Origin of the sequence: Streptomyces xanthophaeus, assembly GCF_000725805.1 — a bacterium.
Taxonomy (GTDB): Bacteria; Actinomycetota; Actinomycetes; order Streptomycetales; family Streptomycetaceae; genus Streptomyces; species Streptomyces xanthophaeus.
The window spans coordinates 225,957-328,340 of record NZ_KL647137.1; the positions used below are offsets into that span (position 1 = coordinate 225,957).

Here is a 102,384-nt window from a genome sequence, read left to right on the forward strand (position 1 = left end):
CCGCGCCGCGCCGCGTCAAGGGCGCGGATGCCCGGCAGGCCGAGCCAGTTCTCCTCGGGCACGTACTCCCCGCGCGCGTCGAAGGGCGTGCGGCGGGCCGTGAACGACAGGTACTGGTCGAAGAAGTCCTCGTGGAAGTCGTGCACCAGGCCCAGCAGGTCCTCGCAGCGGCCGCCCTGGCCGTAACGGGCGGTGAAGAAGCCCTCGAAGGTGATCCGCTGGGCGAGCGTGAGGTCGAAGGCCGGGAGGATCCGCTCGACCTCGCGCAGCGCGCCGCCCCCGGCCGCCGCCCAGGGGGGCGCCGCGGCGCTGACGTCCGTGCCCGCGCTCACGTCCTCGTACAGCAAGGTCTGCGGCAGCGCCGCCGTCCGCTCGCCCAGTTCCTCCTGAGCCGCGCGCAGCCCGGCGCGCAACGCCCGCAGCAGCTCCGCCCGTTCGCCCTGCCCGGCCGCCGGATAGCGCTCCAGCACCGCGGCCGGCCCGTCGAGGAGCTCCGCGAGGGTGTGCGCCCAGGGGCGGTCCAGCGCGGTCAGGGACCGCTGGAAGGCGCGCAGCGGATCGCCGTCGTGGACCTCGGTGTCCAGGCACGGCACCCGGACCATGCCCAGTTGGAGGAGGGCGCCGACGTACGCCTCGCACTCGGCGGGCGCGGCGCCGTGCTCTGCCGCCAGCCAGTCGGCCAGCTCGTGGTGGCGCAGCTCGGGCCGTTCGCCGAAGAGGGCGAGGAGGCGGTCGAGGGTGCCGCTGCGGCGCAGGAAGAACAGCCGGTCCTTGACCGCGTCGAAGGTGACCGCCGCGGAGTCGTCCCCGGCCGTGACCGAACGGCGCACGTAGCGGATCCGGTCCTCGTCGCGGCCCCAGCCGGAGGCCAGGCGCAGCGGCAGGTCGCGTCGGCGCACGGGGTCGGCGAGGACCAGCTCGGCCAGCCGGGCCAGCACGACGACGTTGAGCCGGACGTGGCTGCTCCACGCATCCGCGACCCGGATCACGCCCGCGCCGACGCCGTTCCCGATGCCGTTCCCGTTCTCGCCCGCGGGGGTGAAACGGCCGGTGGCCACCGCGGTGAAGGTGGAGAACGGGCTGGTCTTGCAGGCCGTGCGGTAGAGGTACGACAGGACCGAGCGCTCGGCCTTGCGGGCCCGGCCCGTCGGCGCACCGGCATCCGCGGTGGCCTTCGCGTACGCGTCGAGCTGTCCCTCCAGGACCGGCGAGGCCAGCAGCAGGCCGTGGCGCAGCCGGTCGTCCCCCAGCAGCGCGCGCAGCGCCGCGCGCCCGCGCCCGAGATCGGCGGTGAGGAGCGGCTCCCCCTCGTCGAGCAGCTGCTCCAGCCGGCGCCTGCGCCGTACCCAGGAGTCCAGCTGCCCGGCCGCCCCGGGGACCGCGGCGAGGGCCTGCGCGGCCGGGCCGGGGGAGTCGGGCAGCCGGTTGTTGTGGATCTGCCGGCGCAGCCGCAGCAGTTCCCGGCGGTCGGCCGCGCCCGGGCCGTCCGCCGCCGGATCGGTTGCTCCGACGGCCCGGTGCAGCAGCTCGCTCAGCCGTTCCCCGTCCGTGCGCAGCGCCTCCTGCGCGGCGAGGACCTCAGCGGCCCAGCGGCCGGTGTCCGGGCAGCGCAGCGCCTCGACCGCGGACAGCGGCAGGCCGGCGACGCGCAGCATGAAGCGGTCGCCCGCGTGCCATTCGGTGGTGGTGTTCATCGGGATCGTCCTGGTCCTCTCGTCGGCCCGGTCAGGCGATCTCGTGGCGGAAGTCGGCGGGCAGGGGCCGCTCGTGACCGAGCAGCATGATCAGCAGCGGTGCCTCGTCGCTGCCCGTGAGGCCCAGCTCCTCGACGTACGAGACGTTGTCGAAGCCGAGGGCCACGCCCGCACCGAGCCCGTGGGCCGCGGCGGTGGTGTAGAAGGTCTGCGCCACGGCGCCGACGGCGGCGTTCACCAGGCGGTAGCCGCGGTCGCCCACCGCGTCGAGCACGGCCGTGGTCCGTACGGTCGGCACGATGACCGCGCCCGCCTGCTCCAGGTTGTAGTTGGACAGGAAGTAGTTGCGCTGGAGGAACGGCCCCGGAGGGCCGGGCACCACCGGGCGCAGGGCGTGCGCCTGCGGGTCGTAGGCGTACGTACCCGGTGCGATGCCCTCGACGTGGTTGACGAAGGCGTACAGGGCGGTCAGCCGGGGCCCGCCCGGCCGCTCCGCCTCGCTGCCCACCGAGGTGGCGGCGCAGTCGGCCAGGGCGGCGGCCAGCTGCCCGGCCGTCACCGCACGGCTCGCGTCGAAGCGACCGAAGCTGCTGCGCCGGGCCCGCAGCGCCCGCTCCACGCCGAGCGGGGCGACGGCGGGCGGGGGCAGCGGCACCGGGGCGCCGCCCCGCACCGGGAAGGCGGCGGCCGCGTCGAGCGCGCCGGGGGCCGGCCGGTCGGCGGCGCGCCCCAGGGTGGCCTCGTGGATGCGCTCCAGGGTGTCGAACTCCAGCACGGCGCGGGAGCGTTCGCTGTCCCGGTGGAGCACGACGGGGCCGGGGTCCGTGACGGGCGCGGCGGCCCCGGCAGCGGAGCGTGCCGCGGAGCCGGCCCACTCCAGCGGGACGACCGCGAAGACGCCCTCCTCGCGGGCCTCGACGCCCAGCAGCCGCGCCAGACGTTCCTCGTCGAACCACAGCACCGGCGCGATCCGCAGCCCGCGCGCCGCGGCCCACAGCCGCCAGGTCTGGAGCAGCGCCCCGACGTCCATGCTCACGGCGTGGAAGGAGAAGCTGTTGTACTTGAAGGAGTTCTGCCAGTACTTGACCCCCAGGACCAGGTACTGGGAGCAGCCCGCGGCGGCCGCGAGCGGCCCGTGGGCCGAGCCCTCCGAGCCCTCCGCGCCTTCCGAGCCCTCCCCGCCCTCCGCGCCCAGCACCCGGCGCACCTCACCGGTGACGTCGCCCGTCAGCAGCCGCCGCATGCCGTGCTGGTGCGGGGCGTAGTGGTACAGGCCCGGGGTGACGGGAGCGCCCGGCCCCGCCGCCCAGTAGACGCTGACCGGGTAGAGCCCGCCGCCGGAGGCGGTGCCGCGCGACCAGTTGGCCTGCGTGTAGTGGGGCAGGGCGGCCAGGTCGGTGTTGGCCTGGACGCCGAGGCGGCGTCCGGTCAGCCCGTACGAGTCCTGGAGCATCCCGGACAGCAGCGGCAGGGTGAACTGCGGCCCCGCGCCCGTGGCGGGGGCGGGATCCGGCAGTGGCAGGGTCTGCGCACCGGGATAGAACTTCGCCTTCCGCGGCCGGTCCACCCAGTCCGGCACGAAGTCGACGGGCTCCATCGGTATCCGGCCTCGGTGCAAGATGGCGTCGGCGTACTCATGGGCGTAGCCCACGGGGTCCTCCTACGGTCGTTCGCGGGGGGTCAGGGGAAGGGGTGGGGCGCCGGGTTGAGGTCGCCGGGTTCCAGGTCGCGCCCGCGCAGCCCCGCCTCGCGCAGAGCCGTCCGCAGCCGCGGCATGCCCAGCGCGCGCTGACGGGACCACCCGAAGTCGATCGGGAGCAGCCCGGGCACCAGGACGCTCACGGTGTGCAGGCCCAGGGCGCGCTGCTCGGGCAGCGTCTGGTCGACCACCACCACGTCGAAGCCCTCGGTGGCGACGGCGGACACGCACCGTTCCAGGTCGTGCAGGACGTCCCCGGAGGCGGCGGAGCCCCATCCGTCGGGCCACCGCAGCGCGTCGACCGGCACCGGGGCCGCACCGGCGCCCGCGCCCGTACCGGTACCCGCCGCCCCGGGGTGCAGCAGGAAGTCCGCGTGACGTCCCATCTCCGGGACCCCGTACACCAGCGGATGGTCGTGCAGGGCGGTGACCCGGGTGAAGTCGGCGGCCATCGCCCGCAGCCGGGCCTCGTCCCGCTCGGTGCGGCCCGGGAGGTTGACGGCGTCCGTCGCGATCTCGCACAGGGCCGAGTCCAGTGCCGACTCCGGGTCGAGACCGGCGCCCGCGCCGAAGCACATCCGGCCCGGTCCGCCGTCGAACCGCTCGGCGACGGCGGTGACCACCGGGATCGGGAAGGTGATCCGGGTGTCGAAGAAGCGGGCGCGGTAGCCGTACAGGGCGAGCCGGTCGACCATCGCCCGGGTCGACGCCCGGGTACTGGTGGACGGATCGATCTCGGGCAGCGGCTGCTGCCCGTACCAGGTCAGCAGGAACGCGTCCCGCTCCACGACCTCCATCAGCCCGAAGTACGCCGCCTCGGCCAGACTGCCGCCCGAGGCACAGCCGTTGGAGCTCTCCTGCACGAACCGGTTCTCCAGACCCGGCGCGTGGTAGTACGTCAGGATCTCGGGGACCAGCCGCGGCTCGTCGTCGCGCAGCGACCAGCCCCACACCCAGGGGATCTCCCGGTCCGGGTCGAAGGGCCGCACCCGCGGGTTGTCCCGGTAGAACTCCTCGCTGTACAGGCCGACCTCGCGCGGGTCCACCGCCTGCGCGCCCAGGCCGCGCAGCGATCCGGTGACGCTCGTGGTCCGCGCCCTGGCCCGCATGCCCGCGTACCGCTCCAGTCCCTCCAGGACGCCCACCCGCGCACTGTGGTCGAAGGAGTTGGTGTGGCCGCCCCAGAACGTCTCGCGCAGGTACTCGCCCGCACGCATCGAGAAGCAGCCGATGGTGGCGGACGTGGAGGTGGACGAGACGTCCTGGACCACCGACGGCCCCAGGGCCCCGGCCAGCGGATTGGCGTAGGCCGCGATCTCGATGCCGTACGAGCCGATCGGCCGGGTACGGAAGACCCCCGGCCGGTACTTGGGCGAGGGCAGCAGCGCGAGCGGCCCGCAGGTGTCCGCGTACGGGGTTCCGCAGCGCGGGCACTCCGGGTCGGGGACCAGCGGGTAGCGCCGGACGGTGCCGCCGCGCAGGTCGAGCAGCCGGACCTCCGGGTAGGGACCCGCCGCCGCGGGCCGGGCGTGGACGGCCGTGACCAGCGCGGCCAGGGCGTCGGCGGCGAAGGCGTGGGCGTACGGCCACTCGCCCGCGGCCCGGGTGGGCCCGCCGAGCTCCAGCGCGTCCCGCAGCGCCACGGACCGTACCGCCTGCCAGCGCCGCTCCAGGCAGCGCGCGCATCCCGGCCCGCCGGCGGGGACCAGCGGACCGACCACGGCCTGATGCCCGTAAAGGTGCACCGGTACGCCCGCCTCCGCGTCCGGACCGGTCCCGGCGGGCCGGGTGAAGGCGTCGTCCAGTCCGAGCACGGACAGGGCGACCGCCGGACCGCCGAGGTCGGCCAGCGCGCGCTCCAGCAGGGCGGCGAACCGCGACGCCGCCCCGGCCCCGAGCCCTTCGGCCCGGTCCACCGCGACCCGGCTACGCGTCATCGCCCGGCTCCCGGACGGCCGCCGTCAGGAGCACCCGGACCGTGTGGAGGCCCGCCGACGCCAGGTCGGGGGAGCCCGTCGGTACTACGTAGGCCTCGCGGCCCGCCGCGGCCAGGCGGCCCTGGACCTCGGCCCAGCCGACGGCCGGCCCGGACACGGGCGGCTCACCGGCGCCGGTCACCGTCAGCGTGCGGGCGTCCAGGTCCCGCAGCAGCGGGTCGCCGGTGTCGGCCGGAGCGCCCGAAGCCTCGTCCTGCCCGTACTGCACGGCGCCGAGCAGGTCCCGCAGAGCGGTCACCGCGGCCGTCCGCCGGTCCGGGTCGCTGCCCACGGCCCAGCGCTGCGCGGAGCGGGCGAGCAGGACGTGCACGCCGCTGTGCCCGGACTCCCCGAGGTCCAGCAGTTCCACCGGCACCTCCAGCCGGTCCGCCGAGCGCACCAGGAAGAGGAGTTCGGGATCGGCGCCCGCGTCCTCGGGGCCGGGCAGCGGCACCGGGGCCGCAGCCCGGCCCCGTACGGTCCGTACCAGCGCGTCGTGCGCGAGGGCCGAGAGCAGTCCCGCGGCGGCCGCGTCCGCCGGGGCGGGGCCCGCGCCGGCGCCCGCCCGGGTGCGCTCGAAGAGCCCGTCGGCGTTGTGCGGGCCGAAGGGACGGACGGCGCCCGCAGGGACGAGCACGGGCTCCTTCGTCAGGAGGGAGACGGCCTGCTGGTGGACGCCCGCCTCGCCGGGCAGTCCGGAGGCCGTGGTCAGGGCTGCCGCGGCGACCCGCTCGACGGCTCCGTGGGCGTCGGCCTTGTCCGTCACGAGGGCGCGGGCCGGGACCACGTGCTCGGCGTACACGAGCGCCGCCGCGTCCAGGGCGCGCATCCGGGCCCCGGCGACGTGGTGGACGTCGAAGGCGACGACGGAGCGCGCCTGCGTGTGCCCGGTGCCCAGCTCGACCACACCGAGCTTGAGGGGGATCTGCGTCAGCGGCTCGTCCGCGAACCGGGTGAACACCCCCGCGTACGGGCGCACCAGGGCGGAGCGGCGGTTGAGCTCCTCCACCAGGGCGTCCGCCTCGCGTGCCGTCTCCAGGGTCGGCAGCGCGGGAGTGGCCGAGGTGCCCGCCGCGGTGAGGTCCACGGGCGCGGGCTCGGTCCCCGCGTCCGCGCAGAACGGGCAGCGGGGGTGCGGGAGCAGCGGCTCGGCGGTGACGTCGAGCGACTCCATGTCCTGCACGATCAGGCGCCCGGCCGTCTCGGCGGGCAGTGCGCCCGAGGCCGCGCGGAACACCTCGTAGCCGAGCAGGTTGCCGATCATCGCGGCCAGCGGGCGGCCCGGCACGGGGCCCGTGACCCCGGGGCGGCCCGCGAGCGCCAGCGCGCTCCACAGGTCGGCGGCGGCGCCGGCGGTGTCCTGCCGGGCCGTACCGGATCCGCCGCGTGCCGTGCCGAGGCGCAGCGCCGCGCAGGCCCAGCAGCCGGTGCCGCCGTGTGTCATCAGCGGGCCGATGACGGCGTCGGCCCCGTAGGACCAGGCCGGGAGCAGGGTGCGGCCTTCGGGGATCCCGGCGCGCAGCAGGGGCAGCAGGACCGCGGGGGCGGCGCTGCCACCGGTGACCACGACCGTGTCGTAGCCGTCGAGTTCGCCCCAGCCCAGGCCCTCGGCGCGCTCCGGCAGGGTCCGTATCTCCACCGGGGCCCCGTCGGCGACGGCCTCCGCGACGTCGGCGTCGAGGGCGGTGCGGTCCAGCCCGGCCGTGACACCGACCAGCGCGCAGCCGTTGCGGACCAGGCTCGTGGCGCACCAGCGCGCCACGGCGTCGTCGCCGAGCACGGCTGTCCGGGTGGAGCGGAAGCGCAGGAACCGGGCCTCGGCCTCGTCCGCGTAGTGGTCGGCGTAGGCGATCTGCGGGGCGAACCGGCGGGCCACGTCCGGCGGGAGCACCGGGTCCGGACCGGGCTGGGCCTGCGGGGGGACGACGGAGCGGGCGAAGTCCCGTTCGTACAGCGTTCTCACCAGCTCGCCGACCATCGAGCGCTGGGCGTCGCCGAGCCCCTGACAGAGTTCCTCGACGGTGTGTTCCCCGGTCAGGTGCGGGACGATCAGGGTGGCGAAACGGTACGCCGACTTGGCGTTGAGGCGGAACCCGCCGTCGGAGTTGTGGAAGAGCACGCCGTCGGGCGTCTCGGTGAAGAGCACGTCCCGGCGGATCCGGGGCCGGGTCGTCGCGACGGACGTGTAACTGGCTTGGGACATGGGACACCCCTGGGTGCGGTCTGGGCGGGATGGTGCGGGGGAGAGGTGGTGCAGACAGTGCGGGCGATGCAGACGGTGCGGGCGATGCCGGTGGTGCGGGTGGTGCCGGTGGTGCTCAGCGCGGTGCGGCGGCCACCGCCGTCTCAAGGCGTTCGCGAGTGAACCAACGCGCGTAGATCCGAAGGAAGTCGTGCATCCGGTAAGGGGACGAGGGCGGACCGTCCTCCAGGAGACCGGCGTCCACGAGCTGTTCGAGGACGTGGTCGCTCCCCGCTTCCGTGAGCGGAGCCCGTGGATCGAGCGCGCCCACCCGCAGGAAGGCCGCCCGGAGTTCCGGACCGAGCGCGTCCAGCGCCTGCCCGAAGACCTCCGGTACGGACATCCGGGGGTCCTCGGCCAGGGCCAGCCGGCCGGGCGGGTCCTCGGCCAGCCAGGAAGCGCAGTCGCCAACCGACAGCCCCGGCCGGGTGAGCAGGCGGCCCGCCGCGATGCGCAGGGCCAGCGGGAAGTGGCCGCAGACCAGGGCGAGCCGGGCCGTGGCCTGCGCCTGCTCCCCGATCCGTTCGGCCCCGACCAGCCCGGCGAGCAGCCCGTGGGCCTCGGCGGCCCCCAGGACGTCGAGCCGGTGCACCGTGCCGCCGTGCGTGGCGACGACGGCGGCGAGCCCGCGCCTGCTGGTCACCAGCACGGACGCGTCCCCCGTGGCGGGGAGGAGCGCGAGGACCTGGCCGGCGCCCGCGGCGTCGTCGAGGACCACCAGCCGGCGCCCGCCACCGGGTCCGGGCAGGTGCTGCTGCGCCTCCTCGGCGCACACGCCCGTGCCGTCGGGCCGGGTCAGCGCCAGGGTGAACACGCCGCCGGGGAAGGCGTCCTGGACCTCGTGGGCGCACTGGCGGGCCAGCGCGGACTTGCCGATCCCGGGCGCACCGGAGACGACGGTCAGCCGCGGTCCGCCGGTGGCGGTGACCCGCGCCGCCAGCGCCCTGCGGTCGGCCTCGCGCCCCGCGAACCCGGGTACGGCGAGCAGCCGGGGAGCGCGGTGCTGCGGCGCCGCCGGGGGCAGGGCGCGCGGTTCGGGTGCGGCGGGTGCCGCGGGCAGCGCCGGGGCGGCCGGGGCGCCCAGGTCCTCGGCGCGCAGGATCGACAGCTCCAGCCGGCGCAGTCCGGCGCCGGGGTCGACGCCGAGTTCGTCGCGCAGCCGCTCCCGGACGGTCCGGTACTCGGCCAGGGCCTCCGCCTGCCGCCCGGTGCGGTAGAGGGCCTCGATGAGCTGCTCGGTGAAACGTTCCCGCACAGGGTGCCTGCGGGCGCTCTCGTACAGGTCGACGAGGACCTGATGACAGTTCCCGGCGGCGAGTTCGAGGTCGCAGACCCGCTCCAGGACGCGCAGGCGTTCCTGTTCGAGCACCGGTACGGCGTCGCGCTGGAGCATCCGCGAGGCCACGTTGGCCAGCGGGGTGCCGTGCCACAGGGACAGCGCCTCCCTGAGCCGGTACAGCTCCTCGGGCCTTCCGGAGGCGGGGGATCCGGCCACCTGTGCCCCGGCGACGAGCGAGCGGAACAGCGCCAGGTCGAGGGTTTCCGTGTCATTGTGCATCCGGTATCCGCCCGGCACGGCCTCGATGGTGGTCGCGGATATGCCGTACTTCGCGAATAGCCGGCGCAAGCGGAGTACGCAGGTCTGCAATGCGGCGCGTGCGGTGGCGGGCGGCTCCTCGTCCCAAACGGCGCGCAAGAGATAGTCGGTGGACACCATGCCACCGGGGTGAAGGAGAAGCGCGGCGAGCAGGCTGGTCGGCTTGGACGGTTTGAGAACTACGGTTTCCGGGCCGTGCGCAATGCTCAAGGGCCCCAAAAGCTGGAACCGCATGACTGGTCCCCCGTGTCGGGTCACGTATTTCGCGATGCAGCATGGCGGGGGCGCTGGTCGGTCGAGGTGTTATCCAGACGTACTCCAGAAAAACTCCTGAAATAGTCCAGACCAAACCTGTGGCCGAACTCCGCCCCTCGTTGGGCGATGATGGGAACCATACATAACGGATCTTGTGAAAGTCGAGTCGCGGGCTGTCCGGATTTCATCACCCCGTCAATAAGGTTCACAGCTAAACGAATTGCGGGGTGCGGCGCCATCCAAGCATGGAGCGATGATCGATTTAAGGTCTATATTCCGCCAGCGCCCTGGCCGAATCCCCGTGGCCCGTGCGGGGGTTCGGCGGGACAGGGCCGGGTGCCCCGTGTCGCCCGTTCGAGGGAGCCGGCACTCCCGCCGGAATGCATTGCTGTTCAAGGGAGTTCGTACCGGAGCGATACCCGACCCCGTACGCACTGGAGAGCTCATGAAGATCGGCATCATCGGCGCGGGCAACATCGGCGGCAATCTCACCCGCCGGCTCGCGCAGCTCGGGCACGAGGTGTCCGTGGCGAACTCCCGCGGACCGCAGACCCTGGCCGCGCTCGCCGAGGAGACCGGGGCGACCGCCGTCACCGTCGCCGAGGCGGCCCGCGGCGCCGAGGTCGTCGTCGTCACCGTCCCCCTGAAGAACGTGCCGGACCTCCCGCCCGGCCTCTTCGACGGAGCCGCCGCGGGCTTCGCCGTCATCGACACCTGCAACTACTACCCGCAGCAGCGCGACGGCAGGATCGCCGGCATCGAGGACGAGGGCCTGACCGAGAGCCGCTGGACCGAGCGCCAGATCGGACACGCGGTCGTCAAGGCCTTCAACGGCACCTACGCCGAGGACATCCTCGACCGGCACCGGCCGGCCGGCGCCCCCGACCGGATCGCGCTGCCCGTGGCGGGCGACGACGAGGCGGCGAAGAAGACCGTCCGCGCCCTCATCGAGGAACTCGGCTTCGACACCGTGGACTCCGGCGGCATCGACGAGTCCTGGCGCCAGCAGCCCGACACCCCCGTATACGGACTGCGGGACGGAGTCGAGGCGGTGACCAGGGCCCTCGCCGAGGCCTCCCCGGTCCGCCCGGAGGCCTTCCGAGGCTGACGCCCCCCGCCCGGCTCCGGTCTGCGGCCGGGGCCGGGCGGTGCCACGATGGTCACAGCGGCGGAAAGCAGGCGGCGGCATGACGGCATCCGCGGGGACCCATCCGGGCCGGGGGCTGTTCTCCCGGCAGGACCGGGCGGTGATCGCCGCCGCTGCCCTCTCCATGCTCCTCGTCCAGATGGACTGGTTCGCCCTGAACCTGATGCTCCCCGTGATGGCCAGGGACTTCCACACCGCCTCCACCGATCTCCAGTGGCTGGTCAGCGGCTACATGCTGGCCCTCGGCTCCCTCATGATCACGGGCGGGCGGGCGGCCGACCTCCTCGGGCGCCGCCGCGTGCTGGTCACCGGCCTCACCGGCTTCGCCGCCGTCTCCGTCGTGTGCGCGCTCGGCCAGAACACGGCCTGGCTGACCGCCGGACGCGTGGTCCAGGGAGGCTTCGCAGCCCTGGTCCTCCCCGTGGCCGTGGCCGTGGTCACCGCCTACTTCCGCGACGCGCGGCAGGGCCGCGCCGTGGCCACCGTGCTCGCCTTCAGCGCGATCGGCACCGCCCTGGGCCCCTTCGTCGGCGGCGCCTTCGCCGAACACGTCAGCTGGCGCGCGGTGTTCCTGCTCAACGTGCCCGTCTGCGCCGTCGCGGCCCTGCTCATGCTGCGCTACGTACCCGAGACCCGCGACGAGGAGGCCGCCGGGGGACTGGACCTCCCCGGGGTCCTGACGCTGGCCGCCGGGCTCAGCGCGGTGATGATCGGCGTCGACCAGGGCCGGGCCTGGGGATGGGGCTCCGCGGCCACCCTGACGTGCCTGTTCGGCGGTGCGGCCCTGCTCGCCGTCTTCGTCCGCATCGAGCGGCGGGCCGCCGAGCCCCTGCTCGACCTGGGGCTGCTGCGCAACCGGCCGTTCGTCGCCGTCACCCTGGCCGGTTCGCTGTCCAACGTCGTCTACTGCCTGGTCGCGGTGCTGTCCGCGCTCTACCTCCAGCAGGTGCGCGGTCTGTCCCCGTTCGAGGCCGGGCTGGTCTTCCTGTCCCTGTCCGTCGGGGCCGGGGCCGCCAGCTACTGGTCCGGCCATCTGGCGCAGCGATGGCGCCCCGAGTCGCTGATGGCGGCCGGGATGCTGCTGTGCGGGGCCGGTCTGCTCGCCCTGACCTGGTCCACCCCGCTCGCCCTCTACACCGCGGTCTTCGCCGTCGTCGGGACCGGTGTGGGCCTGAGCTGGGCCCTGACGAACGTGGCCACCCAGTCCTACGTCGCCGCGAACCGCCTCGCCGCGGCGTCAGGCCTGGTCCTGACCTCGCTGGTGCTGCTCGGCGCGGTGGCCGTGGCCGTCGCGGCCGGTGTGCTGGAAGTGATCAGCGGGTCTGCGGCCCGGGCCGCTTCCGACGGCCCGGCCATCGAGTCGGTGCTGCGCGTGGCGGCACTGCTCTCGATGCTGGGAGCCGCCGCCCTGGCGGGCGTCGTACGGCGCGGGGTCAGGGCCTGACGTGGTGGGCCTCCATGCGGCCCGGACCCAGCTCTATGGTGAAGGTGACCTGCTGCCCCTCGGACAGCACGCGCGGGTCGCCCTCGATGTGCTCCTCCTCGACGAAGACGGGCGTCGTCGAGCCGAGCGGAAGGATGAACCCGTACCCCCGGTCGCGGTTGTACGACTGGACGAACCCCTTGACGCGTGGCTCCATCGCGCACCTCCCGTGACACGACCCTGGCCCACGGCCGCGGGTACCGCCTTCCGGGCGATTCCGATCGGGTGAGACCGGGCCCCTGCCGGCGCCTAAGCCGTCTGGCGCCGCTCCAGCAGGCCCCGGACGTACGCCGCCTGGCCGGCGTGCTGGAGGTCGTCGGCCAGGACGCTGACCAGGCGGACGCCCAGCGTGACCGGCGGGTCCCAGCGCTCGTCGACCACGCGGTCCAGGTCGGCCGCGGCGAGGGCGCGGACGAAGCGGAGCGTCTGCTCGTGCACGGCGTCGACGTACTCCAGCAGCAGCGTGCCGGAGGCGACCCGGACCGTGCCGGCCTGGCGGGCGGTGTGTCCGTAACCGGTGGAACCGGCGGGCAGCGGCAGGTCGAACCGGGTGGCGAACCCCTGGGCCTCCCAGACCTGTTCGAGCTCCGCCGCGTCCGCCACGTGGTCGTCCTGGACCCTGGTGAGATGCCAGACGAGCCAGGCGACGGAATTGGCGTCCGGGTCGACGCGTGCGCCCAGCTGCTCCTCCGAGAGCCCGTCGACGACCTCGTGCACGATCTCCTGGATGCGGCCGAACCCGTCGGCGATGACCTCCGTAGCCTTCATGCCACCACCATGCAAGGCACAGCGCTCCGCCCGCCACGAACGACACGCGGCGGGCGGAGCGGGATCTGCCGACGGGACGGGCGTCAGCCGGTGGCCGCGGCCTTCTCGGTGACGGCCCCGGTCACGGCCTCGGCCACGGGCTTCTCGGTGACCGCCTTGTCGGTGACTGCCGTCCCGGTCGCGGCCGTCCCGGACGCCGCGGTACGGCCGGTTCCGGCGGTCACCGTCCCGGAGCCGCCCCGCAGGCCCAGCCAGCTGATCACGGCGACCAGGGCGAAGGCGACGGCGCCGATCCCGAAGGTGAGGGTGAATCCGGATTCCGCGGGCAGCGGGGGAACCCCCGCAGGCAGGTGCTCGATGGTCTGCGAGGCCAGGATCGTGGTGACCACGGCACTGCCGATCGCACTGCCCGTGGACCGGGAGATCGAGTTGATGCCGTTGGCGATGCCGCTCTGGTGGTGCGGGACGCTGGCCATGATCACGGCCGGCATGGCGGCGTAGCCGAAGCTGACGGCCGCGCCGACCACGAGCCCGGCGCCGATCACCGAGGCGCTGTGGGAGTGGTCCAGGGCCAGCCAGCCGAAGCCGACGGCGCCGAGGACGGCGGCCAGTGCCAGGGCCACCCGCGGTCCGCGGTGGCGTACGAGCTGTCCGCCGATCGGCGAGGCGAGCAGCGAGACGATCGCACCGGGCAGCAGGAACTGCACGGAGGCGCGCAGGATGGAGGCGTCGAAGCCGTAGCCGGTGAGGGCCTCGGGCATCTGGACGAGGTACGAGACGCCCAGGAAGTTGGCGAACATGCCGAACCCGACGAGGATGCCGGCGAGGTTGGCCATGAGCACCGGGCGGTGGACGAACATCCGCATGTCGACGAGCGGCTCGCGGACCTTGAGCTCGGTCAGCACCCAGACGGCGGTCATGACGGCGGCGCCGGCGAAGCTGCCCAGCGTGCGGCCGGAGGCCCAGCCCCACTCGTGGCCCTGGGAGATCGGCAGCAGGAGCAGCAGCAGGGCGATGCCGAGGGTCAGGGCGCCGAGGAAGTCGGTGCGCCCGCCGGTCTTGTGCCGGGTCGCGGGTACCAGGAACACGACCGCCAGCAGGGCGATCACGGCGAAGCCGGTGGCCATCCAGAAGGCGTTGCGGTAGTCCGCGTCGGCCCCGGAGGTGAGCAGGCCGGTGGCGACGAGCGCGAGACCGCTGCCGAACGCGAGGGTGCCGCTGACCAGCGCCATGGCGCCGGGAAGCTTCTGCGGGCGGACCTCCTCGCGCAGGACCGACAGGGCCAGCGGGAAGATCGCGGTGGCGGCGCCCTGGAGCACGCGTCCCAGGATCAGCAGCGGCAGCGAGGTGGCCAGCGCGGCGACGACGGAGCCCGCGACCATCACGCCGAGGACGGCCACCAGGGTCGGCTTCTTGCCGTGCTGGTCGCCGAAGCGGCCCAGCAGCGGGGTGAAGACGGCCGCCGACAGCAGCGTTGCGGTGGTCACCCAGCTCACATTGGCCGTGGAGGTGCCCAGGTCCGTACGGATCAGGCCCAGGATCGGGACCGGCAGGGTCTGCATCATCGACACGACCATGGCGGCGAGGCTCAGGGCGAAGACGATGACCGTCTCGTTCCTTTGCCCGGGGTCCGGGGAGGCGGGGGAGGGGGTGCTCATGGCTGGCTGGACCTTCTTCGGGCTTCGGACTTCGGGCTTCAGAGCTTCAGGACGCAGATGTTTGACTTCATCAAGTAACTCCGTCGACGGTAGACGTCGATAGTTAAGGTGGTCAAGTAAACAATTGATAATGTCAATGATCCTGAGTACGCTCCAGGTATGAGCGACACCGCCCCGCGCACCCCCACCAAGCTCGAACTGCTGGAGCTGCTCGCCGCCATCGGCACCGCCCAGTGGCGAGATTTCGCGGCCGCCGCGGCCCACCACGGACTCACCTCCACCCAGGCCCGGGTCCTGGCACAGCTCAACGGTCCCCTGCCGATGCGCGGCCTCGCCGCCCTGCTGGTGTGCGACGCGTCGAACGTGACCGGGATCGTCGACCGCCTGGAGGCCCGCGAGCTGGTCCGCCGCGAGCCGGACCCCGCCGACCGCCGGGTCAAGAACGTGGTGGCGACGGACGCGGGCCGCGAGGTCATCCGCCGGGTACGGGCGGAGATGCAGGCGACGCACGGCGCGCTCGACACCCTCGACGCGGCCGAGAGCGCAACGCTCTACGGCCTGCTGGAACGCCTGCGCCCCACGATGGAGAAGGACGCCTGACCGCCGTGACCGCCACGCATGCCGCGCCGGGCGACGGCGCACCGCGGGTGCTGCGGGCGGCCGACCGCCGCGGCAGCGCATGGAAGAACGGCGGCGGGGTCACCCGGGAGATCGCGGCCTGGCCCGAGGGGGCCGGTACGGACGGGTTCGCCTGGCGGGTGAGCCTGGCCGACGTGGCCGTCGACGGGCCCTTCTCGGGCTTCCCCGGGGTCGACCGCACGCTGACCCTGGTCGAGGGGGCGGGCATGGACCTGACGGTGGCCGCCGAGCCCCGCCGGGTGGACGAACGCTTCGTGCCGCAGGACTTCCCCGGGGACGCGCCGACCGGCTGCCGGCTCCTCGGCGGCCCCGTCCGGAACTTCAACGTGATGTACCGAAGGAGTGGCGTCCGGGCGCAGACCGCCGTCGTGCGCGGCCGTCTCGCGCTGGCCGCCGCTCCGGGTGAGACCCTGCTGGTGGTCGCCCTGTCCGGCCGGGCCGCCGTCGAGGTCTCCCCGGGCCCGGCCGTCGAGCTGGGCCCGTACGACGCGCTGCTGGCGACCGGCCCGTTCGGCGGCCTCGCCCGCACCTCGGGCCACCTCGCGGTGGTGCGGTTCGCCTAGGCCGGGCGGACGCTCAGCGGACGCCCGGCTTCACCCCCGGCCGGGGCGGACGCCCAGCTTCACCCACTTCGCCGTGCTGGGGACCCCCTTCGCGTCGAGCAGGAACAGCATGTAGTACCCGGGCGGGGCATCGGCCGCACCGGGCGGCGTCCGCAGCCCGACGGACCGGCCGCTGGTCCCGGTCAGGCGGAGCTCCAGATGGCGCTGGCTGGTGTTCACGGAGTGCGTGACGGTGGTCGGCGCCAGCAGGACGGCCCGCGCGACGGCCTGCGGGGTCGAGGAGTCGACCCGGAACGCCGTGTCGTAGGCGAGTTCCCCCGCGGGTGCCCGGTCGAGGGCGGGCCTGCTGCCCCTGTGCAGGTAGGCGGGCTCGTACAGCTCGATGCTGCCGTCCATGCCGTCCCGGATGTCGGGGTCGTTCGCGATCTGCTGGAGTTCGTCCCCGGTCACCATCAGCCGGCCGTCCGGCATGACCAGGGCGTTGGAGTGGTAGCCGCGGGGCAGTCGCTGGGCCGGGCCGAGCCGCCAGCGGCCGTCCGCGCCGCGGAGCTCGATCTGCCGGTACTTGGGGTCGGCCTTCGGATTGAACGGCCCGCTCCCGTAGTCCCGGGTGTCGAGGGCGCCGTTCACGGTCAGGAGCGTGCCGTCCGGCAGGATCAGGGTGTCGTCCTGGGTGCGGCCGAAGGCCCGCGGCTCCTCCGTGGTCCAGCGGTTCCCGGACAGCCGGTACGTGTGCGGGTCGCGCGGGTCCCCGCCGAGCACCAGCACGGAGTCCGGGCCGCGGAAACCGGCGGGGAGCGGCACCGCCGAGCCGTAGCCGCGGAAGTCGGCCGGGCGCCGGGGCAGGTCGGTGCGCACGTCCTTGACCGGATCGAACGCCCACTGCTGGTCCGCGTCGCGGCCGAGGCCGTAGACCAGGCCGTTGCGCATCGAGAAGAGGTGCGGGTAGTCGTTGCGGAACGGGGCCTGCGACCGCAGTTGCTGCGAGGGGAGGTCCAGGGGGATGTCGAACGGGCGCCAGGGCACGGGGTGGCCGAGGGCCGGGAAGCGTTCCACCACCGGGGTGGGCGTGCCCGTGCCGCGCTCGGACTGGCCGGACATGATGATCTGCCGGCCGTCCGCGGCGGTCACGGACGAGGGGTACCAGCGACCCACCGCCATGTCGCGGTTGCGGTACCAGGTCTCCGTCCACGGGTCGAACACGAAGGACAGCTTGGCGCCGCTGCCGCCCTTCCCGCCGACGTTGCCCCCGAAGACCGCGACCATCCCGTTGGGCAGGAAGGAGTGTCCGGCGCAGAAGAACGGCGCCGGACGCGGGGCGTGGGTGCCGTCGGGCATCAGGACGACCGGGGGAGGGACCTTCTTGAAGGCCCGGGCCCCGGTACCGCGCGCCGGGTCCCAGAGGTAGGCGCGGCCCGCGTTGGTGCGCCCGACGGTATTGGTGGGGCCGGTCTCCTTGGTGGGGTCGGCCTCCACCCGTTCGAAGGAGAAGAGCAGCACCTTGCCCGTCGGCAGCTGGGCGACGTGCACCCCGAAGTCGGGGGACGGGAAGAAGTCCGTGAAGCGGCCGGACGCCGCGGCGGAGAAGCGGGAGTTGACCTTCCGCTGGGACTCCCCGAGCGCGGTCAGGCTCGCGGTCCTGCTCCCCTGCGGGTAGCCCTCGGTGTCCCGGGCGGCCCGCCGGAGCCGGGCGTGGGCCCGCGCGTGCTCCTCGCCCAGCACGGCTGCCTCGTCACCCGCCGCCGAAGCCCCGTCGGACCGGGGGCCGGCGGCGAGGGGAGCGGTGGAGCGGGGAGCGGCGGGGGCGGGCGGAGCCCATGCCGTGGTCACGGCCAGGGCGGAGATGATCACGGACGCCGACAGGACGGCGGACCGGTGCGCGCGGGACATGGCACTCCTCAGGTTCGGACCCCGCCGATACTAGGAGAAACCGGACGTCGTGCCGGTGTGGCTCGACCGGTCCCGGCACCCGGCGTCAGGCCGACCCGCGGCGCACCAGGGAGGTGGCGGTGACCACCGAGCCGGGCACCGTACGGTCCCCGTCCCGGGCCGCGTCCAGCGTGCCCAGGAGCAGCCGGACCATCAGACGCCCCATGCCCTCGATGTCCTGACGGACCGTCGTCAGCGGCGGCTCGGCCCGCTCGGCCACCTGCTCGGCGTCGTCGAAGCCGATCAGCGCCACGTCCCCGGGCACGGTCCGGCCGCGCTCCCGCAGGACCCGCAGCGCACCCGTGGCCATCAGGTCGTTCGCCGCGAACACCGCGTCGATCCGCTCTCCGCGGTCCAGCAGTTCGGCCATCGCGCGGGCCCCGCCCGCTTCGGTGAAGTCCCCCTCGGCGACCAGTGAGGGTGCGGTGGCGGGCAGTACGTCCTCGTAGCCGCTCAGCCGGTCCGCCGCCGAGGTCTGGTCGAGCGGCCCGGCGATGTGCGCGATCCGCTGCCGGCCCTGCTCCAGCAGGTACCGTACGGCCTCGCGCGCGCCCCCGCGGTTGTCGGCGTCCACGTACGCCACCTGGCCGTGGTCCCCGGGTCCGGCGGTCCAGCCGGGTCGGCCGCCGTACACCGTGGGCATGCCGATGCGACGGGTGATCGCGGGCAGCGGGTCGTCGGTGTGCAGGGAGAAGGCCAGTGCCCCGTCCACGTGACCGCCGGCCAGGTAGCGCTCGATCCGGTCGTAGTCGCCGCGGTCCTCCACCAGCAGCAGCACCAACTGGGCGTCGTGCGCCGTCAGTTCCTTGCTGATGCCGCGCACCTGACGGGAGAAGAAGGGATCGGAGAAGATCCGGATCTCCGGCTCCGCGATGATCACGGCGACGGCCCCGGTGCGCCGGGTGACCAGGGTGCGGGCGGCGGGGTTGGGCACGTACCCCAGGTCCCGCACGGCTTCGCGCACCCGCTCCACCAGGTGCGAGCGGACCCCGTCGCCGCCGTTGACCACGCGCGACGCGGTGGCCCGGGACACCCCGGCGTGCGCCGCCACCGCCTCCAGGGTGGGGCGGCCCCCAGGGCGCTGTCCGGACACGTGTGCTCCTCACGCGGGTCCGCGGGCGGGGCCTCGCAGGACAGCAGCGTATCCGCTGCGGCCGGGAACGCGGAGGGAGTTCCCGGCCGCAACGGCGTCCGGTTCCGGCGGTCCGCCCGGGGGAGCCGGCCGGCGGGCGGCGCAGGACAGTGCCGGTCAGTGGCCGAAGTCGAACCAGTTGAGGCTGACGAAGTCGGCGCTCTGGCCGCTGGTGAAGGTCAGGTGGACGTCGTGCCGGCCCGTGGCCCCCGTGATGTTCGCGGGCACCGTGCGCCAGTTCTGCCGGCCCCCGGTGTTCGCTACGGAGAAGCTGCCGACCGGCGGGCCGGTCCGGCTGTCGAGGCGGACCTCGACGAGTCCGCCGACCCCGCCCGCGGCCCCGCTCGCCACGCGTCCGCGGAACTGCCGGGCGGCCGTGCCGGCGCCGAAGTCCACGTCCCGGTACAGGGCCCAGTCGCCGTCCCCGAGGGAGGTCAGGTGCCGCCCGCCGCCGGCGTCCGTGGTGTTCTCCTGGACGGTCCCGGCCTGGTCGTCGTGGGACTCGGCCTGCACGGCGGCGTACGCGTCGCGGCTGCCGGTGGGCGGCGGGGTGGTCGGCGCGGTCGTCGGGGGCGTGGTCGGGGGTGTGGTGGGCGGGGCCTCCGGGCGGGCGACGCCTGCGCGGACGTGGGGTCTCCGGACGGGCGGGGGGCCTCCGGGCGGGGCGCACCCACGGCGCCCTCACCCGTCCGGCCCAACCCGCCTTCCTCATACGGGCGGGCCCAGGACCTCCCGCGCTCCGGGCAGGTCGTGCACGGAGACCGCCGTGCCCGTCAGGGGCAGCAGCCCCTCCAGCGGGCACATCAGCGCGGGCACCTCGTGGTCGACCTCCCACTGCCCGGCCGCGTTCCCACCCGCGTGGTCGGTGGTGCGGACGGCGTACAGGTGTCCCGAACAGCCCCGGCAGATCAGGGGCCAGTGGCCGGTCACAGCAGCTCCCATGGCAGTGCGGCAGCCGCGGACGGGCGGCAGGACGAACTCCGCCCGGGGCGGCGGACGGAGGGGCTGCGGCGGGCCGTCCCCGGCGTGCCGCCGTGGCCGCGCGCTTGTAGCGTCGGACGCGTCAGGACTCCTGGTGAGCCGACAGGAATCCGCCGGCCGGTCCGCTCGCGCGGGTCACGTCGCGCCAGTGCGCCGAGCCGGCCGCGTGCCGCCCGCATCAGCGCCGAGCCGGTCCGCCCCTCGCGCCGCGACCGTGCGCACGCGCAGCCCCCGTACGAGAGGCCGTGCCGATGTCGATGGATGCCCCGATAGCGAGCCTGCTGCGTGTCGAGAAGGGCCTGGCAGCCCCCGAGGAACTGGCCGCGATAGCGGTCGTGGTCGCCTGCTACGCACGCCGGTCCGCCGGTGACCGCGCCGCGGGCGGCGGCGGATCCACGGCCGGCCGACGGCGTACCGCCCGGCCGGACGCAGGCTGCTGGGCAGGCTGCTGGGCCTGCCGCTGAATCCGTTGCAGCGCCGCTTCCGCCGGCCGCGAGCGCGGCCGGCGGAAGGGAGGGGGAGTCGGTCACGCCCGGCGCAGCACCGTCGAGAGCACGCCGGACAGCACGGCCTCCGGGTCGTCCACGGCGCCCTCCGAGCGCCACGCCACGAACCCGTCGGGCCGTACGAGCACCGCGCCCTCCGGCGTCAGCCCGTGGGCCTCGGCCCAGTCGGCGCCGTTCTCCTGGACCAGATCGGCCCCGGCGTCGCCCACGGTGTAGGCGTCCAGCCGGGCCGAGAGCCGTCCCGCCGCCCGTTCGGCGGCCGGCCCCCACGGGGTCCCCGTACCGCTGAGCAGCACGAAGGAACGCTCGTAGAGGTCCAGGGTGGAGATCCGCTCGCCCGCCCTGGCCAGCCACAGGTGCGGGGCCCGGGTCCCGGTGTCACCCATCAGGCGCAGCGCGTCGGGGATGATCGCCCGGCCGGGCTCGCCGCCGACGACCGCGCCGTCCGGGTAGCAGTAGCCCATCGCCGTGGGCAGCACCCCGCTGCCCGGCCCGCCGCCCATCGTGGGCGGCGGCGCGTACCCGGGGTGGCTGTGCTCCGCGGAACGGGCCGAGGCGCGCTCGCTCGTGGCCTTCGCCACCGGCAGCCGCTCCGACTGGTACGTGTCGAGCAGCGGCATCCCGGCCGACCCGTCCAGCACCGCCGCGATCTTCCAGGCGAGGTTGTGCCCGTCCTGGATGCCGGTGTTGGAACCGAAGGCCCCGGTGGGCGACATCTCGTGGGCGGCGTCCCCGACGAGGAACACCCGGCCCGAGGAGTAGCGTTGCGCCACCCGTTCGGCCGCGTGCCACGGCGCCTTGCCGCCGATCTCCACGTCCAGGTCGGGCGCGCCGATCGCATTGCGGATCTGCTCCACGCAGCGCTCGTCGGTGAAGTCCTCCAGCGTCTCGCCGTTCTCCGGGTGCCAGGGCGCGTGGAAGACCCACTGCTTGTCGTTGTCCACCGGCAGCAGGGCCCCGTCCGCACCCGGACGCATCAGGTAGCAGACGATGAAGCGCAGGTCACCCAGGACGTCGATGAGGCGTTCGGAACGGAAGGTGACGCTCACGTTGTGGAACAGCTCGCCACTGCCGGTCTGCGGGATGCGCAGCTGCTCCCGGACGGGGCTGCGGGGTCCGTCCGCCGCGATCAGGAAATCGGCGCGCACCGTCGTGTGCTCACCGGTGTCCCGGTTCTTGACCACCGCGGTGACCCCGGTGTCGTCCTGGTCGAAGGTCATCAGTTCGGTGGAGAACCGCACATCGGCGCCCTGCGCCCGGCTCTGCGTGGCCAGGACGGGCTCGATGTTGTTCTGGCTGCACAGGCACCAGCCCGTCGGGCTGAAACGGCGCAGCGCACCGGACGGGTCGATCTCCTTGATCAGCCAGTTCCGGTCGCCGCTCGTCAGTGACTGGGCCTGCAGAATGCCCTGGACGCCCTCCAGTACGGCCGCCGCCTGGCGGATCGCGCCCTCCGCCCCTGCCGTACGGAAGAGTTCCATGGTCCGGGCGTTGATGCCGCGGCCGCGCGGATGCGCGGAGGTTCCGGAGTGCTTCTCGACGAGCAGGTGCCTGACCCCGAGACGGCTCAGGAACAGCGAGGTGGACAGGCCCACGAGAGAGCCGCCCACGACGAGAACCGGTACACGAACATCGGCTTTGTCTTCCATCAGCTGCGGGCTCCTGTTTTCTGTGTGGGGGAGTGGACTCTTTATGCCCCCGATCGGTGGTCAGGCCCAAGTGATTCGCCGGTTGTCACCCGCTTGATCCGGACATGTAGCGGTACGTCCCCTCTCGGACGACGATGAGCGACAGCGGCTCCCCCTGAGATGTGCCGGCCTGCTCTGCCATGGCGAGAGGCTGCGGCCGGTCCGGGCAGACGCCACCGATGACGGACGAGGGGTCCGTGCGCGATGGATCTCCACCCCCTCACGAAGGAGTGAGTAGATGACAACCACCCTGTCCGAACGGGTGTCGCAGTCAGCCTTCGACGGCTCCATGCTCCGGGTCGTACTGCTGATGGACCTCCACGAGGGGACCCAGCAGCAGTTCTTCGAGGCGTACGAACAGCTCCGCCACGACATCGCGTCGGTTCCGGGCCACATCAGCGACCAGCTGTGCCAGTCCTTCGAGAACCCCTCGCAGTGGCTCATCACCAGCGAGTGGGAGAGCGCGCCCCAGTACCTCGCCTGGGTGAACAGCGACCACCACGCCGAACAGGTGAAGCCGCTGGGAGCCTGTGCCCGCGCGATGCGCCCGCTCAAGTTCACCGTGCTGCGCGAGACCGGACGCGGCTACGACCAGGCCGCGAGGCCCTCCACCGCCCGGCTCCAGGACACCCCCCGCCTCGGTGCGGACATCGTCCGCCACGCGCTGACCTTCACCGTCAAGCCGGGCAGCGAGAAGAAGGTCGCGGAGATCCTCTCCGACTACGCCTCCCCCAAGGCCCGGGTCGACGACCACACCAGACTCTGCCGCACCTCGCTGTTCATGCACGGCAACCGCGTCGTGCGCACCGTCGAGGTCCAAGGAGACCTGATGGCCGCCCTGCGCCACGTCTCGGAACAGCCCGAGGTGCGCGCCGTGGAACAAGCCATCAACCCCTACCTGGAGAAGGACCGGGACCTGAACGATCCCGAGTCCGCGCGGATGTTCTTCATGCGCGCCGCGCTCCCGGCGGTCCACCACATCGCCGCACCGGAAGCGGAGTCCGAGGACGTGACGCGACACGCCGTCTTCTACCCGGCCCGGCCCGGCTGCGGCCCGGCGCTCGCCCGCTTCCTCGCCCGACAGGACGAGGACGCCGCCCGCCGCCCCGAAACCCCCGTTCGGAGCAGCAGCATCTTCCAGCGCGACGACATCGTCGTCCGCCTCATCGACGTCCGCGGCCCGCTCGACGCCGAGCCCGAGACCACCTTCGGGATCCACGGCGCGCGCAAGGCAGCGGTTCTGGACCGGCTGACGGCCCCCGGCTCCGCCGAGCGGGCCGGCGCCCAGCGCCACACCATGGACCTGATCACCGACCGCCGGGCCTCCGCGCAGTCCTGATCCCTCCCCTGCCCCCCACCCCCCAGCCCGTCCAGGCTTCCCACACGCCAGGAGGAACCCGCCATGACCAGACAGCGCCCACGCATCGTGGACCTCAGCGAGACGCCGCCCAACCGCCGGCGCGGAGGCGATCTGAGGGCGGTGCTCACCCCGACCTCGGTGGGTTCGACCAGTGGCTTCATGGGCCTGGCGATCATGGCCCCCGGTGAGTCGATCGCCGAGCACTACCACCCGTACTCCGAGGAGTTCGTGTACGTGGTCAGCGGGCACCTGGAGGTCGACCTCGACGGCGAGGCCCACCCCCTGCGCACCGACCAGGGACTCCTGGTCCCGCTGAACGTGCGCCACCGCTTCCGCAACGTCGGCGACGTCGAGGCCCGCATGGTCTTCCACCTCGGTCCGCTCGCCCCCCGGCCGGAGCTCGGCCACGTGGACACCGAAGAGGCCCCGCACCCGGAGAGCACCGCGTGGGAGCAGCCCCCGGACCGTACGGGAGCGGTCTCGTGACCCGCCGCCGTGTGGCGGTCACCGGGGTCGGCGTCGTCGCCCCCGGTGGAATCGGCGTCACCGCCTTCTGGGACCTGCTCTCCAACGGCCGTACGGCCACCCGCGGGATCACCCTCTTCGACCCGAAGGGGTTCCGCTCCCGGATAGCCGCGGAAGTCGACTTCGACCCCGCCGCGCACGGCCTCGGCCCCGAGGAGACGGCCCGCGCGGACCGTTACATCCAGTTCGCCCTGGTCGCCGCCCGGGAGGCGGTGGCCGACTCCGGACTCGACCTGACCACGGACGAGGCCTGGCGCACCGGGGTCTCCCTCGGCACCGCCGTCGGCGGCACCACCCGTCTGGAGCACGACTACGTCGCCGTGAGCCAGTCCGGAGCCTGGTGGGACGTGGACCACAAGCTCGCCGGACCCCACCTGCACCGGGCGTTCACGCCCGCCACCCTCGCCTCCGCCGTCGCGGAGCAGACGGGGGCGCGCGGCCCGGTGCAGACCGTCTCCACCGGCTGCACCTCCGGCCTCGACGCCATCGGGTACGCCGTCCACTCCATCGCGGAAGGCCGGATGGACGTCTGCATCGCAGGCGCCTCCGACTCACCCATATCGCCCATCACGGTGGCCTGCTTCGACGCCATCAAGGCGACCTCGCCGAACAACGACGACCCGGCCCACGCCTCGCGGCCCTTCGACGCCGACCGGGACGGATTCGTCCTCGGCGAAGGCGGCGCCGTCCTCGTCCTCGAGGAGCTGGAACACGCCCGCGCCCGCGGAGCGACCGTCTACTGCGAGATCGGCGGCTACGCCACCTTCGGCAACGCCCACCACATGACCGGGCTGACCGCCGAGGGCCTCGAAATGGCCCGGGCCATCGAAACCGCCCTGGACCAGGCCCGGATCGACGCGAGCGACATCGACTACGTCAACGCGCACGGCTCCGGGACCAAGCAGAACGACCGCCACGAGACCGCGGCGGTCAAGCGGGTCCTGGGCGACCACGCCTACAAGACGCCGATGACCTCCATCAAGTCGATGGTCGGCCACTCCCTCGGCGCCATCGGGGCCATCGAACTGGCCGCCTGCGTCCTCGCGATGACCCACCAGGTGGTACCGCCGACGGCGAACTACCAGACCCCGGACCCCGAGTGCGACCTGGACTACGTCCCCCGCACCGCCCGCGGTCGCAAGCTCCGCAACGTGCTCTCCGTCGGCAGCGGGTTCGGCGGATTCCAGTCGGCCGTCGTCATGACCCGGCCGAAGGAGGAGGTCTCGTGACCAGCCGCACGGTCATCACCGGCATGGGCGTCGTCGCACCCAACGGGATCGGCGCCGAGGCCTTCTGGAAGGCGACCCAGTCCGGGCTCAGCGTGCTCGACCGGGTCACCCGGGCGGGCTGCGAACACCTGCCGCTGCGGGTCGCGGGCGAGGTCCGGGGCTTCGACCCCGGGGCGATGGTCGAGGACCGCTTCCTCGTCCAGACCGACCGGTTCACCCACCACGCACTGGCCGCCGCCGACCTCGCCCTGGAGGACGCCCGGCTCGGCCGGGCCGACTACGAGGGCGACCCCTTCTCCTTCGGGGTCGTCACCGCCGCCGGATCCGGCGGCGGTGAATTCGGACAGCGCGAACTCCAGAGGCTCTGGGAACAGGGACCGCACTACGTCGGCCCGTACCAGTCCATCGCCTGGTTCTACGCCGCCAGCACCGGCCAGGTGTCCATCCGCCGCGGGCTCAAGGGCCCCTGCGGGGTGGTCGCCAGTGACGAGGCCGGCGGACTGGACGCCTTCGCCCACGCCACCCGCGCCATCCGGCAGGGCAGCCGGGCGATGCTCGCCGGGGCCACCGAGGCCCCCCTCGCGCCCTACTCCATCGTCTGCCAGCTGGAGTACGACGGGCTCAGCACCCTGGACGACCCCGAGCGTGCCTACCGGCCGTTCACCACCCAGGCCTGCGGGTACGTCCCCGCCGAGGGCGGCGCCATGTTCCTCGTCGAGTCCGAGACCGAGGCCCTGCGGCGGGGTGCCACCGTACGCGCCGAACTGGCCGGCCACGCCGCCACCTTCACCGGCACCCGGCGCCGGGACGCCCAGGGCGAAGGACTGGCCCACGCGATCAGGCAGGCGCTGCACGAAGCGGGCTGCGCCCCCGAGGAGATCGACGTGGTCTTCGCCGACGCCCTCGGAACCCCCGAGGCCGACGCCGCCGAGGCGGCCGCCCTCGCCGACGCCCTCGGCGCGCACGGCCGCAAGGTACCGGTGACGGCGCCCAAGACCGGCACGGGCCGGGCCTACTGCGCGGCGCCCTCCCTCGACACCGCGGCCGCGGTCCTGGCCATGGAGCACGGCATCATCCCGCCGACCCCGAACGTCTACGACGTGTGCCACGACCTCGATCTGGTCACCGACGGCGCCCGCACCGCGGAGCTGCGCACCGCACTCGTACTGAGCCGCGGCCGGATGGGTTCGAACTCCGCACTCGTCCTGCGCAGCGGCCGGGCCGTGTCCCGGTAGGAGCAGTCCCTCCCCTCGTAGGAAGAGAGACCCCCATGTCCGACCGACTGACCATGGAGGAGCTGGCGGCCCTGATGAAGACCGCCGGCATCACGGTCGACCCGGCCGAGATGGCGGACCGGCAGGACTCCGCCTTCGACGAGTACGGCCTCGATTCGCTGGGGCTGCTCGCCGTCGTCGGCGAGCTGGAGAACCGGCGCGGCCGGGCGCTGCCCACCGACGCCGACCGCTGCAAGACCCCCCGAGAGTTCCTCGACCTCGTCAACAACAGCCTGATGACAGGAGCCTGACATGGCAGGGCACACCGAGAACGAGATCACCGTCAACGCACCCGTCGAGGTCGTCTGGGAGATGACCAACGACCTCCCGAGCTGGCCGCAGCTGTTCAGCGAGTACGCCTCGCTGGAGATCCTCGAGCAGGAGGGGGACACCACCAGGTTCCGCCTGACCATGCACCCCGACGAGAACGGCAAGGTGTGGAGCTGGGTCTCCGAGCGGACCGTCGACCGCGACGGCCTCACCGTCCGGGCCCGGCGCGTGGAGACCGGCCCGTTCGCGCACATGGACATCCACTGGCAGTACTTCAAGGTGCCGGGCGGCACCCGGATGAAGTGGACGCAGGACTTCGCGATGAAGCCGGACGCCCCCGTCGACGACGACTGGATGACCGACAACATCAACCGCAACTCTCCGATCCAGATGGCGCTCATCCGGGACAAGATCGAACAGCGCGAGCGCGAGACCCGCACCCCCGCCGTCAGCCGGCTCTGAAACGAAAGGCGAGCACCCCCGATGGCCCCCACGCACCGCGCTCTGATCGTCGCCCGCATGGCGCCGCAGTCCGCCCCCGACATCGCCCAGCTGTTCGCCGCCTCGGACGCGGGCGAACTCCCGGACCTGGTCGGCGTCACCCGCCGCAGCCTGTTCCAGTTCGGTGATGTGTACCTCCACCTCATCGACTCGGACCGGCCGCCCGGACCCGCGATCGCCCAGGTCACCGAGCACCCGGAGTTCCGGGACCTCAGCGACCGGCTCACCGCCTACATCAGCCCGCACGACCCGGACACGTGGCGCAGCCCGAAGGACGCGATGGCCAACGAGTTCTACCGCTGGGAACGCCCCGGCAAGAGGTGACCCGAGCGGCCCGGCCGGGACCCGCACACCGCGTGTGCGGGTCCCGCCGCGTGCGCGGCCCGGCCGCGCGGACCCCATCCCAGCGCCGAGAGCAGGAGACGCAGTGACCTCCACCGAACACGGACCCGACCGCTTCCCGGCGGACCCCGCCTGCCCGCACGACGGCGAGCACGCCCGTTCCGCCCTGCGCGTGCTCGTCCTGTCCGGGTCCTCCCGCACCGGTTCGGTCAACGCCCGGCTGGCCGACCTCGTCGCGGGTCTGTTCGTACGGGCCGGCGCCGGCGTGGACCCCGCCACCCTCGCCGACTTCGCCATGCCGACGTACGACGGGGACGCCGAGGCCGACGGCGGGCTGCCGCCGGGGGCGCTCGCCCTGTGCGCACGGATCGAGGCGGCCCAGGCCCTGGTCATCGCCTCGCCCGAGTACAACGCCTCCGTGTCCGGCGCCGTGAAGAACGCCATCGACTGGGTGTCCCGCTTCCGCCCCCAGCCGTTCAAGGACAAGCAGACCCTGCTGGTCTCCGCGTCGCCTTCCCTGGTGGGCGGCAACCGCGGCCTGTGGGCCCTGCGCGTCCCGCTGGAACACCTCGGCGCCCGGGTCTACCCCGACATGTTCAGCCTCGCCACGGCCCACCAGGCCTTCGCCGAGGACGGGGCCCTCCTCGACCAGGGCCTCGGCGAACGGCTCGGCACGACGATCGGCTCCTTCCTCGAACTCGCCGAGGCGGACACCCGCTACCTGTGCCTGCAACGCCGCTGGTACGAGTTCCTCGGCGACCGCACCGACGCCCCGGTCACCTCCCGGGCCCAGGACTAGGCCCTCCCGGTTCGTGGGCCAGGGCGAGGCGGCAGCGGTGCTGCCTCGCGGACGCGGCCGGGGCGGCGGGCGTGGCGTCGGGATTTGTGCGGGTTGTCGGGTGATGATGGCGCCGTGCGACTTGATCACGTGTCCTATGCGGTGGCCCGCGACAGCTTCGTCTCCACCGTCCAGTGGATCGGATCGGCCCTCGGCGCCGGGTTCGTCGACGGGGGCGTCCACCCGCGGTTCGGCACCCGCAATTTCATCCTCCCGCTGAGCGGCGGCACCTACGTCGAGGTCGTCACCACACTCGACCACCCCGCCGCCGACCGCGCACCCTTCGGCCAGGCCGTCGCGCGCCGCGCCGCCGAGGGCGGCGGCTGGCTCGGCTGGGTGGTCTCCGTAGACGACATCGCCCCGGTCGAAGCCCGCCTCGGCCGCACCTCGGCCGAGGGCCACCGCGTCCGCCCCGACGGGTTCGACCTGAGGTGGAAGCAGATCGGCCTGCTGGAACTGATGGAGGACCCGCAACTGCCCTACTTCCTCCAGTGGCTGGTCCCCCAGGAGGAGCGCCCCGGCGCCGACCCGCGCACCTCCACCACCATCCACGGGGTCTCCCTCGCCGGCGACGCCGCCTCCATCGCCGAATTCCTCGGCGAACCGGCCGACCACCCCCTCGACCAGATCGACGTCACCTGGGTCGAGGACGAGGAACCGGGCCTGGTCGCGGTCGAGTTCGCCACAGCCCGCGGCCCGGTCACGATCTGACCAGGGCCCGACTGCCCCGCGGGAGCAGCCGGCCGGGTCTCCTGGCCGACGAGCTCGTCAGGCCCGGGCTGCTCCGCGCTCAGGCGGGCCCGGGCGCCTCGTGCCCGGGAGGTCGACCTCCGCCAAGGTGAGGTCGGCCGAGTCCTCCACCTCCGCCCGCTCTCCGGCGAGCAGCTCCCGCAGGGCGGCCGCCCGGCCCGGATCGCCCGGCGAGGCGAGCAGGCTCACCCCTGACCGCAGGGCCCCGTACTGGATGCTCAGCACCAGGTCCGCCGGGGCCCGCCGGTCCCGGAGCGCGGCGGTCAGCATCGCGTGCACCAGGTCCGGACGGACGCCGCCGCCGGAATCCGCCCGGTCCTCCTCCTCCGCGTACGCATGGATGTCCACCCTGCACCCCGCCCGGCGGGCCCCGTCGATCAGGGCGCGCAGCGGCCGGTCCAGCACCCCCGACAGGTGCAGCTCGTCGCGCAGCGACTGTCCGAGCCTGCTCGCCCGGCCCCGGACCTCGTCCGCGTCCCCCGCCGTACCGGAGGCCAGCACCCGCAGGAACGGCAGGACCAGTTCGTCCAGCTCGGACAGCTGCCTGCCGTGCTGGGCCCGGCGCGCCCGCGCCGCGGACTCCGCGGCCACGACGGCCGTCCGGGTGGCCTCGGCGTCCAGGACGGCACCCCCCAGGCGGTTCACGGTACGGCCGATCACGCCGCCCATGACCACCCCCATCACCGGGGCGACCAGCGCCGGCAGCGCCGCGACCACCGCGTGCAGGGCCGACCCGCCCTCCGGCTGCCGGGCCGCGACCAGCACGAGGATCCCGGCCTCCTCGCAGGCCAGCGCCAGCACCACCTCCCATCGGGGACGCACGGTCACCAGCAGGGTCAGCAGCGGGGTGATCGCACCGATGGGCCATGAGGTGTAGTCCGCGACCCCCTCGGCGGGGATCACCAGCAGGCTGCTGACCGAGCCGCCCACGGCGAACGCCGACCAGCCCAGCGCCGCCCGCCGCCCGATGCCCCGGTCCGCCCGGGCGAGCATCAGCCCGGTCGCCGCCGCGAGCACCCCGTACCAGGGCAGGTACCAGACCATGCCGGGGGTCCGCGGGGCGTGTACGGCGGCCACCCAGCCCATGACCGCCAGGAAGGGCAGGCACACGGCGGACAGCGGCCGCCGGACGTCACCGATCGCAGCCCTGATCGTCTCGGCCCGGCTGCGCGGACGCGCCGGCCCGGGGGCGGGCCGGTCCTGCGCCGCCCGCCGCCAGCGCAGGCGTACGGTCGTGCCCCGCCCGGGCGCGCTGATCACCTCCGCGGAGCCGCCCACGTCCGCCATGCACTGGTGCACCGACCGGCGCAGCCCGAGGGAGGTCCGGCGCACCCGGTCCGGGGCGAACCCGACGCCGTCGTCCGAGACGGTCAGGGTCATCCCCTCCCCGCTCCCGCTCCGGCCCCCGTCCGCGCCCGCGGTCGCGCCGCCGTGGTCCTGCAGCTCCACCCGTACCCGCGTGGCGTCGGCGTACAGCCCCGCATTGCGCAGGGCCTCCGTCGCCGCCCGTACGCAGGCCTCGCCGACGTCGCGGGGGAGCAGCAGCCCGCCGGGCGGCAGGTCCACGCTCACGCGCGGCCCCGGACCGGCGCCCGCCGCGGTCGCCGCCACCGCCACGATCCGGGCGACGGCGTCCTCACCGAGCCGGGCGGCGAGATCGACCCCGGCGTCCTCGTCCGTCCCGGCGGGCACCGAGGTCAGACCCGCCACCGCGCGCCGGGCCTGGGAACGCTGCTCCGAGGCCGGGACGCCGGGCCGGGAAGCGGCCCGCAGCGCGGCGCCCACGTCGTCGTGCAGCAGCCGCTGGAACTCCCGGTGCGCCCGGCGCGCGGCCTGGGCCTGCGCCGCCGCCGCGACGGCGTCCAGCTTGGCGCGCACGGCCGCGTCCGCCCGCAGTCCCGCCCCGCGCAGCACCGGGGCCAGCGCCGCGGCCGCCATCGCGGAGGCCGCCGGGGGCCACACCCCCTCCAGCGCCCCGAACGGCCCCTCGGCGCGCAGACTCGCCGCCGCCTGGGCACCGAGGGCCGGCAGCGCGGCCGTCCAGCCCGGGCGGCCCCCCAGGAAACCCACGGCGAGCAGCACCGCGGACACCGTCGCCATGCACCGCAGGCCCACGGAGAGGGCGGGCGGCTGCTCCAGGGCGTACGCCGCGTGCACCGCCAGCGCCACACCGGTGGCCGACAGGGCGTCCCGTGCGCCGGAGAGCTCCGTCCGCCATCCCCGGAGCGCCGTGACGGCGAGCAGCGCGACGAACAGCACCGAGGACGCGAGCGTCAGCGGGTACCGGGTGCCGGACGAAGCGGCCAGGGAGACGGCTGTCGCCGACCACACCGCCGCGAAGAGCACCGCCAGCCCGGCGTACGACCGCTGGAGCGCGCACTCCACCCCGAAGCGGTAGGTCCCGCGGATCACCGGTCCGGCCGGGGGTCGGGGGCGACCTCGATGTGTCCGTCGACGACCGACCGCCACACCAGCTCGTTGTTGTCGGTGAGCTGGTGGCCGTCCTGACGGGAGAAGGCGTGGATGGCCCGCTTGCGGTGGGTGTTGACCGTTCCGGTGCTCATGTACAGGCGCCCGGCGATCTGCGGGACCTTCATCCCGCGCGCCAGCAGTTTCAGCACCGCGAGCTGCTTCTCGCTCAGCCGGACGAGGCCCCGAGGGTCGTTGACGATCTGGTGGGCGAGGCGCCCGGACACGTACGAGTCGCCCGCGTGGGCCGCCCGTACCGCTTCGAGGAGCTCCGTCTCCGGGTCCTCCTTGAGCACCAGGCCCAGGGCTCCGGCCTCGATGCCCCGGCGGACGACCACGGGCCGGTGCTCCCGGGTGAACAGCAGGACCCGCGAACCCGCCTCGCGCAGCCGGGTGACGTTGTCCTCCACCTGGCTGCCGTCCCCCAGCTCGATGTCGAGCAGGACGACCGAGGGGACCGAGGTCACCGCGGCGAGGAGGGAGGTGACGTCCACCTCCAGCCCCACCCACTCGATGTCCGGGGCGAGTTCGGCGAGGCAGCTGCGCAGCCCCCACCGCACGACCGGGTGGTCGTCGACGGCCGCGAGCCGGACCGGCTCGGCGGCGTCCTGTGTACCGGTGGGTTCGTACCCGCTCATCGGTTCCCCCTCGACATGGGCAGTGCGTGACTCCGCTTCCCAGAACTATCACCGCCGAACCCGCCCTGTCTGTCCCGGACTTCGGGGACAGACAGGGGTGGCGCCGCGGGGCCAGCATCGAGGGGCCGCCGCACCCCGGACCGGGGCGGGGAGGGCGTCGGCGGACCGACGGCAGAACGAGACCGAGGAGTTCCCATGAGTACGTTCACCAAGCGCATCGGCAGTTTCGAATCGCCGCACTCCGTGGAGGACACGCTGAAGATCGTCTTCAGCGGGGTGTCCGAGCAGCTGAGCGACCCCGTCTTCGAGGTGTCGGAACCCGGCCTCGCAGCGGCGGTCTACCTCAGCCGGCTGGACCGCAGCGGGATCACGGTGACGGCCGGCAACAAGATCGACACCTACTTCCGGTTCCTCGTGGACCTCACCCCCACGACCAGCGGCTGCACCGGCGAGGTGTACCTCGACCGCCGCATGGGTGCGATCCGCAGGTGGATGGGGAACGCCATCGGGCTCGCGGGCGGCCTGCAGATCAGCTTCGCGCAGTGCAGCGTACGGACCCGCAGCTGGAAGACCGCCTGAGGACATCAGGACGGACACGGACGCGGACACGGACACGGACACGGATACGGAGCGGAGGCGGCGGTCATGAGCCAGATGAAGTGCCGGTACGGGGAAACCCTGGAGAAGTGCTGCGACCGGGGGTGCGGCCGGTGCACGGCGGGATACGTGTGCCCGCGGCACGGCAAGAACTGGGCCTACACGACGGGCGGCGGGCTGTTCACGGCCGGCCGTGCGGGCAGCGGTGCGAAGTGCCGCAAGGACGGCAAGGCCGTCGTCAACTGCCCGGCCTGCCGGGGCCAGAGCGGCAAGACCTGTAGTGCCTGCGGAGGGACCGGCCAGACCTGCCCCACGCACGGCCGTTACTGGAACTGAAGAGGGCCTGCCGGTCCCGGCGACGCCGCTGTGCGTCGCCGGGACCGGCCGGTTCGCCGAACACGGGGCGTGAGCTATGTTTGAACACGAGTGACATGAGAAGGAGGCCCTCGGGTGTCATCGGGCCAGCAGGCACGCGCACAGGCGGCTGCGATCAAGCCGAGCGGCCAGCCGTCGACGGAACAGGGCCGTGCCCCCGCCGACCGGCTCCTCGCACTCTTCGACGGGCACCGGCTGTCCCCGGGACAGCGCCGGATCGCCCAGTACATGATCGACCACCTCACCGAGGCGGCGTTCCTCTCGATCACCGAGCTCGCCGAGAGGGTGGGCGTCAGCCAGCCCTCCGTGACCCGCTTCGCCGTCTCCCTCGGCTTCAGCGGCTATCCGGCCCTGCGGGAGGTCCTCCAGCCGATCGCGCTCAGTGCGGTGGCCGGGGCCCCGGACAGCGGCGAACAGATCCGCCGCAACGAGCTCCAGGCCGCCGTCGACGCCGAGATCGAGAACCTGGAGAACGTACGCCGCCTGCTCGCCGACACCAACCAGGTGCTGGACCTCGGCCGTGAGCTGGCCCGGTCGGTGCCGCTGACCGTGCTCGGCCTGCGGATCTCGGTCTCCCTGGCTGAGTACTTCGCCTACGCGGCCCGGCGCATCCACCCCGACGTACGGCTGGTGACCCGAGGGGGCAGCGTCGCCTTCGACGCGCTGCTCCAGTCCAGGGCTGCGGGCGGCAGCTGGGTGCTGGCCTTCGCCATGCCGCGGCACGCCAAGGAGACCCTCGCCGCGGTCAGGGCCGCCCGCAGCACGGGGCTGCGCGTCGTGCTGATCACGGACCCCACGCTGGGGCCGCTGGTGGACGAGGCGGACGTGGCGCTGACCGCGGGGACCGGATCGCGTCTCGTGTTCGACTCGTACGCGGCTCCCGGCATGCTGTCGGCCGCACTACTTCAGGCCATGGCTGATGCGGACCCCGAACGGACGCAGTCGCGGCTCGAAGGGTATGAACAGGTCGCTGACCAGCATGGATTCTTCCTCTAGGGAAGTTTTTGAAGGTTTCTTGAGGAATATATTCAGGCCACGCGGTGCATGAAATTTTTCATGCGCTTGCTTACTCGACGGTATATATGTTTACTGACGGCGGCGCCCCGGATCCTCCAGATGCCAAGGAAGACGTCCCCACGTCCTCCTAGAACAGACTCGCAGCGTGACGCTCCTCCTCCTCGCGTCATGGCTACGGGTCGAGTCAGGCCCTCGGATCCCGCAGAGCGCCCTGGCGGCCTCGGTCAACCCCTGGGCCGAGGCCGCCCCCAGCACCATCTCGGTCAGAGTTCGACACCACTCGGAAGTGACGAGAATGCCCCAGACGGCCACCATCACACGCAGCCCGGACTGGCCCATGCAGGTCAAGGCCCCCGGGACCCACGACTGGGAACGCTCGGCCACGCGCTGGCTGCGTGACCTGATTCCGGCCCGCTACGGCAGCTATCTCACCCTGACCCGCCATCACGCGCTCCTCGGCCGCCACGTGCAGCTCCAGTTGCAGCACGAGATGCGCGCGGTGCGCGTGGCCCTCCAGACCAGCCGGGCCGAACTGCCCGTGCTCGGGGTGGCCGAGTCCGTCATCGAGAACACCATCCGGATGTACGCCGTCGAGCTCGAACAGCTCAGCCGCCTCGCCCGCGGCGCCCGGCTCGTCACCGACGCGCTCCTGGTGAACGCCGTCCCCGGCGCGCGCAGGCGCTGACGGGGCGGCAGGGACGGTCGCGGGGCCGGATTCCCCGAGCCCCGCAACCTAGGCCGGCTGCCAGGAGCGCAGGCGGTCCGCCACGTCGAAGACGCTGAGGTGCAGGGCGCGCACCCCGGTCATGAGGTCGCGCCAGTGCTCGTACGGGGCGTCCACCAGCCGGCCGGACGCCTCGATGTACGCGACCGCCACCCCGTAGGCGAAGTACTCGTTGTGCGCGGGGAGCGGGCGCAGCAGGACGATCGCCTCAAGGAGCGCGGCGGCGCGCCAGTAGGCGTCCGGGTCGTCCACGTGCAGGCTGGGCGTGTTCACCCGGTGCCGGGCCACGGCGGCGGCCAGCGCCGAGTGGTCGGCGACCTCCACGTCCTTGAACAGGGCTTCCTGCCGCTCCAGTAGCCAGCGGTGGTCGATGTGCAGTTCCACGCGCCTCACGCCGCCCGGGAAACGGGGCGCGCGGGTTCGGCCCCGCGCGCGCAAGTGAAGGTGTCGGCCATGCTCCGAGTATGGTGCTGCTTCGCCTGTTGGGGAGGAAGTGAGCCCAATCCGTCCCGCTTTCAGGGTCATTCGGTGCGCCGAGCGCGCCTCGGCAGGAAGGCACCCCGAACCGTGACCGCCGCATGGGACACCGTCACCGCACTCGCCGCCCGCTTCGACGCGGCCGACGCCGAGCGGGGCATCCGGCCCCAGGAGAGCCACGTACTCCAAGTCCTGAAGATCGGGGAGGAGTTCGGCGAGGCCGCCCAGGCCGTGATCGGGGTCAAGGGGACCAATCCGCGCAAGGGCCAGTCCCACAGCTGGGAGGACGTCCACGACGAGGTGTGCGACGTGGCCATCACCGCCCTGGTCGCCCTCGCCCGGATGCGTCCCGACGCGGAGGAGTACTTCGCGGGGCAGCTGCGGCTCAAGTCGGGCAAGTTCCTGCCAGCCCCGAGCGGGCCGACCGCTGCCGCCGAGAGCTGACACGGGGCCTGCGGGGCCGGGTCACAGGCCTGTGACTTCGGGATTTCCCTTCGGCAGAGGTGTTCCGTAGCACGGGCTGCGCCTCCTACGGTCTGATCAGCACAGTTCCGGACCAGGAGGCAGCGTGACGCGGGAGATCGACATCGACCAGCTGGTGGCGGCGATGAAGACGGTGGACGAGGCGGGCCGCCTCTTCGAGGAGGCCCTCGGGGTGTACGAGGCGCGCGGCCTCAAGCGGACCAGCGACGACTTCAAGGTGGCGGGCGGCACAGTCCAGACCCTCCAGGGCGCCGAGGAGATGGCTCTCGGGGCCAGGCGGTACCTCACGGAGCTCGCGCTGATACTCGGCCACGCGGCCGCCGGTCTGGAGGGCCGGGTCGCCGGGAGGATGCCCGCTGCCCGGGCCGGATTCACCGGGGTGCCGGGCGGAGGCTCCCGGATGGGCCGTCCGCTGCTGGAACCGACCCTGGAGGGGCTCCGGCTGCTGCTGACCGTCGACCTCTTCGGGCCCGAGTTCAGGGCGCAGGTGGAGGAGGTCGTGCAGGCGGAGAAGGCGACGTACCCCGATCCCTCGGCGTTCCGGGTCCCCGGAGCCGTCGCCTCCGCGGGCCGCAGCCTCTGAGCGGCGTGCAGGGCCCTGCGCGGCGTCCCCGGGGTGCAGGGCCCGGCCGACGGGGCGAGGGTGGGGGTATGCGCCATGCACCGGTCGTCGTACACCGGATCCACCCGTCGGGCGGCCGGCAGGTCACCCTGCGGACCGGGAGCGGTGAGGAGTCCCTCGGACTGGCCCGATCCGACGAGGACGTCATCGAGTTCCTGAGGCGGGCCGGGCTGCCCGACCCCGACGACGCGGTCCTGGGGGAGGGGCACCTGCTGGAGTGGGAGTCCGACGCACCCCACGTGTACCAGCTCGACCTTCCGACCGCCGACCTCCCCTGAACCCGTCCGGCGAACGGGGCCGGGCGGGGCGGGGCCTTCGGTGCGGCGGAGACGGACGGGACCCTGTGGCCGGCCTCAGGCCGGCTTGCGCCACACGGAGATGTGCTTCGCCGAGTCCTGGGTGAACGGCGCCCCGTCCCAGTCCGCGACGCGGCGTTCCCTCTCCAGTCCGGCGATCCGTGCCATCAGGTCGAGCTCCGCCGGCCAGGCGTAGCGGTGCCGGGAGTTCTCGCGGCGGTAGCGGTCGTCGCCGTCGTGGCCGTCGCGGGTGAAGTGGTGCGAGACGAGGATCTGCTCGACGAGGTCGAAGGTGTCGAAGCCGAGATGCTGCTCGGAGACGTCGAACGGCACCGCGACCTGGCCGGGCGGCAGGAACCGCAGCGGCGGCACGCCCAGCTCGATGACGAACCGGCCGCCGGGCTCCAGATGGCGTGCGGCGTTGCGGAAGCACTCGACCTGCTCGTCCTGCGTGAGCAGGTTCGTGATGGTGTTGTAGACGAGATAGACCAGGCTGAACCCGCCGGGCACGACGGTGGTGGCCATGTCCCCGATGACCACCGGGAGCGTGTCCTCGTCGGCCTTGCGCCGCAGCACCGCTGCCATGTGCTCGGACAGTTCGATGCCCACCACCGGCACGCCGCGTTCCCGGAGCGGGACGCCCACCCGTCCGGTCCCGATGGCGAACTCCAGGGCCCGGCCGTCTCCGGCGAGCTCGGCGAGGAAGGCGATGGTCGGTCCGAGAACGGCGGCCGAGGACGACTCGGCCTCCTCGGCGTCGTAGCGGTCGGCGGTCGCACGGGTCCACAGCTCACTGCTCGTCACGGGCGGTCACTTTGCCGGGTGCCGGGGGGTGCTGTCGACGCATTTACCTTCCATCGGCTCCGAACGCCCCTCGGCCGGAACGCCCCTCGGCCCGGGCCCCTCAGTCCAGGTAGGTGAAGGAGAGCGGGTTCGTGAGCTGCCCGCAGGGGGTCGCCGCGAAGACGGACACGGTCGCGGCCGCGGGCCACGGGGGAGTGACGGCGACCAGGGCCGTGTCGCTGAGGACCACCACGGTGGTGGCCTCCTGTCCCGTGAAGCAGCCGTCCGGTCCGAGGGAGCCGAAGAGCACCCGGGTGTACGGGGTCAGGCCGGTGCCGTTCAGGGTGACCTGGGTGCCCCCGCTGCGGGGGCCGGCGTCGGGCAGGATCGCGACGAGCTGCCCCTGGGGCGCCTCGTCCGGCCGGCCCGGGCGGACGGGGGGCGAGGCGGGGGAGCAGTGCGCCGGCCCGGCGGCCCGGGCCGGCGGGGCGGTGACCGACGGCAGGGTGCACAGGGACAGTGCGGCGAGCAGGATCGCGGCAGCGCGGCGGTGCGTACGTGTCAAGGCGGTGCCTTCCAGCGGAGGGAGGCGGGGCCGGAGGAACCGCGCCGTCCCCATGATGAACAGGGCGCAACGCAGTAAGCCAGGATAAATCAGCTCATGTCGCCTGCGAACCTGATGCGCACCGGCAGGATTCCGAACTCTGCATCTGCTGTGAAATTCGTCGGATCACCTCATAGGTGCAGCCTCTGAGAGCTGTATAGTCCGCATGTGCAATTCCCGCGGACCTGTCTCCGGGCGTGCGGCGGAGACCCTGCTGCCCCGGAGACGGACCGGCCACAGCCGACGTACCGCCCGCGCACACACCACCGCGGATCGGTGCGGTTCTCGGACGGGACGACGCTGCTGGCGACCGTACCGCTGACCGCGGGGGTGGCCCGTTTCACCACCTCGGCACTCCAGCCCGGCTCGCATCCCGTCACCGCGCAGTACGAAGGTGACCCGGTCTTCGCCGGGAGCGGGACAGCCGGTCCTGCCGCGGTGACGGTCGGGTTCAGCTCGCCCTGCCTCACGACCCCCCACCACGGTCCCCTGACCGTGGCCGAGGGCCAGGCGCTGTGCATCGGCCCCGGCGGCTCCCAGAGCGGGCCGGTCCAGGTGCGGCCGGGCGGCGCCCTGGCCGTGACGGGCGCCCGGATCACCGGCCCCGTGTCCGCCGACGGCGCACGCGCCGTCACCGTCTGCGGCTCCGTACTCACCGGGCCCGTCAGCGTCAGGGGCAGCAGCGGCTACGTGCTGATCGGCTCGGCCGGCGCCGGTGAGCGTCCCTGCGCGGGCAGCACCACGACCGGGCCCCTGGTCGTGGAGGCCAACACCGCGGGCGTCGAGGCCTCGGCCAACAAGGTGACGGGCCCCGTGACCGTGACCGGCAACAGCGGAGCGGGCCTGCCGCCCGGGAAGGACGCCCCCGCAGCGGAGTCGAACCGGGTCACCGGTCCGCTGCGCTGCGAGGGCAACACCCCGACGCTCCATCAGAGCGGGAACACGGTGACGGGCCCGCGGACGGGCCAGTGCCGCTGACCGCTCCCGGCAGCCCGACGCACCGGGCGGAGGCGCCTCGCCGCCGCCCGGTGCTCATCGGTGCGTCATGGGTGCGTCATCGGTGCGGCGGCGGGGCTCAGGCCGGCCCGCCCGCGGCGCTGCGGCCGAACTGCTCGTCCAGCACGGACAGCCGCCGCCAGTACTCGTCCTCGTCGATCTCACCGGAGGCGAAGCGGCGCCCCAGGACCGTGATCGGGGAGTGCTCACCGGTTACGGCGCCGGAGCCGCGGCCCTGCCAGGGTCCGCGGCGGCTGCGCCACACCGTGCGGCGCAGCACGGTGACCGCACCGATCACGGCGGCTGCCCAGATCAGTGGGAAGAACAGGATCCACGGGCCGGGCCCCTCGTACGCGAGGGTGGTGAGAGTGGTGAGGGTGTTCATCGCGGTTCAGCTCCTCGGAAGGGGGAGGTCGGTAGCGGGACTTCCTGTCCCACTCCGAGCCTCGCTCCGCGAAGGCCCCGGGTCGTCGTACGACCGGCGGCACCGTCCCTGCTCCGCCGGGAGTACGTGCGCCGCCGGTCCTGGGTCTCAGCCCAGCCAGCCGGGCCGCACCAGCCCCGACTCGTAGGCCAGGACGACCAGTTGTGCGCGGTCCCGGGCCCCCAGCTTGACCATCGTCCGGCTGACGTGGGTCTTCGCCGTGAGCGGGCTGACGACCAGCCGCCGGGCGATTTCCTCGTTCGACAGGCCCATCCCCACCAGGGCCATGACCTCCCGCTCCCGGTCGGTGAGCCGCCCGAGGTCCAGGCCCGTGCCCTCGGCCGCGGGCGGTCTGGAACGGGCCGCGAACTCGGCGATCAGGCGGCGCGTGACCCCCGGGGACAGCAGGGCGTCGCCCTCCACCACCGCCCGGACCGCACGCAGCAGTTCCGCCGGTTCGGTGTCCTTCACCAGGAAGCCCGAGGCGCCGGACCGGATCGCCTCGAAGACGTACTCGTCCAGCTCGAAGGTGGTCAGCATGACCACCCGGACGCCCTCCAGGGCCCCGTCCCCGGTGATGCGCCGGGTGGCGGCGAGGCCGTCGAGCACCGGCATCCGGATGTCCATGAGGACGACATCGGGCCGCAGTTCCCGCACCAGGCGGACGGCCTCCGCGCCGTCGGAGGCCTCCCCGGCGACCTCGATGTCGGGCTGGGCGTCGAGCAGGGCCCGGAAGCCGGCCCGCACGAGCAGCTGGTCGTCGGCGAGCAGTACACGGATCACGGGTCCTCCCGGGGGGTTACGGCCTGCACCGGGAGGCGGGCGACCACGGCGAAGCCGCCCTCCGGCCGTGGACCGGCCTCGATGCTGCCGCCGAGCGCCGAGGCCCGCTCGCGCATGCCCACGAGGCCGGTCCCGCTCCCGCCCGAAGGGGCGCCGGTGGCCGGCCCGCCATCGGCCACGTGCAGTTCCAGGTCCCGCGGCTGCCAGACCAGGCGGACCCGGGCGGTACGCGCACCGGAGTGCCGCACGACATTGGTCAGGGCCTCCTGCACGATCCGGAAGGCAGCGAGGTCCACTCCGGGCGGCAGCCCCCGGGGCTGCCCCTCCACCGTGACCTCGACGGTCAGCCCGGCCGTGGCCGCCTGCTCCACGAGCTCGGACAGCCGGTCGAGACCGGGCGCGGGCGTACGCGGCGCCTCGCCGGGCGCGCGCAGGGTGTCGAGCACCTGCCGCACCTCTCCCAGGGCCTCCTTGCTGGCGGCCTTGATGGTGGTGAGCGCCGTACGGGCCTGCTCGGGATCACTGTCGAGCAGGGCCAGCCCGACCCCCGCCTGGACGTTGATCACCGAAATGCTGTGGGCCAGGACGTCGTGGAGTTCGCGGGCGATCCGCAGCCGCTCCTCGCCCACCCGGCGCCGCTCCGCGGCCGCCCGCTCGGCCCGGTCCCGGGCCCACTGCTCCCTGCGGGTGCGGACCAGCTCGGAGACGGCGAGGATCGCCAGCACCCATGCGGCCGCCGCCAGTTCCTGCGCCCACGGAGCCGGCCCGTCCCCGGGCGGCGGGAGCCACCGGTAGAGCCAGTGCCCGATGAGCAGGTGCCCGGCCCACAGCAGGGCGACGGCGCCCCACGCGGCCCTGCGGTGACCGGCGATCACCGCGGCGAAGCAGGCCAGGGCCAGGCTGATGAAGACCGGCCCGTACGGATACCCGGCGCCGACATACACCAGGGTGACGGCGGCGACCCCGTACACCACGGCCACCGGATACCGGTGGCGCCACACGAGCAGGAGCGGGCCGAGCAGCAGCAGGAGCCGCGCGAACCAGTCGACGGCGACCCGCCCGCTCTGCTCGTGCGCCGCCCACCCCGAACCGATCTGCGCGAGGACGGCGACGAACAGCGAGGAGCGCCAGGCCGGGCCCCGCCCCGCCCGCTCCACCCACCGCCGCCAGGGAGGCCCCGGGCGTTCGCGCTGCTCATCCATACGAGCCACGCTAGACGGCGCCCGCCGTCACCTGCGTCACCCCGACGTAGCGTTTCCCGCGTACTCCCACGGTAGTACGCGGGTCAGCCGGGCCCGGTCCGGCGGCCCTGCCGTGTGCTGTGGCGCCCTGCCGTGCGCTGCACGGTGGCCCCGCCTCCGGCACGGGACCCCACGGGTACTAGAGTGCGATCTTTGTTCGATTGTGCTGGTGATGTGGGGGAGCGGAATGAGTGCGCAACTGCGGGACACCGCAGACGAGTTGGCCGGGGTGCTGTGGCGGGAGCACACCGTGTACCGCGACCGGGGCGGAGCCGTCGTCATCCGGGGGGAGCACGTCCAGCGCTGGATCAGCCTCTCCACCGGCGCGGGCCGCGACGAGATCCTGCTGCGCGCCGGACGGATCCTCGACGGCGGTACGACCGCACCGGCCCGTTCGGAGGCGGTCGCCAGCCTCACGGCGGGCACCGGCGAACTCGCCGCGGCCTGCCGCCGCCTGCTGTCCGAGACCGCGCCGGGCCCGTCCGCACCCCCGCGCACCACCCGCCGCCGCCGCGGCACGCGCACGGGCCGGCACACCAGCCTCCGGTCGTGGCTGGTCGTGGCCTGCCTGTTCGGGATCATCGCCCTCTACGCCACGACCACGGGCGGAGTCATCTGAGCGTGGCCGCGAACGGGGCGGGCGAGGCGGACGGCGAGCGTCGCGGGCGCGCGCGGTACAGCCTGACCAGGGCGGAGGACGGCCAGGTCTGGGGCGTCTGTGCCGAGGCCGAGGGGCTGTTCGGGACGCCCTGGCGCCACGGCTACGCACTGTCCGGCTGGGTCCCGGAAGGGACCGGGATGCGCGGCTGGACCGGCCACGAGGTGTGGTGGGTACCGCAGGACGCCGCCCTCGGTCCCTGGCTGCTCCAGGACGCCGAGAGCCTCGACCACCTCCTGGATGCGGACGGTCCCGTCCTCATCGGCCGGGACGGTCACGACGACCCGCCGCAGGCGCACGGCGGCGCCGTCCGGCTGCACGACGGCCGGCGCTGGCTGGGTACGTGCCGGGAGTTCACCCGCGTCCTGCCTCCCCGGCCGGTGGAACCCCCGGTCCTCCTGCGCGGAACGGCCCCGAGTGACGAGCTGCGGCGGACCCTGGAGACGGCCCCCCGGCTCCCGCTGGACCTGGGGGAGGCCGTCCTGTCGGTACGGGACGGCCGGGGCGAGCCGTTCGCCGGATTGCGCCTGTGGGTCACCGTCAGCGCCTGGCACCCGTCCGTACACGGCGCAGGCCTGATCGACCTGGAACTGGAAGGCAAACTCTCCGCGCCTGTCCCGGAGCAGGCCCGGCCGCTCTGGGAGCAGTGGCTCGCCGGACCGCCGCGGGCGCCCGGCGCCTGGGCCGGACTCGACACCCGGCAGCGCCGGGCCTGGCTGGACCACGTCCGGGAGCGGCGCGGCCGGCCGGCGCCCGACGGCCGGGCGTCCGGCCGGTCGCACACGCTCGACGGCCGACACGTCACGGACGTCCCCGGCCTCTACCTGGCGCTCGGCGAAGCGGTCAACGGGCCGGGCGGCTACCTCGGCGGCTGCCCGAGCTCCCTCGCGGACTGCCTGGGCGGCTCCTCGGGCTACACCGCCCCCGGGACCCTGCTCTGGCGGGACGCCGCGACGGCGCGCGAGCACCTGTCCAACGCCCTGGAGCCGGACGGCCGGCCGTACGACCTGTTCGGCGAGGTGCTCGGCATCCTGGCCGAATTCAGGATGCGGGTCGTCCTGGCGTGAGCGGGGCGGACGGCGCCGGTGGCCAGAGCGTCCGGCGGGCCGAGGGACCTGCGGTCACGGTGTCCTGTGGTCAGAGTGTCCGGCGCATGCAGGCCCGCGGCCATCGGCCCAGGCCGTGGGCCGCTTCGTGGTCGCGGATGCCGCGCAGGCCGGGGGAGAGCTCCGCTTCGTCGAGCAGCCGGAACCCGCAGCGCTCGTAGTACGGGGCGTTCCACGGGACCTCGGTGAAGGTGGTGAGCGTCAGGCACGGCACCCCTTCGCGCAGGGCCAGTTCCGCCAGGTGTTCCAGCAGGGCCCGGCCGATCCCGCGGCGGGCGCTGTCCGGGTGCACCGACACCTGCTCGACGTGCAGGCCCCCGTCGACCCGTTCGGCGATCAGGTAACCGACCGCCCTACCGGCGCCGTCGACCGCGACCCAGGCCGTCCCGGCCTCCTGGTAGCGGGCGAGTTCGTGCAGCGGGAGCGGCTCGTCATCGGCGATCTCCGGCATTCCGATGTCCCGGAAGCAGCGCCCGGCCGCCCGCTCGATCTCCTGGAGGCGAGGCAACTCGTCGGGGTGCACGGCTCGTATCTGCATGAGCCCATTCTCCGGGCGGTCGGCACGCTCGCCACCGGGTTACGGCCAGGGCCGCGGCGGGTGCCCGGCCGTCCCCCGCCGCACCTCACCCCCTCACCCCTACGGCGTCCCGGACACGAACTCGGCGTCGCCGTAACGGACCTCGGCCGTGTTCCAGTCGACGCCGAGCCGGGCCGTGAACTTCCGGGCCAGGTCCAGGTCGGCGAGCGGGGCCACCAGGACGAGCCGTCCGTCGAGCGTGACCGAGCCGCCGCCGAGCCGGTCGCGTGCCGCGGGGTCGGCGACGAGGGCTTCGTGCAGGGCGGTCCGGCTGACGCCGGGGGCCTGGACTTCCACCGAGTCCGCCTCCGGAGAACTGCGCGGCAGGCACCGGAAGGTCAGCACCGACTCCTGGCGGTACTCCTTGCGGATGACGCCGGCGATGTGGCGCAGCCCGGCGGGGCCGACCCTGTTCACGTCGAACTCCCGCGAGCGCTCGTAGGTGGCCGCGGCCAGGTCACCGGACCAGAACACGCCGTCGAGGAGGGTCGAGGCGCCTGGCCTCGCGCCGTGGGAGCGGATGATCGCGCGCACCTCCCGGTCGAAGCGCGTCAGCCGGGTCCTCAGCCGGGGGTCGTCCGGGTCGGTGATGACCGCGGTGTTGTCGGTGGCGAAGACCTCCGCCGTCGCGTCGCAGGCGGGGCCCGCGGGCCCCGCCTGCGCGGTTCCGGTACCCGCCGCCGCGACCATGAGCGCTCCGGCCACGGCCAGGACGTACAACCGCCTCATGCCTCAACTCCCTCATCCCTTGGGCCCGGTCATCCTAGGTGCCGCGGGATCACCCTTTCCGCGGGACGTGGCCGAGGAGGCGCCGTTGACCGCGGTCCGGCCCGCTGCGAGCGTCGACGCGCAGTTCTGCCCAGGGATTTCATTGCGGGAGGGGTAGTCATGACGGTGCGTTCACTCAGACTCTCGGCGGTGGCGCTGGTCGCCGCGGGTGCGATCGTGGCGGTCGGAGCCGCTGGTCCGGTACAGGCGGCGCAGGCCCCCGCCGGGCGTCCGGCGGCGGTCGCCCACCAGGCGCTGCCGGCCGATCCGACGCCGGAGGAGCAGGAGCGGCTGCGCGAGATCGCGGGGTCCATCTGGACCCCGCAGCTCGCGGCGGGCTGGAACATGAACGCCGAAGTGGCGGACGTGCTGTCGGAGGTGACCGGCGGCATCCTCAAGTGCTCCGAGGCCTTCGCCCTGGTGCCGAGGCCGCCCGGCTTCGTACCGGGACTGAGCTACCTGCGTCAGTACTGGAAGCAGATCAGGGACTACTTCCTGGTCGTCCGGGAGAACCGCACCTACCGCGCCTGCGTGGTGTCCGCGGCAGCCCACTACCGCTCGATCATCGAGATGGCCTCGGCGGGCATCTGATGCTGTGACCGAACGACCGACGGCGGGGCTCTCACGAGCCCCGCCGTCTGGTGTCACTTCGCTGACCGACACCTACAACGACCGGCGCGGGCGCCGGTCACGGGCCGTCGAGGAATCTCTCCGGCCCCGTCCCCCTTGGCCAGCCCCCCCTTCGGCCCCTCGGCCCTTCGGCCCTTCGGCCCTTCGGCCCTTCGGCCCTTCGGCCCTTCGGCCCTTCGGCCCTTCGGCCCTTCGGCCCTTCGGCCCTTCGGCCCNNNGGCCCTTCGGCCCTTCGGCCCTTCGGCCCTTCGGCCCTTCGGCCCTTCGGCCCTTCGGCCCTTCGGCCCTTCGGCCCTTCGGCCGGTCTCCGGCATCGGACGGCCACCCTCCAGCGTGCCGTCAAGTCCATGGTCCAACTGCCGTTTCAGTTGCGTTAACAGCTGTCACGGGGCATCTCGGCGTGACTTTCGATCTTCACTAAACCCTGTTAAGTTTTCTTTCACCGGTAACTCCTGAGCGGTTCCTCCCCATTCGTCCCCCTTCTCCCCGTCATGCAGAAAGGTTGTGACCGGCCGTGCCCAAGGCCGTCTACGTCCTCGCCCTCGGCATCTTCGCCATGGTCACCAGCGAATTCGTGGTGGCGGGCCTGATGCCCCAGATATCCGAGGGGCTGGGCGCCACCATCCCTGAAGTCGGTTACCTGATCACCGCGTTCGCCGTCGCCATGGCCATCGGCGGACCCTTCCTGGCCACCGCCGTGCTCAAACTGCCGCACAAGAGCGCCCTGATGGTCCTCTTCGCCGTCTTCCTCGGCGGCAACGTCCTCGCCGCACTGTCCACCGACTACGTGACGATGGCCGTCGGCCGCGTCATCACCGGCGTCGCCTCCTCCGCCTTCTTCGGCGTCTCGCTCTCCGTCGTCGCGGAGATCACCGAACCCGAGGTGCGCGGCAAGGCGATCGGCGCCGCCATGAACGGCCTGATGCTCGGTACCCTGCTCGGCCTGCCCCTCTCCACCTTCGTCGGCGGGCAGTTCGGCTGGCGGGCCGCCTTCTGGGCGATCTCCGGCCTGACCGTCCTCGCCGCCCTCGCCACGATCGTCGGCGTCCCCGCCGGCACCGGCGCCGGGGAAGGGGGCAGTGTCCCGCTCAAGGAGGAGATGCGCGTCTTCAGGAACCCGCGGCTGTGGCTGGTGTTCTCCACGTCCACGCTGATCATCGGCGCCACCTTCTCCGCCTTCAGCTACTTCACCCCGATCCTCACGGAGCTCACCGGCTTCAGCGAGGGAGCGGTGCCCTGGCTGCTGGTCGCCTACGGAGCCGCCACCGTCGTCGGCAACGGCATCGTCGGCCGCTTCGCCGACCGGCACACCATCGTCACCCAGGTCATCGGGCTCGCCCTGAACATGGTGTTCCTCGCCGGGATGGCCCTCTTCGCCGACGTCACCGCACCCGCGCTGATCTTCATGATGGGCATCGGGCTGGTCGGCGTGACGATGAACCCCTGCATGATCACCCGTGTCCAGCGCGCCGCGAACGCCCGCCCGCTGGTGAACACCGTGCACTCCTCCTTCATCACCCTCGGCATCGTCATCGGTTCCTGGCTCGGTGGCGTCGGCATCAACGCCTACGGGCTCCGCGCCCCGCTCGTACTCGGCGTGATCATGGCCTTCCTCAGCCTCTTCACCCTGCTGCCCGACCTGCGCGCCGGCCGCACGGCCGCCGCCCCTGCCGCCCCCGAGCGGCAGCCCGCCGCGGTCTGAACCGGACCGTGCGGACCGTCCCGACACCCTTGAACAGAAGAGGAACCACAGTGACGACCACTCTCCACGGCGTGGCCCTGGTGACCGGCGGATCCCGGGGCATCGGCGCCGAGATCGCCCGCACCCTCGCCGCCCACGGCGCCGACGTGGCGATCACCTACCGGTCGGACAAGGACCGGGCCGAAGAGGTCGCCGGGCAGGTACGGGCCCTCGGGCGCCGCGCCGTGGCCGTCGAAGCCGATGCGGCCGACCCGGAGGCGGTCACGGCCGCCGTCCGGCAGGTGGTCCGCGAACTGGGCCCCGTACGCATCCTCGTCAACAACGCGGGCTACGCCGACATGACCTGCCCGCCGCTCGCGGAGGTGTCCCTGGAGACCCTCGACCGGACCCTGGACGTCAACGTCCGCGGCGCCTTCCTCACCGCCCAGGCCGTCTCCGCGGACATGCCCGACGGCGGCCGCATCGTCAACGTGGGCTCCAGCCTCGGCACGCAGGTTCCCGCCCCCGGCTTCACCCCGTACGCCATGTCGAAGGCGGCCGTCCACGGCCTCACCGTGGGCCTCGCCCGCGATCTGGGGGCGCGGGGCATCACCGTCAACCAGGTGGCGCCCGGCTCGGTCGCCACCGACATGAACCCGGCCGACGGACCCTCCGCCGACTTCCAGCGGAGCCTGAACATCCTCGGCCGCTACGGCCGGGCGGCGGAGGTCGCGAGCGCGGTCCTCTACCTCGCCGCCGACGAGGCCTCCTTCGTCACGGGCACCACGCTGACGGTGGACGGCGGTGCCAACGCCTGACGTCGCCCTCCCCGAACGCCGGTACGAGCGGGCCCCGGCCGGGAAAGGGGGCCGGGGCTGCGGAGTTGCGGTTCGTCAACGCGGTGAGGTAAGTAAACGGTGTTAGTCCGGGGGGCGTGGACGCTCTCACCGTGTCCCTGGGGAGGAGCCCCCTCATGCCCGCCATGTCACGCCGTGAACGCCTGCGGATCGAGACCACCGCCGAGATCAAGGCAGTGGCGCTCGACCAGCTGTCCGCCGGTGACGTCGCCGGGATCACCCTGCGCGGCATCGCACGCGAGATGGGCATGACCGCCGCCGCGCTGTACGGCTACTTCGACACCCGCGACGACCTCCTCGCCGCGCTGGCGGCCGACACCTACAACCGCCTCGCCGACCAGCAGGAGCAGGCCCGCGACGCGCTGCCGCAGGAGGCGACCGCCGCCCGGGTGCTTGCCGTCGCGTGCACCTTCCGCGAGTGGGCCTGCACCCGGCCGGCGGAGTTCCGCCTGACCTACGGGGACGGCTCCTCGGGCTACGCCACGCCCGCCGACAGCGTGGGGGTGGCCGCCCGCCGGTGCTGCATGATCCTCCTCGGCCTGGTCGACGCCGCCTGGCCGGCCGCCCCCGAGCAGCTCAAGCGGGCGGAGGCCGAGTGGAGCGACTTCGTCCCCTCCCTCGCGGCCCTCGCCCGCGAGAGCTTCCCCCACCTCCCGCCGCAGGCCCTGCTGGCCTGTCTGCGGGTGTGGGGCCGGATGTACGGCCCCGTCGCGCTGGAGGTCTACGGCCAGTTCGGCCCCGAGGCCAACCCCCGGGTGCTCTTCCGGGCCGAGATGGACTCGGCCCTGGAGATGCTCGGCCTGCAGAAGCCCTGAGGCCGCGGCCGCCGGTTCAGCGCAGGGCCTCCGCCCGTAGCTCGATGGCACTGATCAGCGCCTCGACCCGGGCCAGGAAGATCTGTTCGTCCGTCACCTCGGCCAGTTCGGTGCTCAGCCGGGTGATGTGCGGGAACCCCTGGGCGTCCACCAGCCGGTACTCGCGGCTCCAGGAGGTCTCGTCGGCCTCCCGCACGTCCGGGTCGAACAGCAGGTACGCCGCCCGCTGGCCGACGAAGGCGAGCAGCGAGTCCCCGACCATCCGGTAGTGGACGGCTGCTTCGGCCCCGTCGAGCCCCGCCTCCGTCACGGCGCCCAGGATGAGTTCGACGACCCGGAACTCGTTGGGCCGCCTCGTGGTCCGGCTGGCCATGGTCGATCCGACCACCGGGTACTTGAGCGCGACCTCCAGAGAACCGGCCGCGAGCGCCCGCAGCCGGTCCTTCCAGTCCAGCCCCTCGGGAATGCTGTCGAGCACCTCGCCCAGCGTGCGGTCGGCGACGGACAGCAGCAGCTCGTCCTTGTCGCGGAAGTGCCGGTAGATCGCCGTGGGGTCGGCGCCCAGCTCCTCGCCGAGCCGTCGGACGGTGAAGGCGTCCTCACTGCCGCGGGCCGCGATGCGCAGGCTCGCCTCGATGATCGCCTCGGGTGTGAGCTGACTGCCCGAGCGCTTGGACCGGGCGGGTGTGTCGGATGACTTCGGCATGGTGCGGCCAGTGTATCGATTTGGACCGGAGCTGGCGCAACACCGTTGACAACAATGTTGCGCTCCCGTTCACTCCTCCTCAACAACACGCCGAGCGGGCCCGCCCCGCCGAGCCGGAGGATGCGTCGATGGCCAAGAACAGTCAGCGGACCGGGCAGCGGGCCGACACCGTCTTCGTCGGGGGGAAGGTCTTCACCGGCACCGCGGACGCCCCCGTCGACGCCGCCGTCGCCGTCGGGGGCGGCCGGATCCTCGCCGTCGCCGACGAGGCCACGGTCCGTTCGTACGCCGACACCGATACCGAGGTCGTCGACCTGGCCGGCGGCCTGCTCGTCCCCGGCTTCCAGGACGCCCACGTCCACCCCGTGGTCGCCGGGGTCCAGATGCTCAGCTGCGACCTGGCCGAACAGCACACCGTCGAGGGCTACCTGGCCGTCGTGGCACGCTACGCGCAGGACCACCCCGAAGCCCCCTGGATCCGCGGCGGGGGCTGGTCGATGGACGTCTTCCCCGGCGGCACCCCCACGCGCACCCTGCTCGACGCGGTCGTCCCCGACCGGCCCGTCATGCTCACCAACCGCGACGGCCACGGCGCCTGGGTCAACACCCGCGCACTGGAACTCACGGGCCTGGACCGCACCACCCCCGACCCGGCGGACGGCAGGATCGAGCGCGAGCCCGACGGCACCCCGGCCGGCACCCTTCAAGAGGGCGCCATGGACCTGGTCGCCCGACACGTCCCCCTCCCCACCGCGGACGAGGCCTACGCCGGCCTGCTCGCCGCGCAGGAGCACCTGCTCTCCCTCGGCGTGACCGCCTGGCAGGACGCCATGGTCGGCGCCTTCCCCGGCCACCCCGACAACTTCGGCGTCTACCTGCGCGCCGCCCACGAGGAGACCCTGCGCGTACGCGTCGTCGGCGCCCTGTGGTGGGACCGGGAACGCGGCCTGGAGCAGATCCCCGAACTGGAGGAGCGCCGCCGCACCGGCCGGATCGGCCGCTTCCGCGCCACCAGCGTGAAGATGATGCAGGACGGCATAGCCGAGAACTTCACCGCCGCGATGCTGGAGCCCTACCTCGACGGCTGCGGCTGCCCCACAGGGAACTCCGGACTCAGCTTCATCGACCCGGAACTCCTCACGGAAGCCGTGTGCCTCCTGGACCGCGCCGGCTTCCAGGTCCACTTCCACGCCCTGGGCGACCGCGCCGTCCGGGAGGTCCTCGACGCCCTCGCCGCGGCCCGTACGGCCAACGGGTCGGGCGACAACCGCCACCACCTCGCGCACCTCCAGGTCGTCCACCCCGACGACATAGGGCGCTTCGCCCAGCTGGGGGCGGCCGCGAACATCCAGGCGCTGTGGGCCGCGCACGAACCGCAGATGGACGAGCTGACGATCCCCTTCCTGGGACCCGAACGAGCCGCCCTCCAGTACCCGTTCGCAGACCTGCGGCGCGCCGGGGCGCGGCTCGTCGCCGGCAGCGACTGGTCGGTCAGCAGCCCCGACCCGCTCTGGGGCATCCACGTCGCCGTCAACCGCGTCGTCCCCGACGAGACGCCCGGCGGACCCGGTACGGGTGCACCCGCCGCACCCTTCTTCCCCGAGCAGGCCCTCACCCTGGCCGAGGCCCTCACCGCCTACACCGCGGGCAGCGCCTGGGCGAACCACCTCGACGAGGTCACCGGCACCGTCGAGGTGGGCAAGTGCGCCGATCTCGTGGTCCTCGACCGGGACCCCTTCGGCCGCCCCGCCGAGGAGATCGCCCTCACCCGCGTGATCCGGACCTACGTGGACGGCGAACTCCTCTTCGCCGCGAAGCCCTGACGCGAGCCCCGACGCGAGCCCCGACACAAGCACCCCCGCCCAGCTCACCCCTCACGGAGGCAGACGATGCCCTCAACCCGAACGAGCGCCCCACGCCCCGCACGGCTCCGCAAGGCCGTGACCGCCACCCTCGCCGCGGCCGCCGTGCTCCTCGCCGGCGCGTGCAGCGGCGCCGCGCCCCGGCCCGCCGGCGCCACCGCCTACGAGCTCACCGACCGGACCCCCGCCGCCTCCGGAGACCTGGACTCCTTCACCTGGTCGGTCTTCGCCGAGCCCGCCACCATCGACTACGCCTACTCCTTCGACTACCCGCCCAACCAGATCCTCGCCAACGTCTGCGAGAGCCTGCTGCGCTGGAACCCGGACCTGACGACCTCCCCGAACCTCGCGGCCTCGTACACCAACCCCACTCCCACCACCTGGGTCTACCAGATCCGCCCCGGCGTGCGCTTCCACGACGGGACGGAGCTCACCGCCGACGACGTCGTCGCCTCCCTGCGCCGCAACCTCGACCCCGAGACGGCCAGCGTGTGGGCCCATCCCTTCCGCAACGTCACCACGGTGGACCGCACCGCGCCCATGGAGGTGACCGTCACCCTGGCCCAACCCGACTCCATGTTCAACCAGTACCTGGCCGCCGGCCCCGGCACCGTGGAGTCCGCGGCCACCCTGGCCGCCGCGGGCAAGAACTACGGGAACCCGCAGACCGGGGTGAACTGCACCGGCCCCTTCTCCTTCGACTCCTGGACCTCAGGCCAGTCGCTCACCCTCAAGCGGTTCGACGGCTACTGGAACCCCGAGCTCAAGGCGAAGGCGGGCCGGGCCAAGTTCGTCTTCCTCGCCGACCCGACCACCCGCGTCAACGCCTTCCAGAGCGGCGAGGTCGACGGCGGCTGGATGGTCCCGCCCAGCGCCTACGGCCAACTGCGCTCCAGCCAGGCCGGAACCCTCTACTTCGGCCGCAACACCACCGTCGCCGACGAAGTGGTCGGCAATCTGTTGGGTCCGCTCGGCGACGTCCGGGTGCGCCGCGCCCTGCTCATGGCCATCGACCGCGAAGGCATCGTCAAGGCGGGGGCCGGCGGCGTCGGCGAGGTCGCCGGATCGCTCGTCACCGACAACCTCTGGAGCGGTGCCCCCGCCGCCACCCGCGAGGGCCTCGCCAAGGACCTGCCGCAGTACCCGTACGACCCGGCGAAGGCCAAGGCACTCGCCGCCGAGGCAGGGGTCTCCGGCCAGAAGATCGTGATCGCGACCAGCCCGCTGGACTCCCAGACGACCATCATCACCCAGGCCGTCGCCCAGGCCGCCACCGCCATCGGCCTGAAACCGCAGATCGACAGCATCTCCGCGGAGAAGTACACGGCCCTGTTCACCGACCCGGCCGCACGCGAGGGCGTCGACCTCTTCCTCACCTTCTGGTACACCTCGGTCACCGACCCGCTGGACATGTACGCCTCGCTGCGCACCGGCGCGTTCAGCAACTACGGAGGCTGGTCCGACCCCGCCTTCGACGCGGCCGTCGACCGCTCCGTCGCAGCCCAGGACCCGGCCGAACACGCGGACGCCAACGCCGAGGCGCACCGGATAGCCACCCGGGAACTGCCCTGGCTGCCCCTGTACACCCAGCCCGTGAGCGTCTTCCTCGGCAAGCGGATCACCGGGGTCCAGCCCTCCATCGCCTACCTCTACTACCCCTGGGCCGCCGAGATCGGAGCGAAGGGATGACCCTCGCAGCGGTCCGGGCCTGGCGCGTGCTGCGCCGGCTGGCCGGAATGGCGGCGACCCTGCTGGTCACCTCCTTCCTGGTGTTCTCCTCGCTGTACCTGGCACCCGGGGACCCCGCCGCCTTCCTCGTCCGCGGACGCAGTCCCAGCCCCGAGCAACTCGCCGAGATCCGCAGGCAGTACGGCTTCGACGAACCGTTCCTGACCCGGTACGGGCACTGGCTGGAGGGGGTGTTCCAGGGCGACCTCGGCCGCTCCTACCTCTTCCACCAGGACGTCTCCGCCGTCATCTGGTCGCGCCTGCCCTCCTCCCTCCTCCTCGTCGGGACCTCCGCCCTGCTGATCGCGGTGGTGGGCGTCGGGGCCGGCGCGGTGGGAGCACTGCGCCGGGGGACCCGTACCGACCGCACCCTGATGCTCCTGGTCACGGTGGGCGCCGCCGCACCCGCCTTCGTGGTCGCGCTGCTGCTCAGGTCGGTCCTCGGGGTCCAGCTGGGCTGGTTCCCCACCATCGGCAACGGCAGCGGCCTGCTCGACCGCATGCACCACGTGGCCCTTCCGGCCGTGGCGCTCTCCGTGACCTTCACGGCCCTGGTGACCCGGGTGACCCGCTCGGCCATGCTCGACGAACTGCGCCGCGAGCACGTGGAGGTCGCCCTGAGCCGGGGCACACCCCGGCGGACCGTCATCCGGCGGCACGTACTGCGCAACGCACTGGGACCGATCGTGACGGTCTCCGCACTGCTCGTCTCCGGGATGCTGGTCAGCACCGCCATCGTCGAGACCGCCTTCGGGATGTCCGGCGTCGGCTCCCTGCTCGTGCAGTCCGTGGACCAGCTCGACTTCCAGGTCGTCCAGGCCGTCGTCCTGCTGGTCGTGGCCGCGTTCGTCGTGGTCAACGCCCTCGTCGACCTGCTCCTCCCGCTGATCGACCCGCGCACCGCGGCAGGGGGCGGCGCCCGGTGAAGCACGCACTCGCCCGGCTCCGGGCCCTCGGCGGCAGCCCGCTCCAGCGGATCTGCCTGTTCCTCCTCCTCACCTTCCTGCTGGTCGCGCTGCTGGCCCCCTGGCTCGCCCCGCACGACCCGACCTTCGGCCGCCTCGGCGACAGCCTCCTGGGACCGGGCGCCGGACACTGGCTCGGCACCGACCAGGGCGGCCACGACACCCTCTCGGCACTGCTCGTCGGGACGCGCACCAGCCTCGCCGGACCGCTCGCGGTGGTGCTGTTCTCCACCGCCCTCGGCATCGCCGTGGGCCTGTTCGCCGCATGGCGCGGCGGCTGGGTCGACGCCGCCGTCAGCAGGGTGCTCGACGTCCTGTTCGCCTTCCCGGCCCTGCTGCTCGCCATCCTCGCCGTGGCCCTCTTCGGCAAGGGGATGACCGCTCCGGTGCTCGCCATGGCCCTCGCCTACATGCCGTACACCGCACGCCTCGTCCGGGGGCTCGCCGTACGCGAGAAGTCCCGGCCCTACATCGCCGCCTACCAGGTGCAGGGGCACTCCGCCGTGTTCGTCACGGTGCGCAGGATGCTGCCCAACATCGCGCCCACCCTGCTCGCCCAGTCGACGGTGAACTTCGGGTACGCGCTGCTCGACCTCGCCGCCCTCTCGTTCCTGGGCCTGGGCGTACAGCCGCCGACCCCCGACTGGGGCGCCATGATCAACCAGGGTCAGACGGCCGTGCTCCAGGGTCAGCCCCTGTCCGCGGTGGTCCCGGCCGTCGCGGTGGTCCTGGTGGTCGTCGCCTTCAACGTCGTCGGGGAGAACCTCGGCGACCGGCTCGCGGGAAGGGACTCCCGATGACACTGCTCGCATACGAGGCCCTGACCGTCACCCTGCCCGGGACGGCCCGGCCGGTCCTGGACGGCGTCAGCCTCACCGTCGAGGAGGGCGAGATCGTCGCCCTCGTCGGCGAGTCCGGCTCCGGGAAATCCGTCACCGCCCGCGCCGCCCTCGGCCTCTTCCCCGACGGCGCCGCCACCGGCGGCCGGGTACGCGTCGACGGGACCGACCTCGTCGGGGCCGATGCCGCGGCCCTGCGCGAGGTGCGCACCGCCAAGGCCGCGATGATCTACCAGGACCCCCGGGCCGCCATCAACCCGGTACGCCGGATCGGGGACTTCCTCACCGAGTCCCTGCGCCTGGTGCACCACTGGCCCAAGGCCCGGGCGCGCACCCGGGCCGCGGAACTCCTCGCCGCGGTGGGCCTGCCGGACCCCGTCCGGCACCTGGACCAGTACCCGCACGAGCTGTCCGGAGGCATGCTCCAGCGGGTCGTGATCGCCGCCGCCCTCACCGCCGAACCCCGGCTGCTGCTGTGCGACGAACCGACCACCGCACTCGACGTCAGCACGCAGGCCGAGATCCTGGCCGTCCTGGGAGGACTGCGCCGCGAACGCGGTCTGGGCATGCTCCTCATCACCCACGACATCGAGCTCGCCGCCGCCGTCGCCGACCGGGTCCACGTGATGTACGCGGGCCGCATCGTGGAGAGCGCCCCCGTGGCGGAACTCTTCGCCTCCCCCCGGCACCCCTACACCGCCGGCCTGCTCGGCTCCTCCCCGCCCCTGACGGGCCCCGACGGCCCCCCGCTCCGTCTCGTCCCGGTCCCCGGCTCCCCGATGGGCTTGCTGGAATCCGCACCGGGCTGCGCGTTCGCGCCGCGCTGCCGCTTCGCCGAGCCCGGACGCTGCGACCAGGGGCCGCCGCCGCTGCGGCAGCACGGACCGGCCCTCGTCGCCTGCCACCGCGCCGGTGAACTCGCCGGTACGGCCGCCGCCCGGCCCGGCCCGGAGCTGATCCTTTCCGTCCCGGCGTCCGAGGAGGACAGGTGACCGCACCCGCCACGCCCACCCCCGCCCGCACGCCCGCGCTGCTCCAGGTGAGCGGCCTGCGCAAGACCTACCGGACCGGCGGTACGGAGGTCGTCGCCGTCGACGGCCTCTCGTTCGACCTGCGGGCCGGGGGAGCGCTCGGCATCGTCGGGGAGTCCGGCTCCGGGAAGACCACCACGGCCCGGATGCTGATCGGCCTGGAGCGGCCCGACGCGGGCCGGATCCTCGTCCAAGGGGAGCCGCTGGCCGCCTCGGTACGCGGCCGGGCGGCCCGGCTGGCCCGTGCCAAGGCGGTCCAGATCGTCTTCCAGGACCCCTACCTCTCCCTGGACGCCCGCCTCTCCGTCGGCGCGACCGTCGACGGAGTGCTGCGGCTGCACGGCTCCCACGACCGGGCGGCCCGCGCCAGGCGGGTCACCGAGCTGCTGGACCAGGTCGGCCTCGGCGCCCGCGAGGCGGCCGCCCTGCCCCGCGGACTCTCCGGCGGACAGCGCCAACGCGCCGCGATCGCCCGGGCGCTGGCGGTGCAACCGGCCGTCCTGGTGCTCGACGAAGCGGTGTCCGCCCTGGACGTGTCGGTGCAGGCCCAGGTGCTCAACCTGCTGGCCGACATCCGGCGCGACACCGGCATCGGGCTGGTCTTCGTCAGCCACGACCTCGCCGTCGTCCGCTACGTCTGCGACGAGGCGCTCGTCATGTACCGGGGCCGGACGATGGAGCACCGGCCCGTCGCCGAGCTCCTCACCTCCCCCCGCCATCCGTACACCCGGCTGCTGCTCGCCTCGGTGCCCCGCCCCGGCTGGGACCCCGACTCGATCAGCAGGCAGCGCCGGGCCCTGGACCCGGCCGGCGCCGTGCCCGCGGAAGGAGGCGGTGGACCTCTCCGGTCACAGCACTAGCCGAACTGTCCCGCCTGCCGCGCTTCGTGGGCGGCCAGCGCCGCCTCCACCCGGTTGCGTACGCCGAGCTTGCCGAGGATCGTGCTGACGTGCGCCTTCACGGTGCCCTCCACCAGGTGGAGGCGCGCGCCGATCTCGGCATTGGACAGGCCCGTGCCCAGCAGGGCCAGTACCTCGCGTTCCCGCGGGGTCAACCCCTGTACGGCGCGGACGGCATGGCCTGCGGGCCCGGCCGGCGTCCCGGCGGCCAGGTGCCCGCTGCGCAGGCCCGCGATGACCCGCGCGGCGACCTTGGGGGAGAGGTACGCCCCTCCCGCAGCCACCGCGTGCACCCCCGTCAGCAGTTCGCGGGGGTCGTCGGCCTTCAGCAGGAATCCGCTGGCGCCCTCCCGCAACGCCCGCGCGATGAACGCGTCCTCGCCGAAGGTGGTCAGCATGACCACGGCGGTGCCGGGCAGTTCGCGGTGGATCCGGGCCGCCGCCGCGATCCCGTCGAGCCGGGGCATCTGGATGTCCAGCAGGGCCACGGCAGGACGGTGCGTGCGCACGGCGTCGACGGCCCCGTGCCCGTCGGCCGCCTCGGCGACGACCTCGATGCCGGGATCCCGCGCCAGGATCGCGCGTACGCCCGCCCGGACCATCGCCTCGTCGTCTGCCACCAGCACCCGCACCACGGGGCGAAGTCTAACGACGGGCACGCCGGGCGCCGTTCGTCGGGGAGCACCCCCGTCGAAAGTAGGGGGCCGGCCGCCGACCCGGGGCCGATGCGGGGCGGGCGCCGCGATTCCTACAGTCGCAGCACGTGACCGCACACACATGAGGGGCACCCGTGATCACCCTGCGAGGACTGACGAAACGGTACGGCGCGAGGACCGCCGTGAACGACCTCACCCTGGACGTCGAGCCCGGCCGGGTGACCGGCTTCCTGGGCCCCAACGGCGCCGGGAAGTCGACCACGATGCGCATGATCCTCGGCCTGGACCACCCCACCGCCGGAGCGGCCCTCGTCGACGGCAAGCCGTACGCCTCGCTGCGCCACCCGGCGCGCGAGGTCGGGGCGCTGCTCGACGCGAAGGCCCTGCACCCGGCCCGTTCGGCCCGCAGCCACCTCATCGCACAGGCCCGCAGCAACGGCATCCCCGTGCGCCGGGTGGACGAGGTCCTGGAAGAGGTGGGGCTGGCCGCGGTGGCCCGCAGGCGCGCCGGGGCGTTCTCCCTCGGCATGTACCAGCGGCTCGGCGTCGCCGGGGCGCTGCTGGGCGATCCGAAGGTGCTCGTCCTCGACGAGCCGGTCAACGGCCTCGACCCCGACGGCGTGCGCTGGGTACGCGAACTGGTGCGCGCGCAGGCCGCACAGGGCCGGACGGTATTCCTGTCGAGCCATCTGATGAGCGAGATGCAGCTGACGGCCGACCGGCTCGTCGCCATCGGCCGGGGCAGGCTGCTGGCGGACACCCCGCTGGCGGAGCTGCTCGCCGCCAGCGCGGTGGCCTGCGTACGGGTGGCTACACCGGCCGCGGAGGACCTGCGCACCCTCACCGCCGGGCTGCTCGCGGCCGGAGCCGTGTCCGTGGAGCCCGCCGGGGGCGCAGAACGCGACGTCGTCCTCGTCAGGGGCAGCACCGCGGCGCAGGTGGGCGACATCGCCCACCGCCTCGGCATCCGGCTGCACCAACTGCACAGCGTCAGCGCCTCGCTGGAACAGGCCTACATGGAACTGACCGGAGCCAGCGTGGAGTACACGACCGGGCCCGTCCCGGCGCACCACCACCCGGAGGCGTGAGCAACGTGACCACCGATGCACCCCTCTCCCCTGTGGGTCCCCGTCTGCGTCCCCGTACAGGCCCCGGCCCCCTCCCCGCGGGCGGCGGACTGACCGGCGCGGTCGCCGCCGAATGGACCAAGCTGTGGTCCCTGCGCGCCCCGTACGTATGCCTCGCGGCCGGGATCCTGCTGACCAGCGTGTTCACCTTCTACTACGGGTCCCTGGCCCGGATCGACGACGAACCGCTCCAGCCCCTCGGCAACGCCCCGGCCTACTCCGTCCTCCTCGGACAGTTCGTCTTCGTCGTCCTCGCGATGACCACGGTGACGGGCGAGTACGTCACCGGCAGCGTCCGCACGTCCCTGCTGTGGGTGCCCGTCCGGTACCGCGTCCAGCTGGCCAAGTCGGCCGTGGTGGCCGCGGTGTGCTTCCCCGCGGGAACCGCCTACGCCGTCCTCGGGATGGCCGTCGCATGGACGCCGTTCCGCGGTCACGCCACCTTCGCCCCGGCCGAAGCGGCCTCCCAGGTGCTGGCGACGGGGCTCTACTGCGCGCTGATCGGCGTCCTGACGGTGGGCGTGTCCTTCGCGCTGAGGTCGGCCGCGGCGACCCTGTCCGTGCTCTTCGTGCTGCTCTCGGGTCTGCCGAGTGCCTGCACCGCGCTCGGCGGCGGCTTCCTCCTCACCGTCAACGACTACCTCCCACAGACCGCCGGCGGTCACTTCACGATCGTCGACGGCCTTGCCCCGTACCCGCCGGTGGCCGCGATACTGATCATGGCGGCCTGGGCGGCCGCCGCCCAGCTGGCCGGCCGGTCCGTACTGCGGCTCCGAGACGCATGAGGGCCGGGCCGCCCGTACGGACGGGACGGCGCAGATGACCATGACCGAGGGGGAAGACGACGTGCCCTACGAGATGAGGCCCGGCGTGCCGGACGTCGAGACCTACCGCCGGCTGCGCGGTGAGACGGGGCTCGGCGCGAAGACCGTGGAGGGAGCGCTGATCGGGCTGCCGAACTCCTGGTACTGCGTGACGGCCCGGCACGACGGGGAGACGGTCGGCATGGGGCGGATCGTCGGCGACGGCGGTTGCTTCCTCCAGATCGTCGACATCTGCGTCCTCCCGGACCACCAGGGCCGCGGTCTGGGCAAGCAGATCATGGCGGCGCTGTCCGCCGAGCTCGAACGGCGCGCCCCGCAGGGCACGTACGTGTCCCTGATGGCCGACGGCGACGCCCGCCACCTCTACGCGAAGTTCGGTTTCGCCGAGACCGCACCCGCCTCGGTGGGCATGGCCCGCCTGCTGTGAGGACGCCCCGCCCGGTGGCCCGCCCGGTGGCCCGTACGGCAGCGGCAGCCCTTGCGGGACCGGTCGTGCGGGACCTGGCGCTGTGGGCCGTACTGGCGGGCGCCGGGGTCTTCGCCTATCTGGAGCAGGCGGCGCCCTCCGCGTTCCTGCTGCTGGTCCTGCCGCTCCCGGTGCTCGCCGCGGCCGTCGCCCTCAGCCGCAGCCGGCCCGCCGCGGCCGTGTTCCTGGCGAACGCGGCGTGCGCGGCGGGCCTCGCCGACGACCCGCCGGCGGCCAGCGCGTACCTGCTGGCGCTCGCCGCCCTGACGTACCTGCTCGCCCTGCGGGATCCCGGCGCCGGGAAGGCCCTGCTGCTGTTCGCGGCCTGCACGGCCACCGACCTCGCGCTGTGCGCCGTCCTGGGCGTCGGCTCCGTGTACTGGTTCTACACCGTGACGCTGATCCCCGTCGCCCTGGTGCTGCCCTGGCTGGCCGGCCGCTACCGGCTCGCGCGGCTCGCGCTGGTCCGCGACGGCTGGCAGCGGGCCCGGGACCTGGAGGAGCGGCAGCGGTCCGTGGCCGAGGAGGCGCGGCTGCGGGAACGGACCCGGATCGCGGCCGACATGCACGATTCGCTCGGCCACGAGCTCAGCCTCGTCGCCCTGCGCGCCGGAGCCCTGGAGCTCTCCCCGACCCTGACCGAACAGGACCGGGCGGACCTCGCCGAGCTGCGCGCGGCCGTCTCCGACACGGTCGGCCACCTGCGCGACACCATCGGCGTCCTGCGTGACGGCGCGGACGCGGACCCGGTGGACCTGGCGGATTTGGCGGACCTCGGGTCCCCGGTGGTCCCGGCGGCGTCCGAGCCGGTCGAGGAACTCGCCCGCAGGGCATGCGAGTCCGGCGTCACCGTGGAACTGAGCCGCGACGGCGCCCGGCCCGTCCTGCCGCCCCTGGTCGACCGCACCCTCTACCGGGTGGTGCAGGAATCCCTCACGAACGCCGTCAAGCACGCACCCGGCAGCGCCGTCCGCATACGCCTCGTCCACGGCGGCGGCCGCACCACGGTACGGGTGACCAACTCGGCCCCGCCGTCGCCCCTTGCGCCGCCCCCGCCGGCCGGGCCGGCACCGGGCCACCGCGGGCTGACCGGCCTGCGCGAACGGGTGCAGATGATCGGCGGGACGCTGCACGCCGCTCCCCGCGACGGGGGCTACGAACTGCTCGCCACCCTCCCCGACCGGGTGGGCCCGGGCCCCGGCCGCCCGGCCGGCGCCGCGGGGAGCCGGGAGGAGCCGGGCACGGAATCCGTACGCCGGCTCACCGCCGCCCGGCGCAGCACCCGTCGCCGGTTCGCGGCCGCCTTCGCGGCCCCGGCGGCGCTCGGCCTCCTCATGCTGGGCAGCGCCGGGTACCTGGCGCACCAGCTGACCACCTGCGTACTGCGCCCTGCGGACTTCGCGGCGATCGAGGCGGGCCGGGACCGGGCCGAGTTCGCCCGGCTCCTGCCGCAGCGGGCGTGGCGCCACGCACCGGAGGCCGTGACCGCACGGCCCGTCCCGCCCGGTACGGTCTGCGCCTACTACCGGTCGAACGGCAACCTCCTGGACGAGGTCGACGTCTACCGGCTGTGCTACGAGGGCTCCCGACTGGTGGCCAAGGACGTCCTGCCGGGCGGGCCGGGGTGACGGGGGTGACGGGGGTGACGGGGCCTGCCTACTCGTCGATCTGGAGCACCGCCATCATGCCCCCGTCCTCGTGGTTGAGGATGTGGCAGTGCAGGACCGTCTTGCCCGGGTAGTCGAGGAACCGGGTCCGTACGACGATGTTCCCGCGCGCCGGTACGAGGACGGTGTCGCGCAGGCCGTTGTTCGGCTGCTCCTCTCCGTTCACGCTCATCACCTGGAAGCTGTTGGTGTGCACGTGGAAGGAGTGGTCCTCCTGGCTGTTGTTCCGGATGGTCCACTCCTCGACCGTGTTCAGCTTGACCCGGAAGTCGACGCGGTCGTGGTCGAACTGCCGGCCGTTGACGTAGAAGAGCGTGTTGTCCCGGCTCTCCGTGAAGGTGATCGTCTTGCTGTCCGCGAGGGGTTCCTGCCCGAGTTCCTCGACGGGAGCGAACCCGGTGGGCAGTTGCGCCGGTTCCACTTCCTCGCCCGCGGACTCCACCGTGGCCAGGGTGGCCTGCGGGAACTGGCCGCCCGTACGGCCCGAGTCGTACGGGAGGGTCTGCAGCTCCGTCGTGCCGGCCGGGCCGCCCTGGACGAGCACGTCGTAGCGGCTGCCCGCGGGGATGACCAGCGACTCCGCCCGGTAGGCCTCCTTGACCGGGTAGCCGTCCTGGGCCACCACCTGGAAGGCCGAGCCGGGGAGCGCCACCTTGTAGAAGATGTTGGCGCCGATGTTCGCGATCCGCCACAGCTGGGTCTCGCCGGGACGGATCCGGATGCGCGGGTTGACCTGGCCGTTGACCGTGCGCGTGGTGTCCGCGTTCATCTTGAGGTCGGTGGTCTTGATCTCGTCGCCGGTGATCCGGAAGTCCTTCAGCGCGACGGTGTGTTCGGTGATCCCGCGCAGCGGCTGCGGAAGGTACTGGTCGAGCCCGTCCACCACGACCAGTCCCGCCATGCCCCCCGCCACCTGGGCGGTCGACAGGGAGTGGGCGTGCGGGTGGTACCAGTACGTGCCGGGCCTGTGGTCCTTGGGGAACGCGTAGCGGTACTCGAAGGTCCCGCCCGGCTCGACGGAGAGGAACACGTTGTCGGCGGCGTCGCCGGGCGAGACGTGCATCCCGTGCACGTGCAGGTTCGTCTGCTGGTCGAGCTTGTTCTCGAAGGTGATCTCCATGCGGTCGCCGGGCTTCAGACGCAGCGTCGGCGGCATGTACAGCCCGTTGTAGGTCATGGCCCACAGGTCGCCGCCCGCCAGTTCCACCTTCTTGCGCTCGACGACGATCGTGGTCTTCAGGAGTCCGTCCTTGCTCACCACCTCGGACGGATCGAGCAGATCGGCCGTGGCGGCCCGCACGGGCGGCGCCTGGTGTCCGCGCGGAGCCGGACCGGTGGCGGTCCCGCAGCCGGAGGCGAGGGCGAGCGCGACGAGGGCGCCGCCGAGGGCTGACCAGGACCGGCGCAGGACATGCGGAAACAAACGGACTCCCCGAAGAGGTGCCGCGGCACGGGAGGCGAGCGGCTTTCGGCTCGCCATCATGCACGGCAAAAGGGGTGAAACCGAATATGACCCGCGAGGAGTACACCTGGCGGCACCTTGATGTACGACCAGACGGTGATCTTGGACGCACTTCGGCCGGCACGGCCGGATCGTGACGGCCTCCGGAACGTCAACTCCTAGAGTCCACACCATGGATGACACGGACGCAGTGAACGGACGGACCGCCGCCGACGGGCCCGGGCCCGAAGGGGGCGGGGCGCGACGGGGGGACGGAGGCGTCACCTTCGTGCTCGTGCACGGCGCGGGCGGCAACTCGTTCGCCTGGACGCCACTGATGAACGAGCTGGCGTTGCGCGGGCACCGGGCGGTGGCGGTGGACCTGCCGGGCCACGGGCTGGACGCCTACTTCCCGGCCTCGTACCAGGTTCCGCAGGACCCCGAACGGCTGCGCACCGAACCCTCGCCGATGGGCAAGGTGACCCTGGACGACTGCGCCGAGCACGTCACCGCCGTGGTGCGGCGCGCCCACCGCAACGGGCCGGTGGTGCTGGTCGGCCAGAGCATGGGCGGGGTGACCCTCAACGCGGTGGCCAACCGGGTACCGGGCCTGATCGCACACCTCGTCTACGCCGCCGCCTTCTGTCCCACGAAGCGGGCGACCGCACAGGAACTGATGACGACGCCCGAGGGCGCCTCCAGTGCGATCTTCCGGATCCCCGTCGTCCCGACGCCGCCCGAGCTCGGGGTCAACCGGGTCAACTGGCGCTCCGCCGAGCCCGCCCTGTTCGAGGCCGTGCGGGAGGCGCTGGGCCTGGACCGGACCGACGAGGAGATCCGCGCCCTCCTGAACGTCCTGGAGCCGGACGAGTCCGCGGCGATCGGCGTCACCGACGCCCGGGGTCTGCCGCAGGCGTGGGGCCGGGTGCCGCGGACGTACCTGCGCTTCACCGAGGACGGTTCGATCCCGCCCGCCCTGCAGGACCTGATGATCGCGGAGGCGGACGAGGTGACCCCGGAGGACCCCTTCCGCGTGCGGTCGCTCGCGGCTCCCCACATCGGCCCCCGCGACCCGGCGGTGCTGGCCGACGAGCTGGAGCTCGTCGCCGCACCGCACCGCTGACGGCGCGCGCCGCCTCCGGCCTCAGGCGGTGTCCTCCAAGGGCCGGAGGAAGCGGCGTTCGTACCGCTTGATGCAGCGGGTCGTACGGGCGAGCTCGAACGCCTCCTGGCACTCCGGATCGGACATGCTGTCCGTGCGGTACTGCTCGTAGGCGGCGAAACCGGGGAAGGAGAAGAGGGCGTAGGCGATGTCGCTGTCGCCCTCGCTGGGCAGGAAATAGCCGTGGTGGGTCCCGCCGAAACGGTTGACCAGCCGGACCCAGCGGCGGCCGTACTCCTCGAAGTCCGCGAGCTTGTCCACGTCGATCTCGTACTTCAGATGAATGGTGATCACACCACCATCATGCCTCGCCCCGGTTCCGCCGCGCCCGTCGCCGACGGAGCAGGAGACCGACGGCCGCGCCCGCCAGTGCGGTTGCCGCCACGCCCGCCGTCGTCCACCAGACGGACCCGTCGCCCGCCTCGGCCTCGGCGCCCTGCGGCCGGGGGTCCGGCTGCTCCGCGGGCACGGACGGGGACGGGGACTGGGACGGTGCGACGGGAGCGGGCGCCGCGGTGGTACCGGCACCGGCCCCGGCCCCGGCAGAGGTTCCTGCCGTCGCCCCGCCGGCCGCGGACGGGGACGTCACGGGGGCCGGGTCCACCACCGGCACGCCGACCTCCAGTTCACCGTGCCCCAGGGCCGGGAACCCCACGTCCACGGAGACCTTCCACGTACCCGGCGGCAGCACCTCGGCCGTCGTCCAGCCCGCGGGTGCGGCGGCCGGATCGCGCACCAGCCGCCACGGGCCCTGGGTGCGCGTGCCGTCGACGCTGACCGCGTTCACGGTGGCGGCGACGGCCTCGTCGACGGCGTCCCCGTCGTTCTCCCAGGTGACTTCGGCGGTGACGTGGCCCTCGCGCTGCCCGGTCACCACCACCTTCACGTTGTCCCCGTGGGCGTGGGCCGTGGCGGGGAGCAGGAACATCAGGCCGAGGGCGGCCAGCAGGGCGGGGAGAGCGGTTCTAGTGCGCATCGTCGCGGTCCTCCGGGTGGGATGAGGAGTGGGCGGCGGACGGCCGCGCGGGGCGGCCGTCCGCCGCTGTGGATCACGGCTTCAGGACGTCGAGGTCAGCCGGTGCCGGTGCCGGCGCACTGCCGGCACCGGCCGGACCTGACCGCCGGCCGGGTCAGCCGGCCTTCTGGAACGTCCAAGCCTGCGCCGGACGCCCGTCCGCGCGCTGGAGGTCGAGCAGCCAGGTCCCGTAGTAGGGCCGGCTGCTCACGGTGAGGGCGAAGCCGCCGCTCGGGTCCGTGACGGTCATCGCGCCGCCCCGCGACGACAGCCGCCAGGTCTGCGCCCCGCCCGAGCCGCACGGCTGCTGGGCCACCCACATGCCCGCGGCAGGGGTGCCGCCCGGTTGCAGGCACTTGCCGGAGGCCGCGGAACGGATGCGGACCTGCCCACCGCCCGCGTCGTCGAAGATCCACTGCTGCTGCGCGTACCCGTTGGCGCGGGCTCCGACGAGCACGGTGCCGTCCGCGGTGCGGCCGCCCCACAGCTCGGCGGCCATGCCGCTGCTGCCGTTGCGGAGCACGTAGCGGGCGCCGGGGGTGGTGGCGCCGTCGCCGGTGCGGGCCGTACGGAAGGAGGTGGCCTTGCCGGGACCGCTGTCCCGGCCCGCGCCGTCGCGGACGGAGACGGCCACCGAGTACGAGGTGTCGGGCTTGAGGTTGTAGATCCGCAGCACCGGGGACTGGACCCAGGCCAGGTGCTTGCCGTCCAGCATCACCTGGTACCAGGCGGCGCCCTCGGTCTTGGGCCAGCTCACCACGACGGAGTCCGGCTGGATCTGGCCCGCGGTCACCGCGGGCCCGCCACCGGGCTTCTTGGTCGGCGTCGGCGAGGGCTTCTTCGTCGGGCTCGGCGTCGGGTTCGGGTTCGGCCCGGGGTCGGTGCCGCCACCGCCCTTGCTGCGCATCAGGAACTGGTTGTCGGCGATGTTCCAGTGCGTGGCCAGATAGCTTCCGGGCTTCGGACTGGTGTGGAAGTAGTCGTCGTGGTTGCAGTCCAGGATGTTCTCGGCCGCCTGGTTGGTGCAGACGTTGCGCATCTTGGGGTAGTTCGGGCTGTCCGAGTAGCACATGACGTCGAACTCGTCGGTGCAGTGGGCGCCCAGGCTGGTGTTCGGGGCGCTGTTGTTGACCGCGCCCAGGTTGTGCCCGAGCTCGTGCGCGGCTGTGTGCCCGCCCCAGCAGCCGGAGTCCGTACGCCCGTAGGACGGGCCGAAGTTGCTCTGGTTCGCCTGGCCGGGCCGCTCGTCACCGGCGAAGGTGCCGATGCCGCAGTAGACCTGGCTGTCCGCGAAGATCATGTACTTGCGGTCCCGGCGGTCGAGGCCCTTGCCCGCGAGCGCCCGGTTGGTCGCGCTGAACTCGGACAGTGCGGAGTCCGGGAGTTCGATGTTGAGCACCGTCGGCGTGCAGTCGGCGGCCGTCACGTAACGGATGTGGCGTACGCCGCCGGTCTCCTGGGCGCTCGCCGAGTAGATCAGGTCGGCATCGGCCGCCCACTTCCGGAAGGAAGCCACGTACTCGGAGTAGCGGTCGCGGCCGGGGCCGTGGACGTACACGACCTGCACGCGGTTGCCGGAGCTGCCGTCGCCCTCGCACTGGACGGTCTGGCCCGCGGGGCCGGCCGCGACGGCCTGGCTCCCCGTGGACGCCTCCGGGGCGGGGGCTGCCGCGGCGGCCTTGGCGGACCCCGCGTCGGCGGCGGGCGCGTCCTGAGGACGCCCGCCCTCCTCGGCGCTGGCCGGGTCCTCGGTCGCGGGACGGGCCGGATCGGCGGCCGGGGCGCTCGTCTTGACGGCCGGCGGGATGTCCTTCTTGATGTCGACGCCGGTGGGAGGGGCGTCGGGGCCGTGCGTGCAGTGACCGGCGTCCGTGCGGTAGACGCCCGTGCAGGGGTCGCCCTTCGGCGCCGCCTTGAGGCCGTCGTAGATCATGCCGCGCGCGTCCTCGTTGGCGGGCGCGTCCGCGATGGGCTCGGGCTCCTGGTCCCGGGCGGGCTCGGCGGCCGGAGCGGCCGCCTCCGCTCCTGCTCCCGAGGCCTGCACGGGCGTCCCCGCCTCGGCGTTGTCGCCGAGGCCGGAGTAGGCGATCCCTCCGGCCAGCACCGCCGCCGTGGCCATGGCGGCGGTGAGGAGTATCAACCGCCGGGGTCTGCGCCGGTGTTCGGGGCGTCTGCGCCGTCCTGTCATGGGCACCTCAAATCGAAATGGGAAGACTGGGTGCGCGGAAGCCTGCCAGACGAATGCCGCGGAGAATTCGGACAAAGAGGAGCGTGCCTCGAGAAATCGTTCCGTTACCTATTGGCCAATTTTGACGAACCGTCAAATGGCTTCAAAGTAAAGGGAGTTACGCGCGTAGGGCGATAATGGTCCAGGCCTTTTCGGTGGAGTCGTTATCAAATCGAGATAAGAAGCGGACTCTTATTGACGGGAATTCAGTCAGGGATTCATCTAATTACTACCTGTCGAATTCCCTCCGTCACGACCGGTGAGGAACACCACGGTCAGGCGGCCGCCCATCAGCCCGCCGCGGCCTACGGGGAGTTCGATGAGACGGGCGGCCGACTGGCCTGGCAGCCGCGCCGTCAGTGACGGAGGCCCTGAGACGGACCGGACGGGCCACGGAGGCTGTTGGATGGTGCGGTGGCGAGACGACGCAGGATCAAGAAGCAGCGGCCCACCTTCGGCATACCGAGGGAGGCCGTCCGGATGGCCGCGCAGGACGCTTGGCCGTACACCTTCGTCGCCGACGACCTGAGCGGCGGATGCGGCAAGGTCCCGATGCCTTCCGACGCGGCTCTGGAGGACGTACAGGCGGCAGTCTCCGCTCTCCTGACGGACTGCACCCGCTCATGCCACGGCGTCGAGATCGCCGTCGCATGGTCCCCCCTGACGCCGGACTCGTGGGTGGGGCGCGTCAGTCGGGTCGCCACCGATGCGACTCCTCCGCCCCGCGCGGTGCCCGAGGCAGGTTAGTGCTGTGACGACGGGAAGGGTCCACCGGGTCGCAGACCCAGGTCACTCGGTGGGGGATGTGGGCGTCGGCGAGGCTTCGCGCACGTAGCCCGGGCTGGCGTGGTGCGGGAGGAAGCCTCTGCCGCTGGAACTGCCCGATACCGAGAGGTGGAAGGTGCACACCGTCCCGGCGTCGGTGCCCGCGTAGTCGAACCTGATTCCCGGCTCCTCGTCGGGGTAGGTGTCGAACACCCAGGTCGCCGGGCCGGTGTAGACGTAAGAGGGCGAACTCGGGTCCCCCACGCAGTTGTCCTGGGCCTGCGGCACCCGCTCCACTTCCGCGGAGCCGTCTGCCCGCACCGTCAGACGTCCGCCGCTCGGCGTCGTCCAGACGCCCTCCACGTCGAGGACGGTGAGCGGGGGGTTTCGATCCGGGGTCAGGTCGACGAGCAAGGAGGCCAGCGCCGCGACGGCCAACCCCCCGCCGGCCATCAAGAGCCAGACGATGCTGCGGGGGCGGTCGGTCACCGAGGTCATCCTTCAGGCCGGTTGGCGCTGGTCCCGGCAGCGCCGGAGATGTTCAGCTCAGGAACAACTCTGCACGTCCGCAGGAGACTTTGCCTCCCGAGCCGTCCAGAACGCTTCATCGACGGTGATCGGTTCCAGCACGCCCGTCGTGGGCCCCGGCCCCGCCCGGGTTCACGCCTCGGAAACCGCCCGGCCCTGCGGGGCCGGCTTCCAGTCCTGGACGAGGAGGCCGAGCAGGACCTCGTCCAGGAACTCGCCCAGCACCCAGGCCGAGGAGCGCAGCACGCCCTCGCGGACGAAGCCGTTGCGCTCGGCGGAGCGCAGCATTGCAGCGTTGTCCGACAGCGTCTCGATCTGCAGCCGTTGCAAGCCGCGCACGACGAAGCCGTAGTGGCACAGCGTCGCGACCACGTCGGTGCCGTAGCCCTTGCCGCGGGCGGACGGCAGCAGCCCCAGCCCGATGTGCGCGGACCGGTTGTGGTTGTCGATGCCCCACAGCACCGCGGTGCCGACCAGAGTGCCGCCGCCGAGCTCCACGACCGAGAACGGGACGTGCCCCGGCTCCTTGTCGTCCACCACGAGCCGCGGGTCCTTCGCGCCGGGCGAGGTGGGCCGCCACGGCCCGCTCTCGGCCCGCGAGGAGTTGACGACGTCGTCGTAGAGCTCGGTCCGCAGGATCGGGACGTCCTCTTCGTGCCGGGCCCTGAGCCCGACCTTGCTGCCGCTTAGCATGAAGGATTCCTATCCGACCGGACTCGCCGACGGCAAACCGAATAACTGCGGATTCCAGCAAGAGGTCCGGAGGCGACGAAGTCGGATGAGGCGCAGCCGGTTCGAGCGAGGGCCCGTCCGGTCTGCCCCAGGTGCTCCGTCTCGCGGTCGGCCCACGACGCGGGCAGCCTCACACACCCACCCGTCCGGTCTGGGCGCCGTGCATAGTGACCTCATGGATCGATTCGTGGGTCAGGCCCGCCTCGAATGGTGGGCCAATCCATCGACTTGCCTCGGCACCTACGACATCGACATCACCGTCACTGTCGATGCGGTCGGCACCTTGCGGGCGGCCGGTCGGCATGCCAAGTCCCTCGACACGGCCCAGCGCGAGGGCTGGGACTTCCTCATGGAGATGGATCCCCACTTCTCCCTTGCGTTCCCCGGCGAGGATCGCGGCGGGATCACGGTGCGAGTCGTCGAGGCAGGGAGCGGAACCTTCTCGCTCGCGGAAGCACCGGATCAGGCCGGCTCCGGAGGCGTCACCTTCGACCTCCTCACCTGAGTTCAATCCCCAAGGGGGGAGGAAGCGGCTGCGCGCCCCCTGCAGGCGCCGGTTCGAGCAGGCCCTGGTGCGGATCCCCATGTCGTTCTTAGCGGACGCCGAGCCGTCAGCAGGGCCCCGCGACGGCCGCCCCCCAAGGCACAGCGGCGCACCGGCCGCAGCCTAGGGTGGCGGAGTGACCGGCCACCTGACCTCCTGCTCCTGCTGCGGCGACCCGCTCCCGGACGAGCGGCGCATCGACGTCGGGTTCAACCTGCCCGACGCCGCCCGCACCGCACCTGAGGGGGCCCGGCACAGCCTCGGTCCCCGCGCGCTGATCCGGGTCGACGGCGTCGGCTCCTTCATCCGCTGTCTGCTGCCCGTCCGGCTGACGCACGAGACCGAGCTGGTCCTGGGGATCTGGCTGGAGGTCGACGAGGCCACGCTCCGGCAGGCCGACGACCTGTGGGACGACCCCGGTTACGCGGACCTCTCCTTCACGGGGCGGTTCGCCAACAAGGTCCGCCCCTGGGGCGACGACCTGCTGGGAGCCCCCTTCACCGCCCGGGTCACCGTCCCCGGGGAGCTGCCCTACCTCGTCGCCGGTCATGCCCCGACGGCCGCCCGCGTCCTGGAGGACACCTGGGACCGGGACCACGTCCTCAGCCGCTTCCCGCACGAGCTTCCCATCGACGTCCGCACCGACCTCGGCGACCGGTGGACGGTCGTCCGCACCGCCGGCCTCACCGCCCGGTTCGCCGACGGAGCCGACCGGTTCGCCGGGCCGGACCGCAGCGCCGCCGTGTACCTGTGCACGGACGACGAGCCGGGACGGCCGCCCGCGGACTTCCTCTCCGCGCTGCTCGACGGAGCTCCCGACAAGCTCCCCGGGCAGCGGCTCACCGAGCCGCTGCCGGGCGGCCTGCGCCACGCCTTCTGGCTGACCCCGTCCGACCACGGCCGGGAGCGGCACGAGTTCTACGGCTTCACGGTGCCGGCCTCCGGTACCGCCGCCCACGTGTTCTGCAGCTACGAGGACCCCGCCCACCTCGCCTGGGCCCAGCAGGTCTGGCGGTCCCTCGAACGGGCCGACCCGTCCTGAACCGTCCGTTCGGTGCGTGGACCGGCGAGGGCAGCCCGGCCCGACCGGCAGTGTCTAAGCTTTCGCCGTGAACGACACCACAGACGGCATACGGATCCGCCCGGGCAGCCCCGCCGACGCACCCGTCATCCTCGACATGCTCGACGGTGCGGTGGCCTGGATGAACAGCCGCGGCAACACCGAACAGTGGGGCACGATTCCGTACTCGCAGATTCCGGGCGGAGTGGCCCGGGTCGAGCGGTACACCACGGACAACGCGCCCTACCTCGCCGAACTCGACGGCCGGCCCGTCGGAGCCCTGGTGATGGACACCGGGCCCAGCCCGCAGATGCCGATCGCACCGGCCGGGGAACCCGAGCGGTACGTCCGGCTGCTGGTCTCCGACCGGCGGTACGCGGGCCGGGGCATCGGGGCGGCGCTGCTGGCCCATGCCGCCGAGGAGACCCGGCGGGCCGGCGTGGACCTGCTGCGGGTCGACTGCTGGGCGGGCGGCGGGGGCGAACTCGTCGCCTTCTACGAGCGCAACGGCTTCACCCCCACCGACCCCTTCCTGTCGGGCACCTGGCCCGGACAGGTACTGGCCCGCCGGGTCGGCTGAGGGCGCGCGAGACGTGCCTCCCGGGACAACACGCCTAGTCCTTGTGGCCCGTCGCCGCCACGGTCACGCCGAGGCCGATCAGGGTGATGCCGCCCGCCCCGCCGATCAGGGAGAGCCTGCGCGGCGAGCGGGCGAACCAGGTGCGGGTGGTCGCCGCGACCAGACCCCACGCGCTGTCGGAGGCCAGCGCGATGAGGTTGAACACCAGCCCGAGCAGCAGCATCTGCAGGGTGGCGTGCCCCTGCCCGCGGTCCACGAACTGCGGGAGCACCGCGGCGAAGAAGACCATGGTCTTGGGGTTGGCGACGCCCACGGCGAAGCCCTCCCACACCGTACGCAGGCTGCCGCGCCCCGGACCGGCATCGCCGACCGCGGCGGCGTGCAGCGCACCGCGCCCGCGCACCGCCTTGATGCCGAGGTACACCAGGTAGGCGGCGCCCGCGAGCTTGAGCGCCGTGAACACGAGGACCGAGCGCTCCACGACCGCTCCGACCCCCAGGGCCACGGCCACGACGAGGGCGAAGGCGCCGAGGGTGTTGCCCACGACCGTGGTCAGCGCGGCCCGGCGCCCGTGCGCCAGCGCCCGCCCGATCACGAACAGCACGCTCGGGCCGGGAATGATGATCAGCAGGAAGGACATGGCCGCAAAGGCCAGCAGCCGGTCGGTGGACACCATGGGAGCCATGTAAACACGGCGCCCACTCCGGCCCGCAGTGCTTTTTCGCGCACCGGATGGTTGACTCGCAGGCATGCCGCTCGACGCCTACGGTGTGCTCTCAGGGACCTTGCACGGCCACCACCGGGACCAGCCCGACGCCCAGGGGCGCTGGTCCCGCGTCCACCTGGAGGTGGACGCCCCCGCGGGCCGCTACCGCTGCGCCGTCGACGTGGACGGCGAGCAGTCCGGGACCGCCGTCCGGTGGAAGGTCTTCACCCTGGCCCCCTCGGTCCTCGAACCGGTGCCCGCGCTGGGGCCCGGCTACCACGACCTCTCGACGAGCTCCGGATCCGGAGCCCTGGACCACCTCAGGCATCCGGCCCTCGCGGACCGCACCGGCTTCCTCTTCCTGCGCCGCCCGCCCGCCTGGCTGCAGCACCTCCTCGACCGGCTGCACCCGCCCCGGCCGTGGCTTTCCGGCTCCCCCCTCGAAGCCGCGCAGGCCCTGGAACCCCTCCTGGTGCCCGGCAGGCCGGTCCTGATCTTCGGAGAGCCCTTCGAGCACGGCCTCGGCATGCACGGAATCCACCAGAACCAGGGCGATCCGGACGGCAGCCGGTGGTGGGCGGACAACGGCACCTGGCAGGACGGGGCCGTCCTGACCCGGCGCTCCGACGGCTGGTACGACGTGTTCCTGAGCAAGTTCTCCGGCCAGGCCGACCGGACCGACGCCGACGGCCACCCGGCCTGACCGCCCCCGTACCCGGGGACGCCCCTCGTACCCGGGGAGGCCCGCCGCCGCGCCGAGGCCGATCTGCTGAACCCCGGCGCCGTGACGCATCCCGCGCACACGGACCGGGCACCCAGCACGCGTGACCCCTCTCGCCCTGCGCGCCGATCCGCCCGCCGCCGCCCCCGCCCGACCGCGCCGCGCGCTGCTCGCCGGCTCGGTCGGCAACCTCGTCGAATGGTACGAGTTCGGTGTCTACGGCTGCTTCGCCACGGTCATCGCCGCCCACTTCTTCACCCCGGCCGCGGGCACCACGGCCGGCGCGAGCGGCGCCGGGCCGCTGCTCGCCACGTACGCCTCGTTCGCCCTGGCCTTCTTCTTCCGGCCCCTCGGCGCCCTGCTCTTCGGCCGGCTCGGTGACCGCGTCGGGCGCCGCACCGCCCTCGTCGCCGTCGTCGGGCTCATGACACTGGCCACCACCCTGATCGGCCTGCTCCCCACCCAGGCCCAGCTGGGCCCGGCGGCACCCTGGCTGCTCACCTTGCTGCGCGCCCTGCAAGGCCTGTCCGCCGGCGGGGAGTTCGGCGGAGCCGTGGCCCTGATGACCGAGTACGCGCCGCCCGGCCGCCGCGGCCGCTACGGCGCCTGGCAGTCCTTCACCCTCGCGCTCGGCCTGCTCGGAGGCGCCGGTACCGCCGCCCTGACGGCCACCCTGCTCACCCCGGCCGCCCTCCACGACTGGGGCTGGCGGATCCCGTTCCTGCTGGCCCTGCCGCTGGGCCTGGCCGCACTGTGGCTGCGCACCGGCCTGGCGGAGCCCCCTGGCCCCCAGGAGACGCCAGGCTCCCAGGGACCTCCAGCACCCCAGGGACCCCCAGCACCCCAGGGACCCCCAGCACCCCAGAAACCCCCAGGGCCACGTCCCGACCCCGCCGACCGGCCCCGGGACACGCCGGGGACGGCCCGCGCCGTCGTCCTCGGCATCGGCCGGATCATGGGATGGTCCGCGGCCGGGTACACCTTCCTCGTCGTCCTGCCCTCGTACCTCCAGTCCACGCTGGGCGCGACCTTCCGGGAGGCCGTGATCGCCACCGCCCTCGCCAACCTCGGCTTCGCCGCCTCGATCCTGCCCGCCGGAATGCTCAGCGACCGCATCGGCCGGCGCCCCGTGATGCTCTGCGGCGCCCTCACCGTCGCCCTGTTCGCGCTCCCGCTCCTCGACCTGCTCCAGGATCCCGCCGCCCCGCCCGCCGCCAAGGCGGCCGGCGTGCTGGCCGCGGGCGCCGCGGTCGGCCTGCTCGCCGGCCCGGGCCCCGCCATGCTGGCGGAGATGTTCCCGGCCCGGGTGCGCTGCACCGGGCTCGGCGTGGCCTACGCCCTCGCCAACGCCGTGTTCTCCGGCTGCGCGGGCCTGGTCATCACGGCGCTGGTCGCCCGCACCGGCAACCCGGACGTCCCCGCCTACTACGCGGCCGGCGCCTGCGCCCTCAGCGCGCTCGCCCTGGCGGGCCTGCGCGGCGACGACCACCGCAGGCCCCTGCGATGAGGGTCATCGGGCTCATGTCGGGCACCTCGTACGACGCCGTCGACGCCGCGGCCGCCGAGCTCACCTTCGAGGCCGACGGGGACGTCCTGCGCCTCGTCCCGCTCGGCATGGTCAGCGCACCCTACGAGGAGCAGCTGCGCGACGCCCTGGCCGCGGCCCTGCCGCCCGCGCCCACGGCCCTGGCCGACGTGTGCCGCCTCGACACCCGCATCGGGCAGGCCTTCGCGGCCCTCGCCGTCCGAGCCGACCGTGAACTGTGCGACGGAGGCGCAGAGCTGATCGCCTCGCACGGGCAGACGGTGTACCACTGGGTGGCCGACGGGCAGGTGCACGGCACCCTCCAGCTGGGCCGCCCCGCCTGGATCGCCGAGGCCGTCGGCTGCCCGGTCGTCTCCGACTTCCGCCCGGCCGACGTCGCGGCCGGCGGCCAGGGCGCCCCGCTGGTGAGCCTCGTCGACCTGATGCTGCTGCGCGGCCGGCCCGGCGTACCGGCCGCCCTGAACATCGGCGGCATCGCCAACCTCACCGCCCTGCCCGCGGCCGGAGGCCCGGTGGCCTTCGACACCGGACCGGGCAACGCCCTGCTCGACGCGGCGGTGCGCGAACTGACCTCGGGGCGTCTCGGCTACGACGAGGACGGTGCACTGGCCGCATCCGGCCGCACCCACGAGGGCCTGCTCCGCAGCCTGCTGGCCGAGCCCTACTACCGGCTGCCCGCCCCCAAGACCACCGGCAAGGAGCTGTTCCACCACGGCTATCTGCGCACGGCCCTGAACGGTTTCGACGCCGCCCCGCAGGACGTCGTCGCCACCCTCACCCGGCTCACCGCCCGGACCGTCGCCGACGCCCTGCGCCCGCTCGCCGTCACCGAGGTCATCGCCTCCGGCGGCGGCACCCGCAACCCGGTGCTGATGGCGATGCTCCGCGAGGAACTCGGAGCCGGCACCCGGATGCTGACGTCCGACGCGCTCGGCCTGCCCACCGCGGCCAAGGAGGCGTACGCCTTCGCCGTCCTCGGCTTCCTCACCCTGCACGGGCTCCCCGGGAACGTTCCCGCCTGCACCGGGGCCCGGGGCCTGCGGGTCCTCGGCTCCCTGACGCCCGGTCACCACCCCCTGCGGCTCCCGCCCGTACCCGCGCGCCCGCCGCGCTCCCTGGTGGTCGGCCGGGACCCGGCCGGGCGGGGGTGATGTGCTCCGTCCGAGTTCTCTTGGGGTGCCCGTTCGGCCGCAGGACCGAGCGCATGATCATCATTTCGGCTCCCGGTCGGTTTACTGCTGCCTTCGGGCCGTGTGAGAACTGGGAGGGCTGCGTGGCTATGTCACGGGCGCAATGGACACAACCGACCAAGAAGTGGGGGGCCGTGGCCGCCGTGACCGGGGCCATGCTGGTCGTCGCCGCGGCGCCGGGCACGGCCCCCGCGGCCGGACCGTCGCACGGGACCTTCGCCGGCCACGCGAAGGAGGCCGCACTCACGCTGCTCGTCGGCAGGGCGGTGGACGAGGGCCACGCGTCCCCCACCGGCCAGTGCGCCGCCGGGACCTTCGGACCCGCGCTCTGCGGAGGCTGGCGGGAACAGCGGGTGCGCGCCACCGCCCGGGGAGTGGGCTCCCTCCAGGAGGAGGTGCCCCTCAGCGGCTCCTCGCGGGCCGCCCGCGCCGACGCGCTGCCCACCGACTCCGGCGGGCCACTCGAGATCACCCTCGCGGAGCCCGGCCACCTCACCGACGTGACCGTGCGCGACGGGAGCGGCCGCCACCTCGCCGGGCACCTCGGTCCGGACGGCGAACGCTGGCTGAACACCGAACCGCTGCGGGCGGGGGAGGACTACACCGTGCAGGTCGGCGCCCAGGACGCGGCCGGCCGGCCGGTCGGCGTGACCATGGCGTTCACGACCGCACCGCCCTCGGCCGGCAGCAGACTGACCGTCGACTTCGGGCCGCTCCCCGGCCGGACCTACGGCGCGGGGGAGATCGTGACGGCCGCGCTCAGCCATCCGGTCCCCGCCGCCGACCGCGCCGCCCGCGCCCGTCTGGAGCAGGCCCTGGAGGTCACCTCGGAGCCCCACGTAGAGGGCGCCTGGCACTGGGTCGACGCGTCCACCCTGCACTTCCGGCCGCGTGCGTACTGGCCCGCGCACACCGTGGTCCGCGTCCGCAGCGGTCTCGACGGGGTCCAGATCGGCGAGCACGGCTACGGCGGTCCGTCCGAGCCCCTGGAGTTCACCGTCGGGGACCGGATCGAGGCCGTCACCGACTCCGCCACCCACGAGATGACCGTACGCCGCAACGGACGGGTCATCAGGACGATCCCCGTCACCACCGGCAAGGCCGGCTTCCGGACCCGCAGCGGCATCAAGGTCGTCCTGGGCAAGGAACCCAAGGTCCGGATGCGCGGGGACTCGGTGGGCATCAAGCGCGGCACCAAGGAGTTCTACGACCTGCCCGTGCTCTACGCGACCCGGGTGACCTGGAGCGGCGAGTACATCCACGCCGCGCCCTGGTCGGTCGAGGCGCAGGGCGAGGAGAACGTCAGCCACGGCTGCACGGGCATGAGCACCGAGGACGCCGCCTGGTTCTTCGAGACGGTCCGCGAAGGGGACATCGTCGAGGTGGTCAACAGCGGCGGCGCGAAGATGGCGCCCTTCGACAACGGCTTCGGGGACTGGAACGTGGACTGGCGGACCTGGCTCGCGGGCAGTGCGCTGGGCAGCGCGGACGAGGACCCGCAGGGCTCACTCGGCACGGCCTCCCGGCTGCACCCGACGACCTGAACCCGGGGGGACGCGGCGGACGTTCGCCCGGCCCGGCCCGCCCGGGACAGCATCGCGACGCCGCGTCGCGAAGGCGCAGACCAAGGGCTGGATGTCCCCGTGCAACGTCTGCCGGGAAAGCGGCTCGTGGCACCTGCGCCATCCCCCGGTGACCGCCATTCGGCGGCCCCGGCAGCACCCGGCGGGAGGGGCGCCCGGTCCTGACCGCAGGGCCGGGCGCGCCGGAGTGGGGGCACGGTGCGCGGATGCGGGGATGATGGGGGCATGAGTGAGCAGCAGCCCTTCCGCCACAACCTCCGCTTCGAACACCACGGAACCGTCCAGAACCCCGCGCACACCCCCGACGGGCCGCGGCCCGGGCGGGTCACCGCCGGCGAGACCACCGTGACCTGCACCTGCGGCCTGGACACGGGCGCCCTGCCCAGTGACGAGGCCCGCATGGTCTACGAAGTGCACCGCAACGTCATCCGGGACGAGACGTCCGCGGGAATCCCACGGGCCTGACCCGGCCCCGGCCGCCCTGCCGCGCTATCCGGCCGCGGGGCGCGCCAGGTCCCGTACGAACCGCAGGCCCGGACGGCCGTCCAGCCGGATCTCGCCGACGGACGTGAACCCCGTCCGGGTCAGGACGGCGCGGGAGGCGGCGTTGTCGAGGGTCGTCTCGGCCCGCAGCGTGCTCAGCCCGTACGTGGACGCCGCCAGGGCGCAGGCCTCGCGGACGGCGGCCGTGGCCAGCCCCCGTCCGGCCGCCTCCTCGGCGATCCGGTAGCCGAGCTCGGCCGAACCCTGCGCCACGTCGACCAGGTTGACCCGCCCGAGCACCTCGCCGGTGCTGCCCACGAGGAGATGGAAGAAGCACGCCCCGGTGGCCTGTTCGGCCAGCAGGGCGTGGTGGCGTGCGTCGAAGCCGGCGAAGTAGCCGTCGCCCCGGTCGGGCACGGATGCGGCGAAGTAGGCCCGGTTCTTCTGCTCGAACTCCAGGAGAGCCGGGGCGTGGTCGAGGCGGAGCAGTTCGAGTTGCGGCATGGCGCGATCCTACGCAAGCCGGGGCGCGGGCCGGGCCGGCGGCCCGGTCGCCGGGGCCGCCGCCTCCGGCCCCCGCCTCAGGCCCTCTCGCGGCCGAGCCCGATCGCCGCCAGGATCCCCGCGGCGATCACGAGGGCGGAGTCGACGGCCAGAACCGTCCGCACCCCGTCGAACAGCGAGGCCTGGGTGGTGGCCAGGACACCGAGCAGCGGGATACCGATGGTGAGGCCCACCTGCTGGGTGGTGGTGACCAGTCCGGTCGCCAGCCCCTGCTCCGCGTCGGGCACACCGCTGGTGACCGTCAGCCCGTACGAGACGATCGCGCCGAGGTGGCACATGCTGGCCACCGACACGGCGACGGTCGCGAGCAGGGCGCCGGAACCGGTTCCGATGCCGAGCAGCGCGGCGCCGAACACGCCCTGGCCGATCAGCGATCCGACCAGGGTCCGGCGGGCGCCGAAGCGGCCGATGACCTTCGGGGCGAAGGAGCCGGCGACGGCGGAGGCGAGGCCCTGGACGCCGAAGACCAGACCCGTCTGGAAGGCGGACAGCCTCAAGGTCTCCTGGAGGTAGAGGGTCAGCACGAAGATGACCGTCGACATCATCGAGAAGGTCACCAGACCGCCGATGTTGCCCCAGGCGACCGTGCGCCGCTTCAGCATCGGCAGCGACACCAGCGGGGCCGGGGACCTCGACTCGACCACCACGAACGCGGCGAGCAGGGCGAGTCCGAGGGCCAGCGTGCCCCAGACGTCCACGCCGCCGAAGCCGCGCTGGGCCGCCGTGGACAGGGCGTAGATCACCGCGAGCAGTCCGCCGGTGACGGTGACGGCGCCGGGCACGTCCAGGCGGGGCCGCTCGGGGGTGCGCGACTCGGGCAGCAGCCCGGGAGCGAGCAGCAGCACGATCACGGCGGCCACCGAGAGCAGGGCCATCGTGGAACGCCAGCCCAGGGTGTCCGTCATGACACCGCCCAGCACCATGCCGATGGTGAACCCGAGGGAGAGCAGGGTCCCGGAGATGCCGAGCGCCCGGTCGCGCAACGGCCCCTCGGGGAAGGTCGTGGTCAGCAGGGACATGCCGGTCGGCACGATGACCGCGGCGCCCAGGCCCTGCAGGGCCCGCCCGGCGAGGAAGGAGGCCGGGTCCCAGGCCAGGGTGGCGAGCAGGGAGGCCGCGGCGAACACCGCGAGGCCGGTCAGGAACAGCTTCTTGCGCCCGTACAGGTCGGCGATCCGGCCGAAGAGGAGCAGGAACCCGCCTGAGGGCAGGGCGAACGCGGTGACCGCCCATTGGAGGGCCGAGGTGCTCAGCCCCAGGTCCTTGCCGAGCACGGGCAGGGCCACGTTCAGTACGGAGAAGTCGAGCGCCACCATGAACTGGGCGGCGCAGAGCACGAAGAGGACCAGCTTGGCCCGGCCGGTGAGCCGCTGGTCCGAGGAGGCCGCGGGAGCGGGCCGGGGTGTCGTCGTCTGTATGTCGGTCGCCATGGCCACCAGCCTCGCGGCCCGGGAATGCCCGTGGAGAGTGGGAACTTATCCTGTTGGTGGCACCACCAGGGTGCCTACGGGGGGAATTCGTGGCCACACCGATCGACCAGCACCGCCGGACCGAACTGCGCGAGTTCCTGATGAGCAGGCGGGCCAGGATCAGTCCGGCGCGGGCCGGACTGCCGGACGGCGGCGCGCGGCGGCGCACGCCGGGGCTGCGCCGCGAGGAGGTCGCGGTGCTCGCCGGAGTCGGGGTGTCCTGGTACCAGTGGCTGGAACAGGGCCGCGACATCACGGTCTCCTCGCAGGTCCTCGACTCGGTCGGCCGGGTCCTGGAACTGACCAGCGCCGAGCGGCGGCACCTGTACGTCCTCGCCGGGCTCAACCCGCCCGCCCTGGAGGTGGCCCCCGCCGACCGGGACATGTGCCACGGGCTGAAGCGGCTCATCGAGGCCTGGATGCCGTTCCCCGCGCACATCATGGACGCCTACTGGAACACGGTGCTGTACAACGACGCGGCCGCGCTCGTCTTCGGGATGCGCCCGGAGATCGTGCAGAACTGCCTGATCGCCTTCTTCACCGACCCCCTCTACCGGGCCCGTTCCCCGCACTGGGAGGAGGTCGCCGGGCAGGTCGTGGCCCAGTTCCGGGCGGCCTGCTCGGAGCGGCCCGACGACGAGGGTTTCCGGGAGGTGGTGGCTCAGGCGCGGGAGCTGAGCCCGGAGTTCACCGCGCTGTGGGAGCGCAGGGACGTCCGCCCGGGCGGGCAGCTGGAGAAGCGGATGGACCACCCCGTCGTCGGCGTCCTGCACTTGGAGTCCACCCAGCTGCGGGTCCCGGCCCGCCCGGACCTGGCGATCGTGCTGCACACCCCGCTGCCGGTCGGCGACACGGCCGAGAAGCTGGAGTGGCTGACCTCGGCGGAGGGGCGGCGGGGGTCGATGTACCCCGTCGCGGGCTGAACCCCCCATCCGTGGCCGGGTGACCGGGCCGGGTCACCCCGCGGGAGGAGGACGGGCCGGGCCGTGGGTCCCGGTCGGGGGCCCGACGGGACCAGGGTCCTCGGGACTGCGGCCGATGTGCCGGACGGGGGCCGGTTCCTAGGGTCGTGGGTACCGGGTTCGAGGGGGCCGGCCGACCGGCCGCCCCGCGAACGCGCAGACCACGCCCTTCCCCTGTGCCGACGCACCCCATCGGGTGCGCGAGGAGGCCCACCCATGCCCGACCGTACCCAGCAGCAGCGTGCCCGCGTCACCTCCCCGCCCACCCGCCCCTCCCGGACGCCGCTGCGCCGGGCGGCCGTGGCGGCGGGGGTGACGGCCGCAGCCCTGACCCTGATCGCGTCCCTGCCCGCCGCCGCGGCAGGGCCGCAGGGCTCGGGCGACCCCGTACGACAGGGACTGCAACGCCTGGTGGGCGACGGCGAGGGGAAGAGCCCGGCCGCCCTGGCCGCCGTCACCGGCCGGGACGGACGCATCCGTCACCACACCGCCGGGGTCGCGGACCTGCGGACCGGGAAGAAGGTGCCGGTGGACGGACAGGTGCGGGCCGGCAGCAACACCAAGACGTTCGTCGCCACGGTCGTCCTGCAACTGGTCGGCGAGGGCAAGGTCGAACTCGACGCCCCCATCGAGCGCTACCTGCCGGGCCTGGTGCGCGGCGAGGGCATCGACGGCAACGCCATCAGGGTCCGCCACCTGCTCCAGCACACCAGCGGACTCCCCAACTACACCGACCACATCATCGAAGCCGTCTCCGGCGAGGGCCGCCACACCTACTACCAGCCCCGCACCCTCCTCGATCTGGCACTGGCCCACAAGGCCGAGTTCGCACCCGGCGCCGGCTGGGCGTACAGCAACACCAACTACGTCCTGGCGGGACTGCTCATCGAGAAGGTCACCGGCCGCCCGCTGGCCGAGCAGATCACCGAGCGCGTCATCGACCGGATCGGCCTGCGCCACACCTACTGGCCGGGCGTGGGCGACGAGCGGATCCGGGAGGCACACCCCGAGGGCTACCGGGAGCCGAAGCCCGGCGGGCCGCTGGAGAACGTCACCGAGATAGACATGTCCTGGGGCTGGGCGGCAGGTCAGCTCATCTCCACCCCGAGCGACCTGAACCGTTTCTTCTCCGCCCTGGTCGCAGGGAAGCTGCTGGGGAAGGCCGAACTCGACCAGATGCGCACCACCGTGGAGGTCCCCGCGGGCGGCGGTACGCCGCCCGGCATCCGGTTCGGGCTGGGGGTGACCAGCGTTCCGCTCAGCTGCGGCGGACTGGGCTGGGGTCACGGCGGCGACACCCCGGGCTACCACACCCGCGGGGCCGTCACCGACGACGGCCGCGCCGCGACGGTGGCCGTCACGTCCGACCGGCTGTTCGCACCGGGTGCCGCCTCCCCGCAGGACCTCGTCGACACGGCACTGTGCAGCTGAGGCCGCACGGAACGAGCTGGCGCACTGACGGGCTGACAGGTGGCACGGGCCGGCCGGCGCAGACCGTTGCCCGGGGCGGGGCTTGATCGTTCGGATGGCTGACGGGCCGGCAGGCACGGTCACCGAGAGGCGAAGGCGAGTGGTCGGGTTGCGGGTTGCGCGCAGGACGGTACTGCAAGCGGGCGGGGCAGGAGCCCTGGCGGCGCTGCTCGGACACCCACAGGCCCGGGCCGCGGACGGTCCCACGGGCGCTGGGACCGGTCCCGCGGGCCCCGCGGCCGGGGACCGGCTCACGCTGCGCTTCACCCGTGCCACCAACGGCGCGGCGACCGCCACCGCGGGCGGGGACCGCGTCGTCGCCGAGGTACAGAACGTCCTGTGGTCCCTGCCGCCGGACGGATCGCCCGCCACCCCGCTCACCCCGCCCGATCTGGAGCCCGGCCGCCCGGTGTTCTCCCCGGACGGCCGCCACCTGGCGATGAGCGCCTACCGCGGCGGAGCCTTCCACATCTGGGTGATGGCCGCGGACGGGTCCGGTCTGCGCAGGCTCACCGACGGCCCCTTCGACCACCGCGCCCCCGCCTGGTCCCCCGACGGGCGCAGCCTCGCCTTCTGTTCCGAGCGGGACGGGGACCCTGTGGCGGGCAGCCCCTACCGGATCTGGACGGTCCCCCTCACCGGTGGCGGCCCGCGCAGGCTGACGGGCCTGCCCGGGCAGTCCGGCCCCGGCCAGGAAGGCGAGTGGGAGGACTTCGACCCGGTCTGGTCCCCGGACGGGTCCCGCGTGCTGTTCGTCCGCGCCACCCCCGCCGGGGAGACCCTGACCGCCCGGACCCTCGCCTCGGTCCCGGCCGACGGCGCGGGGAGCGTACGCACCGAACACACCGCCACCACCGGCAGGCTGCTGGCCCCGGCGCTCTCCCCGGCCGGACGCACCGCCTGGCTGTCCGCCGCTCCCGGCCCGCGCAAGGCCGAGGTCCTCAGCCTGTACGCGGACGGGCGCGAGGTCGCCCTCGAAGGGGACCTCGCCCCCGCGCCACCGCGCTGGATCGGTGACGACCGCCTGCTGATCACGCTCGACGGCCGGTTCCGGGTCATCCGCCCCCATGCGGACCACACCGGCCGGGAGATCCCCCTCGACGCCACCCTGGAGGTGGACCGCCCGCGCTACCCGGCCAAGGAGTACGTCCTGGAGGCCGAGCGGAGCCTCCCCGTCCGCGGCATCCACCTGCCCGCCCTGTCACCCGACGGCCGCAGCGTCGCCTTCGCCGCGCTCAACGCCCTGTGGACCGTACCCGTCACCGGGGGAGCACCGCGCAAGCTCGTCCAGGCCCCCGCCACCGCCTACCTCCAAGGTCCGGTGTGGAGCCCGGACGGCCGGGCCCTCGTCTACACCGACGACCGCGACGGGCTGAACACCGTACGCCGCCGCGAACTGTCCGGCGGCGAGAGCGTCCTCGCCGCGGGCGGCCGTGTCTACGGGGTGCTCTCGCCCGACGGCGGACGGCTCGCCGCCCTCGACCTCGCCGGGCGGCTCCTCGTCCGCGACCTCGCGACCGGCACGGAGACCCCGCTGGCGGCCGCCCTCGGCGGCGGCGGACTGCCGGGACCGCCCAGTTGGTCGCCCGACGGCCGCCACCTCGCCCTCTGTGACCGCAACCGCCTCAGCAGGCGCTTCCGCGAGGGCTACAACGTGATCCGGATCGTCGACGCCGCCACCGGCTCCGCCCGCCTCCACGCGCTCGCCCCGCACGCCTCCCTCTCCGACCGCTACGCCTCGGGCCCCGTCTGGTCGCCCGACGGCCGCTTCCTGGCCTGCGTCAGCGAGTCCGCCCTGTGGCTGCTGCCCGTCACCCCCGACGGCACCCCGGCCGGAGCGGCCCGCCGCCTGACCGACGAACCCGCCGACCACCCCTCGTGGTCCGGGGATTCCCGCACCCTGCTGTACCAGTCCTGCGCCCGGCTGCGCCTGCTCGCCCTCGACGGGGCGGGCGCACCGACCGCGGCCCCGCGCACCGTGCCCGTCTCCCTGAACCACCGCCGCCCCGCACCCGTCGACACCGTCGTGCACGCCGGGCTGCTGTGGGACGCCACCGGCTCCCCGCCCCGCGCCGACGTGGACGTCCTGATCAGCGGCGGCCGGATCACCGCCGTCGAACCCCACCGGCCGGGCCGCCGGGCCGCGCGCACGGTCGATGCCTCCACCGGCACGGTCCTGCCCGGCCTTTGGGACGCCCACGTCCATCCGTACCCCTACACCTACGGGGCCCGCCAGGGCCTCCTGCACCTCGCGTACGGGGTCACCACCGCCGTCTCCCTCGGTGGCTCCGCCTACGAACAGGCCCGGCTGCGCGAGGACATCAGGGCCGGCCTGCTCGCCTGGCCCCGCCTGCTGGCCGGCGGGGAACTCCTGGACGGCTCCCGGGTCGCCTACAGCATGGGACGCGCCCATCGCACCCGGGCCGGCTTCGCCCGCTCGCTGGCCAGGGGGAAGGCGCTGGACTGGGATTTCGTCAAGACCTACGTCCGCGCCCCCTACGCGGACATGGCCGATGCCGCGCGCTTCGCGCACGAGCAGCTCGGCGTCCCGGCCGGCTCCCACCTGTGCTCCGCCGGACTCCAGTCCGGCCAGGACCTGACCACGCACCTCGTGGCGACCGAACGCGCCGAGTACGGGCACGGTGCGACCCCGCGCGGTCACACCTATCAGGACACGCTCGCGCTCTACGGGCGGGGCGGCCTCGATCTCGTCGCCACGCCCTTCACCGCGCTGCCGCTGCTCGGAGCCGATCCGGCGCTGGCCGAAGACCCCCGGGTGACCGCCCTCATGCCGCCCTGGGACGTGGCGGCCGTGCGGACCGCGGCCGCGGCCCCGCCGACCGCCGAGCAGAACGCCGTACTGGAACGGGAGGTGGCCGCCTACCGGGGCGTCCTCGCGGGCGGCGGCCGCCTCGCGCTGGGCACCGACGCGCCGCTCACCCCGGTCGGCCTCCACCTGCACCTGTCGCTGCGCGCCCTGCACCGCCACGGCCTGACCCCCGCGGAGGCGCTCACGACCGTCACCCGCACCCCGGCCCGGGTGTTCGGCGTCGCGGACCGACTCGGCACGGTGGAACCGGGGCGGATCGCCGACCTCACCCTCGTCGACGGCGACCCGTTCACCGACTTCGACGACCTGGTCCGGGTACGGGCGGCCGTACGCGGCGGAATGCTGTGGGAACGGGCCGCCCTGCAAACCGCGTCCACCGGCTCCGCTGCAGCGCCACCTGGGGACTGGCGCAGGGTCCTGGACCAGATGCTCCGCGACGGCTGCTGCACCACCCACCCGGGCCCGGCGCACTAGGTCGTCTCCAGGTCCGTCCGCACATCGATGCGGTCATTTCGCACCGCGAAGCCCCATGGCACCCACTATCAATCTAGGCTGATGCGTGTCATCCCTGGTTGCTGGTGCCGAATCGGGATCGATACTGTGTGATGCATCAACCATTGCGTCGGCGCTCAGTGCTGCACGTCAACATCGAGTGGGGGAGAGCCATGAGCGAGGGGATCGCCGCGGACCCGGTGAGGACGGCTCAGCGGATCAACGCCCTCCTCGAAGGCGCCGGCCTCGACAGCCGGGACGTGCTGCGAGTGGAGGGGGAGGGCGGCCTCTCCTTCGCCTCGGGGCTGCCCGTGGAGCACGTGCAGGCCCTGTTGCGCGGTGAGCCACTGCCGCAGGAGGCCGATGGTGAGGGCGACGCGACGGAGGAGCGGCACCGCCGCGTGGTGTCCCGGATCGTCTTCCTGCGCCGCACGCGTCTGCGGGCCGCGCCGGACGGCGGTCGGCGTGCGTACTCACTGGCGGAGATCGCCGTCGGTGCGGGCACGAGCGCGCAGTGGCTCGACAAGCTGATCAAAACGGGGAAGGCCCCCAACCTCGATCACGCGGCCGGGATCGCGAGCTTCTTCGGGGAGAGCATCGAATTCCTCGTCGCCGAGCCCGCCGAGGCCCTGGACCGAGTCCTCCAACTGATCCACAAGGACCTCCTGGAGAAGACCGTGGCGCGTCAGGACGAGGACATCCGGCGGCTCAGGGGCACCCGGGCCGATGGATCGGCCGGCGCCGACCTCGGCGTCGTCGCGTACGCCGCGCGTGCACTCGCCGAGGTTCCGGACGACACCGCGCAGCCCATCATCGCCTTGATCGAGTCCATCGCCCGCCGTTCGCGCGAGGAGCGGGCGCGGGAGAACGCGTCCGGCAGGGACGTCTAGCGGGTTCCCGTCGACGACGGACCGGAGAACCTTCCTGACCAGGGGCTATGCGCTTCGACCAGTGTTGCCTGTGTCCACCGCGGTGTCCTATTGTCGCGGCGGTCATTGTCGTGCAACGGCCACGGGCGAGTGTGTCAGTGATATGAACTGACAGAGTGCCGCGCACGGTTCATGGGTCGGGGAAGCGCGGTGTGAGCCGAGCTGCGTCTGGGTGGGGAAGAAATGTGGGACGAGATGATGACATCCCGCACGATGAAGCGTCATCGCGATGAGCTGTTCGCGGGGGCGTTGCGTCCGGTCGACCAGACCACGCATGACCTGATGCGGTCGGTCTGCGCGCATCTGACGGAGACGGACGGGCGCCCGGTGCGCCTCCTCCTGGAGTCGTTCCCCCCGGAGACCGTCAGCGGGCTGTGGATCGACCTGGGCGATCACGAAGTGGTCGCCGTCGAGAAGAACACGCTGCCGCTCCACCAGATGGTGATCCTGGGGCACGAGCTGTGGCACCGCAAAGAGGCGAGCCTCGGCCGCCGCGACGCGAACGGAACCGAAGGAACCGACGGAACCGGCGGAAGCGACCGGGCCGTCGCCGCGGCGGCGCGCGTGCTCGGAGACCGGTGGAACCTCGGTGACGCGGTGTCGTACGTCTCCGCGCGCACTGACTACGACCTCGAAGAGGAGCGGCGCGCGGAGAGGTTCGGACGGCTGCTGGCCGCGAAGTTCCTGCCCTTCCTCGTCGGCGCACGCAGCAGTACGCCGCCCGACGCGATGGTCGGGCGCATCCGGGCGGCCCTGGGACGCTGACGATGCAAGACGGCGCCAACTACTACATCCCCGCCGCGGTGCTGGGCCTTGCCGTGCTGGTGAAGTCGCCGGCGCTCGTGCGGGGGTGGCGCGATCCGACGGTCAGGGCGGTGAACGCCCTGTTGCTCCTGCCCTGCGCGGGCTTCCTCTTCTCCGCCCCGCCCACCGTCACCGCGGTCAACCGGATCACCGGGGTCAGCAACCTCTCCGCCCTCCTCGTCCACTGCATCATGACGGCCTATGCGTGCGCGTCCCTGGTGCTGTTGGTCCACTGGCGCGCGGACCCGGCGGAGTCCGTCCGTACGCGCCGGTGCGTACGGGCGTGGAAGGCCGGCTGCGCAGTGGTGATCGCGGCCCTCGTGGGGCTCTTCATCCTTGGGGACGTCCCGTTGGAGCGGCCCCGGGACTTCGACACCTACTACGCGACCACGCCGTTCGTGAGCGAGATGCTCGTGCTCTACCTGCTGGCGTACGTGGCCGCCGGCGTGGCCACGACCGGCCTGTGCTGGAGCTGGATGCGCGACATCGGCAGGAAGGCCGACCCCGAGGAGAGGACGGCGCTCGAAACGTCCCTGTGGGTGGGGCTGCTGGTGCTGGTGGTCGGAGGTCTGGGCAACGTCATCTTCGGCCTGGTCAAACTGACAGCCATCGCCGCCCGTTGGGCGGGCCGGGACTGGGACGCGCTCAACGGAGTCCTGTCGCACTTCATGTCGGCCAGCGGGACCGTGATCGGAGTGGGACTCCTCGTGCCGGCGTACGGACCCGGGCTGATCGACCGGGTCTGGCGGCCCCTGCTCTCTCTCGCCGCCCTGCGGCCGCTGTGGCGTCTGGTCCGGCGTTCCCGTCCCACCCCCGGGCGCACGATGTTCCTTCCGCCGTCCTGGTACGCGGGACCCGAGCAGGTGCTGCTCTACCGGATGACCACCATCCACGACTGGATGCTCGAACTGGGCGGCCACTGCTCGGACGCCGTACGCGAGCGCGCCTACCGGGAGAGCCGGGTGCGAGGGGCGGGGGAGCGCGAAGCGGTGGCTGCGGGCCTCGCCGCCATGTTCACGGCCGCGGGCGACGCCCGGGCCCGCGAGGCGCCTGCCTCGGCGGAGGAAGGCGTCCTCGCGGCGGCCGCCGTGCGGGCGGCGGAGGCGGGGGACCGTGACCTCCTCGGGTCGATCTCGCGGGCCCTGGCGGTCGAGCCCGGGGCCGACCCGGGGCGGCGTACGCCGGTGCGTGAGCACGTCGGCGAGGGGGCCCACCCCCGTGGGGCCCCTCGCCGACCGCTGCGTTCAGGGAGACGCTAGCCGTTCACGGCCGGTAGATCAACTGGAGTTGATTCCCCATCAACGCTGGGTGGGTTCCGGCGGGTTTGGACTCCACGACGGACCTAGAGGTCCGGCAGGTCCAAGCGGCTCAGGAAACGCCCGGGCCAGGAGTACAGGGCGCCGCTGAAGGAGAGGTTGCGGGTGTAGGCGCCCTCCAGCAGGACCGCCAGCCCGATGTCCAGTCCGTCGGCGTTGCCCTGGGCGATGCCCGAGATGCTCCGCGGGTGGCGCCACTGCGAGCGCGTCATCGTGACGACGGCGCCCTCGCGCCGCAGCTCATGGCGGCACTTCCCGTCGAGCACCTGGTAGCGGTACGAGCGTCCGGCGATCTCGATGCGCAGCGCCCGCCCGCGCGCCGTCACGGCCAGGTGGCGGCGCTTGACCTTGCCCGTCCAGCCGTCGGCGGTCAGCGAGATCCGGGCCAGGCGGGGCAGTTCGCGGAAGCCGTAGCCCCAGAAGGTCATCGGCGGGATCCCGTGGCCCGACACCCAGGCGCCGAGCTCCTCCCGTTGGGCGTCCGTCTCCGCGGGGGACGTCAGCTCGACCGGACCGAGGCCGGGCACGGAGCCCGACCAGACGTGGATGCCCATCCTGCCGAGCCGGCCCTGGAGCGAACCGGCATGGGTGAGTTCGAACTGAATGCTGTGCACGTGGTGCCCCCCGATCGGATGGGCCGAGGCTATCCACCGAGGTGAGCGGCCCGGCGACGGGGGCTGGTCAGCGGGTGGGACGCCGGGCCTGGACGGGGTGGCTCAGGGCCTGCTGGCCTCCCGAGGCCAGCATCCGGACCTCGCCCTGGTCGCTGATCTCGGCACGGATGATCCCGGTGTCGTCGGCGTAGACGGGATGGCCGCCCGGACCCGCCTGCGCGGTGCGCGCGACGACCACGGTGTCCGAGACCTCCCCGGAGCCGTCGACCCCGAACACCAGCTCGTAGACATCCTCACGGTCCTCGCCCACCACGTACCTCCAGAAGATCCCGCCGCCGCGCGGACCGCGCCGACGGGCCGCGTACCAACGTGCCCCATGGGCCACGGCCACGGCACGCGCCACGCGGCACCGGGACCCGACCGGGGGACGCCACCACCCGCCGGTGGCCGCAGGCCGGGGCGGGCGCGAGCCGGCCGCTTCCGGTCGGATAACGGATCGACGGCCCTTCCCGCCCGGCGGTAGCCTCGCCCGATGGCCACCTTGCAGACGATCCACGACGTGCCCGTCCTGATGTGCCCCGCCGAGGGCGACCTGATCCGCGGCGAGGGCGACGCCCTGGACCTCATCGGCGACGCCGGTTACCAGGGGGCCCAGTGGGTCGCGGTACCCGCCGAGCGCTTCGACGAGAGCTTCTACCTGCTGAGCACCCGCGTCGCCGGCGACATCGTCCAGAAGTTCGCCAACTACCGTCTGGGCCTCGCCGTCCTCGGCGACATCTCCCGCCACACGACGGCAAGTCCGGCCCTGCGCGACTTCGTCCGCGAGTGCAACCGCGGCCGCCAGACCTGGTTCCTCGCCGACGCCGCCGAACTGGACGACCGCCTGGCTCCTGCGACCCCGCAGGGTCCGTGACCGGTCAGTCCACGCGCCGGGCCCGGAGCAGGTTCGGCGCCAGGTCCTCCTCCAGCACGAGGCCGGCCGCCGCGAGTTCCGTGCCGAGGGCTTCCCGCGTCAGGGGCCACAGGAGGAACGTCTCCCGGGCCCGGCGCAGGATCCGGCCCGCACGGCACACCACGTAGGAGTAGTCGTAGCGGATCAGGCCGTCCTCGGCGCACCGGGTGAGCTGCCCGCCGTACGTGTCGATGCCCAGGCGGACCTGCCCCAGCCCGCGGTGGACGGGATGGGCGGGGAGCCGGGACGGCGGGCGGTCCAGGAAGAGCAGCCCGCCCGGCACCAGGAGTGCGGCCAGCGCCTGCCACAGCCTGCGCCGCTCCTCGGGCGGCAGGCAGGGCACCATCCGCAGACAGACGGCCAGATCGGCCAGACCGGCCATGCCGCCGAGCGACAGGTCGAGGGCGGAGCAGGCGTGCACCGTCACCCGGTCCCCGGCCGGACCTCCCGCCGGGGGATGCAGCCGGGAGAGCAGGACGGCCCGCATCGCCGCCGCGGGTTCCACGGCGTGCACCGGCACGATCGAGGCGCCGATCAGCACCCCGGTCACCAGACCGGTGCCCGCGCCGGCCTCGACGATCCCGATCCGGGCGGCCGCCGCCGGAGCGGCCAGCGCGAGTGCGTGCCGGTGGTAGGCGCGGGCGTGCAGCAGGTCGTAGAACTCGGCCGACACGGCGTACGCCTCACCGGGGCGCCCCGCGGACGCCGGGCGCTCCGGTGAGGCGGGACGGCCCGGTGTCAAGTCCACCCGTATGTCCATCGGGCCATCATGACCGCACGGGCCCCGGCCCACGAGCACGCGATCCGGCCACCGGGGCCGGTCACCGCCCCGCCCCGGCCGGAGGGCCGGAACGGGGCGGAACAGGGCCGGACAGGTGCGGCTAGCCGCCCAGCACCACCGCTGCGACCGACGGCGGTACCGGAGCGAGGACCGTGGGCCGGGCCGTGAAGGTGCCCCGGCCCTGGGTCCGGCCGCGCAGCCTCGACGCGTAGCCGAAGAGCTCGGCCAGCGGCACGGCCGCCGTGACCACCGCCGTCCCGGACGTGGAAGTGGAGCCCGAGACCCGGCCGCGGCGGGCCGCGAGGTCACCGAGCACCGCTCCCACGCCGTCCTCCGGAACGGTCACCGTCACCTCCACCACCGGCTCCAGCAGTTCCACGTCCGCGGTGCGCAGGGCCGCGCGCAGCGCGAACCGCCCCGCCGCCCGGAACGCCAGCTCCGAGGAGTCCTTGGAGTGGGTCGCCCCGTCGGTGAGAGTGACCCGCAGACCCGTCACCGGATAGCCGCCGAGGGGTCCCTCCACGAGGGCGTCCCGGCAGCCGGCCTCCACGGCGCGCGCGTACTCCTGCGGCACCCGCCCGCCGACGACCGCCGAACGGAATTCAAAGCCCGCTGCCTCCTCCAGCGGTTCCACGTCGATGACGACGTGCGCGAACTGGCCAGCGCCACCGTCCTGTTTGACGTGCCGGTACACCAGGCCGGTCACCCCGCGCACCACGGTCTCCCGGTAGGAGACCTGCGGACGCCCGACCACGACCTCCACGCCCTGGCCGCGGCGGATCTTCTCCACCGCGACCTCCAGGTGGAGTTCGCCCATCCCCGACAGCACGGTCTGGCCGGTCTCCGCGTCCGAGCGCACCTTCAGGGAGGGGTCCTCCTCGACGAGGCGCGCCAGCGCCGACGCCAGCCGTCCGGTGTCCACGCTGCGGCGGGCCTCGACCGCGACCGACACCACGGGCTCGGCCACCGAAGGCGGTTCGAGGACCAGCGGTGCCCCCGGGGCACAAAGGGTCGTACCGGCCCGGGCGGCCTTCAGGCCGATCACGGCGACGATGTCACCCGCGAGGGCCTCCTCCCGTTCCTCGTGCCGGTCCGCCTGCACCCGCAGGATCCGCCCGACCCGCTCGGTGCGGCCCGTCGCGGCGTCCAGGACGGACTCGCCCTTGCGGAGCGTGCCCGCGTAGACCCGTACGTAGGTGAGCCGACCGGTCGGCGTCGCCGTCACCTTGAAGGCGAGCGCGGCGAACGGCTCCGCCGGATCGGGGGCGCGCTCCTGATCCGCTCCGCCCGCCGTACCCCGGACCGGCGGCATGTCGGCGGGGGACGGCAGGTACGCGAGGACCGCGTCAAGCAGCGGCTCGATCCCGCGGTTGCGGTACGCCGAGCCGCACAGCACGACCACGCCGTCCCCGCGCAGCGTCAGCTCCCGCAGGGCGCGGGCCAGCGTCGCCCCGGTCAGGGCGCCGTCCGCGCAGAACTCCTCCAGCGCGTCCGCGTGCAGCTCGGCCACGGTCTCCTCCAGGAGCCGGCGCCGAAGCTGCGCCTCCTTTTGCAGCGGCTCGGGCACCGGGCCCCGCTCGACGGCCGCGCCGCCCGTGGGCCAGACCAGCGCACGCATCTCAAGCAGGTCGACGACACCGGTGAAGCCGTCCTCCCGGCCGATGGGCAGCTGGACCACCAGCGGTACGACGCCCAGGCGTTCGCGCAGGGAGGCGACGGCCGTGTCCAGGTCGGCGCCCGCCCGGTCGAGCTTGTTGACGAAGGCGATCCGCGGCACCCCGTGCCGGTCCGCCTGGCGCCACACCGACTCGCTCTGCGGCTCGACCCCGGCGACGGCGTCGAACACCGCGACCGCCCCGTCCAGGACGCGCAGGGAGCGCTCGACCTCGTCGGAGAAGTCGACGTGCCCCGGGGTGTCGATCAGGTTGACGCGGTGACCGCCCCAGGCGCAGCTCACGGCCGCGGCGAAGATGGTGATGCCGCGGTCGCGTTCCTGGGCGTCGAAGTCGGTGACGGTCGTGCCCTCGTGGACCTCGCCGCGCTTGTGGATGGCGCCGGTGGCGAACAGGATGCGTTCGGTGATCGTGGTCTTGCCGGCGTCGACGTGGGCGAGGATGCCCAGGTTGCGGACGGCGGTGGGAGCGGTGGTGACGAGGGGTCGTCGGTCGGTGCGCATGGCCCGAGGCCTTTCGAACGGTGTGGAAACAGGCAGCGCGATGCCCGGGACGGCGCAGCGGGCGCCCCTCCACCGCCGCAGGGGGCCCGGCTGCCGGGCACGGGGCCGGGGCAGGGGGCACGGAGGCAGCGGGAGGAACGGGGACCGAGGGAGCGTCACGGGATGCGGTGACGGCCGCGCAGCCGGCACCGGGCCTAGTGAGACACCGGGATCACGTCGTACCGGGACGGGGGAACGGCGGCGGCGGTGCGGTGCTTGCACATGGCCCGGTTCCCCTTCTCTTCGCTCGGCATCGGACACGCGGTGCCCTGTCGGCAGCGCGTGGTGTGAGTGTAGGGAAGAAGAGGGGCCGGGGGCACGGGATTTGTTTTCCGGCCGTGGGAGCGTCAGTCGGCCCGGTGCGCCACCGGCAGCCGCAGCACCAGGCGCGCGCCGTACGGGCTCTCCTCGGCGGTGAGCGTCCCGCCGTGATGGGCGCTCAGGTCCCGGGCGATGGCCAGCCCGAGGCCCGCCCCGCCGTGGTCGCGGCTGCGGGAGTCGTCGAGGCGGGTGAAGCGCTCGAAGACCCGCTCCCGGTCGGCCGCGGGGATGCCGGGGCCGTCGTCGGTGACCTCCAGCACGGCGGTGCGCGACCCCGCGCCGTGCGTGGTGCGCAGGGTGACCTCCACCCGCCGGTCCGCGTAACGCTGCGCGTTGTCCAGCAGGTTGGTGACCACGCGGCGCAGCCACAGCGCGCTCCCGGTGATCTCGACGGCGCCTTCCAGGTCCAGGTGCACGGGCACCCGGTCGCCGAGCCGGGCGTCAACGGCCCCGCCCACCAGGGCGGTCAGGTCCAGGGGGTCGGCGGCGACGGGCTGGGCGGCGTCGATGCGGGCGAGGAGCAGCAGGTCCGCCGCGAGGTGCTGGAGCCGTTCGATGTCCTGGAGGGCCCCGCCGATCAGCTCGGGCCACAGTTCGGGGTCCCGGACCGCGAGGGCCACCTCCAGCTGCGTGCGCAGGACGGTGATGGGGCTGCGCAGTTCGTGCGAGGCGTCGGCGATGAACTGCCGCTGGCGGATCCCGGAGTCCTCCAGCCGGTCCAGGGTGTCGTTCATGGTCTGCGCCAGCCGGGCGACCTCGTCCTGGGTGGCCGGCACCGGGACCCGGCGGTGCAGGTCGCGGTCGGAGATCGCGGCGACCTCGGCGCGGATCGCTTCCACGGGCCTCAGCGCACGGCCGGTGACCCGCCAGGTCACCAGGGCGACGGTGGCCAGCAGGAGGGGCATGCCGATGACGAGGGCGGCGGTGGTGGTGTCGTCGGCCGCGTCCACGTCGCGCAGCGAGGCACCGGCGTAGACGACGGCCGGGCCGTTCGGGGTGTCGGTGATGACCTGGACCACCCGCTGGCGCTGGTGGCCGCCCAGCGGGTGGGCCTTCCAGGTCTGCAGGCGGGTCCCCGGCACCCCGGGCCCGGCCGGCCGGAACGCGGGTACGCCGATCAGGTTGGGGCTGGACAGCAGGACGCGGCCGTCGGCGCCCACCACCTGGACGAACTCGACGCCGCGGGCGACGAGCCGCGCGCGGTCGAGCCTCCCGGCCGCGGCGAGCTGCGCCACGGTGTCGGCCTGGCGCCGCGCGTCGTTCTCCGCGTTGCGCAGCAGATTGGCCTCCAGCAGCCCGAGCAGGGTGAACGAGGCGAGCGCCAGGGCCGCCGCTACGACCACGCTGGCGCCCACGGTGGCGCGTGCCCGCACGGTGGTCGGCCAGAGCCGCCGCAGCACCGGCCAGCGTTCCGGGGCCGCGGCAAGGAGCCTGCCGAGGGCGGTGGCCGGGCGGCTGTGCAGGAACCTCTCGTACGGCATCCGGTCGCGGACGTGGGGACGCTCAGCCACCGTCGGCCGCCAGCCGGTACCCGGCGCCGCGCACGGTCTCCAGCGCGGCCCGGCCGAAGGGCGCGTCGATCTTGCGGCGTACGGCGCTGACGTGGACCTCGAGGACATTGGGATCCCCGTCGAAGGCGCTGTCCCACACCTGCTCCAGGATGTCCCGTTTGGGCACCACCTCCCCGGCGCGACGGCCCAGGCACTCCAGGACGGCGAACTCGCGCGCGGTCAGCCGTATCTCCGTACCGCCCCGGGAACACGACCGGCGGGCCGGGTCGAGCGCCAGGTCGCCGAAGTGCATCACCTGCGGGCGGCGGCGGCCCGTACGCCGCCCGAGCGCGCGGAGCCGGGCGACCAGCACGAGGTACGAGAACGGCTTGGAGAGGAAGTCGTCGGCGCCGGTGTCCAGGGCCTCCGCCTCGTCGTACTCGCCGTCCTTCGCCGTGAGCATCAAGATCCCCGACTCGTTGCCCGCCGCGCGCACCTTGGCGCACACGCGGTAGCCGTTGAGGCCGGGCAGCATGATGTCGAGCACGATCAGGTCGTAGTCGTGCTCGGTGGCCATCCACAGGCCCTGGAGCCCGTCGTGGGCCACGTCCACCGAGAAGCCCTCCGACTGAAGTCCCCGTTGCAGGGCCACGGCGAGCCGCCGTTCGTCCTCCACCACCAGTACGCGCATGCCGAACAGGGTCTCAGGCCCGGCCTTCGGCAGGCTGAAGAGGTCTTCAGGTGGCTTCAGCTGGGCTTCAGCATCGGCTCAGCATGCTCGGGCAGCGAGCCGGGCGCTGTGCCCGGTTGTCCAGAGGAGTACCGGTATGTCTGAGTCGATCCCGCCGTCCGTGCAGCCCGAGCAGCCCGAGCAGCCCCAGCAGTCGGCGGACCGTGCCCCGGCCGCGGCCGAGAACCGGGGGCGCGCCGCCCTCGGCCGTCTGGTGCCCCGCAGCAAGGGCGCCCGGTGGGCGGTGCTGGGCGCGGCCGTGGTGGTCGTGGGCGGTGGCGTGGCGGCCGTGGCCGTGGCCGAGCACCACCACGGGCGCGGGGACCGCGGCCTGCACGTCGTACGGGCCGTGCCGGGCCACGGGGGTCCGGGCGAGCGCCGCCTCGAAGGCGTGGGCCCCGGACACGGCCGCGAGGAGGCCGCCCGCGAGGACGGTGCGCCGCTGAAGGCCGGCCCCAAGGAGCGCGGAGGCGCGGGCCTGCACGGGGTCCCGGGCCTGCGCGGCGGGTCCGCCGGTACCGCCCCCGCGCCGCTGCCCTCGCTGGCCATCGGTGACGCGGCCGACAAGGCGGCCGCGGCGGTGACCGGCGGGAAGGTGGAGAGCCTGCGGGTGGTCGCGCAGGAGGGCGGCGGAAGCGCCTGGCTCGCCGTGGTCCTCGGGCCGGACGGCGTCCGCCACGCGGTCACCGTCTCCGGCACGGACGGCTCGGTCTCCAGCAACACCACGCTCGACCGGTAACCCCGGTAACCGGCAGGGGTTCTCCGGCGTCCTTCCTGCCGGAGGTGGTGTCCGTGTCCGAGGGGCGAGGGAAGATCCGGTGGGCCTGCACGGCCCTGCCCGCCGTGGCCGCGGCGGCCGTGTCGGGGTGGGCCGCCTGGTGCTTCGCGGGCTCCGCACCGCCCCCGGCCGCCGTCGCGGTCGCGGGCGGCGCGGTGCTGCTCGCCGCCGCCTGTGCGGCGTACTGGTTCCTCGTGGGCGGGCCCGGCGGGTTCTTCGGGGCGCTGTTCCTGGCCATGGGGCTGCTGCTGGCGGTGACGGCGGTGGAGCAGGCGACCGCGCGTGCCGAGGTCGCCGACTGCGTCGTGGGGCAGGTCCGCACCGAGGTCCAGGGGTCCTTCGGCGAGGGTGCTCCCTCCGGGAAGACCGTCTACCGCTTCGCGCTCCGCTGTCCCGGCGGCTACCCCGCAGAGCTGAAGGACGACCGGCCGGTCGCGGCCGAGGGCGAGGCGGTCCGGGTCGCCTACGATCCGGGCCGCCGGGCGTCCCCGGCCCTGGAGGGCGGGACCGCCCCCTGGCCTGCCGCACTGTCCGCCCTGCTCCTCCTCGGCCTCGGCACGGTGATCGCCCGGGTGGCGTCGCGCGCCCCCGCCGGGTGAACGCGCGGTCCGGCGGGGCATGCACCGGAGGTCGTCCGTACGGGTGAACGGCGCGGCCGGTTCCGCGGGGGCGCTGTGGAGGTTGAGCACGCCGGACCGGAAGGTTTCGCAGGAGACCGGCCTCAACGGGACGGGCCCCCGCCCTCGTCGAACAGGGCCACGCCCTTGCGGACCGCGATCGGGTGCTGCGACACACGGGAGGGCGGGACGCACGGCCGGTACAGTCGGTGCACCTGCGGACGGACGAAGGCATCGGCGGAGGGCGGCAACAGCGCATGAGCTACGGCATGTTGGTGGATCCGAGGGCCGAAAGCGAAGGGGCCCCGCGCCTGGAGCTGCCCGCCGGCACGTCCCTGGACGACGCGGCCGAGGCCCTCGGCCGGGTGCTCGCCGCCCACGAGCTGCTGGACCGCGTCCTGCTCGTCGTCGGGGACGAGGAGGCGGGCGCCACCTCGCGCTCCTACGCGCGCATCGTCCTCGGGATCACCCCGCGCGGGCCCGGCGACGAGGCGCGCGCCACGGTGCCCGGGGAATCCACCCGGTTCAGCGTGATCGCCTTCCGCTGCGCCTCCTGCGGCAGCCGCGCCTACACCGCCTTCTACGACGACCGGTACCGCCCGGTGTGCCGGGCCGGCGACCACGGACCGATGGAACTGGGGTGATCCCGGCGTGAGCCTCGCCCCGGCGGTCCCCAAACCGCTCGACGGCTCGGTCCGGTTCTTCTCGGTGGCCTACCTGCCGACCTACGCGGCAGCGCTGTTCGTGCTCCTGCTGATCTGGGCGGGCGCACCCGGCAGCGAGGTCTCCGTGCGGCGCGCCTGGCGCACCGCCACCGGTGTCACCGCCGGGGAGGCGGTGTGGATCGCACTGGGCACCACCCTGGTCGCCCTCGTCTTCCAGCCCTTCCAGGTCGTCGTCATGCGGATCCTGGAGGGCGGCTGGCCCGACGCGCTCGGTGCCGGGCCCTGCCGGAGGCTGCAACGCCGCAGGAAGGACAGGCTGGCCCGGCGCGCCGAACAGGCCGGACTCCCGCACGACCCGTCACCCGAACTGGTGCAACGGGCGGGCGCCGCGGCGGCCCGGCTGCGCCTGAGGTACCCCCTCCCCGAACACCTCCTGCGGCCCACCGCCCTCGGCAACGTCCTGGCGGCGCTGCGGGACACCGCCGGCCGCGACCACGGCTGGGACGCCGCCGTCGCCTGGCCGCGGCTGTACCCGGTCCTCGGGGACCGCTCGCGCGCCGTGGTCGACGACTGCCGCGACTCCCTCGACGGCGCCGCCCGGCTCTGCGCCACCGGCGCGGTGACCGCCCTGGTCAGCGCCGCGCTGCTGGCCCGCTCGGGCTGGTGGCTGCTGCTCGCCCTGGTGCCCGCCGCGGTGGCCGCACTCGCCTACCACGGCGCGGTGCAGGCGGCCCTCGCCTACGGGGACGCCGTCCGCGCCGCGATCGACCTGCACCGCTTCGATCTGCTGGAGGCCCTCCACCTGCCGCTGCCCGACACCCTCGACCAGGAGCGGACCCTCGCAGAGGCCCTGTGCCTGCACTGGCGCCAGGGCGTGCCGCCGCCCACCCGCTACGAACATCCCCCCGACCCGCCCGCCGCTGCGCCGGGTTGAGACCCGGGCGGCACCGGGCACCGAGCCGCACCAGGCTCCGTACCGACCGTGCCCCGGTGACCCCGCCGCATCGGTACCGTGTCGGCATGGCTGACGATGCGACCCGCTCCGAGCGGCCGTCCGGGGAGTCCGTCGACGCGCTGCACCGCCGCGGCCTGAGGGAGATGGAGGTCTACCTCCGCACCGGGGACCTCGCCGCACTGCGGCGGGCGCGCGACCTCAACCGCCGGGCCGTGGCGGCCGCTTCCGAGGCGACCCCGGGCTGGGACATCCACCTGAGGAACCTCGCCAACGCCGAGGACCACCTGTACCGGCACACCCGCGACCTGCCCACGCTGGAGCGGGCCGTCGACCTCTACCGGCGTGCGCTCGCCGCCGCCCCCGCGCAACAGCCGTACCGGGCCAGCTACTTGTACGGCCTGGGCCGCGCGCTGCGGCGGCTGCACCAGCACACCGGCGAGCCCGGCCCGCTGGAGGAGGCCGTCGGCCTGCTGCGCACCTCCGTGCGGATGCCTTCGCAGGGGCCCGCCGAACCGGCCGCCCAAGCCGGCGCACTCGCCGAGGCCCTGGGCGACCTCTACGAGCTCTCCGGGAATCCGGACCACCTGGAGGAGGCCCTCGGGGCGCAGCGCCTCGCGCTGGGCCGGACCCCGCCCGGCAGCCCGGAAGAGGAGGCCCGGCGCACCAACCTGGCCGCGTACCTGGAGCAGTGGTACCGCCTCACCCGCGACCGGACGGCCCTCGACGAAGCGGTCGCCCTGCTGCGCCGGGTCCGCGACGACGTCCTGCGGGACGGCGGGACCCCACGGTGGCAGCAGACCGTGAACCTGGCGTCATGGCTGGCCGACCTGTTCCGCATCGACGGCCGGCTCGGGGAACTGGACGAGGCCGTCGCCCTGCTCCAGCACCTCCTGGAAGCGGACGCGGAGGACTCCTTCGACGCCACCTACCGTCTGATGGTGACGGTCCGGGTGGCCGGGCTCGCCCTGCTGCGCGCCGAACTCTCAGGCCAGGTCCGGTGGGCCGACCGGGCCGTACGGACCCTGCAGACGGCCCTGCGCGACCTCCCGTACGAGGACATCAACCACGGCGTCGTCCTGTGCGAACTGGGCAAGGCGCACGCGGGCCGCCACGAGCTGACGGACGATCCCGCCGACTCCGCGGCGGCCGTCGCACGGCTGCGCGCGGCCGTCGAGGCCTTCGGCCTGCACGAGAGCTGCGCGGGCAACAGCAGGGCCGCCGCCTCCCTGCTCGCCTCCCAGCTCCTCGTCCGCCACCAGCGCACGGGCTCCCCGGCGGACCTCGACGAAGCCATCGCCCTGCGCCGCGAGGCCGTACGGGACGCCCCGCCGCAGGACCACAACTACGCCGCCCTGCACGCGGCCCTCGGCCAGAGCCTGATGGAACGCTTCCACACCCGGCACGACCTCGCAGACCTCGACCTGTGCACCGACCACCTGGCGCACGCCCTGACGGCCCTGCCGGCCGGGGACCCGGAACGCGCCCCGGTGCTGGCCACCCTCAGCAGCGCCCAACTGGCCCGCTACCAGCACACCGCCCACCGCCCCCACCTCGACGAAGCGGTCGCGACCCAGCGCGAGGCGCTCCGGGCCTCCCGCGCCGGGGACTCGACCAGGCCCGCCCTGCTCGGCAACCTCGCCCTCCTGCTCCGGCTGCGCCACGACACCGACGGCGGGACCGGCCCCGCCGACGCGGACGAGGCCGTGGGACTGCTGCGCCAGGCCCTCGCCCTGCGGCCGGGCCGCTCCGACCACAACCGGATCACCGTGCTCCAGCTGGCGGAGGCCCTGCGCTCGCGCGCCGATGTCCTCGGGGACGTGGCCGACCTGGAGGAGTGCGTCGAACTGCTGCGCACGCTCATCGCCGGCTACCCGCCCGGCCATCCCGCCCAGATCGCCTCGCGGAGCGCACTCGCCGAGGCCCTGCACAAGCTCTCCCTGGCGACGGAGGACGGCCAACTGCTCGAAGAGGCCCACACGGTGGCGCTCGGAGCCGTGGCGGTGGACACCGCACCCGTCCACGCCAGGCTCAGGGCCCGGGCCACGCTCGGACAGGTTTGCGGCACCCGGCACGACTGGGAGGGCGCGCGGCACTGGCTGACCGAAGCGGTGCGGATGCTGCCCCGGCTGGCCGCGCGCGACCTGACCCGAACGGACCAGCAGTACGTCCTGGCCCGCGAGCACGGACTGGCCGCCGAGGCCGCCGCCTACGCACTCCAGGCGGGCCGGCCCGAACAGGCCCTGGAGGTCCTCGAACACGGGCGCGGCGTGCTGCTCGGCCGGCTCCTGCGCTCCCGGGACACCGATGTGGCCCGGCTGCGGGAGCGGGCCCCGGAGCTCGCCGAACGTTTCGTACGCCTACGGGATGCCCAGGACCCCGATCCGGTCACGGCCGCGGTGCAACCCGAGGGGCTGATGCGGGAGGCGGTGGAGCGGATGCGGGTCCGCGAGATCGAATGGGACCTGCTCATGGCACAGATCCGGGCCCTGCCCGGCATGGACGGCTTCCTGCGTCCGCCGTCCGCCGCGGACATCGTGCGCCGGGCCGGGAACGGCCCGGTCGTGGTGATCAACATCAGCATCCGCTGCGACGCGATGATCGTGGCCGACGGCGCCGTCGAGGTCGTTCCGCTGCGGACCACCCTGGAAGAGGTGCACGACCGCGTCGCCCGGTTCCTCGGCGCCGTCAACGCCCCGGGCTCCGGGGCGGCGGGGCTCAGCGCAGTGGCGGCTCGTCAGGAGACCGTCGCGGAACTGCTGGAATGGCTGTGGGACACGGTGACCGGACCCGTGCTCGAACGCCTCGCCGCCACCGCGCCCGTCGCCACCGCGCCCGCCGGAACCCCGTCCGCCGGAACCGGCGCGGCGCCCGGGCGCGTCTGGTGGTGCCCCCAGGGCCCGCTGGCCTTCCTGCCCCTGCACGCGGCCGGGTACCACGGACCGCGCGCCGACCCGGACCGCCCGCGCTGCGCACTGGACCGGGCGGTGTCCTCGTACACCCCGACCGTCGCCGCCCTCCACCACGCGCGGGCGAGGCGGGTGCCCGCCGCCCGGTCCGGCGCCCGACCGCTGGTCGTCACCATGTCCCGTACGCCGGGGCAGGGGGCGCTGCCGAACGCGGCGGCCGAGGCCCTCACGGTCGGACGCCACCTGGCGGGCCCGCGCGGGCCCGTGGCCCTTGCCGACGAGGCGGTGACCCGGGACAACGTGCTGGAGGCCCTGCGCCACGCCCCCTCCGCCCACTTCGCCTGCCATGCCGTGGCCGACCCGCAGGACCCCTCGGCCTGCCGGATCCTGACGTACGACCACGCGACGAGCCCGCTGACCGTCACGGACGTGGCAGGGCCTGGTAGACGAGGCGATCCACATCACCGGAGCCTTCCAACTGGCCGGGTTCCGGCACGTGGTGGGCACCTTGTGGCCGGTGGCCGACGAACTGGCCCCGGAGGTGGCCGAGTCCTTCTACGCGGCTCTCGCCGGGGGTCCGCAGCAGCCGGGCGGCGCCAGCGCCGGCCACGACCACGCGGCCCACGCCTTGCACGCGGCCGTGGCCGAACTGCACTCCCGGTACGTCTGGTTCCCGTCGCTGTGGGCCTCGTACATCCACGTCGGCGTCTAGGTGTGTTGTCCCGGGACGTTGGTGACACGCGTGCTGGGTTCTTGAAATGGGTGAGGGCCTCCGGGTTCGGTGTGGATTGCGACATCTCCACC

The 102,384-nt window shown here is 73.6% G+C and carries 99 protein-coding genes and 1 pseudogene (1 of these 100 cut by a window edge); 60 read left to right on the forward strand and 40 right to left on the reverse strand.

Going from position 1 to position 102,384, the window contains the following annotated elements:
• From IO30_RS0138905 to IO30_RS0138925, 5 genes are all read right to left on the reverse strand, one after another.
• Window positions 1–1,694, reverse strand: partial view of a lantibiotic dehydratase gene (locus tag IO30_RS0138905; RefSeq protein WP_031151279.1) — the 5' portion only. Its footprint begins 1,123 nt before the window's first position; only the first 1,694 of its 2,817 coding nucleotides appear in the window; it begins with the start codon at window positions 1,692–1,694; the stop codon falls past the left edge of the window.
• A 31-nt stretch (window positions 1,695–1,725) separates the two neighbouring features.
• Window positions 1,726–3,345 carry a nitroreductase family protein gene (locus tag IO30_RS0138910; RefSeq protein WP_031151281.1) on the reverse strand — a complete coding sequence of 540 codons (1,620 nt, stop codon included), beginning with the start codon at window positions 3,343–3,345 and terminating at the stop codon, window positions 1,726–1,728.
• A 29-nt stretch (window positions 3,346–3,374) separates the two neighbouring features.
• The gene (locus IO30_RS41525; protein ID WP_051858819.1) at window positions 3,375–5,330 is read right to left on the reverse strand and encodes a TOMM precursor leader peptide-binding protein; all 1,956 of its coding nucleotides are present in this window, start codon (window positions 5,328–5,330) and stop codon (window positions 3,375–3,377) included.
• Complete coding sequence (locus tag IO30_RS0138920) at window positions 5,320–7,572, reverse strand: TOMM precursor leader peptide-binding protein (RefSeq protein WP_031151284.1); 2,253 nt, start codon at window positions 7,570–7,572, stop codon at window positions 5,320–5,322. Before IO30_RS0138920 ends, IO30_RS41525 begins: the two co-directional genes overlap by 11 nt.
• A 115-nt stretch (window positions 7,573–7,687) precedes the next feature.
• Window positions 7,688–9,442, reverse strand: coding sequence for an AfsR/SARP family transcriptional regulator (locus tag IO30_RS0138925; protein ID WP_031152032.1), 1,755 nt, complete (start codon window positions 9,440–9,442; stop codon window positions 7,688–7,690).
• Window positions 9,443–9,908: 466 nt separating this feature from the next.
• On the opposite strand from IO30_RS0138925, the gene IO30_RS0138930 reads away from it, so the two are divergent.
• Together IO30_RS0138930 and IO30_RS0138935 are read left to right on the forward strand one after the other, a co-directional pair.
• Window positions 9,909–10,571 carry an NADPH-dependent F420 reductase gene (locus IO30_RS0138930; RefSeq protein ID WP_031151288.1) on the forward strand — a complete coding sequence of 221 codons (663 nt, stop codon included), beginning with the start codon at window positions 9,909–9,911 and terminating at the stop codon, window positions 10,569–10,571.
• 79 nt (window positions 10,572–10,650) lie between these two features.
• Window positions 10,651–12,054 carry an MFS transporter gene (locus IO30_RS0138935; RefSeq protein ID WP_051902856.1) on the forward strand — a complete coding sequence of 468 codons (1,404 nt, stop codon included), beginning with the start codon at window positions 10,651–10,653 and terminating at the stop codon, window positions 12,052–12,054.
• Here the strand turns inward: IO30_RS0138935 and IO30_RS0138940 are convergent.
• The 3 genes from IO30_RS0138940 to IO30_RS0138950 all read right to left on the reverse strand — a co-directional run bounded on the left by IO30_RS0138940 (window position 12,044) and on the right by IO30_RS0138950 (window position 14,519).
• Window positions 12,044–12,250 (reverse strand): cold shock domain-containing protein, encoded by a 207-nt coding sequence (locus IO30_RS0138940; protein WP_031151291.1) that lies wholly within the window; start codon window positions 12,248–12,250, stop codon window positions 12,044–12,046. The two genes, IO30_RS0138935 and IO30_RS0138940, sit on opposite strands and share 11 nt — an antisense overlap.
• Window positions 12,251–12,342: 92 nt before the next feature.
• Window positions 12,343–12,861: a mycothiol transferase gene (locus IO30_RS0138945; protein ID WP_031151293.1), complete on the reverse strand. Its 519-nt coding sequence runs from the start codon at window positions 12,859–12,861 to the stop codon at window positions 12,343–12,345.
• A gap of 83 nt (window positions 12,862–12,944) precedes the next feature.
• Window positions 12,945–14,519, reverse strand: coding sequence for an MFS transporter (locus tag IO30_RS0138950; RefSeq protein WP_237403297.1), 1,575 nt, complete (start codon window positions 14,517–14,519; stop codon window positions 12,945–12,947).
• A 159-nt stretch (window positions 14,520–14,678) separates the two neighbouring features.
• Here IO30_RS0138950 and IO30_RS0138955 point away from each other — a divergent pair, with 159 nt between their 5' ends.
• Entirely contained in the window at window positions 14,679–15,119 is a 441-nt protein-coding gene (locus tag IO30_RS0138955; protein ID WP_031151297.1) for a MarR family winged helix-turn-helix transcriptional regulator, read from the forward strand.
• A 5-nt stretch (window positions 15,120–15,124) separates the two neighbouring features.
• The gene (locus tag IO30_RS0138960) at window positions 15,125–15,721 is read left to right on the forward strand and encodes a HutD/Ves family protein (protein WP_051902857.1); all 597 of its coding nucleotides are present in this window, start codon (window positions 15,125–15,127) and stop codon (window positions 15,719–15,721) included.
• Between the two features lie 30 nt (window positions 15,722–15,751).
• On the opposite strand, the gene IO30_RS47800 is transcribed toward IO30_RS0138960, so the two are convergent.
• The 4 genes and pseudogenes from IO30_RS47800 to IO30_RS0138980 all read right to left on the reverse strand — a co-directional run bounded on the left by IO30_RS47800 (window position 15,752) and on the right by IO30_RS0138980 (window position 19,712).
• On the reverse strand, window positions 15,752–17,611 hold the full coding sequence (locus IO30_RS47800; protein ID WP_031151301.1) for a galactose oxidase early set domain-containing protein: 1,860 nt from the start codon (window positions 17,609–17,611) through the stop codon (window positions 15,752–15,754).
• 85 nt (window positions 17,612–17,696) lie between these two features.
• On the reverse strand, window positions 17,697–18,743 hold the full coding sequence (locus IO30_RS0138970) for a LacI family DNA-binding transcriptional regulator (protein ID WP_031151302.1): 1,047 nt from the start codon (window positions 18,741–18,743) through the stop codon (window positions 17,697–17,699).
• Window positions 18,744–18,899: 156 nt separating this feature from the next.
• Window positions 18,900–19,337 (reverse strand): annotated as a pseudogene (locus IO30_RS0138975) (carbohydrate-binding protein); the annotation flags it as partial.
• A 153-nt stretch (window positions 19,338–19,490) separates the two neighbouring features.
• On the reverse strand, window positions 19,491–19,712 hold the full coding sequence (locus IO30_RS0138980) for a hypothetical protein (RefSeq protein WP_031151306.1): 222 nt from the start codon (window positions 19,710–19,712) through the stop codon (window positions 19,491–19,493).
• Between the two features lie 302 nt (window positions 19,713–20,014).
• On the opposite strand from IO30_RS0138980, the gene IO30_RS0138985 reads away from it, so the two are divergent.
• Window positions 20,015–20,227: an acyl-CoA carboxylase epsilon subunit gene (locus IO30_RS0138985; RefSeq protein WP_031151308.1), complete on the forward strand. Its 213-nt coding sequence runs from the start codon at window positions 20,015–20,017 to the stop codon at window positions 20,225–20,227.
• A 62-nt stretch (window positions 20,228–20,289) separates the two neighbouring features.
• Here IO30_RS0138985 and IO30_RS0138990 read toward each other — a convergent pair whose 3' ends face one another.
• Window positions 20,290–21,918, reverse strand: coding sequence for an FAD-dependent oxidoreductase (locus IO30_RS0138990; RefSeq protein WP_031151309.1), 1,629 nt, complete (start codon window positions 21,916–21,918; stop codon window positions 20,290–20,292).
• A gap of 277 nt (window positions 21,919–22,195) precedes the next feature.
• On the opposite strand from IO30_RS0138990, the gene IO30_RS0138995 reads away from it, so the two are divergent.
• The 9 genes from IO30_RS0138995 (at window position 22,196) to IO30_RS0139035 (ending at window position 29,007) form a co-directional block, all read left to right on the forward strand.
• Window positions 22,196–23,296 (forward strand): SchA/CurD-like domain-containing protein, encoded by a 1,101-nt coding sequence (locus tag IO30_RS0138995; RefSeq protein ID WP_031151311.1) that lies wholly within the window; start codon window positions 22,196–22,198, stop codon window positions 23,294–23,296.
• A 63-nt stretch (window positions 23,297–23,359) separates the two neighbouring features.
• Window positions 23,360–23,803, forward strand: coding sequence for a cupin domain-containing protein (locus IO30_RS0139000; RefSeq protein WP_031151313.1), 444 nt, complete (start codon window positions 23,360–23,362; stop codon window positions 23,801–23,803).
• Entirely contained in the window at window positions 23,800–25,071 is a 1,272-nt protein-coding gene (locus tag IO30_RS0139005) for a beta-ketoacyl-[acyl-carrier-protein] synthase family protein (RefSeq protein WP_031151315.1), read from the forward strand. The genes IO30_RS0139000 and IO30_RS0139005 overlap by 4 nt, the downstream gene beginning before the upstream one ends.
• Window positions 25,068–26,306 carry a beta-ketoacyl synthase N-terminal-like domain-containing protein gene (locus tag IO30_RS0139010; RefSeq protein WP_031151316.1) on the forward strand — a complete coding sequence of 413 codons (1,239 nt, stop codon included), beginning with the start codon at window positions 25,068–25,070 and terminating at the stop codon, window positions 26,304–26,306. Before IO30_RS0139005 ends, IO30_RS0139010 begins: the two co-directional genes overlap by 4 nt.
• A 35-nt stretch (window positions 26,307–26,341) precedes the next feature.
• On the forward strand, window positions 26,342–26,596 hold the full coding sequence (locus tag IO30_RS0139015) for an acyl carrier protein (protein WP_031151318.1): 255 nt from the start codon (window positions 26,342–26,344) through the stop codon (window positions 26,594–26,596).
• Window position 26,597: 1 nt separating this feature from the next.
• Window positions 26,598–27,077 carry an SRPBCC family protein gene (locus tag IO30_RS0139020; protein ID WP_031151320.1) on the forward strand — a complete coding sequence of 160 codons (480 nt, stop codon included), beginning with the start codon at window positions 26,598–26,600 and terminating at the stop codon, window positions 27,075–27,077.
• A gap of 21 nt (window positions 27,078–27,098) precedes the next feature.
• The gene (locus IO30_RS0139025) at window positions 27,099–27,440 is read left to right on the forward strand and encodes a TcmI family type II polyketide cyclase (protein WP_031151321.1); all 342 of its coding nucleotides are present in this window, start codon (window positions 27,099–27,101) and stop codon (window positions 27,438–27,440) included.
• Window positions 27,441–27,543: 103 nt separating this feature from the next.
• Window positions 27,544–28,257 carry an NADPH-dependent FMN reductase gene (locus IO30_RS0139030; RefSeq protein ID WP_373316404.1) on the forward strand — a complete coding sequence of 238 codons (714 nt, stop codon included), beginning with the start codon at window positions 27,544–27,546 and terminating at the stop codon, window positions 28,255–28,257.
• A 114-nt stretch (window positions 28,258–28,371) separates the two neighbouring features.
• On the forward strand, window positions 28,372–29,007 hold the full coding sequence (locus IO30_RS0139035) for a VOC family protein (RefSeq protein WP_031151325.1): 636 nt from the start codon (window positions 28,372–28,374) through the stop codon (window positions 29,005–29,007).
• 57 nt (window positions 29,008–29,064) lie between these two features.
• On the opposite strand, the gene IO30_RS45805 is transcribed toward IO30_RS0139035, so the two are convergent.
• Window positions 29,065–31,458, reverse strand: a complete 2,394-nt coding sequence (locus IO30_RS45805; RefSeq protein ID WP_031151327.1) for an ATP-binding protein — start codon at window positions 31,456–31,458, stop codon at window positions 29,065–29,067.
• Complete coding sequence (locus IO30_RS0139045) at window positions 31,455–32,153, reverse strand: response regulator transcription factor (protein WP_031151328.1); 699 nt, start codon at window positions 32,151–32,153, stop codon at window positions 31,455–31,457. The genes IO30_RS45805 and IO30_RS0139045 overlap by 4 nt, the downstream gene beginning before the upstream one ends.
• A 195-nt stretch (window positions 32,154–32,348) precedes the next feature.
• On the opposite strand from IO30_RS0139045, the gene IO30_RS0139050 reads away from it, so the two are divergent.
• The 4 genes from IO30_RS0139050 (at window position 32,349) to IO30_RS0139065 (ending at window position 34,827) form a co-directional block, all read left to right on the forward strand.
• Entirely contained in the window at window positions 32,349–32,732 is a 384-nt protein-coding gene (locus IO30_RS0139050) for a hypothetical protein (protein WP_031151330.1), read from the forward strand.
• 66 nt (window positions 32,733–32,798) lie between these two features.
• Complete coding sequence (locus tag IO30_RS0139055; RefSeq protein ID WP_031151332.1) at window positions 32,799–33,086, forward strand: hypothetical protein; 288 nt, start codon at window positions 32,799–32,801, stop codon at window positions 33,084–33,086.
• Window positions 33,087–33,200: 114 nt separating this feature from the next.
• Window positions 33,201–34,121 (forward strand): MurR/RpiR family transcriptional regulator, encoded by a 921-nt coding sequence (locus tag IO30_RS0139060; RefSeq protein WP_031151334.1) that lies wholly within the window; start codon window positions 33,201–33,203, stop codon window positions 34,119–34,121.
• 316 nt (window positions 34,122–34,437) lie between these two features.
• Window positions 34,438–34,827 (forward strand): hypothetical protein, encoded by a 390-nt coding sequence (locus tag IO30_RS0139065; RefSeq protein WP_031151335.1) that lies wholly within the window; start codon window positions 34,438–34,440, stop codon window positions 34,825–34,827.
• A gap of 48 nt (window positions 34,828–34,875) precedes the next feature.
• Here the strand turns inward: IO30_RS0139065 and IO30_RS0139070 are convergent, their stop codons facing one another.
• Window positions 34,876–35,250, reverse strand: coding sequence for a hypothetical protein (locus IO30_RS0139070; RefSeq protein ID WP_031151336.1), 375 nt, complete (start codon window positions 35,248–35,250; stop codon window positions 34,876–34,878).
• 183 nt (window positions 35,251–35,433) lie between these two features.
• Here IO30_RS0139070 and IO30_RS0139075 point away from each other — a divergent pair, with 183 nt between their 5' ends.
• The 3 genes from IO30_RS0139075 (at window position 35,434) to IO30_RS0139085 (ending at window position 36,726) form a co-directional block, all read left to right on the forward strand.
• Window positions 35,434–35,787: a MazG-like family protein gene (locus IO30_RS0139075; RefSeq protein WP_031152017.1), complete on the forward strand. Its 354-nt coding sequence runs from the start codon at window positions 35,434–35,436 to the stop codon at window positions 35,785–35,787.
• Between the two features lie 124 nt (window positions 35,788–35,911).
• Window positions 35,912–36,409 carry a hypothetical protein gene (locus IO30_RS0139080; RefSeq protein ID WP_031151338.1) on the forward strand — a complete coding sequence of 166 codons (498 nt, stop codon included), beginning with the start codon at window positions 35,912–35,914 and terminating at the stop codon, window positions 36,407–36,409.
• A 68-nt stretch (window positions 36,410–36,477) separates the two neighbouring features.
• Window positions 36,478–36,726: a hypothetical protein gene (locus IO30_RS0139085; RefSeq protein ID WP_031151339.1), complete on the forward strand. Its 249-nt coding sequence runs from the start codon at window positions 36,478–36,480 to the stop codon at window positions 36,724–36,726.
• A gap of 75 nt (window positions 36,727–36,801) precedes the next feature.
• Here the strand turns inward: IO30_RS0139085 and IO30_RS0139090 are convergent, their stop codons facing one another.
• Window positions 36,802–37,548: a class I SAM-dependent DNA methyltransferase gene (locus IO30_RS0139090; protein ID WP_031151340.1), complete on the reverse strand. Its 747-nt coding sequence runs from the start codon at window positions 37,546–37,548 to the stop codon at window positions 36,802–36,804.
• 100 nt (window positions 37,549–37,648) lie between these two features.
• Window positions 37,649–38,092, reverse strand: coding sequence for an IPT/TIG domain-containing protein (locus tag IO30_RS0139095; protein WP_237403296.1), 444 nt, complete (start codon window positions 38,090–38,092; stop codon window positions 37,649–37,651).
• A 315-nt stretch (window positions 38,093–38,407) separates the two neighbouring features.
• On the opposite strand from IO30_RS0139095, the gene IO30_RS0139100 reads away from it, so the two are divergent.
• The gene (locus tag IO30_RS0139100) at window positions 38,408–39,109 is read left to right on the forward strand and encodes an Ig-like domain-containing protein (RefSeq protein WP_031151342.1); all 702 of its coding nucleotides are present in this window, start codon (window positions 38,408–38,410) and stop codon (window positions 39,107–39,109) included.
• A 97-nt stretch (window positions 39,110–39,206) separates the two neighbouring features.
• Here IO30_RS0139100 and IO30_RS0139105 read toward each other — a convergent pair whose 3' ends face one another.
• From IO30_RS0139105 to IO30_RS0139115, 3 genes are all read right to left on the reverse strand, one after another.
• Complete coding sequence (locus tag IO30_RS0139105; protein ID WP_031151343.1) at window positions 39,207–39,512, reverse strand: SHOCT domain-containing protein; 306 nt, start codon at window positions 39,510–39,512, stop codon at window positions 39,207–39,209.
• Between the two features lie 147 nt (window positions 39,513–39,659).
• Window positions 39,660–40,334 carry a response regulator transcription factor gene (locus IO30_RS0139110; protein WP_031151344.1) on the reverse strand — a complete coding sequence of 225 codons (675 nt, stop codon included), beginning with the start codon at window positions 40,332–40,334 and terminating at the stop codon, window positions 39,660–39,662.
• The gene (locus tag IO30_RS0139115; RefSeq protein WP_031151345.1) at window positions 40,331–41,536 is read right to left on the reverse strand and encodes a sensor histidine kinase; all 1,206 of its coding nucleotides are present in this window, start codon (window positions 41,534–41,536) and stop codon (window positions 40,331–40,333) included. The genes IO30_RS0139110 and IO30_RS0139115 overlap by 4 nt, the downstream gene beginning before the upstream one ends.
• 226 nt (window positions 41,537–41,762) lie before the next feature.
• Here IO30_RS0139115 and IO30_RS0139120 point away from each other — a divergent pair, with 226 nt between their 5' ends.
• Together IO30_RS0139120 and IO30_RS0139125 are read left to right on the forward strand one after the other, a co-directional pair.
• Window positions 41,763–42,194: a hypothetical protein gene (locus IO30_RS0139120; protein WP_031151347.1), complete on the forward strand. Its 432-nt coding sequence runs from the start codon at window positions 41,763–41,765 to the stop codon at window positions 42,192–42,194.
• Window positions 42,195–42,196: 2 nt separating this feature from the next.
• A complete protein-coding gene (locus tag IO30_RS0139125; protein WP_051858816.1) occupies window positions 42,197–43,300 on the forward strand; it encodes a barstar family protein in 1,104 nt (367 codons plus the stop codon).
• 70 nt (window positions 43,301–43,370) lie between these two features.
• Here the strand turns inward: IO30_RS0139125 and IO30_RS0139130 are convergent, their stop codons facing one another.
• Window positions 43,371–43,877, reverse strand: coding sequence for a GNAT family N-acetyltransferase (locus IO30_RS0139130; protein WP_031151351.1), 507 nt, complete (start codon window positions 43,875–43,877; stop codon window positions 43,371–43,373).
• A gap of 99 nt (window positions 43,878–43,976) precedes the next feature.
• Window positions 43,977–44,645 (reverse strand): hypothetical protein, encoded by a 669-nt coding sequence (locus tag IO30_RS0139135; RefSeq protein WP_031151352.1) that lies wholly within the window; start codon window positions 44,643–44,645, stop codon window positions 43,977–43,979.
• 159 nt (window positions 44,646–44,804) lie between these two features.
• On the opposite strand from IO30_RS0139135, the gene IO30_RS0139140 reads away from it, so the two are divergent.
• The 4 genes from IO30_RS0139140 (at window position 44,805) to IO30_RS0139155 (ending at window position 48,667) form a co-directional block, all read left to right on the forward strand.
• The gene (locus IO30_RS0139140) at window positions 44,805–45,275 is read left to right on the forward strand and encodes a hypothetical protein (protein WP_031151354.1); all 471 of its coding nucleotides are present in this window, start codon (window positions 44,805–44,807) and stop codon (window positions 45,273–45,275) included.
• Between the two features lie 553 nt (window positions 45,276–45,828).
• Complete coding sequence (locus IO30_RS0139145; RefSeq protein WP_031151356.1) at window positions 45,829–47,016, forward strand: MFS transporter; 1,188 nt, start codon at window positions 45,829–45,831, stop codon at window positions 47,014–47,016.
• Between the two features lie 50 nt (window positions 47,017–47,066).
• On the forward strand, window positions 47,067–47,813 hold the full coding sequence (locus IO30_RS0139150) for an SDR family NAD(P)-dependent oxidoreductase (RefSeq protein WP_031151357.1): 747 nt from the start codon (window positions 47,067–47,069) through the stop codon (window positions 47,811–47,813).
• A 155-nt stretch (window positions 47,814–47,968) separates the two neighbouring features.
• On the forward strand, window positions 47,969–48,667 hold the full coding sequence (locus IO30_RS0139155) for a TetR/AcrR family transcriptional regulator (RefSeq protein ID WP_051902858.1): 699 nt from the start codon (window positions 47,969–47,971) through the stop codon (window positions 48,665–48,667).
• Between the two features lie 16 nt (window positions 48,668–48,683).
• Here IO30_RS0139155 and IO30_RS0139160 read toward each other — a convergent pair whose 3' ends face one another.
• Window positions 48,684–49,373, reverse strand: a complete 690-nt coding sequence (locus IO30_RS0139160) for a TetR/AcrR family transcriptional regulator (protein ID WP_031151999.1) — start codon at window positions 49,371–49,373, stop codon at window positions 48,684–48,686.
• 128 nt (window positions 49,374–49,501) lie between these two features.
• Here IO30_RS0139160 and IO30_RS0139165 point away from each other — a divergent pair, with 128 nt between their 5' ends.
• The 6 genes from IO30_RS0139165 (at window position 49,502) to IO30_RS0139190 (ending at window position 56,658) form a co-directional block, all read left to right on the forward strand.
• On the forward strand, window positions 49,502–51,196 hold the full coding sequence (locus IO30_RS0139165) for an amidohydrolase (protein WP_031151363.1): 1,695 nt from the start codon (window positions 49,502–49,504) through the stop codon (window positions 51,194–51,196).
• 66 nt (window positions 51,197–51,262) lie between these two features.
• A complete protein-coding gene (locus tag IO30_RS0139170) occupies window positions 51,263–52,924 on the forward strand; it encodes an ABC transporter substrate-binding protein (RefSeq protein ID WP_031151365.1) in 1,662 nt (553 codons plus the stop codon).
• Window positions 52,921–53,889 carry an ABC transporter permease gene (locus IO30_RS0139175; protein WP_031151366.1) on the forward strand — a complete coding sequence of 323 codons (969 nt, stop codon included), beginning with the start codon at window positions 52,921–52,923 and terminating at the stop codon, window positions 53,887–53,889. Before IO30_RS0139170 ends, IO30_RS0139175 begins: the two co-directional genes overlap by 4 nt.
• Window positions 53,886–54,728 (forward strand): ABC transporter permease, encoded by an 843-nt coding sequence (locus tag IO30_RS0139180; RefSeq protein ID WP_037896417.1) that lies wholly within the window; start codon window positions 53,886–53,888, stop codon window positions 54,726–54,728. Before IO30_RS0139175 ends, IO30_RS0139180 begins: the two co-directional genes overlap by 4 nt.
• Window positions 54,725–55,759, forward strand: coding sequence for an ABC transporter ATP-binding protein (locus tag IO30_RS0139185; protein ID WP_078904941.1), 1,035 nt, complete (start codon window positions 54,725–54,727; stop codon window positions 55,757–55,759). Before IO30_RS0139180 ends, IO30_RS0139185 begins: the two co-directional genes overlap by 4 nt.
• The gene (locus IO30_RS0139190; RefSeq protein ID WP_031151992.1) at window positions 55,756–56,658 is read left to right on the forward strand and encodes an ABC transporter ATP-binding protein; all 903 of its coding nucleotides are present in this window, start codon (window positions 55,756–55,758) and stop codon (window positions 56,656–56,658) included. Before IO30_RS0139185 ends, IO30_RS0139190 begins: the two co-directional genes overlap by 4 nt.
• Here IO30_RS0139190 and IO30_RS0139195 read toward each other — a convergent pair.
• On the reverse strand, window positions 56,655–57,323 hold the full coding sequence (locus IO30_RS0139195) for a response regulator (RefSeq protein ID WP_051902859.1): 669 nt from the start codon (window positions 57,321–57,323) through the stop codon (window positions 56,655–56,657). The two genes, IO30_RS0139190 and IO30_RS0139195, sit on opposite strands and share 4 nt — an antisense overlap.
• Window positions 57,324–57,487: 164 nt before the next feature.
• Between IO30_RS0139195 and IO30_RS0139200 the strand changes: the two genes are divergently transcribed.
• The 4 genes from IO30_RS0139200 to IO30_RS47805 are packed head-to-tail and all read left to right on the forward strand — an operon-like array spanning window position 57,488 to window position 61,398.
• Window positions 57,488–58,441 carry an ATP-binding cassette domain-containing protein gene (locus IO30_RS0139200; RefSeq protein ID WP_031151375.1) on the forward strand — a complete coding sequence of 318 codons (954 nt, stop codon included), beginning with the start codon at window positions 57,488–57,490 and terminating at the stop codon, window positions 58,439–58,441.
• A gap of 5 nt (window positions 58,442–58,446) precedes the next feature.
• The gene (locus IO30_RS0139205; RefSeq protein WP_031151377.1) at window positions 58,447–59,265 is read left to right on the forward strand and encodes an ABC transporter permease; all 819 of its coding nucleotides are present in this window, start codon (window positions 58,447–58,449) and stop codon (window positions 59,263–59,265) included.
• Window positions 59,266–59,299: 34 nt separating this feature from the next.
• Window positions 59,300–59,731, forward strand: coding sequence for a GNAT family N-acetyltransferase (locus IO30_RS0139210; RefSeq protein WP_167347315.1), 432 nt, complete (start codon window positions 59,300–59,302; stop codon window positions 59,729–59,731).
• A gap of 14 nt (window positions 59,732–59,745) precedes the next feature.
• Entirely contained in the window at window positions 59,746–61,398 is a 1,653-nt protein-coding gene (locus IO30_RS47805; protein ID WP_272933181.1) for a sensor histidine kinase, read from the forward strand.
• Window positions 61,399–61,426: 28 nt separating this feature from the next.
• Here the strand turns inward: IO30_RS47805 and IO30_RS0139220 are convergent, their stop codons facing one another.
• Complete coding sequence (locus IO30_RS0139220; RefSeq protein ID WP_237403295.1) at window positions 61,427–62,860, reverse strand: multicopper oxidase family protein; 1,434 nt, start codon at window positions 62,858–62,860, stop codon at window positions 61,427–61,429.
• Between the two features lie 211 nt (window positions 62,861–63,071).
• Between IO30_RS0139220 and IO30_RS0139225 the strand changes: the two genes are divergently transcribed.
• Entirely contained in the window at window positions 63,072–64,001 is a 930-nt protein-coding gene (locus IO30_RS0139225; protein ID WP_078904942.1) for an alpha/beta hydrolase, read from the forward strand.
• Window positions 64,002–64,022: 21 nt separating this feature from the next.
• On the opposite strand, the gene IO30_RS0139230 is transcribed toward IO30_RS0139225, so the two are convergent.
• The 3 genes from IO30_RS0139230 to IO30_RS0139240 all read right to left on the reverse strand — a co-directional run bounded on the left by IO30_RS0139230 (window position 64,023) and on the right by IO30_RS0139240 (window position 67,195).
• Window positions 64,023–64,334, reverse strand: a complete 312-nt coding sequence (locus IO30_RS0139230) for an NIPSNAP family protein (RefSeq protein ID WP_031151386.1) — start codon at window positions 64,332–64,334, stop codon at window positions 64,023–64,025.
• 7 nt (window positions 64,335–64,341) lie between these two features.
• On the reverse strand, window positions 64,342–65,016 hold the full coding sequence (locus tag IO30_RS0139235; RefSeq protein ID WP_031151388.1) for a hypothetical protein: 675 nt from the start codon (window positions 65,014–65,016) through the stop codon (window positions 64,342–64,344).
• 154 nt (window positions 65,017–65,170) lie between these two features.
• On the reverse strand, window positions 65,171–67,195 hold the full coding sequence (locus tag IO30_RS0139240) for an RICIN domain-containing protein (protein WP_234321431.1): 2,025 nt from the start codon (window positions 67,193–67,195) through the stop codon (window positions 65,171–65,173).
• 501 nt (window positions 67,196–67,696) lie between these two features.
• On the opposite strand from IO30_RS0139240, the gene IO30_RS0139245 reads away from it, so the two are divergent.
• On the forward strand, window positions 67,697–68,029 hold the full coding sequence (locus IO30_RS0139245) for a hypothetical protein (RefSeq protein WP_051902860.1): 333 nt from the start codon (window positions 67,697–67,699) through the stop codon (window positions 68,027–68,029).
• A gap of 42 nt (window positions 68,030–68,071) precedes the next feature.
• Here the strand turns inward: IO30_RS0139245 and IO30_RS0139250 are convergent, their stop codons facing one another.
• Window positions 68,072–68,536, reverse strand: a complete 465-nt coding sequence (locus tag IO30_RS0139250; RefSeq protein ID WP_031151393.1) for a hypothetical protein — start codon at window positions 68,534–68,536, stop codon at window positions 68,072–68,074.
• Between the two features lie 171 nt (window positions 68,537–68,707).
• Window positions 68,708–69,268 carry a GNAT family N-acetyltransferase gene (locus IO30_RS0139255; protein ID WP_031151394.1) on the reverse strand — a complete coding sequence of 187 codons (561 nt, stop codon included), beginning with the start codon at window positions 69,266–69,268 and terminating at the stop codon, window positions 68,708–68,710.
• Between the two features lie 226 nt (window positions 69,269–69,494).
• Here IO30_RS0139255 and IO30_RS0139260 point away from each other — a divergent pair, with 226 nt between their 5' ends.
• The 3 genes from IO30_RS0139260 (at window position 69,495) to IO30_RS0139270 (ending at window position 71,491) form a co-directional block, all read left to right on the forward strand.
• Window positions 69,495–69,812, forward strand: a complete 318-nt coding sequence (locus IO30_RS0139260; protein WP_237403294.1) for a hypothetical protein — start codon at window positions 69,495–69,497, stop codon at window positions 69,810–69,812.
• 175 nt (window positions 69,813–69,987) lie between these two features.
• Window positions 69,988–70,893 (forward strand): DUF2199 domain-containing protein, encoded by a 906-nt coding sequence (locus IO30_RS42515; protein ID WP_051902861.1) that lies wholly within the window; start codon window positions 69,988–69,990, stop codon window positions 70,891–70,893.
• A 67-nt stretch (window positions 70,894–70,960) separates the two neighbouring features.
• On the forward strand, window positions 70,961–71,491 hold the full coding sequence (locus tag IO30_RS0139270; protein ID WP_031151399.1) for a GNAT family N-acetyltransferase: 531 nt from the start codon (window positions 70,961–70,963) through the stop codon (window positions 71,489–71,491).
• 34 nt (window positions 71,492–71,525) lie between these two features.
• On the opposite strand, the gene IO30_RS0139275 is transcribed toward IO30_RS0139270, so the two are convergent.
• Window positions 71,526–72,167, reverse strand: coding sequence for a LysE family translocator (locus IO30_RS0139275; RefSeq protein WP_037896421.1), 642 nt, complete (start codon window positions 72,165–72,167; stop codon window positions 71,526–71,528).
• Window positions 72,168–72,240: 73 nt separating this feature from the next.
• Here IO30_RS0139275 and IO30_RS0139280 point away from each other — a divergent pair, with 73 nt between their 5' ends.
• The 5 genes from IO30_RS0139280 to IO30_RS0139300 all read left to right on the forward strand — a co-directional run bounded on the left by IO30_RS0139280 (window position 72,241) and on the right by IO30_RS0139300 (window position 77,702).
• The gene (locus IO30_RS0139280; RefSeq protein ID WP_031151403.1) at window positions 72,241–72,900 is read left to right on the forward strand and encodes a DUF2278 family protein; all 660 of its coding nucleotides are present in this window, start codon (window positions 72,241–72,243) and stop codon (window positions 72,898–72,900) included.
• Between the two features lie 121 nt (window positions 72,901–73,021).
• Window positions 73,022–74,425: an MFS transporter gene (locus IO30_RS0139285; RefSeq protein ID WP_031151404.1), complete on the forward strand. Its 1,404-nt coding sequence runs from the start codon at window positions 73,022–73,024 to the stop codon at window positions 74,423–74,425.
• Complete coding sequence (locus IO30_RS0139290; protein ID WP_031151406.1) at window positions 74,422–75,615, forward strand: anhydro-N-acetylmuramic acid kinase; 1,194 nt, start codon at window positions 74,422–74,424, stop codon at window positions 75,613–75,615. The genes IO30_RS0139285 and IO30_RS0139290 overlap by 4 nt, the downstream gene beginning before the upstream one ends.
• Before the next feature lie 173 nt (window positions 75,616–75,788).
• A complete protein-coding gene (locus IO30_RS0139295; RefSeq protein WP_237403293.1) occupies window positions 75,789–77,198 on the forward strand; it encodes a L,D-transpeptidase in 1,410 nt (469 codons plus the stop codon).
• A gap of 264 nt (window positions 77,199–77,462) precedes the next feature.
• Window positions 77,463–77,702 carry a hypothetical protein gene (locus IO30_RS0139300; protein ID WP_031151410.1) on the forward strand — a complete coding sequence of 80 codons (240 nt, stop codon included), beginning with the start codon at window positions 77,463–77,465 and terminating at the stop codon, window positions 77,700–77,702.
• 24 nt (window positions 77,703–77,726) lie between these two features.
• Here IO30_RS0139300 and IO30_RS0139305 read toward each other — a convergent pair whose 3' ends face one another.
• Both IO30_RS0139305 and IO30_RS0139310 read right to left on the reverse strand, forming a co-directional pair.
• On the reverse strand, window positions 77,727–78,224 hold the full coding sequence (locus IO30_RS0139305) for a GNAT family N-acetyltransferase (protein WP_031151412.1): 498 nt from the start codon (window positions 78,222–78,224) through the stop codon (window positions 77,727–77,729).
• 77 nt (window positions 78,225–78,301) lie between these two features.
• Window positions 78,302–79,714 carry an MFS transporter gene (locus tag IO30_RS0139310; protein WP_031151414.1) on the reverse strand — a complete coding sequence of 471 codons (1,413 nt, stop codon included), beginning with the start codon at window positions 79,712–79,714 and terminating at the stop codon, window positions 78,302–78,304.
• A gap of 140 nt (window positions 79,715–79,854) precedes the next feature.
• Here IO30_RS0139310 and IO30_RS0139315 point away from each other — a divergent pair, with 140 nt between their 5' ends.
• The 6 genes from IO30_RS0139315 (at window position 79,855) to IO30_RS0139340 (ending at window position 88,499) form a co-directional block, all read left to right on the forward strand.
• Complete coding sequence (locus IO30_RS0139315) at window positions 79,855–80,676, forward strand: helix-turn-helix transcriptional regulator (protein WP_078904948.1); 822 nt, start codon at window positions 79,855–79,857, stop codon at window positions 80,674–80,676.
• Window positions 80,677–80,931: 255 nt separating this feature from the next.
• Window positions 80,932–82,146 carry a serine hydrolase domain-containing protein gene (locus tag IO30_RS0139320; protein WP_078904943.1) on the forward strand — a complete coding sequence of 405 codons (1,215 nt, stop codon included), beginning with the start codon at window positions 80,932–80,934 and terminating at the stop codon, window positions 82,144–82,146.
• Window positions 82,147–82,240: 94 nt separating this feature from the next.
• Entirely contained in the window at window positions 82,241–85,489 is a 3,249-nt protein-coding gene (locus IO30_RS0139325; protein WP_078904944.1) for an amidohydrolase family protein, read from the forward strand.
• A 191-nt stretch (window positions 85,490–85,680) separates the two neighbouring features.
• Window positions 85,681–86,397, forward strand: coding sequence for a hypothetical protein (locus IO30_RS42520; protein WP_051858812.1), 717 nt, complete (start codon window positions 85,681–85,683; stop codon window positions 86,395–86,397).
• Between the two features lie 222 nt (window positions 86,398–86,619).
• Window positions 86,620–87,201, forward strand: coding sequence for a hypothetical protein (locus tag IO30_RS0139335; protein ID WP_051858811.1), 582 nt, complete (start codon window positions 86,620–86,622; stop codon window positions 87,199–87,201).
• Between the two features lie 2 nt (window positions 87,202–87,203).
• Window positions 87,204–88,499 carry a DUF6545 domain-containing protein gene (locus tag IO30_RS0139340; RefSeq protein WP_051902862.1) on the forward strand — a complete coding sequence of 432 codons (1,296 nt, stop codon included), beginning with the start codon at window positions 87,204–87,206 and terminating at the stop codon, window positions 88,497–88,499.
• A gap of 83 nt (window positions 88,500–88,582) precedes the next feature.
• Here the strand turns inward: IO30_RS0139340 and IO30_RS0139345 are convergent, their stop codons facing one another.
• The gene (locus IO30_RS0139345) at window positions 88,583–89,170 is read right to left on the reverse strand and encodes a hypothetical protein (RefSeq protein WP_051858809.1); all 588 of its coding nucleotides are present in this window, start codon (window positions 89,168–89,170) and stop codon (window positions 88,583–88,585) included.
• Between the two features lie 67 nt (window positions 89,171–89,237).
• Window positions 89,238–89,480, reverse strand: a complete 243-nt coding sequence (locus IO30_RS0139350) for a DUF6296 family protein (RefSeq protein WP_031151427.1) — start codon at window positions 89,478–89,480, stop codon at window positions 89,238–89,240.
• A 222-nt stretch (window positions 89,481–89,702) separates the two neighbouring features.
• Between IO30_RS0139350 and IO30_RS0139355 the strand changes: the two genes are divergently transcribed.
• A complete protein-coding gene (locus IO30_RS0139355) occupies window positions 89,703–90,083 on the forward strand; it encodes a DUF4180 domain-containing protein (RefSeq protein WP_031151429.1) in 381 nt (126 codons plus the stop codon).
• A gap of 4 nt (window positions 90,084–90,087) precedes the next feature.
• Here IO30_RS0139355 and IO30_RS0139360 read toward each other — a convergent pair whose 3' ends face one another.
• The 4 genes from IO30_RS0139360 to IO30_RS0139375 form a co-directional block, all read right to left on the reverse strand.
• Complete coding sequence (locus tag IO30_RS0139360) at window positions 90,088–90,882, reverse strand: class I SAM-dependent methyltransferase (RefSeq protein WP_051858808.1); 795 nt, start codon at window positions 90,880–90,882, stop codon at window positions 90,088–90,090.
• Window positions 90,883–91,003: 121 nt separating this feature from the next.
• Window positions 91,004–93,079: an elongation factor G gene (gene fusA / locus IO30_RS0139365; protein WP_031151432.1), complete on the reverse strand. Its 2,076-nt coding sequence runs from the start codon at window positions 93,077–93,079 to the stop codon at window positions 91,004–91,006.
• 386 nt (window positions 93,080–93,465) lie between these two features.
• Entirely contained in the window at window positions 93,466–94,836 is a 1,371-nt protein-coding gene (locus IO30_RS0139370; protein ID WP_031151434.1) for a sensor histidine kinase, read from the reverse strand.
• 106 nt (window positions 94,837–94,942) lie between these two features.
• On the reverse strand, window positions 94,943–95,620 hold the full coding sequence (locus tag IO30_RS0139375) for a response regulator transcription factor (protein WP_031151435.1): 678 nt from the start codon (window positions 95,618–95,620) through the stop codon (window positions 94,943–94,945).
• Between the two features lie 136 nt (window positions 95,621–95,756).
• On the opposite strand from IO30_RS0139375, the gene IO30_RS0139380 reads away from it, so the two are divergent.
• The 5 genes from IO30_RS0139380 to IO30_RS0139405 all read left to right on the forward strand — a co-directional run.
• Window positions 95,757–96,398, forward strand: coding sequence for a hypothetical protein (locus tag IO30_RS0139380; RefSeq protein WP_031151437.1), 642 nt, complete (start codon window positions 95,757–95,759; stop codon window positions 96,396–96,398).
• Window positions 96,399–96,451: 53 nt separating this feature from the next.
• A complete protein-coding gene (locus IO30_RS0139385; RefSeq protein WP_157853463.1) occupies window positions 96,452–97,036 on the forward strand; it encodes a DUF3592 domain-containing protein in 585 nt (194 codons plus the stop codon).
• A gap of 275 nt (window positions 97,037–97,311) precedes the next feature.
• Window positions 97,312–97,698 carry a hypothetical protein gene (locus IO30_RS0139390; RefSeq protein WP_031151440.1) on the forward strand — a complete coding sequence of 129 codons (387 nt, stop codon included), beginning with the start codon at window positions 97,312–97,314 and terminating at the stop codon, window positions 97,696–97,698.
• 7 nt (window positions 97,699–97,705) lie between these two features.
• Window positions 97,706–98,653, forward strand: a complete 948-nt coding sequence (locus tag IO30_RS0139395) for a hypothetical protein (protein WP_051858807.1) — start codon at window positions 97,706–97,708, stop codon at window positions 98,651–98,653.
• Window positions 98,654–98,739: 86 nt separating this feature from the next.
• On the forward strand, window positions 98,740–102,384 hold a 3,645-nt coding region (locus IO30_RS0139405), incomplete at its 3' end, for a CHAT domain-containing protein (protein ID WP_031151444.1).

What these genes read in the sequence shown, in the direction of transcription:
- IO30_RS41525 (WP_051858819.1), bottom strand. Translation starts at nt 5,330, where the DNA reads ATGACGCGTAGCCGGGTCGCGGTGGACCGGGCCGAAGGGCTCGGGGCC.
- IO30_RS0138920 (WP_031151284.1), bottom strand. Translation starts at nt 7,572, where the DNA reads ATGTCCCAAGCCAGTTACACGTCCGTCGCGACGACCCGGCCCCGGATC.
- IO30_RS0138925 (WP_031152032.1), bottom strand. Translation starts at nt 9,442, where the DNA reads ATGCGGTTCCAGCTTTTGGGGCCCTTGAGCATTGCGCACGGCCCGGAA.
- IO30_RS0138930 (WP_031151288.1), top strand. Translation starts at nt 9,909, where the DNA reads ATGAAGATCGGCATCATCGGCGCGGGCAACATCGGCGGCAATCTCACC.
- IO30_RS0138935 (WP_051902856.1), top strand. Translation starts at nt 10,651, where the DNA reads ATGACGGCATCCGCGGGGACCCATCCGGGCCGGGGGCTGTTCTCCCGG.
- IO30_RS0138940 (WP_031151291.1), bottom strand. Translation starts at nt 12,250, where the DNA reads ATGGAGCCACGCGTCAAGGGGTTCGTCCAGTCGTACAACCGCGACCGG.
- IO30_RS0138945 (WP_031151293.1), bottom strand. Translation starts at nt 12,861, where the DNA reads ATGAAGGCTACGGAGGTCATCGCCGACGGGTTCGGCCGCATCCAGGAG.
- IO30_RS0138950 (WP_237403297.1), bottom strand. Translation starts at nt 14,519, where the DNA reads ATGAGCACCCCCTCCCCCGCCTCCCCGGACCCCGGGCAAAGGAACGAG.
- IO30_RS0138955 (WP_031151297.1), top strand. Translation starts at nt 14,679, where the DNA reads ATGAGCGACACCGCCCCGCGCACCCCCACCAAGCTCGAACTGCTGGAG.
- IO30_RS47800 (WP_031151301.1), bottom strand. Translation starts at nt 17,611, where the DNA reads ATGTCCCGCGCGCACCGGTCCGCCGTCCTGTCGGCGTCCGTGATCATC.
- IO30_RS0138985 (WP_031151308.1), top strand. Translation starts at nt 20,015, where the DNA reads ATGTCGATGGATGCCCCGATAGCGAGCCTGCTGCGTGTCGAGAAGGGC.
- IO30_RS0138990 (WP_031151309.1), bottom strand. Translation starts at nt 21,918, where the DNA reads ATGGAAGACAAAGCCGATGTTCGTGTACCGGTTCTCGTCGTGGGCGGC.
- IO30_RS0138995 (WP_031151311.1), top strand. Translation starts at nt 22,196, where the DNA reads ATGACAACCACCCTGTCCGAACGGGTGTCGCAGTCAGCCTTCGACGGC.
- IO30_RS0139000 (WP_031151313.1), top strand. Translation starts at nt 23,360, where the DNA reads ATGACCAGACAGCGCCCACGCATCGTGGACCTCAGCGAGACGCCGCCC.
- IO30_RS0139015 (WP_031151318.1), top strand. Translation starts at nt 26,342, where the DNA reads ATGTCCGACCGACTGACCATGGAGGAGCTGGCGGCCCTGATGAAGACC.
- IO30_RS0139020 (WP_031151320.1), top strand. Translation starts at nt 26,598, where the DNA reads ATGGCAGGGCACACCGAGAACGAGATCACCGTCAACGCACCCGTCGAG.
- IO30_RS0139025 (WP_031151321.1), top strand. Translation starts at nt 27,099, where the DNA reads ATGGCCCCCACGCACCGCGCTCTGATCGTCGCCCGCATGGCGCCGCAG.
- IO30_RS0139045 (WP_031151328.1), bottom strand. Translation starts at nt 32,153, where the DNA reads ATGAGCGGGTACGAACCCACCGGTACACAGGACGCCGCCGAGCCGGTC.
- IO30_RS0139050 (WP_031151330.1), top strand. Translation starts at nt 32,349, where the DNA reads ATGAGTACGTTCACCAAGCGCATCGGCAGTTTCGAATCGCCGCACTCC.
- IO30_RS0139055 (WP_031151332.1), top strand. Translation starts at nt 32,799, where the DNA reads ATGAGCCAGATGAAGTGCCGGTACGGGGAAACCCTGGAGAAGTGCTGC.
- IO30_RS0139065 (WP_031151335.1), top strand. Translation starts at nt 34,438, where the DNA reads ATGCCCCAGACGGCCACCATCACACGCAGCCCGGACTGGCCCATGCAG.
- IO30_RS0139085 (WP_031151339.1), top strand. Translation starts at nt 36,478, where the DNA reads ATGCGCCATGCACCGGTCGTCGTACACCGGATCCACCCGTCGGGCGGC.
- IO30_RS0139105 (WP_031151343.1), bottom strand. Translation starts at nt 39,512, where the DNA reads ATGAACACCCTCACCACTCTCACCACCCTCGCGTACGAGGGGCCCGGC.
- IO30_RS0139115 (WP_031151345.1), bottom strand. Translation starts at nt 41,536, where the DNA reads ATGGATGAGCAGCGCGAACGCCCGGGGCCTCCCTGGCGGCGGTGGGTG.
- IO30_RS0139120 (WP_031151347.1), top strand. Translation starts at nt 41,763, where the DNA reads ATGAGTGCGCAACTGCGGGACACCGCAGACGAGTTGGCCGGGGTGCTG.
- IO30_RS0139130 (WP_031151351.1), bottom strand. Translation starts at nt 43,877, where the DNA reads ATGCAGATACGAGCCGTGCACCCCGACGAGTTGCCTCGCCTCCAGGAG.
- IO30_RS0139135 (WP_031151352.1), bottom strand. Translation starts at nt 44,645, where the DNA reads ATGAGGCGGTTGTACGTCCTGGCCGTGGCCGGAGCGCTCATGGTCGCG.
- IO30_RS0139140 (WP_031151354.1), top strand. Translation starts at nt 44,805, where the DNA reads ATGACGGTGCGTTCACTCAGACTCTCGGCGGTGGCGCTGGTCGCCGCG.
- IO30_RS0139155 (WP_051902858.1), top strand. Translation starts at nt 47,969, where the DNA reads ATGCCCGCCATGTCACGCCGTGAACGCCTGCGGATCGAGACCACCGCC.
- IO30_RS0139160 (WP_031151999.1), bottom strand. Translation starts at nt 49,373, where the DNA reads ATGCCGAAGTCATCCGACACACCCGCCCGGTCCAAGCGCTCGGGCAGT.
- IO30_RS0139165 (WP_031151363.1), top strand. Translation starts at nt 49,502, where the DNA reads ATGGCCAAGAACAGTCAGCGGACCGGGCAGCGGGCCGACACCGTCTTC.
- IO30_RS0139170 (WP_031151365.1), top strand. Translation starts at nt 51,263, where the DNA reads ATGCCCTCAACCCGAACGAGCGCCCCACGCCCCGCACGGCTCCGCAAG.
- IO30_RS0139175 (WP_031151366.1), top strand. Translation starts at nt 52,921, where the DNA reads ATGACCCTCGCAGCGGTCCGGGCCTGGCGCGTGCTGCGCCGGCTGGCC.
- IO30_RS0139185 (WP_078904941.1), top strand. Translation starts at nt 54,725, where the DNA reads ATGACACTGCTCGCATACGAGGCCCTGACCGTCACCCTGCCCGGGACG.
- IO30_RS0139210 (WP_167347315.1), top strand. Translation starts at nt 59,300, where the DNA reads ATGACCATGACCGAGGGGGAAGACGACGTGCCCTACGAGATGAGGCCC.
- IO30_RS0139225 (WP_078904942.1), top strand. Translation starts at nt 63,072, where the DNA reads ATGGATGACACGGACGCAGTGAACGGACGGACCGCCGCCGACGGGCCC.
- IO30_RS0139235 (WP_031151388.1), bottom strand. Translation starts at nt 65,016, where the DNA reads ATGCGCACTAGAACCGCTCTCCCCGCCCTGCTGGCCGCCCTCGGCCTG.
- IO30_RS0139255 (WP_031151394.1), bottom strand. Translation starts at nt 69,268, where the DNA reads ATGCTAAGCGGCAGCAAGGTCGGGCTCAGGGCCCGGCACGAAGAGGAC.
- IO30_RS0139275 (WP_037896421.1), bottom strand. Translation starts at nt 72,167, where the DNA reads ATGGTGTCCACCGACCGGCTGCTGGCCTTTGCGGCCATGTCCTTCCTG.
- IO30_RS0139280 (WP_031151403.1), top strand. Translation starts at nt 72,241, where the DNA reads ATGCCGCTCGACGCCTACGGTGTGCTCTCAGGGACCTTGCACGGCCAC.
- IO30_RS0139290 (WP_031151406.1), top strand. Translation starts at nt 74,422, where the DNA reads ATGAGGGTCATCGGGCTCATGTCGGGCACCTCGTACGACGCCGTCGAC.
- IO30_RS0139300 (WP_031151410.1), top strand. Translation starts at nt 77,463, where the DNA reads ATGAGTGAGCAGCAGCCCTTCCGCCACAACCTCCGCTTCGAACACCAC.
- IO30_RS0139305 (WP_031151412.1), bottom strand. Translation starts at nt 78,224, where the DNA reads ATGCCGCAACTCGAACTGCTCCGCCTCGACCACGCCCCGGCTCTCCTG.
- IO30_RS0139310 (WP_031151414.1), bottom strand. Translation starts at nt 79,714, where the DNA reads ATGGCGACCGACATACAGACGACGACACCCCGGCCCGCTCCCGCGGCC.
- IO30_RS0139315 (WP_078904948.1), top strand. Translation starts at nt 79,855, where the DNA reads ATGAGCAGGCGGGCCAGGATCAGTCCGGCGCGGGCCGGACTGCCGGAC.
- IO30_RS0139320 (WP_078904943.1), top strand. Translation starts at nt 80,932, where the DNA reads ATGCCCGACCGTACCCAGCAGCAGCGTGCCCGCGTCACCTCCCCGCCC.
- IO30_RS0139325 (WP_078904944.1), top strand. Translation starts at nt 82,241, where the DNA reads ATGGCTGACGGGCCGGCAGGCACGGTCACCGAGAGGCGAAGGCGAGTG.
- IO30_RS42520 (WP_051858812.1), top strand. Translation starts at nt 85,681, where the DNA reads ATGAGCGAGGGGATCGCCGCGGACCCGGTGAGGACGGCTCAGCGGATC.
- IO30_RS0139335 (WP_051858811.1), top strand. Translation starts at nt 86,620, where the DNA reads ATGTGGGACGAGATGATGACATCCCGCACGATGAAGCGTCATCGCGAT.
- IO30_RS0139340 (WP_051902862.1), top strand. Translation starts at nt 87,204, where the DNA reads ATGCAAGACGGCGCCAACTACTACATCCCCGCCGCGGTGCTGGGCCTT.
- IO30_RS0139355 (WP_031151429.1), top strand. Translation starts at nt 89,703, where the DNA reads ATGGCCACCTTGCAGACGATCCACGACGTGCCCGTCCTGATGTGCCCC.
- IO30_RS0139360 (WP_051858808.1), bottom strand. Translation starts at nt 90,882, where the DNA reads ATGGACATACGGGTGGACTTGACACCGGGCCGTCCCGCCTCACCGGAG.
- fusA (WP_031151432.1), bottom strand. Translation starts at nt 93,079, where the DNA reads ATGCGCACCGACCGACGACCCCTCGTCACCACCGCTCCCACCGCCGTC.
- IO30_RS0139375 (WP_031151435.1), bottom strand. Translation starts at nt 95,620, where the DNA reads ATGCGCGTACTGGTGGTGGAGGACGAACGGCGGCTCGCCGTGGCCCTG.
- IO30_RS0139380 (WP_031151437.1), top strand. Translation starts at nt 95,757, where the DNA reads ATGTCTGAGTCGATCCCGCCGTCCGTGCAGCCCGAGCAGCCCGAGCAG.
- IO30_RS0139390 (WP_031151440.1), top strand. Translation starts at nt 97,312, where the DNA reads ATGAGCTACGGCATGTTGGTGGATCCGAGGGCCGAAAGCGAAGGGGCC.